Genomic DNA, 115343 nt, shown 5'->3' with positions numbered 1-115343 from the left:
CCGGAGGATCTGGCGGGTGTGGGTTCGCTGGTGATCGGTGCGGAGGCCGTGGAGCCGGGTCTTGCGGCTGCGTGGGCCAAGGGTCGACGCCTGGTCAATACGTACGGGCCGACCGAGGCCACGGTCATCGTGGCCACCGGTGTGGTGGATCCGGAGCATGAGGGGACGGTGCCCTTTGGGTCTCCGATGGCGAACACCCGGATGTACGTCCTGGACGGCGGCCTCGAGCCTGTGGCGCCGGGTGTGGTTGGCGAGCTGTATGTGGCGGGTGCGGGTCTGGCGCGTGGTTATCACGGTCGGCCGGACCTGAGCGCGGAGCGGTTCGTGGCCTGTCCGTATGGCGGGTCGGGTGAGCGGATGTACCGCACCGGGGACCTGGCGCGGTGGACTGTCGACGGCCGGTTGGTGTTCGCCGGGCGTGCTGATGAGCAGGTCAAGGTGCGCGGGTTCCGTATCGAGCTGGGTGAGGTGCAGGCGGCGGTGGCCGCGCACCCGCAGGTCGCTCAGGCCGCGGTGATCGCCCGCGAGGATGCTCCGGGCGACAAGCGTCTTGTCGCGTACGTCGTGCCTGGCGAGGGCGCGGACAACGACGGACTGCCGGTTTCGGTCCGTGAGGTGGTGGCCTCGCGGCTGCCCGCGCACATGGTGCCCGCCGCGCTCGTGGTCCTGGACGCGCTGCCGTTGACGGTCAACGGCAAGCTCGACCGCAAGGCCCTGCCCGCCCCCGACCACGCATCCGGGAAGGCGGCGGGAAGCCGCAAGCCGTCGACGCCACAGGAAGAGCTCCTGTGCAACGTCTTCGCCGACGTCCTGGGATTGCCCGAGGTGGGAGTCGACGACGACTTCTTCGTCCTCGGCGGTCACTCGCTCCTGGGCGTACGGCTCGTCAGCGAGATCAGGGCCGTCCTCGGTGTCGAGGTGGAGATCCGGACCCTGTTCGACTCGCCCACCGTGGCAGGTCTCGCACAACAGCTTGGAAAGAAGAAGTCAGCACGGCCGGCGTTGCGGCCCATGCGTAACCAGGGGGAGTCCTGATGTTTCCGTTGTCATTCGCGCAGCGCCGTCTGTGGTTCATCGAGCAGCTTGAGGGCCCCAGCCCCACTTACAACATCCCGATGGCCCTGCGGCTTTCCGGCAACGTCGACGCCGGGGCGCTGGATGCAGCGCTGCGAGACGTGATCGGCCGTCACGAAGTGCTGCGTACGGTCTTCGGGCTGTCCGAAGGCGAGCCGTACCAGCGGGCGTTGAAGCTCGAGGACGTCGCGTGGCAGCTCCAGACCGTCGACGTGTCCAACGCCGACGAGCCGACCGCCCTCACCGAGGCGGTCGCCGGTGCCGCTTCGCAGCCGTTCGACCTGTCGTCCGAAGTGCCGGTCCGTGCCTGGCTGTTCGTGACCGGGGCCGACGAGCACGTCCTGCTCGTGGTGGTGCACCACATCGCAAGTGACGGCTGGTCGGCCGGGCCGCTCGCCCGCGACCTCGCCGCTGCCTACGGGGCGCGCTGCGCGGGCCGGGCTCCGGAGTGGGAGCCGCTGCCGGTGCAGTACGCCGACTACGCGCTGTGGCAACGCGAACTCCTCGGCGACGAGAACGACCCCGAGAGCGTGCTCTCGCAGCAGGTCGCCTACTGGCGCGAGGCGTTGGACGGTGCGCCGGAAGAGCTGCGGCTCCCCTTCGACCACCCGCGCCCCCCGGTCGGTAGCTACCAGGGGCACCGCGTGCCCTTCGAGGTCCCCGCCGAGGTGCACGCCCGCCTGGCGGAGCTGGCCCGCGCCGAGGGCGTGACGCCGTTCATGGTGCTCCAGGCCGCCCTCGCAGTGCTCCTGTCCCGCCTGGGAGCGGGCACGGACATCCCCATCGGTTCCGCGAACGCCGGACGCACCGACGTGGCCCTCAACGACCTTGTCGGCTTCTTCGTCAACACGCTCGTGCTGCGCACCGACCTGTCCGGCGACCCGACGTTCGCCGACGTACTCGGCCGGGTGCGGGAGACGGGCCTGTCCGCCTTCAGCCACCAGGACGTGCCCTTCGAGCGCCTGGTGGAGGAGCTGGCACCGCCCCGCTCCCTCGCGCTCCACCCGCTGTTCCAGGTGATGCTCACCCTCCAGAACACCGCCCCGGTCTCCCTGGACCTGCCGGGTGTCCGCGTCACCGAGGCGGAGGAGGAGCTCGCGGCCGGAGCTTCGGCCGCCAAGTTCGACCTGGACCTGAGCGTCGAGGAGACCTTCGACGCGCAGGGCGCCCCCGCAGGCCTCCGCGGTGTACTGACCGCCGCGGCCGACCTGTTCGAGTCCGGCACCGCCGAACAGCTCGCGACGCGCTTCGCCCGCGCCCTCGAGGCGGTGGCCGCCGCCCCGGCGACCCGTCTGAGCGCGGTCGACGTCTTGGACGCCGACGAGCGTCGCCGGGTGCTGGTGGAGTGGAATGACACCGCGGTCGAGGTTCCGGCCGGTGCGGTGGCGGCTCGTTTCGAGGAGCAGGTGGCTCGTACGCCGGATGCGGTGGCGATTGTCGCCGATGGTGACGAGGTCTCGTACGCCGAGCTCGACGCCCGCGCCAACCGCCTTGCCCACTTCCTGGTGGACCAGGGTGTGGGAGCGGAGTCGGTGGTGGGTCTGTGCCTGCCGCGTGGTGTGGAGACCATTGCCGCGATCCTCGCGGTGTGGAAGGCCGGTGCGGCCTATCTGCCCATCGACCCGGCACAGCCCGCCGACCGCGTGGCGTTCATGCTGGCCGACAGCGGCGCCGCGACGCTCCTGACCACCCGTGCCCTGATCGAGGGCCCGGCCGCGCAGGCGCCCTCCGCGCACGCCCTCGACGACCCCGAGGTCACCGCCGCGATCGGTACGTGCACGGCCACCGCACCGGAGACGGCCCCGGCGGCGGACGCGCTCGCATACGTCATCTACACGTCCGGCTCGACGGGCACGCCCAAGGGCGTGGCCGTCTCGCACCGTTCGCTGGCCAACTACGTGTCCACGGTGCCCAGCCGAGTGGGCCTCGGCGCTCCGGGGGACAGGTATGCCCTGCTCCAGGCGCAGGCCACCGACCTCGGCAACACCGTCGTCTTCGCGAGCCTCACCACCGGCGGCGAACTGCACGTCCTGAGCGAGGACGCCGCCACCGACCCGGTCGCGGTGACCGCGTACCTGGCCGAGCACGCCATCGACCACGTGAAGGCGGTTCCCTCACACCTGGCGGCCCTGGCCGCCGCCGGAGACGCGGCGGCCGTGCTGCCCGCCAAGTCGCTCGTCCTCGGTGGCGAAGCGGCCTCGCCCGCGTGGGTGCGCCGGCTCCTCGAGGCCGCGGGCGACGACCGTGCCGTGTTCAACCACTACGGTCCGACCGAGACCACGATCGGCGTGACCACGACGCGTCTGACGCCCGAGCGGGTGCCCGGCGCCGTCGTCCCCATCGGCTCGCCGATCCCCAACACCAGCGCGTACGTGCTCGATCAGTGGCTTTCTCCGGTGGCGCCGGGTGTGGTCGGTGAGCTGTATGTGGCGGGTGTGGGTCTTGCGCGTGGCTACGTGGGGCGTCATGGCCTGACCGCGGAGCGGTTCGTGGCGTGTCCGTTTGGTGGGTCGGGTGAGCGGATGTATCGCACGGGTGACCTGGTGCGCTGGAGCGTCGAAGGTCAGCTGGAGTATCTGGGTCGTGCCGATGAGCAGGTGAAGGTCCGTGGTTTCCGTATCGAGCCGGGTGAGGTGCGGGCCGTGGTGGCCGCGCATCCGCTGGTGGCTCAGGCCGCGGTGATCGCGCGCGAGGACGTTCCGGGTGACAAGCGCCTGGTCGCGTACGTCGTTCCGGGCGATGCCCCGCACGGCGATGAACTGGCCCAGGACATACGCCAGTTCGTGGCCGAACAGCTGCCGGAGTACATGGTGCCCTCGGCCGTGGTGGCCATCGAGGCGCTGCCGCTGACGTCGAACGGCAAGCTGGACCGCAAGGCGCTGCCTGCTCCGGAGTACGCGACGGGTGCGGGTCGTGGCCCGTCGACGCTCCGTGAGGAGATCCTGTGCGCCGCGTTCGCCGAGGTGCTCGGCGTGGACAGCGTCGGCGTGGACGACAGCTTCTTCGCGCTGGGCGGTCACTCGCTGCTCGCGATCCGCCTGGTGGAGCTTCTGCGTACGCGTGGTGTGACCGTGTCGGTGCGGGCGCTGTTCCAGACGCCGACCGTGGCGGGCCTTGCGACCGCGTCGGGCGCCGAGAGCGTCGTCGCACCGGCGAACGCCATCCCTGAGGGCGCGCAGGCGATCACGCCGGAGATGCTGCCGCTGGTCGACCTGACCGCTGAGGAGGTCGAGCGGGTCGTCGCGACGGTCGAGGGCGGCGCGGCGAACGTCGCGGACGTGTACCCGCTGGCTCCTCTCCAGGAGGGTCTGCTCTTCCACCACCTGCTCGCCGATGGCGGCGAGGACGCGTATGTGACTCCGGTCGTGGTGGAGTTCGACAGCCGTGAGCGCCTTGACGCATTCACGGAGGCGCTGCAGCGGGTTGTGGACCGGCACGACATCTACCGGACCGGGATCGTGTGGGAGGGCCTGCGCGAGCCGGTGCAGGTGGTCTGGCGCCACGCCGACCTGCCCGTCGAGGACGTCGCACTCGACCCGCAGGGTGCCGAGCCGGTCGAGCAGCTTCTCGCTGCCGGCGGCCTGACGATGGACCTGGACCGGGCCCCGCTGATCCGCATGCACACGGCCGCGGTGTCGGACGGCCGCTGGCTGGCCCTGGTCCGGGCGCACCACATGGTCCGCGACCACATGGGCCTGGAGCTTCTGCTGGGTGAGGTGGAGGCGTTCCTGTCCGGTCGGGGTGGGGAGTTGTCGGAGGCGTTGCCGTTCCGTGACTTCGTGGCGCAGGCGCGTGGCGGGGTGGAGCGGGCCGAGCACGAGCGGTACTTCACCGAGCTGCTCGGTGATGTGGACGAGCCGACGGCTCCGTATGGCCTGGTGGATGTGCGGGGTGTGGGCGCGGATGTCTCGCGTGCCATCGCCGATCTGGGCGCGGAGCTGTCGGGGCGGTTGCGGGTGGCGGCGCGGCGTGCGGGCGCGAGCCCGGCCACGGTGATGCATGTCGCGTGGGCGCGGGTCCTGGGCGCGGTCAGTGGCCGTGACGATGTGGTGTTCGGCACGGTGTTGTTCGGGCGGATGAATGCCGGGGCGGGGGCGGACCGGGTGGCTGGTCCGTTCATCAATACGCTGCCGGTGCGGGTGCGCCTGGAGGATGCGGGCGTTTTGGCGGCGGTGCGGGCGATGGGCGGTCAGCTGGCCGGCCTGCTGGAGCATGAGCATGCGCCGCTGGCGCTGGCGCAGCAGGCCAGTGGGGTGGCGGGGGACACTCCGTTGTTCACGTCGCTGTTCAACTACCGGCACAACAGCGGTGCTGAGGCCAGTGAGAGCACTGGCTCGGCTCTGGAGGGGATCCGGACGGTCTTCTCGCGGGAGCGGACGAACTATCCGCTGTCGGTGTCGGTGGATGACGACGGTGCGGAGCTGTCGCTCGCGGTGGACGCGGTCGCGTCGGTGGACTCGCAGGCGGTCGCCGCGCTGGTGGCCACGGCCACGGGTGATGTGGTGGCGGCACTGGAGGAGGCGCTGGAGGGCGGCTCCGACCGGCCGCTGAACACCGTCGATGTCCTGGGCGAGGCCGAGCGTCGTCGTGTGCTGACTGAGTGGAATGACACGGCGCTTGAGGTGGCTCCGGCTACGGTTGGGGAGCTGTTCGAGGCACAGGTGGCGCGGACTCCGGGTGCGGTGGCAGTCGTCGCCGACGGTGCGGAGGTCTCGTATGGCGAACTGGACGCCCGTGCCAGCCAGTTGGCCCGGCACCTGATCGGTCTGGGGGTTGGTCCGGAGTCCCGGGTTGCCGTGGCGCTCGAGCGTGGTGTGGACGCTGTGGCCGCGCTGTTGGGTGTGCTCAAGGCGGGTGGCGCGTATGTGCCGGTGGATCCGTCGTATCCGGTCGAGCGGATCGCGTTCATGCTGGAGGACGCCCAGCCGGTCGCGGTGATCACCGCGTCGGTGACTGCTGGGGTGCTGCCGTCGTCCGGGCCGCAGACCGTGATTGTCGACGCCCCGGAGACGGTGGCTGCCCTGGCTGGGCTGTCTGTGAAGGCTCCGGCGCAGGGTGAGCGCGTATCTGCCCTGACGCCCGCTCACCCGGCGTACGTGATCTACACCTCTGGTTCCACGGGCCGTCCCAAGGGCGTAGTAGTGGAACACCGCTCGGTGGCAGGCCTCTTGGCTTGGGCTGGGGCGGAGTTCGGTGGTGCGGACTTCGAGCGGGTGTTGCTGTCGACCTCGTTCACCTTCGACGTGTCGGTCTTCGAGCTGTTCGGCCCGCTGGTCACCGGCGGTTCCGTCGAGCTGGTGCCGGACCTGCTCGCCCTCGCCGATGGCGAGCGTGGCCCGTGGCAGGTGAGCCTGGTCAGTGGTGTGCCGTCGGCGTTCGCCCGGATTCTGGGCCGTTCCGGTGGCGAACTGCGCCCGCGTACGGTGGTGTTGGCCGGTGAGGCGCTGACCGCTGATGCGGTGGCGGGTATCCGTCGCGAGCTGCCGGGTGCCCGGGTGGCCAACATCTACGGCCCCACCGAGGCAACTGTCTACTCCACCGCGTGCTTCACCGAGGGCGAGTCCGAGGGCGCGGTGCCCATCGGTGGGCCCATTTCCAACGCCCGGGCGTACGTGCTGGATGGCCGTCTGTCCCCGGTGGCGCCGGGGGTGGCGGGTGAGCTGTACATCGCGGGTATGGGTCTGGCGCGTGGCTACCTGAACCGTTCCGCCCTGACGGCCGAGCGCTTTGTCGCCGATCCGTTCGGCGCTGCGGGTGAGCGTCTGTACCGCACCGGTGACCTGGTCCGCTGGAACGCGGATGGTCAGCTGGAGTACCTGGGCCGTGCCGATGAGCAGGTCAAGGTCCGTGGTTTCCGTATCGAGCTGGGCGAGGTCCAGGCCGCTGTGGCCGCGCACGCCCAGGTCGCCCAGGCCACCGTCGTGGTGCGTGAGGACATCTCCGGTGACCCGCGCCTGGTGGCGTATGTGGTTCCGGCCGAGGGTGCGCGGGGTGCTGAACTGGCCCAGGGTGTACGGCGGTTCGTCGGTGAGTCCCTGCCGCAGTACATGGTGCCGTCGGCGGTCGTCGTCCTCGACGCGCTGCCGCTGACGCCCAACGGCAAGCTCGACCGCAAGGCCCTGCCCGCCCCCGAGTACACCACCGGCTCCAGCCGCGGCCCGGTGACGGTCCGCGAAGAGATCCTCTGTGGGGTCTTCGCCGAGGTGCTCGGCCTGGAGAGCGTCGGTGTCGACGACGACTTCTTCGCTCTCGGCGGCCACTCCCTCCTCGCGGTCCGCCTGGTGAGCCGGGTGCGCTCGGTGCTCGGGGTCGAGCTGTCGCTGCGCGTGCTGTTCGAGGCGCCGACCGTCGCAGGCCTCGCGGCCCGCCTCGATGACGCCGATCGGGCGCGCATGGCGTTGACGGCGCAGGAGCGTCCGGAGCGTCTGCCGCTGTCGTTCGCCCAGCGCCGCCTCTGGTTCCTTGGCCAGTTGGAGGGGCCGAGCGCCACGTACAACATTCCGACGGTGCTGCGACTCAAGGGCGCCGTGGACGCCCAGGCGCTGAACGCCGCGCTGCGCGACGTCATCGCCCGTCACGAGGTCCTGCGCACGCTCTTCACGACCGCTGATAGCGAGCCGTACCAGCACGTCCTGGACGTGGCCGACCTCGACTGGCAGCTGCGCGCTGACGACGTGGCTCCGGCGGACCTGGACACCGTGGTGGCCCGGGCGACGGCGTACGCCTTCGACCTCTCCTCCGAACTGCCCATCCACGCCGAGCTGTTCACCATCAGCCCGGACGAGCACGTACTCGCCGTCGTGGTGCACCACATCGCTGGTGACGGCTGGTCGATGGGTCCGCTGGCCCGTGATGTGTCGATGGCGTACGCCGCGCGGTGCGCGGGCCGCGCTCCCGAGTGGGAGCCGCTGCCGGTGCAGTACGCGGACTACGCGCTGTGGCAGCGCGACCTGCTCGGCGACGACCAGGACCCGCAGAGCCTGATATCCCGGCAGGTCGACTACTGGCGTGAGGCGCTGGCCGCGGCCCCTGAAGAGCTGACGCTGCCCTACGACCACGCCCGCCCGGCAGTCCTCGGTTACCGGGGCCACGGCGTCCCGCTGGACATCCCGGCGGAGCTGCACGCCCGCCTCGTGGAGTTGGCACGGGCCGAGGGCGTGACGGTGGCCATGGTGCTGCAGTCCGCCCTGGCGGTGCTCCTGTCCCGCCTGGGCGCGGGAACCGACATCCCGATCGGCACGCCAAACGCCGGACGCACCGACGAAGCCCTCGACGACCTGGTCGGCTTCTTTGTCAACACGATGGTGCTGCGTACGGACCTGTCCGGAGATCCGACGTTCACCGAGCTCTTCTCGCGCGTCCGGGAGGCGGCTCTCGCGGCGTACGCGCACCAGGACGTGCCCTTCGAACGCCTGGTCGAGGAACTCGCCCCGTCCCGCTCGCTGTCCCGGCACCCGCTGTTCCAGGTGGCGCTGACGGTGCAGAACAACGCCGAGGCGGTCCTGGATCTGCCCGGCCTCGGTACGGAGCCCGCGCCGGTGTCCGCGCCGGTGGCCAAGTTCGACCTGGACATGAGTGTCGGCGAGGCCTTCGACGCCGAGGGTCGCCCCGCGGGGCTGCGCGGTGTCCTGGTCGCGGCGGCGGACCTGTTCGACGTCTCGACCGTCGAGCTGTTCGCACGGCGCCTCGAGAAGGTGCTCCAGACCCTGGCCGCCGACCCGGCCACACGCATCGGAACCGTCGACCTTCTCGACGAGGCTGAGCGTCGTCGGGTGCTGACGGAGTGGAACGGCACGGCCGTGGAGGTGGCTCAGGCCACGGTTCCGGAGTTGTTCGAGGCGCAGGTGGCGCGGACTCCGGGTGCGGTGGCGGTTGTCGCCGATGGCACGGAGGTTTCGTACGCCGAACTGGACGCTCGCGCGAATCGGTTGGCGCGTCACCTGATTGGTCTGGGTGTGGGGCCGGAGTCGCGGGTGGCTGTGTGCCTGGAGCGTGGTGTGGACGCGGTGTCCGCGCTGTTGGGTGTGCTCAAGGCGGGTGGTGCGTATGTGCCGGTGGACCCGTCGTATCCGGCTGAGCGGATCGCGTACATGCTGGAGGACGCGGAGCCGGTAGCGGTGATCGCTGCTTCGGCGACCGTGGCCGTCCTTCCGTCTTCTGCGCCGCAGACCGTGATCCTTGACGCCTCGGAGACGGTGGCTGTCCTGGCCGGGCTGTCCGCGAAGGCTCCGGGTCAGGGTGAGCGCCTATCTGTGTTGACCCATGTCCATCCGGCGTATGTGATCTATACCTCTGGTTCCACGGGGCGCCCTAAGGGTGTGGTGGTGGAGCACCGTTCGGTGGCGAGCCTGCTTGCGTGGGCCGGGGCCGAGTTCGGTGGTGCGGACTTCGAGCGGGTGCTGCTGTCGACCTCGTTCACCTTCGATGTGTCGGTCTTCGAGTTGTTCGGCCCGCTGGTCACCGGCGGATCTGTCGAGCTCGTCCCGGACCTGCTGGCGCTTGCTGATGCCGAGCGTGGTCCGTGGCAGGTGAGCCTGGTCAGCGGTGTTCCCTCGGCGTTCGTCCGGATCTTGGGTCGTGGGGCTGAGGTGCGTCCGCGTACGGTGGTGTTGGCTGGTGAGGCGCTGACCGCTGATGCGGTGGCGGGTATCCGTCGGGAGCTGCCGGGTGCGCGGGTGGCGAACATCTACGGCCCGACCGAGGCGACCGTGTACACCACGGCGTGCTTCACCGACGGTGAGGCTCAGGGTGCGGTGCCCATTGGGCGGCCGGTCTCCAACGCCCGGGTCTACGTCCTCGACGGGCACCTGTCCCCGGTGGCGCCGGGTGTGGCGGGTGAGCTGTACATCGCGGGTATGGGTCTGGCGCGTGGTTATCTGCATCGCTCTGCCCTGACCGCCGAGCGTTTCGTGGCCGATCCGTTCGGTGCTGCGGGCGAGCGTCTGTACCGCACGGGCGACCTGGTCCGCTGGAACAAGGACGGTCAGCTGGAGTACTTGGGTCGCGTCGACGAGCAGGTCAAGGTCCGTGGCTTCCGTATCGAGCTGGGCGAGGTGCAGTCGGCGCTGGCCGCCCACCCGCAGGTCGCTCAGGCCGCTGTCGTGGTGCGTGAGGACATCTCCGGTGACCCGCGCCTGGTCGCTTACGTGGTCCCGGCCGAGGGTGCGCGGAGTGGTGAACTGGATCAGGAGATTCGCCAGTTCGTCGGCGAGTCCCTGCCGCAGTACATGGTTCCGTCGGCGGTCGTCGTTCTCGACGCGCTGCCGCTGACGCCCAACGGCAAGCTCGACCGCAAGGCCCTGCCCGCCCCCGAGTACGCGACGGGCGCTGGTCGTGGCCCCTCCACGGTCCGTGAAGAGGTCCTCTGCGCCGCGTTCGCCGAGGTCCTGGGCCTCGACAGCCTCGGTGTCGACGACGACTTCTTCGCCCTGGGTGGTCACTCCCTCCTCGCGGTCCGGCTGGTGGAGGTTCTGCACAACCGCGGCGTGTCTGTCACGGTGCGGATGCTGTTTCAGACCCCGACCGTGGCCGGCCTTGCGGTCGCGTCCGGTGCGGAGAGCGTCGTCGTACCGGCGAACGCCATCCCGGCGGACGCGCAGGCGATCACGCCCGACATGCTGCCGCTGGTCGACCTGACTGTCGACGAGATCGAGCGGATCGTCGCCACCGTCGACGGTGGCGCGGCCAATGTGGCGGACGTCTACCCGCTGGCTCCCCTCCAGGAAGGTCTGCTCTTCCACCACCTCCTCGCTGAGGGTGGCGAGGACGCGTACGTCACGCCGACGGTCGTCGAGTTCGCGTCACGCGACCTCCTTGACCGCTACCTCCACGCCCTTCAGCAGGTGGTGGACCGGCACGACATCCTGCGCACCGCCATCGTGTGGGAGGGCCTGACTGAGCCGGTGCAGGTCGTGTGGCGGCACGCCCAACTCGCGGTGGAGGAGGTCGAACTTGATCTCCAGCACAACGCGGATCCGGTGCGGAATCTGCTGACCATCGTGGGCCTCTCGATGGATCTGGGCCGAGCCCCGCTCCTCGGGCTGCACGCCGCGCAGGTTGCCGAAGGCCGCTGGCTGCTGCTGATCCGCGTGCACCACATGGTGCAGGACCACGCCGGTCTTGAACTCCTGCTCGGCGAGGTCGAGATGCTGCTCGCCGGTCGCGGTGCGGAGCTGGCCGAGCCAATGCCCTTCCGTGACTTCGTCGCCCAGGCGCAGGGCGGAGCCGAACGGGCCGAGCACGAGCGGTACTTCGCCGAGCTGCTGGGTGACATCGACGAACCGACGGCCCCGTACGGGCAGGTGGACACGCTGGGCGACGGAACCGGCGTGGTGCGTGCGCGGCTGCGCTTCGACTCGCAGCTGGACGGCCGCGTCCGTGAAGTGGCCCGGAGCCTGGGCGTGAGCCCGGCCACGGTGATGCACGTGGCGTGGGCACGCGTCCTCGGCGCGGTCAGCGGTCGCGACGATGTCGTCTTCGGCACCGTGCTGCTGGGTCGTCTGAGCGCGGCGGCCGGTAGCGACCGGGCGGCGGGTCCGTTCATTAATACGTTGCCGGTGCGGGTGCGCGTGGGGGAGCTGTCGCCGCGGGCGGCGGTGGCCGCGATGCGTGATCAGCTGGCCGCGCTGCTGGAGCATGAGCACGCCTCGCTGGCGCTGGCTCAGCGGGCCAGTGGTGTTGCGGGGGGTACTCCGTTGTTCAGCTCGCTGTTCAACTACCGCCACAACGCCGCCCGGCCCGAGGCCACGGAGCAGGGTGCGGTTGAGGGCGACATCAAGGTCGTCTACAGCCGGGAAGCCGACAACTACCCGCTGTCGGTCTCCGTGGATGACGACGGTGACGGGCTCGGCCTGGCCGTGGATGCCGTCGCGCCGATCGACGCGCAGGCAGTCGCCACACTGGTGGCCAACGCGACGCAGAACCTGGTGGCGGCGCTGGAGAGCGACACGGACGAGCCGCTGAGCGGTCTCGACGTCCTCGACCAGAGCGAGCGCCAGCGTCTCCTCGTGGAGTGGAACGACACTGCCGCCGACGTGGCACCGTCCACGGTCACGGAGCTGTTCGAGGCGCAGGCTACCCAGGCCCCAGACGCCGTCGCCGTCGTCGCTGACGGCACCGAACTCTCGTATGGTGAACTCGACGCCCGCGCCAACCGGTTGGCGTACCACCTGATCGGCCAGGGCGTGGGTCCGGAGTCGCTGGTGGCCGTGGTCCTCGAGCGCGGCGTCGAGCTGATGGTGGCCCTCCTTGGTGTGCTCAAGGCCGGGGCTGCTTATCTGCCGGTCGATCCGTCCTACCCGGCCGAGCGGGTGGCCCACATGCTGGACGATGCCCGTCCGGTCGTGGTCCTGGGGGCCACGGGCACGGTCGAGGCCGTGCCCGCCTCGGTGGCTGTGACGCTGGTCGATTCCCCGGAGACGGCAGCCGCACTCGCCAACGCCCCGGTCGCCGGGGTCGAGCAGGGGGCGAACTCCCTTGCTCACCCTGCGTATGTCATCTACACCTCCGGTTCCACCGGCCGTCCCAAGGGTGTGGTCGTCACGCATGGCGGGTTCGCGAACATGCGCGCGGCTGCGATGGCCCGGTTTGGTGCGGGTGCCGGCTCGCGGGTGGCGCAGTTCGCCTCGCTGAGCTTCGACAACTTCTGCCTGGAGTGGTCGTTGGCGTTGACGTCGGGTGCGACGCTGGTCGTCGTGCCGGGTGAGCGGCGTCTCGGCCAGGAGCTGGCCGGGTTCTTCGCCGAGCAGCAGATCACGCATGCGACGCTGCCGCCTGCGGTGCTGGCCGGGCTCGAGCCGAGTTCGGTGGCCGAGGGCGTGGTCCTTGAGGTCGGTGGTGAGGCGTGCTCGCCGGAGCTCGTGAAGCGCTGGTCGGCGGGACGGGTGCTGTTCAACACCTACGGTCCGACGGAGACCACGGTGGACGCGGCCGTATGGCGGTGCACTCCTGGGGCGCAGGAAGTGGCGATCGGTTCCCCGGTCGGCAATGCCCGTGCCTACGTGATGGATGAGTTCCTTGCCCCAGTGCCCGTTGGCGCCGTGGGTGAGCTGTACCTCGCGGGCGCGGGCCTGGCCCGCGGCTACCTGAACCGTCCCTCTCTGACCGCCGAGCGCTTCGTGCCCTGCCCGTTCGGGACGGCCGGTGAGCGCATGTACCGCACGGGTGACCTGGTGCGGTGGAACGCGGACGGTCAGCTGGTGTTCGTGGGCCGTGCCGACGAGCAGGTCAAGGTTCGTGGCTTCCGGATCGAGCTGGGCGAGGTGCAGGCGGCGGTGGCCGCCCACCCGCAGGTGGCCCAGGCGGCGGTGATCGCCCGTGAGGACATCCCGGGCGAGAAGCGTCTCGTCGCCTACGTCGTACCCGGTGAGGGCGCGAACAGCGACGAACTGCCTTTGGCCATATGTGAAGCGGTGGCCGCCCTGCTGCCCGCGCACATGGTGCCCTCCGCGGTCGTCGTCCTCGACGCGCTGCCGCTGACGCCGAACGGCAAGCTGGACCGCAAGGCCCTGCCCGCCCCCGAGTACACCTCCGGCTCGAGCCGCGGTCCCTCCACGGTCCAGGAGGAGATCCTGAGCGGGGTCTTCGCCGAGGTCCTGGGCGTGGACGGCGTCGGTGTCGACGACGACTTCTTCGCCCTGGGCGGCCACTCGCTGCTCGCGGTGCGGCTGATGAGCCGGGTGCGCTCGGTCCTCGGGGTCGAGCTGTCGCTGCGCGCACTGTTCGAGGCGCCGACGGTGGCTCGCCTCGCGGCCCGTATCGGTGAGGCCGATCGGGCGCGGGTGGCGTTGACGGCGCAGGAGCGTCCGGAGCGTCTGCCGTTGTCGTTCGCGCAGCGCCGTCTGTGGCTCGTCAACGAGCTGGAGGGTCCGAGCCCCGCCTACAACATTCCGACGGTGCTGCGGCTCAAGGGCGTCATGGACGCCGGGGCGCTGAACGCCGCGCTGCGGGACGTCATCGCCCGTCACGAGGTCCTGCGCACGGTCTTCGCCACCGCTGATGGCGAGCCGTACCAGCAGGTCCTCGCCCCTGAAGCCCTCCGGTGGGAGATGGGGGTCCGCGAGGTGGCCGCGGTGGACGTGGACGCCGCGGTGGCCGAGGCGGCGCGGCACGCGTTTGACCTCTCCTCCGATCTGCCCTTCCACGCCGAGCTGTTCACCGTCAGCCCGGACGAGCACGTACTCGCCGTCGTGGTGCACCACATCGCCGCCGACGGCTGGTCGATGGCTCCGCTGGCGCGGGACGTGTCGACTGCGTACGAGGCGCGCTGCGCGGGCCGGGCTCCGGAGTGGGAGCCCCTGCCGGTGCAGTACGCCGACTACGCGCTGTGGCAGCGCGACCTGCTCGGCGACGAGAACGACCCGGAGAGCACGCTCTCCCGTCAAGTCGCCTACTGGCGCGAGACCCTTGCTGGTGCGCCGGAGGAACTGGCGCTGCCCTTCGACCGGCCCCGCCCGACCGTCGCCTCCCACCGCGGACATGCCACGCGGATCGAGGTTCCGGCGAAGGTGCACGCGCGCGTGCTGGAGCTGGCGCGGGCCGAAGGCGCGACGCCGTTCATGGTGATCCAGTCCGCCCTCGCCGTGCTGCTGTCCCAGCTCGGTGCGGGCACCGACATCCCGATCGGCTCGGCCCACGCGGGCCGCACCGACGAAGCCCTCGACGACCTGGTCGGATGCTTCGTGAACACGATGGTGCTGCGCGCGGACCTGTCCGGCGATCCGGCCTTCACCGATGTGCTCGCCCGGGTCCGGGAGGCCGATCTGGCCGGTGGCGCGCACCAGGACGTGCCGTTCGATCGTCTGGTCGAGGAGCTGGCCCCGTCCCGCTCCATGGCGCGCCATCCGCTCTTCCAGACCGTGCTGACGATGCAGAACACCATCGAGGCGGTCCTGGACCTGGGCGAGGTGCGGGCCGGCGGGATGTCGGCGGGCGTCAGCAATGCCAAGTTCGACCTGGACGTGCTGGTCGCCGAGGAGTTCGACGCCCAGGGCGCGCCCGCCGGACTCGGCGGCACGTTGATCGTGGCCGCGGACCTGTTCGACGCCGCGGCGGCCGAGCGGATCGCCTCCGCCCTGGCCCGCGTGCTGGATCTCCTGACCGCCGCCCCGGCGACCCGTCTGAGCGCGGTCGACGTCTTGGACGCCGACGAGCGTCGCCGGGTGCTGGTGGAGTGGAATGACACCGCGGTCGAGGTTCCGGCCGGTGCGGTGGCGGCTCGTTTCGAGGAGCAGGTGGCTCGTACGCCGGATGCGGTGGCGATTGTCGCCGATGGTGACGAGGTCTCGTACGCCGAGCTCGACGCCCGCGCCAACCGCCTTGCCCATTTCCTGGTGGACCAGGGTGTGGGAGCGGAGTCGGTGGTGGGTCTGTGCCTGCCGCGTGGTGTGGAGACCATTGCCGCGATCCTCGCGGTGTGGAAGGCCGGTGCGGCCTATCTGCCCATCGACCCGGCACAGCCCGCCGAGCGGATCTCCTTCATGCTGGCGGACACCCGCGCGGTGCTCCTCCTGAGCATCGAGGACATCCTGGACGAGTTGCCCGTCGCCGGGGTCCGCACGATCGCGGTCGACGAAGCGCTGTTCGGCGTGCAGCTGTCGATGGAACCCGACACCGCCCCGCAGGTGACGACGGACCCGGACGGGCTCGCTTACGTCATCTACACCTCCGGTTCGACGGGCCGCCCCAAGGGTGTCGCGATCACGCACGGCTCCCTGGCCAACTACGTCGCCACCGTCCCCGCCCGGGTCGGATTCGGCGCTCCCGGGGACAGGTACGCCCTGCTCCAGGCGCAGGCCACCGACCTCGGCAACACCGTGGTCTTCGCCAGCCTCGTCTCCGGCGGTGAACTGCACGTACTCGAGGAGGGCGCGGTCACCGACCCGGCGGCCGTCAGCCGCTACCTGGCCGAGCACCGCATCGACCACCTCAAGGCGGTCCCCTCCCACCTCGCGGCGCTCGGCGCCGCCGACGGTCTGGCGAAGGTCCTGCCCGGCGGCTCGCTGGTGCTCGGCGGTGAGGCCGCCCCGCCCGCCTGGGCGCGGGAACTCGTGGCCGCCGCGGGCGACCGAGCCGTGTTCAACCATTACGGTCCGACCGAAGCCACCATCGGCGTCGCCACCACGCGCCTGACCGCGGAGCGGGTGGCCGGCGGAGTGGTGCCGGTCGGAGCGCCGGTCGGCAACACCCGCCTGTACGTGCTCGACGCAGCACTGCGCCCGGTGGCGCCGGGTGTCGTCGGTGAGCTGTATGTCGCGGGTGCCCAGTTGGCGCGCGGCTACGTGCGCCGTCCCGACTTGACCGCGGAGCGTTTCGTGGCCTGTCCGTTCGGTGCGGCGGGTGAGCGGATGTACCGTACCGGCGACCGCGCGCGGTGGACGGCCGACGGCCAGGTGGTGTTCCTGGGCCGCACCGACGACCAGGTGAAGATCCGTGGCTTCCGTATCGAGCCGGGTGAGGTGCGGGCCGTACTGGCCGCCCACCCGCAGGTCGCCCACGCCGCGGTGATCGCCCGCGAGGACACCCCGGGCGAGAAGCGCCTGGTCGCCTACCTCGTCCCCATGGACGAGGAGGTGGACGCGGCCGAACTGACCACAGCGGCGAAGGAGTTCGCCGAGCAGCGGCTGCCCGGGCACATGGTGCCGTCGGCCACCGTGGTCCTGGAGGCGCTGCCGCTGACGAGCAACGGCAAGCTGGACCGCAAGGCGCTGCCCGCCCCGGACAGCGCCGCCGCGGCGGGCGCGGGCCGCGGGCCCGCCAACGCCCGCGAGGAGATCCTCTGCGCCGCGTTCGCCGAGGTCCTCGGCCTCGACGAGGTCGGCGTCGACGACGACTTCTTCGAACTCGGCGGCCACTCCCTGCTCGCCGTGCGCCTCGTCAGCCGCATCAGGGTGGTGCTCGGCGTGGAGCTGGAGATCCGCGTCCTGTTCGAGGCGCCGACGGTGGCCGGACTCGCCGCCAGCATCGACGAGGCCGACGGGGCCCGCGTGGCCCTGACGGCGCAGCAGCGTCCGGAGCGGGTTCCGCTGTCGTACGCCCAGCGACGTCTGTGGTTCATCGGCGAGCTGGAGGGCCCGAGCCCCGCCTACAACATCCCGGTCGCCGTGCGCCTCACCGGCGCGGTGGACAGCGCCGCGCTCGACGCCGCGCTGCGGGACGTGATCGGCCGTCACGAGGTGCTGCGCACAGTCTTCGCGACCGCCGACGGCGAGCCCTACCAGCGCATCCTCGGCATCGCGGACCTGGAGTGGGGCCTGCACGTCAGCGAGGTGCCGGAAGCGGGCCTGGCCGACGCGATCGACGGCGCCACGCGGTACGCCTTCGACCTCTCCGCCGAAGTACCGATCCGCGCCTGGCTGTTCTCGGTCGCCCCGGAGGACCATGTCCTCGTGGTGACCATGCACCACATCGCGAGCGACGGCTGGTCCACGCGCCCGCTGGCGCGGGACGTGTCGACGGCGTACGAGGCGCGCTGCGCGGGCCGCGCTCCCGAGTGGGAGCCGCTGCCGGTGCAGTACGCGGATTACGCGCTGTGGCAGCGCGACCTGCTCGGCGACGACCAGGACCCGGAGAGCCCGATATCCCGGCAGGTCGCCTACTGGCGCGAGGCACTTGCCGGTGCGCCGGAGGAGCTGGAGCTGCCCTTCGACCACCCGCGCCCCGCGGTCGCCAGCTACCAGGGGCACCGCGTGCCGCTGGACGTCCCGGCGGAGGTGCACGCCCGCCTGGCGGAGGTGGCCCGCGCCGAGGGCGTGACCGTGGCCATGGCGCTGCAGGGCGCACTCGCGGTGCTGCTCTCCCGCCTGGGCGCGGGCACCGACATCCCCATGGGCTCGGTGAACGCGGGCCGTACCGACGAAGCCCTCGACGACCTGGTCGGCTTCTTCGTCAACACGCTGGTGCTGCGCGCGGACCTGTCGGGGAACCCGACGTTCCGCGACCTCCTCTCGCGGGTGCGCGAGACGGGTCTGTCCGCCTTCGCCCACCAGGACGTGCCGTTCGAGCGGCTGGTCGAGGAGCTGGCACCGACGCGTTCCCTGTCCCGGCACCCGCTGTTCCAGGTGACCCTCGCGGTGCAGAACAACGCCGACGCGATCCTGGACCTGTCCGGGGTGAGCATCGGGGGAGCAGCGGCGGCACCGACCGGCGGCACCGATGTGGCCAAGTTCGACCTGGACGTGAGCGTCGGCGAGTTCTTCGACGCCGACGGCAGTCCCGCGGGACTGCGCGGCGCGCTGATCGCGGCCGCGGACCTCTTCGAGCCCGCCACTGTCGAACGGCTCGCCGGGCGCCTCGCCCGCGTCCTCGAGACGGTCGCCACCGAACCGGACCAGCCGCTCAGCGCTGTCGAGGCCCTTGACGGGGCCGAGCGGCGCCGGGTCCTCGTGGAGTGGAACGACACGGCGGCCGACGTGGCGCAGGCCACGACTGCGCAGCTGTTCGAGGCGCAGGTGGCGCGGACCCCGGATGCGGTGGCCGTCGCCGGTGACGGCCTCCAGGTGTCGTACGCGGAGCTGGACGCGCGCGCGAACCGCCTCGCGCGGCTGCTGATCGGCCAGGGCGTGGGCCCGGAGTCCGTGGTGGGCGTGTGCCTGGAGCGCGGCGTCGACTTCGTGACGACGGTCCTCGCGGTGTCGAAGGCGGGCGGTGCGTATCTGCCCGTCGACCCGGCCTACCCCGCCGAGCGGATCGCCTTCGTTCTGGAGGACGCGGCCGCCGGTGTGGTGGTGACCTCTCAGGCGCTGACCGCGGTGCTGCCGCGGCTGTCGCCGTCGGTGCGGAGCGTGGTGCTGGACGATGCCGCGACTGCGCGGGACCTGACCGCTTTCGAGGCCTCGCCGCTGATGGACGCGGACCGTGGCGCGCCGCTGACGGCCGCGCACCCCGCATGGGTGATCTACACCTCGGGGTCGACGGGCACGCCCAAGGGCGTCGCGGTGCCGCACACGGGCGTGGCGTCGCTGGTGGCCGCCCAGACGGAGCGGTTCGCGGTGGACGGCGCGAGCCGGGTGCTGCAGTTCGCGTCCGTCGGCTTCGACGCGGCGTCGGCGGAGATCTGGGTGACGCTGTGCGCCGGAGCGCGACTGGTGGTGGCACCGGCCGATGAGCTGGTGCCGGGCGCAGGCCTGGTCGAGCTGGTGGCGCGGCACGCGGTGACGCACGCGACGCTGCCGCCCGCCGTCCTCGGCGTCCTCGACCCGCGGGACGTGCCGTCGCTGTCGACGGTGGTGTCCGCGGGCGAGGCCCTGGCCGCCGAGTCGGTCACCGCCTGGGGCACCGGCCGACGGCTGGTGAACGCCTACGGCCCGACCGAGTCGACGGTGTGCGTGTCCATGTCGCAGCCGCTGACGGCCGGCGACGCGCCGGGCATCGGCTCGCCGATCACCAACACCCGTGTGTACGTGCTGGATCAGTGGCTTTCTCCGGTGGCGCCGGGTGTGGCTGGTGAGCTGTATGTGGCGGGTGCGGGTCTTGCGCGTGGCTATGTGGGCCGTCTTGGTCTGACGGCGGAGCGCTTTGTGGCGTGTCCGTTTGGTGGGTCGGGTGAGCGGATGTATCGCACGGGTGACCTGGTGCGCTGGAGCGTCGAAGGTCAGCTGGAGTATCTGGGTCGTGCGGATGAGCAGGTGAAGGTCCGTGGTTTCCGTATCGAGCCGGGTGAGGTGCGGGCCGTGGTGGCCGCGCATCCGCTGGTGGCTCAGGCCGCGGTGATCGCTCGCGAGGACGTTCCGGGTGACAAGCGCCTGGTCGCGTACGTCGTTCCGGCCGAGGGCGCGCACGGCGCTGAACTGCCCGAGTCCGTACGACAGTCGGCCGCCGAACGCCTGCCGGAGTACATGGTGCCGTCGGCGGTCGTCGTCCTCGAGGCGCTGCCGCTGACGTCGAACGGCAAGCTGGACCGCAAGGCACTGCCTGCTCCGGAGTACGCGACGGGTGCGGGCCGTGGCCCGTCGACGCTCCGTGAGGAGATCCTGTGCGCCGCGTTCGCCGAGGTGCTCGGCGTGGACAGCGTCGGCGTGGACGACAGCTTCTTCGCGCTGGGCGGTCACTCGCTGCTCGCGATCCGCCTGGTGGAGGTCCTCCGTACCCGTGGCGTGACCGTGTCGGTGCGGGCGCTGTTCCAGAACCCGACGGTCGCGGGTCTCGCCGCCGAGACCGGTGCCGAACAGGTCGAGGTCCCGGAGAACGCCATCCCGGCGGACGCGCAGACGATCACGCCGGAGATGCTGCCGCTGGTCGACCTGACCGCTGAGGAGGTCGAGCGGGTCGTCGCGACGGTCGAGGGCGGCGCGGCGAACGTCGCGGACGTCTACCCGCTGGCCCCGCTCCAGGAGGGCCTGCTCTTCCACCACCTGCTCGCCGACGGCGGCGATGACGCCTACGTCACGCCGATGGTGGTCGAGTTCGACAGCCGTACGCGCCTCGACGCGTTCACGGAGGCGTTGCAGCGGGTTGTGGACCGGCACGACATCTACCGGACCGGGATCGTGTGGGAGGGCCTGCGCGAGCCGGTGCAGGTGGTCTGGCGCACCGCCCAACTCCCCGTCGAGGAGGTCGAACTCGACCTCCAGAGCGAGGACCTGGCGCGCGACCTGGTCGCCCGGGTCGGCCTCTCCATGGACCTGGACCGGGCCCCGCTGATCCGCATGCACACCGCCGCCGCGCCGGCCGGCCGCTGGCTCGCTCTGCTGCGCATGCACCACACGATCCAGGACCACACCGCGATGGCGGTCGTCCTCGGTGAGGTGGAGGCGTTCCTGTCCGGTCGGGGTGGGGAGTTGTCGGAGGCGTTGCCGTTCCGTGACTTCGTGGCGCAGGCGCGTGGCGGGGTGGAACGGGCCGAGCACGAGCGGTACTTCACCGAGCTGCTCGGTGATGTGGACGAGCCGACGGCTCCGTATGGCCTGGTGGATGTGCGGGGTGTGGGCGCGGATGTCTCGCGTGCCATCGCCGATCTGGGCGCGGAGCTGTCGGGGCGGTTGCGGGTGGCGGCGCGGCGTGCGGGCGCGAGCCCGGCCACGGTGATGCATGTCGCGTGGGCGCGGGTCCTGGGCGCGGTCAGCGGCCGTGACGATGTCGTCTTCGGCACGGTGCTGTTCGGGCGCATGAACGCCGGGGCGGGGGCGGACCGGGTGGCCGGTCCGTTCATCAACACGCTGCCGGTGCGGGTGCGCCTGGAAGAGGCCGGTGTGCTGGCGGCGGTGCGGGCGATGGGCGGTCAGCTGGCCGGCCTGCTGGAGCATGAGCATGCGCCGCTGGCGCTGGCGCAGCAGGCCAGTGGGGTGGCGGGGGATACCCCGTTGTTCACGTCGCTGTTCAACTACCGGCACAACAGCGGTGCTGAGGCCAGTGAGAGCACTGGCTCGGCTCTGGAGGGGATCCGGACGGTCTTCTCGCGCGAGCGCACGAACTACCCGCTGTCGGTGTCGGTGGACGACGACGGTGCGGAGCTGTCGCTCGCGGTGGACGCGGTCGCGTCGGTGGACTCGCAGGCGGTCGCCGCGCTGGTCGCCACCGCCACGGATGATGTGGTGGCGGCACTGGAGGAGGCGCTGGAAGGCGGATCCGACCGGCCGCTGAACACGGTGGACGTCCTGGGCGAGACTGAGCGGCAGCGGCTCCTTGTGGAGTGCAACGCCCCGGCGGCCGACGTGCCGGTGCCGACGGAGACCATTCCGCAGCTGTTCGAGGCGCAGGCCGCCCGCACGCCGGACGCGGTGGCCGTCACGTTCGACGGCGCCGAGGTCTCGTACGCCGACCTCGATGCCCGCGCCAACCAGTTGGCACGCCACCTCATCGCTCAGGGCATCGCCCCGGAGTCCGTGGTGGGCGTCTGCCTGGAGCGCGGCATCGACCTGATCGTGACGCTGCTCGGAGTCCTCAAGGCAGGCGCCGCGTATCTGCCGATCGACCCGAACTACCCCGCCGAGCGCATCGCGTTCGTCCTGGAGGACGCCGCCGCCGACGTGGTGGTGACCACCCGGGCACAGGCCGGGGTGCTCCCCGACGGCCTGCGGCGAATCGTCCTCGACGAGCCGTCCGTGGCAGCGGAGTTGGCGGCCCTGAATGCCTCTGTGGTGTCGGAGGCGGAGCGTGATGGGGTGTTGCTGGCCGGCCATGCGGCGTACGTGATCTACACCTCTGGCTCCACGGGCCGCCCGAAGGGTGTGGTGGTCTCGCACGGGAATGTGGCGAGGCTGTTCACAGCGACCGGTGGCTGGTTCGGGTTCGGACCGCAGGATGTGTGGACGTGGTTCCACTCGTTCGCGTTCGACTTCTCGGTGTGGGAGCTGTGGGGTGCGCTGCTGCACGGCGGGCGTGTGGTGGTGGTGCCGTTCGAGGTGTCGCGGTCGCCGCAGGAGTTCTTGCGGTTGTTGGTGGCGGAGCGGGTGACGGTGTTGAACCAGACACCGTCGGCGTTCTATCAGCTGACGCAGGCCGAGGCGGCCGCACCGGAGCTTGGTGAGCAACTCGCCTTGCGGACGGTGGTCTTCGGTGGTGAGGCGCTGGATCCGGCGCGCCTGGCGGAGTGGTATGGCCGTCATGGGGCGGATGCGCCGCGACTGGTGAACATGTACGGCATCACTGAGACCACGGTGCATGTCACGTATGTGCCGCTGGATGAGCGTGCGGCCACCGCGGGTGCGGCCAGCGTGATCGGCCGGGGGATTCCGGATCTGCGGCTCTTCGTGCTCGATGGTCGTCTGGAGCCGGTTCCGGCTGGGGTTGCGGGTGAGCTGTATGTGGCGGGTGCCGGTGTGGCCCGCGGCTACCTGGGCCGTAGCGGGCTGTCTGCGCAGCGGTTTGTGGCCTGCCCGTATGGCGCCGCTGGTGAGCGGATGTATCGCACGGGCGATGTGGTGCGGTGGAACGGGGCTGGTGAGCTGGAGTTCGTCGGGCGTGCTGATGACCAGGTGAAGGTGCGGGGTTACCGGATCGAGACTGGTGAGATCGAGGCGGTGCTTGCGGCGTGTGAGCAGGTGGCGCAGGCGGCGGTGATCGTCCGTGAGGACACCCCGGGTGACAAGCGCCTGGTGGCCTACGTCGTTCCGGCCGAGGGCGTGGACAGTGCTGAACTGCCGCAGTCGGTGCGGGAGTTCGCTGCTGAGCGACTGCCGGGCTACATGGTCCCGTCTGCGGTCGTGGTCCTGGAGACGCTGCCGTTGACGGTCAACGGCAAGCTCGACCGCAAGGCACTGCCCACCCCCGAGTACGCCGTCACGGCGGACTCCGGCAGGGGCCCGTCCACCCCCGAGGAAGCGGCCCTGTGCGAGGCGTTCGCCCAGGTCCTGGGCATGGAGAAGGTCGGCGTCGACGACGACTTCTTCGCCATCGGCGGCCACTCCCTCCTCGCGGTACGCCTGGTCAGCCGCATCAGGGCGGCGCTCGGCGTGGAGCTCAGCATCGCGACGCTGTTCGACGCGCCGACGCCGGCGGGGCTCGCCCAGCAGCTCGGCAAGAAGAAGAAGTCAGCACGGCCGGCGTTGCGGCCCATGCGTAACCAGGGGGAGTCCTGATGTTTCCGTTGTCCTTCGCGCAGCGCCGCCTGTGGTTCATCGAGCAACTCGAGGGCCCCAGCCCCGCGTACAACATCCCGACGGCCCTGCGCCTCACCGGCCAGGTCGACACCGAGGCCCTGAACGCGGCGCTGCGGGACGTCATCGGCCGCCACGAAGTGCTGCGCACGGTCTTCGAGGTGTCCGAAGGCGAGCCGCACCAGCGGGCGTTGAAGCTCGAGGACGTCGACTGGCAGCTCAGGACCGTCGACCTGCCCGCCACCGCGGGCGGGCCGGCGGACCTGGACGCCGCGGTGACGGAAGCGTCGCAGTACGCCTTCGACCTCTCCGCCGAAGTGCCCATCCGTGCCTGGCTGTTCCGCGCCGCCCCCGATGAGCAGGTGCTCCTCGTGGTGGTGCACCACATCGCGGCCGACGGCTGGTCGATGGGCCCGCTGGCGCAGGACGTGTCGATGGCGTACGAGGCGCGCTGCGCGGGCCGGGCTCCGGAGTGGGAGCCGCTGCCGGTGCAGTACGCCGACTACGCGCTCTGGCAGCGCGAACTCCTCGGCGACGACCAGGACCCCGACAGCGTGCTCTCGCGCCAGGTCGCCTACTGGCGCGAGACGTTGACGGGCTCACCGGAGGAGCTGACGCTGCCCTACGACCGGCAGCGCCCGGCCGTGGCCAGCTACCGCGGGCACACCGTCCCCCTGGACGTCCCGGCGCAGGTGCACGCACGCCTGGTGGACCTGGCCCGTGCCGAGGGCGCGACGCCGTTCATGGTCCTCCAGGCCGCCCTTGCGGTGCTCCTCTCCCGCATGGGCGCCGGCGCCGACATCCCCGTCGGCGCGGCCGTCGCCGGGCGCACCGACGAAGCCCTGGACGACATGGTGGGGCTGTTCGTGAACACGCTGGTGCTGCGCACGGACCTGTCGGGCGACCCCACGTTCCGCGAACTCGTCGCCCGCGTACGCAAGGCGAGCATCTCCGCGTTCGCGCACCAGGACGTGCCGTTCGAGCGCCTGGTGGAGGAGCTGGCCCCGACCCGCTCCCTGTCCCGGCACCCGCTGTTCCAGGTCATGCTGACCCTGCAGAACAACGCCCAGACGTCCCTGGACCTCTCGGGCGCCCAGCAGGCCGGAAGGCTGTACGCGACCGAGTCGGCCGCCAAGTTCGACCTTGAGTTCACTGTCGGTGAGGTCTTCGGTCCGGGTGGTGTGCCGGCCGGGGTGCGTGGTGCGGTGATCGCGGCGGCGGATCTGTTCGATGTGGGTTCGGTGGAGCGTCTTGTCGCGGGTCTGGTGCGGGTGCTTGGCGCGGTGGTTGAGCGGCCTGAGCTGCGGTTGAGTTCGGTGGATGTGTTGGGGGAGGTGGAGCGTCGGCGGGTGCTGACGGAGTGGAACGACACGGCCGTTGAGGTGCCGGAGTCTTCGAAGACGCTCTCTCGGCTGTTCGAGGCGCAGGTGGTGCGGACGCCGGATGCGGTGGCCGTTGTTGCTGAGGGTGTTGAGGTTTCGTACGGCGAACTCGACGCTCGCGCCAATCAGGTGGCGCGGTACCTCATCACTCAGGGCGTGGGCGTTGAGTCGGTGGTGGGGGTGCGTCTGGAGCGCAGTGTCGACCTGGTCGTGGCGCTCCTCGGTGTCCTGAAGGCGGGCGCTGCCTACCTTCCCGTCGACCCTCAACTGCCTGCTGAGCGGGTGGAGTTCATGCTCGCGGATGCGGGTGCTTCGGTGGTGGTGTCGGCGGAGACGTTCTCGTCTTTGGCGGGTGTTGAGTCGGGGGCGTTGTCGGAGTCTGAGCGTGGTGTGCTGCGCGGGGATCAGGCGGCGTATGTGCTGTTCACCTCCGGGTCGACGGGCCGCCCCAAGGGCGTGGTCGTCTCGCATTCGGGCATCGTGAACCGTCTGGCCTGGATGCAGTCCCGCTTTGGTCTGGTGCCGGGTGAGCGGGTGCTGCAGAAGACCCCGTTCGGCTTCGACGTGTCGGTGTGGGAGTTCTTCTGGCCGCTGATCGAGGGTGGGGTGCTGGTGGTGGCCCGTCCGGGCGGCCACCGCGACCCGGCGTATGTGGCCGAGGTGATCGCGGCGGAGCGGGTGTCGACGGTGCACTTCGTGCCCTCGATGTTGGAAGCCTTCCTCAGTGACCCTGCCGCCGTTGGCGCCGGCGAGCAGCTGCGGCGCGTGGTCTGCTCCGGTGAGGCGTTGACAGCGAGCGTGCAGGACCGCTTCTTTGAGGTCCTGGGCGAGCAGGTGGAGCTGCACAACCTGTACGGGCCGACGGAGGCGTCGGTCGACGTGACCGCCTGGCAGTGCCATGCGGGCGAGCCGGTCGTGCCGATCGGTGGTCCGGTGGCCAACACCCGCCTGTATGTTCTGGACGCGGCGCTGCAGCCGGTGCCGGTCGGCGTGAGCGGGGAACTGTACATCGCGGGCGTGCAGTTGGCCCGCGGCTACGCGTCCCGCGCTGGCCTGACCGCGGAGCGGTTCGTGGCCAGCCCGTACGGCGAGCCGGGCGAGCGCCTGTACCGCACCGGCGACCTGGCCCGCTGGGATGACCACGGTCAGCTGGAGTACCTGGGCCGCGCCGATGAACAGGTGAAGATTCGTGGTTTCCGTATCGAGCCGGGCGAGATCCAGGCCGTCATCGCCGCCCACCCGCAGGTCGCTCAGGCCGCCGTCATCGCCCGCGAGGACGCTCCGGGTGGCAAGCGCCTGGTCGCGTACGTCGTCCCGGCCGAAGGGGCAGCCGGGGAGCTGCCGCACTCTGTCCGGGAGGTTGCTGCCACACGCCTGCCGGAGTACATGGTCCCCACGGCCGTCATGGTCCTGGACACGCTGCCGCTGACGCCCAACGGCAAGCTCGACCGCAAGGCCCTGCCCGCCCCTGAGTACAGCACCGGCTCGGGCCGTGGCCCGGAGACGGTCCGTGAGGAGATCCTGTGCGCGGCCTTCGCTGAGGTCCTGGGCCTGGAGTGCGTCGGTGTCGACGACAGCTTCTTCGCCCTGGGCGGTCACTCCCTCTTGGCCATCCGCCTGGTGGAGATCCTGCGCACCCGAGGTGTGACCGTGCCGGTGCGGGCGCTGTTCCAGACCCCGACCGTGGCGGGCCTGGCGGCCGCATCGGAGGCCGAGCAGGTCGAGGTCCCGGCCAACGCCATCCCGGCCGACGCCCAGACGATCACGCCCGACATGCTCCCGCTGGTCGACCTGACCACCGACGAGGTCGAGCGCGTCGTCGCGACCGTCGACGGTGGCGCGGCGAACGTCGCCGACATCTACCCGCTGGCCCCCCTCCAGGAAGGCCTGCTCTTCCACCACCTCCTCGCCGACGGCGGCGAAGACACGTACGTCATGCCGACGGTCCTGCAGTTCGACCGCCGCGACCAGCTCGACGCCTTCACCGAAGCGCTCCAGCAGGTCATGGACCGGCACGACATCCTGCGCACCGCCATCGTCTGGGAGGGCCTGCGTGAGCCGGTGCAGGTGGTCTGGCGCACCGCCCAACTCCCCGTCGAGGAGATCGAACTCGTCCCACACGGTGCCGAGCCGGCCGCACAGCTCCTGGCCGTCGGCGGCCTGTCGATGGACCTGGACCGGGCCCCGCTGGTCCGATTGCACGTGACGACTGCCGCGGACGGAACGTCGTACGCCCTCGTGCGGGTGCACCACATGATCCAGGACCACACGGGTCTGGAGCTGCTGATGGGCGAGGTCGAGGCGTTCCTCGTGGGTCGGGGCGCGGAGCTGCCCGAGCCGCTGCCGTTCCGCACCTTCGTCGCGCAGGCGCGCGGCGGCAGTGAACGCGCCGTACAGGAGCGCTACTTCACCGAACTGCTCGGCGACGTCGACGAGCCGACCGCGCCGTACGGCCTGGTGGACGTGCGGGGGGTGGCAGCGGACGTCTCGCGTGCCTCGGCCGACCTGGGCGCGGAGCTGTCCGGGCGGCTGCGCGAGGTGGCCCAGCGCATCGGCGCGAGCCCGGCCACGGTGCTGCACGTGGCCTGGGCACGCGTCCTCGGCGCCGTCAGCGGACGCGACGACGTCGTCTTCGGCACCGTCCTGTTCGGCCGCATGAACGCCGGTGCCGGCTCGGACCGGGTCGCCGGACCCTTCATCAACACGCTCCCGGTACGGGTGCGCGTCGAGAAGACCGGAGCCCTTGAGGCGGTACGGGGGATGCGCGGCCAGCTCGCCGCGCTGCTCGAGCACGAACACGCCCCGCTCGCCCTGGCCCAGCAGGCCAGCGGTGTCTCGGGGGACACCCCACTGTTCACATCCCTCTTCAACTACCGCCACAACACCGCCCCTTCGGCCGCTCACATCGCACGCGAGGGCGGGGGCGAGAACACCCCGGGCTTCCGCACCCTGCTCGCGCAGGAGCGCACCAACTACCCGCTCTCGGTCGCGGTCAACGACGGCGGAAAGGAACTGGGGCTCGCCATCGACGCGGTCGGGCCGATCGACCCGCAGGCAGTCGCCACGCTGGTCACCACCGCTACGGAGAACCTGGTGGCGGCGCTGGAGTCGGCACTTGAGGGTGGTGCTGATGTGTCGTTGAGCGGTGTTCGTGTGCTCGATGAGGGTCAGCGTCATCTGGTGCTGAGTGCGTGGAACGACACGGCGGTCGAGGTGCCGCAGGCTGCGGTTCCGGAATTGTTCGAGGCGCAGGTGGCTCGGACGCCGGATGCGGTGGCGGTTGTCGCCGACGGTGTCGAGGTGTCGTACGCCCAACTGGATGCCCGGGCTGCTCAGTTGGCGCACCACCTGATTGCTCAGGGCGTGGGTCCGGAGTCGATGGTGGGTCTGTGTCTGCCGCGTGGGGTGGACATGGTGGTGGGCATTCTTGCGGTGTGGAAGGCGGGCGGCGCGTATGTGCCGTTGGATCCGGAGTATCCGGTGGAGCGCCTGGAGTTCATGCTCGCTGACAGTGGTGCCCAGGTCGTGGTCGGCCATGGTTCTATGGTTGCGGGGCTGACGGGTTCGTTCCCGCTGGTGTGCCTGGACGACCCGCAGATGGCAGCCGAGCTGGCGCAGCTGCCGGTGACCTCGCCGGGCGTGCGGCCTGTGTCTGACGGTCTGGCGTACGTGATCTATACCTCAGGCTCCACTGGGCGCCCCAAGGGTGTCGCGGTGCGTCACGGTGGTGTGGCGAATCTGGTGGCGGTGTTCGGTCCGTTGATGGAGGTCGGGCCGGGGGTGGGCGTGCTGCAGTTCGCCTCCTTCAGCTTCGATGCCTCCGTCCTGGATGTCGCCGTCACGCTGTGCCGGGGCGGTTCCCTGGTGGTGGCGGGTGCCGCGGAGCGGGCCGAGCCGCGCCTGCTGCGGGACTTGGTGGCCTCTACCGGGGTGCGTTCGGCGAGTGTGGTGCCGTCGCTGCTGGGTGTGTTGGAACCGGAGGATCTGGCGCAGGTCAGTTCGCTGGTGATCGGCGCCGAAGCGGTCGAGCCCGGTCTTGCTGCCGCATGGGCCCGGGGCCGTCGTCTGGTCAATACATATGGGCCGACCGAGGCCACGGTGATCGTGGCCACCGGCGTGGTGGACCCGGAGCATGAGGGGACGGTGCCTTTTGGGTCTCCGATGGCGAATACCCGGATGTATGTCCTTGACCGGGATCTGGGGCCTGTGGCGCCGGGTGTGATTGGTGAGCTGTATGTGGCGGGTGCGGGTCTGGCGCGTGGTTATCACGGTCGGTCGGGCCTGAGCGCGGAACGCTTTGTGGCCTGCCCGTTCGGGGCGGCCGGTGAGCGGATGTATCGCACCGGGGATCTGGCGCGGTGGACCGCTGATGGGCAGTTGGTGTTCGCCGGGCGTGCGGATGAGCAGGTCAAGGTCCGTGGCTTCCGGATCGAGCTGGGTGAGGTGCAGGCGGCGGTGGCCGCGCACCCGCAGGTCGCCCAGGCCGCGGTCATCGCCCGCGAAGACACGCCGGGCGAAAAGCGCCTCGTGGCCTATGTCGTGCCAGCCGAAGGTGTGCAAGCGGGCGAACTGACGGGCCTCATAAGCGAGTTCGTGGCGTCATCGCTGCCCGCGCACATGGTGCCCGCCGCGCTCGTGGTCCTGGACGCGCTGCCGTTGACGGTCAACGGCAAGCTCGACCGCAAGGCCCTGCCCGCCCCGGATTACTCCGTCGGCTCGGGCCGCGGCCCCTCCACGGTGCAGGAGGAGATCCTGTGCGGGGTCTTCGCCGAGGTCCTCGGGCTCGACCGGGTCGGTGTCGACGACGACTTCTTCGTCCTGGGAGGTCACTCGCTGCTCGCGGTGCGGCTGATGAGCCGGGTCCGCTCGGTGCTCGGGGTCGAGCTGCCGCTGCGCGCGCTGTTCGACGCGCCGACGGTGGCCGGTCTCGCGACGCGTATCGGTGACGCCGGCGGTGCGCGGGTGGCGCTGACGGCGCAGCAGCGCCCGGAGCGTCTGCCGCTGTCGTTCGCGCAGCAACGCCTCTGGTTCATCGGGCAGTTGGAGGGCCCGAACGCCACGTACAACCTTCCGACGGTGCTCCGTCTCGCCGGTCAGGTGGATGCCGTGGCGCTGAACGCGGCCCTGCGGGACGTCATCGCCCGCCACGAGGTGCTGCGCACGGTCTTCGCGACCGCTGACGGTGAGCCGTACCAGCGTGTCCTGGAGATGGCGGACCTGGACTGGCAGGTGCAGGTCGGGGACGCCGCTCCGGCGGACGTGGACGCCGCGGTGGCGGAAGCGGTGGGCTACGCCTTCGATCTGGCGGCCGAACTGCCCATCCACGCCTGGCTGTTCCCCACCGGCTCGGGTGAGCAGGTGTTGGTCGTGGTGGTGCACCACATCGCCGGTGACGGCTGGTCGATGGGCCCGCTCGCGCGGGATGTGTCGGCGGCGTACGAGGCGCGCTGCGCGGGCCGGGCTCCGGAGTGGGAGCCGTTGTCGGTGCAGTACGCCGACTACGCGCTCTGGCAGCGCGACCTGCTCGGCGACGAGAGCGACCCGGAGAGTGCGCTGTCCCTGCAGATCGCTTTCTGGCGCGAGGCATTGGCAGGTGTGCCGGACGAGCTGACGCTCCCCTACGACCGGCCGCGCCCGGCCGTGGCGAGCCACCGCGGGCTCGGAGTCCCCTTCGACGTCCCGGCGGAGGTGCACGCGCGCCTCGTGGAGGTGGCGCGCGCCGAGGGTGTCACGGTGGCCATGGTGCTGCAGTCCGCCCTTGCGGTGCTCCTGTCCCACATGGGCGCGGGCGCCGACATCCCGATCGGCTCCGCGAACGCGGGCCGCACCGACGAAGCCCTCGACGACCTGGTCGGCTTCTTCGTCAACACCCTGGTGCTGCGGGCGGACCTGTCGGGCGACCCGACGTTCCGTCAACTCCTCTCCCGCATACGGGAAGCGGGCCTGTCCGCGTTCGCGCATCAGGACGTGCCGTTCGAGCGCCTGGTGGAGGAGCTGGCCCCGACCCGCTCCCTGTCCCGGCACCCGCTGTTCCAGGTCATGCTGACCCTCCAGAACAACGCCGAAGCCGTCGTGGCCCTCCCCGGCGTACAGGCCCAAGGAGCCTCGGTCGGCACGCCTGCGGCCAAGTTCGACCTTGAGTTCACTGTCGGTGAGGTCTTCGGTCCGGGTGGTGTGCCGGCGGGGGTGCGTGGTGCGGTGATCGCGGCGGCGGATCTGTTCGATGTGGGTTCGGTGGAGCGTCTGGTCGCGGGTCTGGTGCGGGTGCTTGGCGCGGTGGTTGAGCGGCCTGAGCTGCGGTTGAGTTCGGTGGATGTGTTGGGGGAGGTGGAGCGTCGGCGGGTGCTGACGGGGTGGAACGACACGGCCGTTGAGGTGCCGTCGGGGTCGCTTGTGGAGTTGTTTGAGGCGCAGGTGGCTCGTACTCCGGATGCGGTTTCGGTCGTATTCGAGGGTGCTGAGGTTTCGTACGCCCAACTCGACGCGCGGGCCAATCAGGTGGCGCGGCATCTGCTCGGTCAGGGTGTGGGGCTTGAGTCCGTGGTGGGCGTGCGTTTGGAGCGTGGTGTCGAGCTGGTCGTGGCGCTCCTTGGTGTGTTGAAGGCGGGTGCTGCGTATCTGCCGGTGGATCCTGGCCTGCCTGCTGAGCGGGTGGAGTTCATGCTCGCGGATGCGGGTGCTTCGGTGGTGGTGTCGGCGGAGACGTTCTCGTCTTTGGCGGGTGTTGAGTCGGGGGCGTTGTCGGAGTCTGAGCGTGGTGTGCTGCGCGGGGATCAGGCGGCGTATGTGCTGTTCACCTCCGGGTCGACGGGCCGCCCCAAGGGCGTGGTCGTCTCGCATTCGGGCATCGTGAACCGTCTGGCCTGGATGCAGTCCCGCTTTGGTCTGGTGCCGGGTGAGCGGGTGCTGCAGAAGACCCCGTTCGGCTTCGACGTGTCGGTGTGGGAGTTCTTCTGGCCGCTGATCGAGGGTGGGGTGCTGGTGGTGGCCCGTCCGGGCGGGCACCGCGACCCGGCGTATGTGGCCGAGGTGATCGCGGCGGAGCGGGTCTCGACGGTCCACTTTGTGCCCTCGATGCTCGAGGCCTTCCTGGGCGACCCGGCCGCCGCTGGGGCCAGTGGGTCTTTGCGGCGCGTGGTGTGCTCCGGTGAGGCGTTGACGACGGGCGTGCAGGACCGCTTCTTTGAGGTCCTGGGTGAGCAGGTGGAGCTGCACAACCTGTACGGGCCGACGGAGGCGTCGGTCGACGTGACCGCCTGGCAGTGCCATGCGGGCGAGCCGGTCGTGCCGATCGGTGGTCCGGTGGCCAACACCCGCCTGTATGTTCTGGACGCGGCGCTGCAGCCGGTGCCGGTCGGCGTGAGCGGGGAACTGTACATCGCGGGCGTGCAGTTGGCCCGCGGCTACGCGTCCCGCGCTGGCCTGACCGCGGAGCGGTTCGTGGCCAGCCCGTACGGCGAGCCGGGCGAGCGCCTGTACCGCACCGGCGACCTGGCCCGCTGGGATGACCACGGTCAGCTGGAGTACCTGGGCCGCGCCGATGAACAGGTGAAGATTCGTGGTTTCCGTATCGAGCCGGGCGAGATCCAGGCCGTCATCGCCGCCCACCCGCAGGTCGCTCAGGCCGCCGTCATCGCCCGCGAGGACGCTCCGGGTGGCAAGCGCCTGGTCGCGTACGTCGTCCCGGCCGAAGACACGGACAGCGATGAACTGGTCCAGGAGATCGGTCGGTTCGCTGCTAAACGCCTGCCGGAGTACATGGTCCCCTCGGCCGTCGTCACCCTCGACGGGCTGCCGCTGACGGTCAACGGCAAGCTCGACCGCAAGGCCCTGCCTGCCCCTGAGTACAGCACCGGCTCGGGCCGTGGCCCGGAGACGGTCCGTGAGGAGATCCTGTGCGCGGCCTTCGCTGAGGTCCTGGGCCTGGAGTGCGTCGGTGTCGACGACAGCTTCTTCGCCCTGGGCGGTCACTCCCTCTTGGCCATCCGCCTGGTGGAGATCCTGCGCACCCGAGGTGTGACCGTGCCGGTGCGGGCGCTGTTCCAGACCCCGACCGTGGCGGGCCTGGCGGCCGCATCGGAGGCCGAGCAGGTCGAGGTCCCGGCCAACGCCATCCCGGCCGACGCCCAGACGATCACGCCCGACATGCTCCCGCTGGTCGACCTGACCACCGACGAGGTCGAGCGCGTCGTCGCGACCGTCGACGGTGGCGCGGCGAACGTCGCCGACATCTACCCGCTCGCCCCCCTCCAGGAAGGCCTGCTCTTCCACCACCTCCTCGCCGACGGCGGCGAAGACGCCTACGTCACGCCCACGATGCTGGAGTTCGACTCCCGCGGACGGCTCGACACCTACGTGGACGCCCTCCAGCAGGTCGTGAACCGGCACGACATCCTGCGCACCGCCATCGTCTGGGAGGGCCTGACCGAGCCGGTGCAGGTCGTGTGGCGCCATGCCCGACTCCTCCTCGAGGAAGTCGAACTCGACCTCCCGAGCACGGGCAACGACACGGACCCGGTGCAGGCGCTGTTGACCGCAGTGGGCCTCTCGATGGATCTGGGTCGCGCCCCGCTCCTCGACCTGCACGCCGCACCCATCGCGAACGGCCGTTGGCTGCTGCTGATCCGCGTGCACCACATGATCCAGGACCACACCGGTCTTGAACTCCTGCTCGGCGAGGTCGAGATGCTGCTCGCCGGTCGTGGTGCGGAGCTGCCGGAGCCGATGGGGTTCCGCGCCTTCGTGGCGCAGGCACGCGGCGGAGCCGAACGGGCCGAGCACAAGCGGTACTTCGCCGAGCTGCTGGGTGACATCGACGAACCGACTGCCCCATACGGGCAGGTGGACACGCTGGGCGACGGATCCGGTGTGGTGCGGGCGCGGCTGCGCTTCGACTCGCAGCTGGACGACCGCGTCCGTGAAGTGGCCCGGAGCCTGGGCGTGAGCCCGGCGACGGTCATGCACGTCGCTTGGTCCCGCGTCCTCGCCGCGGTCAGCGGACGCGACGATGTCGTCTTCGGCACCGTCCTCTTCGGCCGCATGAACGCCGGTGCCGGTCAGGACCGGGTCGCCGGTCCCTTCATCAATACTCTGCCGGTGCGGGCGCGTGTGGGGGAGCTGTCGCCGCGGGCGGCGGTGGCCGCGATGCGTGATCAGCTCGCCGCGCTGCTGGAGCACGAGCACGCCTCGCTGGCTCTGGCGCAGCAGGCCAGTGGTGTGGCGGGCGGTACTCCGCTGTTCAGCTCGCTGTTCAACTACCGCCACAACGCCACCCGTTCCGAGGCGGCGCGGCCCGAGACCTCGACCGAAGGCGGCATCAAGGTCGTCTACAGCCGAGAAGCCGACAACTACCCCCTCTCCGTCTCCGTGGACGACGGCGGTGACGGGCTCGGCCTGGCCGTCGACGCCGTCGCCCCGATCGACGCGCAGGCAGTTGCCGCTCTGCTGGCCACCGCAACCGAAAGCCTGGTGGTGGCGCTCGAGAGCGACACCGACCAGCCGCTGAGCGAACTGGACGTCCTCGACCAGGCCGAGCGTCAGCGCCTGCTGGTGGAGTGGAACGACACCGCCGCTGAGGTGGCCCCGTCCACGCTGACGGAGCTGTTCGAGGCACAGACGGCCCAGACCCCGGACGCCATCGCCGTCGTCGCCGACGGCACGGACGTCTCGTATGCCGAACTCGACGGACGTGCCAACCAGTTGGCGCACCACCTCATCGCTCAGGGCGTGGGCCCGGAGTCGCTGGTGGCTGTGGTCCTCGACCGCGGCGTCGAGCTGATGGTGGCCCTCCTGGGCATCCTCAAGGCCGGTGCCGCCTACCTCCCGGTCGATCCCGCCTACCCGGCCGAGCGCATCGCCCACATGCTGGACGATTCCCGCCCGGTCGTGGTATTGGGCACCACGGGCACGGTCGAGGCCGTGCCCGCCACGGCCCCGGTGACGCTGCTCGACGCCCCCGAGACGGCAGCTGCACTCGCCCAGGCCTCGACGCAAGGGGTGGCCAAGTGGCGCGAGGACGCGCTTGAACACCCGGCCTACGTGATCTACACCTCCGGCTCCACCGGCCGCCCCAAGGGCGTCGTCGTCACGCAGCGCAGTGCGGCGAACCACATGCTGTGGATGCGGGCCGAGTTCGGCGTCGGCGCGGGAGACCGCGTGCTGGCGCGCACCTCGCCGAGCTTCGACGCCGCGGTGTGGGAGCTGTGGCTGCCGTTGGTGTCGGGCGCCGCGGTGTGCGTGGCCTCCGACGAGGTGGCCAGGGATCCGCAACGGCTGGTCGCCTTCATGCGCACGCAGGCGGTGACGGTGGCGCAGTTCGTGCCCACGCTCCTGGCCGCCGTCCTGGAGATCCCGGAGGCCGGCCACGTCACCTCCGTGCGGCAGCTCTTCGCCGGTGGTGAGCCGCTGCGGTCCTCGCTCGCCGCCTCCGCCGAGAAGGCGTGGGGCGTGCGGCCGGTGAACCTGTACGGCCCGACGGAGACCACGATCCAGGTCACCTTCGGCACTGGCGCCGACGCCGGTACGGCCGAAGGCACCGTCCCGATCGGCCGCCCCGTCTGGAACACGCACTTGTACGTGCTTGACGCGCACCTCCACCCCGTCCCCCAGGGCGTGGCGGGCGAGCTCTACGTCTCCGGCGATGCGTTGGCGCGCGGCTACCTCGGGCGCCCGGGCCTCACCGCCGAACGCTTCGTGGCCTGCCCGTTCGCGGCGGCCGGTGCGCGCATGTACCGCACCGGCGACCTGGCCCGCTGGAGCGCCGAGGGTCAACTCGTCTTCGCCGGTCGCGCCGACGACCAGGTCAAGGTCCGAGGGTTCCGCATCGAGCCCGGCGAGGTGCAGTCGGCCCTTGCCGCGCACCCGTCGGTGGCCCAGGCCGCCGTCGTGGCCCGCGAGGACAACCCGGGAGACACCCGGCTCGTCGCCTACGTGGTGACGGCCGATGCTGAACACCCGGTTGATCAGGAGCTCTCCGGTACTCTGCAGAAGTTCGTCGCCCAGCGGCTGCCCGCGCACATGGTGCCGTCAGCCGTCGTCCCGTTGGAGCGGCTGCCGTTGACTCCCAACGGCAAGCTGGACCGCAAGGCGCTGCCCGCCCCGGAGTACGCCGGGACAGCGGGCACGAGGCGGGAGCCGTCCACGCCGCAGGAGCGGGCGCTGTGCGAGGCGTTCGCCCAAGTGCTCGGTGTGGACAGCGTGGGTGCGGACGACGACTTCTTCGCGCTGGGTGGCCACTCCCTTCTGGCGGTCCGCCTGGTGAGCGTCGTGCGCGCGCGGCTCTCCGTCGAGGTCCCACTGCGCGTATTGCTGGACAACCCGACGCCGGCAGGTCTCGCACAGCAGCTTGGAAAACAGAAGTCAGCACGGCCGGCGTTGCGGCCCATGCGTAACCAGGGGGAGTCCTGATGTTTCCGTTGTCATTCGCGCAGCGTCGGCTGTGGTTCATCGAGCAGCTCGAGGGCCCGAGTGCCACGTACAACATTCCGGTGGTCCTCCCGCTGTCGGGCCACGTCGACCGGGTGGCGCTGAACGCCGCCCTGCGGGATGTGATCGGCCGTCATGAGGTGCTGCGGACGGTTTTCCCCACGGCCGACGGTGAGCCGTACCAGCGCATCCTCAAGTTCGACGACCTGGACTGGGAACTGTCGTACGCCGAGGTGGCGCCCCAGGACCTGGCGGCGGCGACCCGCGACGCGGTGGCGCGGCCGTTCGACCTGTCGTCAGACGTGCCGATCCGCGCCGGGCTGTTCGCGACCGGTCCCGACGCGCACGTGCTCGTCGTGGTCGTCCACCACATAGCCAGCGACGGCTGGTCCACCCGGCCGCTGGCCCGGGACCTGTCGATGGCGTACGCCGCACGGTGCGAGGGCCGGGCACCGGAGTTCGAGCCGCTGCCCGTGCAGTACGCCGACTACGCGCTGTGGCAGCGTGAACTGCTCGGCGACGTGAACGACCCCGACAGCGTGGTCTCCCGCCAGATGGCTTTCTGGCAGGAACAGTTGGCGGGCGCGCCGGACGAGCTGGAGCTGCCCTTCGACCGGCCGCGCCCGGCGGTCGCCGGCTTCCGCGGCCACACCGTCCCCCTGTCGGTGCCCGCCGAGGTGCACGCGCAGCTCGCGGAGATCGCGCGTGCGTCGGACGCCACCATGTTCATGGTGGTCCAGGCGGCCCTCGCGACGCTGCTGTCCCGCCTCGGCGCCGGCACCGACGTCCCGATCGGCGCCGCGGTCGCCGGGCGCACCGACGTGGCCCTGGACGACCTGGTCGGGTTCTTCGTGAACACCCTCGTCCTGCGCACGGACCTGTCGGGTGACCCGACATTCACCGAGCTACTCGCCCGGGTGAGGGAGACCGGGTGGAACGCGTTCGCGCACCAGGACGTGCCGTTCGAGCGCCTGGTCGAGGAGCTGGCCCCGACGCGCTCGCTGTCCCGGCACCCGCTGTTCCAGGTGATGCTCACCATGCAGAACAACGCCGACGCGGCCCTGGACCTTCAGGGTGTGCAGGCCGGGGCAGCGGTGGACGGCATCGAGGCGGAGTCGCTGGCCGGCGGCCTCGCGGCCAAGTTCGACCTGGAAGCGAGCGTGGCCGAGGCCTTCGACGCCGAGGGCCGTCCCGCGGGGCTGCGCGGTGAACTTGTCGCCTCGGCGGACCTGTTCGACGCCTCGACGGCCGAGCGCCTGGTCGAACGACTCGGCCAGGTCCTGGCCACGGTCGCCACCGACCCGGGCACCCGTCTGAGCGCGGTGGACGTTCTGGATGCCGATGAGCGTCGTCGGGTGCTGACGGAGTGGAATGACACGGCTGTGGAGGTGGCTTCGGCCACGGTGCCGGAGTTGTTTGAGGCTCAGGTGACCCGTACCCCTGACGCCGTCGCCGTCGTCGCGGACGGCACGGAGGTCTCGTATGCCGAACTCGACGCACGCGCCAACCAGTTGGCGCGTCACCTGATCGGTCTGGGTGTGGGTCCGGAGTCGCGGGTGGCTGTGGTGCTCGAGCGTGGCGTGGCTGCGATCACGTCTTTGCTGGGTGTTGTGAAGGCGGGTGGTGCGTATGTGCCGGTGGACCCGTCGTACCCGGCCGAGCGGGTTGCGTTCATGCTGGAGGATGCGCAGCCGGTGGCGGTGATCGCCTCGGCGGCGACTGCTGGGGTGCTGCCGTCGTCCGCTTCGCAGATCGTGCTGCTGGATGCTCCGGAGACGGTGGCGGCTCTGGACGGCCTTGCGGTGGAGGCTCCGGCGCAGGACGAGCGTGTGGCCGCGCTGACCCCGAGCCATCCCGCGTACGTGATCTACACCTCCGGCTCCACGGGGCGCCCTAAGGGTGTGGTGGTGGAGCACCGTTCGGTGGCGAGCCTGCTTGCGTGGGCCGGGGCCGAGTTCGGTGGTGCGGACTTCGAGCGGGTGCTGCTGTCGACCTCGTTCACCTTCGATGTGTCGGTCTTCGAGTTGTTCGGCCCGCTGGTCACCGGCGGATCTGTCGAGCTCGTCCCGGACCTGCTGGCGCTTGCTGATGCCGAGCGTGGTCCGTGGCAGGTGAGCCTGGTCAGCGGTGTTCCCTCGGCGTTCGTCCGGATCTTGGGTCGTGGGGCTGAGGTGCGTCCGCGTACGGTGGTGTTGGCTGGTGAGGCGCTGACCGCTGATGCGGTGGCGGGTATCCGTCGGGAGCTGCCGGGTGCGCGGGTGGCGAACATCTACGGCCCGACCGAGGCGACCGTGTACACCACGGCGTGCTTCACCGACGGTGAGGCTCAGGGTGCGGTGCCCATTGGGCGGCCGGTCTCCAACGCCCGGGTCTACGTCCTCGACGGGCACCTGTCCCCGGTGGCGCCGGGTGTGGCGGGTGAGCTGTACATCGCGGGTATGGGTCTGGCGCGTGGTTATCTGCATCGCTCTGCCCTGACCGCCGAGCGTTTCGTGGCCGATCCGTTCGGTGCTGCGGGCGAGCGTCTGTACCGCACCGGTGACCTGGTGCGGTGGAACGCGGATGGTCAGCTGGAGTACCTGGGGCGTGCGGACGAGCAGGTCAAGGTCCGTGGCTTCCGTATCGAGTTGGGCGAGGTCCAGGCCGCGGTGGCCGCGCACCCGCAGGTCGCCCAGGCCGTGGTGGTGACGCGTGAGGACGTGCCGGGTGACAAGCGCCTGGTCGCGTACGTGGTTCCCGCCGGCGACCGCCGCGGTGAGGAACTGTCCCAGGACATCCGTCAGTTCGTGGCCGGACGGCTGCCGCAGTACATGGTCCCGTCGGCCGTGATGCCCCTGGATCTGCTGCCGCTGACGCCCAACGGCAAGCTCGACCGCAAGGCCCTGCCCGCCCCCGAGTACGCGACGGGCGCTGGTCGTGGCCCCTCCACGGTCCGTGAGGAGATCCTGTGCGCGGCCTTCGCTGAGGTCCTGGGCCTCGACAGCGTCGGTGTCGACGACGACTTCTTCGCGCTCGGCGGGCACTCCCTGCTCGCCATCCGGCTGGTGGAGATCCTGCGCACTCGCGGCGTGACCCTCTCGGTGCGGGCGCTGTTCCAGACCCCGACTGTGGCCGGGCTCGCGGTCGCGTCGGGTGCGGAGAGCGTCGTCGTTCCGCCCAACGCGATCCCTGAAGGCGCCCAGGCGATCACGCCCGACATGCTGCCGCTGGTCGACCTGACCGCCGAGGAGATCGAGCGGGTCGTCGCCACCGTCGAGGGCGGCGCGGCGAACGTCGCCGACATCTACCCGCTGGCTCCCCTCCAGGAGGGCCTGCTCTTCCACCACCTCCTCGCCGACGGCGGCGAGGACGCCTATGTGCTGCCGACCGTGGTCAGGTTCGACTCGCGTGAGCGCCTCAAGGCGTTCACCGCGGCTCTCCAGCAGGTCGTGGACCGGCACGACATCTTGCGGACCGGCATCGTGTGGGAGGGCCTGCGCGAGCCAGTACAGGTGGTACGGCGGCACGCCGCCGTGCCCGTCGAGGACGTCGCACTCGACCCGCACGCCACGAATCCGGTGGCGGACCTCGTCGCACGGGTCGGCTCGGCCATGGACCTGCGGCACGCGCCGCTGATCCACGTGCACACGGTGGCCGATCCCGGCGACGGGACGTGGCTCGCTCTGGTGCGCGTGCACCACATGGTGCAGGACCACACGGCCCTCGAGGTGCTGCTCGCCGAGGTGGACGCGTTCCTGTCCGGGCGCGGCGGCGAACTGCCCGAGCCGACGCCCTTCCGCGACTTCGTCGCCCAGGCACAGGGCGGAGTCGAACGGGCTGAGCACGAGCGGTACTTCGCCGATCTGCTTGGCGATGTGACCGAGCCGACCGCGCCGTACGGGCTGATCGACGCCCGCGGTGACGGAGTGGCGGCGGTCAGCGCCAGACTGCCGTTCCCGCCGGGTCTCTCGGCGCGGGTCCGTGGCGTCGCCCGGCGCCTGGGTGTGAGCCCGGCCACGGTGATGCACGTGGTGTGGGCGCGCGTGCTCGGCGCGGTCAGCGGCCGTGACGACGTCGTGTTCGGCACGGTGTTGTTCGGGCGCATGAACGCCGGTAGTGGCTCCGGTCGCACGCTGGGTCCGTTCATCAACACGCTGCCGGTGCGGGTGCGCCTGGACGAGGGTGCGGGTGTGCTGGCGGCGGTGCGGGCGATGGGTGGTCAGCTCGCGGGGCTCCTCGAGCACGAGCATGCGCCGTTGGCTGTGGCCCAGCAGGCCAGCGGGGTCGCGGGGGACACCCCGCTGTTCACGTCGCTCTTCAACTACCGCCACAACAGTGACCTCGGTGCCGGTGCGGGCCTGGAGGGCATCCGCGCGGTCTTCTCGGAGGAGCGCACGAACTACCCGCTGTCGCTCTCGGTGGACGACGACGGCACGGGCCTCTCGCTCGCGGTGGACGCGGTGGCGTCGGTGGATCCGCAGGCGGTTGCCGCGCTGGTGGCCACGGCCACGGAGGACATGGTGGCGGCGCTGGAGGAGGTGCTGGACGGCGGTTCCGAACGGCCGCTGAGCGCCGTCGACGTCCTGGGCGAGGCTGAGCGTCAGCGGCTCCTTGTCGAGTGGAATGACACGGCGGTTGAGGTGGCTGTGTCGACTGTTCCGGAGTTGTTCGAGGCACAGGTGGCGCGGACTCCGGGTGCGGTGGCGGTTGTCGCCGACGGCACGGAGGTTTCGTATGCCGAACTGGACGCTCGGGCGAATCGGTTGGCGCGTCACCTGATTGGTTTGGGTGTGGGGCCGGAGTCGCGGGTGGCTGTGTGCCTGGAGCGCAATGCGGATGCCGTATCCGCGCTGTTGGGTGTGCTCAAGGCGGGTGGTGCGTATGTGCCGGTGGATCCGTCGTATCCGGCTGAGCGGATCGCGTACATGCTGGAGGACGCGCAGCCGGTAGCGGTGATCGCTGCCACTGGCACGGTTGGTGTCCTTCCGTCCGCCGGACAGCAGACCGTGATCCTTGACGCCTCGGAGACGGTGGCTGTCCTGGCCGGGCTGTCGGCGAAGGCTCCGGGTCAGGGTGAGCGGTTGGCTGTGCTGACGCCTGTCCATCCGGCGTATGTGATCTATACCTCTGGTTCCACGGGGCGCCCTAAGGGTGTGGTGGTGGAGCACCGTTCGGTGGCGAGCCTGCTTGCGTGGGCCGGGGCCGAGTTCGGTGGTGCGGACTTCGAGCGGGTGCTGCTGTCGACCTCGTTCACCTTCGATGTGTCGGTCTTCGAGTTGTTCGGGCCGTTGGTGACTGGTGGGTCTGTCGAGCTTGTCCCGGATCTGTTGGCGCTTGCTGATGGCGAGCGTGGTCCGTGGGAGGTGAGTTTGGTCAGTGGTGTGCCGTCGGCGTTCGTCCGGATCTTGGGTCGTGGGGCTGAGGTGGGTCCGCGTACGGTGGTGTTGGCTGGTGAGGCGCTGACCGCTGATGCGGTGGCGGGTATCCGTCGGGAGCTGCCGGGTGCGCGGGTGGCGAACATCTACGGCCCGACCGAGGCGACCGTGTACACCACGGCGTGCTTCACCGACGGTGAGGCTCAGGGTGCGGTGCCCATTGGGCGGCCGGTCTCCAACGCCCGGGTCTACGTCCTCGACGGGCACCTGTCCCCGGTGGCGCCGGGTGTGGCGGGTGAGCTGTACATCGCGGGTATGGGTCTGGCGCGTGGTTATCTGCATCGCTCTGCCCTGACCGCCGAGCGTTTCGTCGCGGATCCGTTCGGTGCTGCGGGCGAGCGTCTGTACCGCACGGGCGATCTGGTCCGCTGGAACAAGGACGGTCAGCTGGAGTACTTGGGTCGCGTCGACGAGCAGGTCAAGGTCCGTGGCTTCCGTATCGAGCTGGGTGAGGTGCAGTCGGCGGTGGCCGCGCATGCGTCGGTGGCTCAGGCCGCTGTCGTGGCCCGTGAAGACACCCCGGGCGACAAGCGCCTGGTGGCCTACGTCGTGACCGTCAATGACAAGCACGGCGATCAACTCACCCAGGAGATCCGTCAGTTCGTCGGCGAGTCCCTGCCGCAGTACATGGTTCCGTCGGCGGTCGTCGTTCTCGACGCGCTGCCGCTGACGCCCAACGGCAAGCTCGACCGCAAGGCCCTGCCCGCCCCCGAGTACGCGACGGGCGCTGGTCGTGGCCCCTCCACGGTCCATGAGGAGATCCTGTGTGGGATCTTCGCCGAGGTCCTCGGTCTTGACCGGGTCGGCGTCGACGACGACTTCTTCGCGCTCGGCGGCCACTCCCTGCTGGCTGTCCGGCTGGTGAGCCGAGTCCGCTCGGTCCTCGGAGTCGAGCTGTCGCTGCGCGCACTGTTCGAGGCGCCGACCGTCGCAGGCCTCGCGGCCCGCCTCGATGACGCCGACCGGGCGCGGGTGGCGTTGACGGCGCAGGAGCGTCCGGAGCGTCTGCCGTTGTCGTTCGCGCAGCGCCGTCTGTGGCTCGTCAACGAGCTGGAGGGTCCGAGCCCCGCCTACAACATTCCGACGGTGCTGCGGCTCAAGGGCGTCATGGACGCCGGGGCGCTGAACGCCGCGCTGCGGGACGTCATCGCCCGTCACGAGGTCCTGCGCACGGTCTTCGCCACCGCTGATGGCGAGCCGTACCAGCAGGTCCTAGAGATGGCGGACCTCGACTGGCAGCTGCAGGTCAGCGACGCCTCCCCGGCGGACCTGGACGCCGCGGTGGTCCGGGCGACGGCGTACGCCTTCGACCTCTCCTCCGATCTGCCCTTCCACGCCGAGCTGTTCACCGTCAGCCCGGACGAGCACGTACTCGCCGTCGTGGTGCACCACATCGCCGCCGACGGCTGGTCGATGGCTCCGCTGGCGCGGGACGTGTCGACTGCGTACGAGGCGCGCTGCGCGGGCCGGGCTCCGGAGTGGGAGCCCCTGCCGGTGCAGTACGCCGACTACGCGCTGTGGCAGCGCGACCTGCTCGGCGACGAGAACGACCCGGAGAGCACGCTCTCCCAGCAGGTCGGCTACTGGCGCGAGACCCTTGCTGGTGCGCCGGAGGAGCTGGCGCTGCCCTTCGACCGGCCCCGCCCGACCGTCGCCTCCCACCGCGGACACGTCGCACGGGTCGAGGTTCCGGCGGAGGTCCACGCCCGGCTGCTGGAGCTGGCCCGCACCGAAGGTGTCACCACCTTCATGGTGCTGCAGGGCGCGCTCGCGGTGCTTCTTTCCCGTCTGGGCGCGGGCACCGACATCCCGATCGGCTCGGCCCACGCGGGCCGCACCGACGAAGCCCTCGACGATCTCGTCGGATGCTTCGTGAACACGCTGGTGCTGCGCGCGGATCTCTCCGGCGATCCGGCCTTCACCGATGTGCTGGCCCGGGTGCGGGAGGCCGGTCTCGCGGGCGGCGCCCACCAGGACGTGCCCTTTGACCGTCTGGTCGAGGAGCTGGCCCCGTCCCGCTCCATGGCGCGCCACCCGGTCTTCCAGACCGTGCTGACGATGATGAACACCATCGAGGCGGTTCTGGACCTGGGAGACGTGCGGGCCGGTGGGGTGTCGGCGGGTGCCGGTGCGGCCAAGTTCGACCTGGACGTGCTGGTCGCCGAGGAGTTCGACGCCCACGGCGCGCCCGCCGGGTTCGGTGGCACGGTCACCGTGGCCGCGGACCTGTTCGACGCCGCGGCGGCCGAGCGGATCGCCTCCGCCCTGGCCCGCGTACTCGATCTGCTGACCACCGCCCCGGGCACCCGTCTGAGCGCGGTCGACGTCCTGGACGCCGACGAGCGTCGCCGGGTGCTGGTGGAGTGGAACGACACCGCGGCCGAGGTTCCGGCCGGTGCGGTCGCCGCCCGTTTCGAGGAGCAGGTGGCTCGTACGCCGGATGCGGTGGCGATCGTCGCCGATGGTGAAGAGGTCTCGTACGCCGAGCTCGACGCCCGCGCCAATAAGTTGGCCAACTTCCTCGTCGAGCAGGGCGTCGGCGCGGAGTCCGTCGTGGGCCTCTGCCTGGGCCGTGGTGCGGAGATGATCGCGGCGATCCTGGGCGTGTGGAAGGCCGGTGCGGCCTATCTGCCCATCGACCCCGGACAGCCCGCCGACCGGGTCGCGCACCTCATCACCGACAGCCGTGCCGCGCTGACGCTGACCACCGAGGAGATCCTCGACGACCTCCCCGCGGGCATGCGCCTCATCGCCCTCGACGAGCCGCTGGCGCGGATGCAGCTCGACATGGCGGGGGAGACGGCCCCGCAGGTGACGGCGGACCCGGACGGGATCGCGTACGTCATCTACACCTCCGGTTCGACGGGCCGCCCCAAGGGCGTCGCCGTGACCCATGGCGCGCTCGCCAGCTACGTGGCGTCCGTGCCGGGCCGCGTCGGGCTCGGCGGACCGGGCGACCGGTACGCGCTGCTCCAGGCGCAGGCCACCGACCTCGGCAACACCATGGTGTTCGCGAGCCTGACCACCGGCGGTGAACTACACATCCTGGACGAGGGCGCGGTCACCGACCCGGCGGCGGTCAGCCGCTACCTGGCCGAGCACCGCATCGACCACCTCAAGGCCGTGCCCTCGCACCTCGCGGCGCTCGGCGCCGCCGGGGACCTGGCCGGGGTGCTGCCCGCCAAGTCCCTTGTCCTCGGTGGCGAGGCCGCTCGGCCCGAGTGGGTGCGGGACCTCCTGTCCGCCGCGGACGGGTGCGCGGTGTTCAACCACTACGGCCCGACGGAGACCACCATCGGCGTGGCCACGACCCCGCTGACGGCCGATGTGGTGGCCGCCGGAGTGGTCCCCGTGGGCACACCGCTGGCCAACACCCGCTTCTACGTCCTGGACGACCGGCTGCACCCGGTGGCTCCGGGTGTCGTCGGCGAGCTGTACGTCGCGGGCGCGCAGCTGGCGCGCGGCTATGTGCGCCGTCCCGGCCTGACCGCGGAGCGGTTCGTGGCCAGCCCGTTCGGTACGGCGGGCGAGCGGATGTACCGTACCGGCGACCGCGCGCGGTGGACGGCCGACGGCCAGGTGGTGTTCCTGGGCCGCACCGACGACCAGGTGAAGATCCGCGGCTTCCGTATCGAGCCCGGCGAGGTGCAGTCCGTACTGGCCGCGCACCCGCAGGTCGCCCAAGCCGCGGTGATCGCCCGCGAGGACGTCTCCGGCGACAAGCGTCTGGTCGCCTACGTGGTGGCCGACGACCCGGAGACCGCCGATGACTCGGCGCTGCCCGCGATGGTCCGCAAGTTCGCCGCGCAGCGCCTGCCGGAGCACATGGTGCCCTCCGCGGTCGTCACCCTGGACGCGCTGCCGCTGACGGGCAACGGCAAGCTGGACCGCAAGGCCCTGCCTGCCCCGGACTACCACGGTGCCGCGCAGACCGGCGGCCGGAACCGGGCCGCCGGTCTCCAGGAGGAGATCCTCTGCGTGGCCTTCGCCGAGGTCCTCGGAGTGCCCGCGGTCGGCGTGCACGACGACTTCTTCGAGCTCGGCGGCCACTCGCTGCTCGCGGTCCGGCTGATCAGCCGGATCCGAAGCCTCCTCGGCGTGGAGGTGGAGGTCCGCGACCTGTTCGAGGCGCCGACCGTCGCCGGCCTGGCCGAGCAGCTGGCCGGGGCGCGCGAGGCCCGGCCGGCGCTGGAGTCCGGAGCCCGGCCCGCACAGCTGCCGCTGTCGTACGGCCAGCGCCGCCTGTGGATCATCGACAAGCTGGAGGGCGCGAGCGACACGTACAACATCCCCGTCGCCGTACGGCTCGGCGGGGTGGACCACGCGACGCTGAACGCTGCCTTCCGGGACGTCATCGCCCGCCACGAAGTGCTGCGCACCGTGTACGCGGTGGCGGACGGCGAGCCGTACCAGCAGGTCATCGACCCGGCCGAACTGGAGTGGGAGCTCACCGTGGTCCCGGTCGCGCCGGAGGAGCTGCCCGGGGCGGTCGCCGACGCCAAGCGCCACGTCTTCGACCTGTCGGCTCAGGCGCCGGTCAAGGCCTGGCTGTTCCAGGCGGGCCCGGACGACCACGTCCTGGCGGTGGTGATCCACCACATCGCCACCGACGGCTGGTCCTGGGCGCCGCTGGCCCGCGACCTGTCCGTGGCGTACGCCGCGCGCAGCGAGGGCCGGGCCCCGCAGTGGCGGGAACTGCCGGTGCAGTACGCCGACTACGCGCTGTGGCAGCGGGCGGTGCTCGGCGACGGGGACGACCCGGACAGCCTGCTCTCCCGTCAGGTCGCCTACTGGCGAGAGGCCCTTGCCGGCATCCCCGAGGAGCTGACGCTGCCGACCGACCGGGGGCGCCCGGCCGTGGTCGGCCACCAGGGCTACCAGATACCGATCGAGGTTCCCGCCGAGGTGCACGCGCGGCTCCTGGAGGTCGCGCGGGCCGAGGGCGTCACGATGTTCATGGCGCTGCACGGTGCCCTCGCGGTGCTCCTTTCCCGGCTCGGCGCGGGCACCGACATCCCCATCGGCTCGGCGCACGCGGGACGCACCGACGAAGCCCTCGACGACCTCGTCGGCTACTTCGTCAACACCTTCGTGCTGCGCACCGACCTGTCGCAGGACCCGAGCTACCGCAAGGTCCTGGAGCGGGTCCGCGAGGCGGGCCTCGGCGCGTTCGCCCACGCGGCCGTCCCGTTCGAGCGGCTCGTCGAGGAGCTGGCGCCCGCCCGCTCGCTGGCCCGGCACCCGCTCTTCCAGGTGATGCTGCTCCTGGAGAACACCGCCGAGGCAGTGGTCGATCTGCCCGGTCTCGCCACCGGCGCGGGCGCCCAGCCGCGCCCGGCCTCCGGTGCGGCCCCGGACGAGTCGTCCGTGACGGAGTCGGTGGTCAAGTTCGACCTGGACGTCAGCATGGTCGAGACGTACGACGACCAGGGCGCGCCCGCGGGCCTGCGCGGCACCGTGACCGCCTCCGCGGACCTCTTCGAGCCCGCGTCGGTGGTGCGCATCGGCGAGCGCCTCAACCGTGTCCTCGCGACCCTCTCCGCCGCCCCGGACACCCGGCTCAGCGCCGTGGACGTCCTGGACGACGACGAGCGGCACCGCATGCTGACCGAGTGGAACGACAGCGCGGCCGAGCTGCCGGACACCACGGTCGGCGCCCTGTTCGAGGCGCAGGTCGCGCGCACCCCCGACGCGATCGCCCTGACCTTCGGCGACGTCGCCCTCAGCTACGCCGAGCTGGACGCGCGGGCCAACCGCGTGGCCCGGTACCTCATCGGCAAGGGCGTGGGTCCGGAGTCGGTCGTCGCGGTCGTCTTCGACCGCACCGTCGACCTGGTCGTGGCGCTGCTCGGCGTGGTCAAGGCGGGCGCCGCCTATCTGCCGATCGACCCGAACTACCCCGCCGACCGCATCGCGTACGTCATCGCCGACTCCGGCGCGGTGTGCGTGCTCAGCGGCGCGGGCATGCGGGACCGGCTCGAGTCGTTCGACGTGGACGCCGAGGGCGCGTCCGGCGTGCCCGTGGTGCTGCTCGACGACGCAGCGGTGACCGCGGAACTGGCGGCTCTGTCGGACCGGACCGTCGGCGACGACGAGCGCACGCGTCCGCTGCTGCCCAGGCACCCCATGTGGGTGATCTACACGTCCGGGTCCACCGGGCGCCCCAAGGGCGTGCTCGTCGAGCACCGGGCGATCGTCAACTTCCTGGAGGCGATGCAGCACGACTACCCGCTGACCGCCGACGACCGCCTGCTCGCGGTGAGCACCCACGGCTGTGACATGGCCGGGTTCGAGTTCTACCTGCCGCTGCTCAACGGCGCCCGCCTCGTGCTCGCCGCGCAGGAGCAGGTCCTCGACCCGTGGGCGCTGCGGGAGTTGATCCGCACCGGCGGCGTGACGATGGTGCACGCCACGCCGAGCCTGTGGCGCGGCCTGGTCGCCGACGCCGACGATCCGGTCGACTTCACGCGGGTACGTGCCATGGTCGGTGCCGAGGCGCTGCCTGGGGATCTGGCCCGCACCCTCCTGGGTCGGACGCCGACCCTGACGAACCTGTACGGCCCGACGGAGACCACCACCTGGTCGACCGCCAAGGTGCTCCGGCCGGACGCGGTGGACGCCACGTCGATCGGCTCGCCGATCGGCAACACCCAGGTGTACGTCCTCGACGGCGGCCTGATCCCGGTGGCACCCGGTGTGGCGGGCGAGCTCTACATCGCGGGTGAGGGTCTGGCCCGCGGGTACCTGGGCCGGCCGGGGCTGACGGCAGGGCGCTTCGTGGCCTGCCCGTTCGGCGCCGCGGGCGAGCGGATGTACCGCACCGGTGACGTGGTCCGGTGGACCACGGACGGCGAGCTGCAGTACGTCGGACGCGCCGACGACCAGGTCAAGGTGCGCGGCTTCCGGGTCGAACTCGGCGAGATCGAGGCCGTCCTGGCCACGCACCCCTCGGTCGGGCAGGCCGTGGTCGTAGTGCGCGAGGACACGCCGGGCGACCATCGCCTGGTGGCCTACGTGGTGCCGGGCTCGGCCACCGGACCGGAGGAGGCGGGGGAGCTGGGCCGGGCGGTGCGCGGCCTTGCCCAGGGCCGGATGCCGGGGTACATGGTGCCGTCCGCGGTGGTGGTGATCGACCGGCTGCCGCTCATGCCCAACGGCAAGCTGGATCGCAAGGCGCTGCCCGCGCCGGAGGCCACCGCCGCCGACCCCGCCGCCAAGGGGGCCGTCACCGCCCTCGAATCGAGCCTGTGCGAGGTGTTCGCCGAGGTCCTTGGCGTGGAGTCGGTCGGGGTCGACGACGACTTCTTCGCCCTGGGCGGGCACTCCCTGCTGGCGGTCCGGCTCGTGGAGCGGCTGCGGGAGCGGGGCGTGTCCGTCGCGGTCCGCGATGTGTTCGCCGCGCCTTCGGTCGGCGAACTCCTGAAGGGGATGAGCCTGTCGTCGGTGCGGAACGCCCTCGACGAGCTGCTGCCGATCCGTGCCGAGGGCAGCAGGCCCCCCTTCTTCTGCCTGCACCCCGCCGACGGTCTGAGCTGGTGCTACATGCCGCTGGCCCGGTACGTGCCGAGCGACATCCCGCTGTACGGCCTGCAGGACCGCGGGCTGCTCGGGGCCGACCGACTCGCCCGTTCCGTGGGGGAGATGGCGGACCGCTACGTCGAGCAGATCCGCCAGGTGCAGCCCGTTGGCCCGTACCACCTGCTGGGTTGGTCCTTCGGCGCGGTGGTCGGGCACGAGGTCGCCGTGCGGCTGCGCGCCGCGGGCGAGGAGGTTGCGGCGCTGGTCGTCCTGGACCAGAACCCGACGGTGCGGGAACCGGACGGCGAGCCTCTGGGGGACATCAAGGACGTACCGGAGGACGTGCTGGCGAACGTGACCGAGTTCGTGCGCGGCGAGGCGGCGGGCGCGCTCGGTGCCACCACGGAGGAGGAGTACCGGAACATCGCGCGGGTCCTGATCAACCAGCGCGAGATTCAGATGCGCCATGAGCACGGCCGGTTCGACGGCGACGTCCTGCTGATCACGGCCGACCGGCAGGACTCCGACCGCCCGGTCACCACCGAGGCGTGGCAGCCGCACGTCTCCGGGGAGATCCACCGGACCGGCATCGACTGCACCCACAACGAGATGGGCACGCCGGACAACCTGGCCAAGGTGTGGTCCGCCGTGTCGGACTGGCTGGGCCTGGACGGCTGACGACTGACGGCTGCCGCGCGGCGCCCGCCGCCGCGCGGCACCGGCGGACATGCCTGAGCGGGCCGGGCGCCTCGACGACCTCCGTGTCGTCGGGCGCCCGGCCCGCTCCGCTTGTGCTGCCTGTGCTGCTGCCTGCCGCCGCCCTTACCGGCGGCGGCTCGACGTGCCTTTCGCTGCCGCTCCTTGTTCCCCTGAGCCAGGTTCCGCGGGCGCCTCAGACCGTCGCGGTGTGCGGGGCAAAGGGCTCCTGGCCGGTCAGCAGCGAGGCGACCAGGCTCGGCTCGACGTTCCCGCCGCTGAGCAGCACTCCGACGTCCGCCCCGTGGCGGGACGCGTGCTCCAGCGCGGCGGCGAGCGCGGTGGCCGCCGCGGGCTCGATCACCAGGCGGGCGTGCAGGAACGCGGCCCGCATCGCGTCGGCGATGGCCTCCTCCGACACCGTCTCGACCGCGGCCACGGCCCGGTGGGCGAGGGCGAACGGCAGGGCGCCGATCCGGTCGGGGCGCAGCCCGTCGGCGATGGTGTGCCGCGCGGACACGGTTACCGGCCGGTGCGCGCGCAGCGCCGTGGTGAGCGCGGGCACGGCCTGCGGCTCGGCCCCGACCACGGACACCCCGCGCCCCTCGGCCGTCAGGCAGGCGCCGGCGATGGCGCTGCCGCCGCCGATCGGGACCACCACCGCGTCCAGGTGCACGCCCTCCGCCGCCGTCTGGTCGAGCAGTTCGGCTGTGGCGGTCCCCTGGCCCGCGACCACGTGCGGGTTCTGGTACGGGTCGATGACGTCGTAGCCGTGCAGCTCGCGCAGTTCCGCCACGGCGGCCACCCGGTCGGCGAGCAGGGTGCCGGCCGTCACGACCTGGGCACCGGCCTCCCGGATCCGGTGGATCTTGGCAGGCGGGGCGTCGGACGGGAGGACCATGATGGCCGGAAGGCCGTACTGCCGGGCCGCGAAGGCGACCGCGATCGCGTGGTTGCCGGTGCTCTGCGCGATCACCCCGCGGCTGCCGGACGCGGCGAGGTGCTCCACCGCAAGGAGCGCCCCGCGCACCTTGAACGAGCCGCCGCGCTGCAGGTTCTCCGCCTTCAGCCACAGGCGTGCGCCGCTGCGGGCGTCCAGCTGGTCGCAGCGTATGACCGGCGTCCGCCACACCCGGTCGGCCAGGCGCCGCCCGGCCTGTTCGACGGCTGCGCGGTCGAGGCGCGCACCCTCCTCCCTGCTGCCCGAGCCGCTCGTCTTGCTGTCTGCGGGCGCATGCTCGCGCGCTTGACCGATGCCCATGAACTCTCCATGAATGCCAGAAATTCGATGCCGCGTGCGGTTCCGGAAAAGGACGGACGGTAATGCCGTTGCAAGCGGCCGCGACAGGGACGGCGCGACCGCGCGACGATGGCAACGCGGCTTTTCAGAAAACCCTTTGGAGGGCAGATGTGCGTGTCATGCTGGCATGTCTGCTTTCGGTTCGGAAGGTGCGCAGGAGCCGCGGTGAACGCGCGGATGCCGACCACCGGTTGGTGGTCGGCATCCGTGGTCGCAGGGTTTTCCTGAAGGGGGTGCAGGAAAACCCTGCCCGTCATTCGCTGCGCAGCGCTTCCGCGGTGGCCATCCGGGTCGTCGAGCGTGCCGGGAAGAACGCTCCCAGGACCGCGATCACGATGCCGGTGAGGCCCAGGAGCAGCAGGACCGGTGCCTGCCACACGTCCATCATGCGCGCGGGCAGGTCGACCTTCGCCACGTCGCCCACGATCGGCACGATGGCGCGGTGGGCGAGGACGCCCAGGGGAAGCCCGACCAGACCGCCGATCGCCCCGACCGCCGCCATCGACGTCACCGTCATGCCGATTACCTGACGGGGCGTCATGCCGAGCGACTGCAGCGTGCCCAGATCGCGGCGGCGCTCACGGGTGTTGAGCACGACCGTGTTGAACACCCCGAGCCCCGCGACGATGGCCAGCATGAGGGTGAGGACCACGGACAGGCTGACGACGGACGTGGTGAAGGTGGCCGAGACGTCGTTCGGGCGCGGGTAGAGGCCCGGGTCCGCCGACCGCACCGCCTTGCTGAACTGGGAGACGTCCGTGCCGGAGTTGACCTGCACCAGGTACTGGAAACGGGAGTTGACCTGCTTGAGATCCACGTCCATGGCGGACAGCGCCCGCCAGTCCGCGTAGAGCAGGTCGCCGTGGCTCATCAGCGAGGCGACGACGGTGACGCGGGTCGACTTGCCGCCCACCTCCATGGTCAGCCGGTCACCGACGTGCAGGCCCCGCGCGTGCAGGAACGCCGTGGACGCGGCGACCTGCTGGGGCCCCTCGATCCAGTGCCCCTTCACGATCTGGTCCGTGAAGTCGAGCGTGGAGGTGTCCCCGCGCCAGAACTCGGCGTCGACCTTCTTGGAGCCCGTGATGGCGACCGGCACGTGCACGTCGACCGTCACGTTCTTGGTGCCTGGCAGGGCCCGCAGCGTCTTCTCGGTCCGCGCGTCGTCCAGCTTGGGTGCCTTCTGGCCGAACTGCGGCTGGCCGGGCTGGACCACGAGCTGCGCGGCGGACGAGGGGGTCGTGGCCTTCCCGAACTTGCTGACCGTACTGGCCAGACCGGTCGCGAAGGTCGCGGTGGTCACCCCGAGGAGGACGGCCACCAGCGTCATCGCGGCACGGCCGGGCCGGGCGAAGGGCTGCCCCAGACCGAGGCTGACCGGGCGCGGCAGCGGGCTGCCGCTCAGGCGGCGCTGGATCCGCAGGCCTCGGCCCCGGCGCGGCGCGCTGCCCGCGCTGATCGCCTCGGCCGCGGAGAGCCGGTGGGCCCGCATCGCCGGGACGCCCGCCGCCAGGACGACGAGGAGTGGCATGCCCACCAGGGCGGCCACGGGCACCCACCAGCTGACCGAGACTTCGCTGAGGTCCATGTCCGTCCCCTGGAACGCGCTGTTCAGCAGCGGATCCATGGCGAGGACACCGCCGAGGGTGCCCAGGGCGCAGCCGATCACCGCGGGCAGCGAGACCATGAGGAGGTAGATCCCGACCACCTGGCGCGGCGTGAACCCAAGGGACTTGAGGACGCCGATGTGCCGGAAGCCGGAGACGACGGCACCGCTGATGACGTTGGCGACGATCACGGCGGAGACGATCAGGCCGAGGATGCCGAAGACCATCAGGAAGGGCACGTACACGCCCGGCCCGGAGGCCACGTCCTTCTTGACCGTGAGGTACGACTGCGTGGCGACCAGCGAGCTCCTCGGCAGCCCCGCCGTGGCCTTCTCGATGCCGTGACCGACGTCGGCCTTCGTCGACGCCGACGAGAACCGGTACAGCATCTGCCGGGCGGTCGGGTGCATCGCCGTCATCTGTTCGGGCACGACCCAGGCGTCGGCGGTCCGGCTCATGGTGTAGGCGAAGCCGACGATGGTGAGCTTCGTGCCCTCCGGGGTCACCACCTTGCCGCCCAGGGGGATCGGCGAGCCGCCGCCGTTGGCGGGCGGGGACAGGTTCACCACGATCTCGCCGGGCTTGTCGGCCCAACGGCCGTCCCACACGCGGACCTTGTCCACCGGACCGCCCGCATCGGCCCGGCCCACCACGGTGAGCGGGCCCACCAGGAAGGGGACGCTGCCCCGGGCCGGGCTCACCGAGGCCTGCTCGAAGGGGCCCGCGGCGGCCTCGACGCCCGACTTCCGGGCGGTCGCGGTGAGCTGGTCCGCGGAGACCTTGCCGCTGTCGAAGGCGGCGACGGCGTGCGCGCCGCGCTGCTTGCCGAAGGCCCGGTCGAAGGGGCGGCTCGTGGAGTCGAGCAGCCCCATGGCGATGACCATGGTGGCCGAGGACAGCAGGACGACGAGGCCGATGACGGCGGTCTGCAGCCGGCGGCGTCTGACCGCGGCCCGCGCGGCTTGCCATACGGCGCTCATGCGGCCCGCTCCAGGATGTTCTCGCGGGCGATCCGGCCGTCCTCGAACTCGACGAGGCGGGTCGCGCACCGCTCGGCGAGGCGCGGGTCGTGCGTGACGATGAGCAGCGTCTGGCCGATCCGGTTGAGGTCGAGCAGCAGCTCCATCACCTGCTCGCCGCTCTGCCGGTCCAGGGCGCCGGTCGGCTCGTCCGCAAGCAGCAGGGACGGCTTGTTCATCAGCGCCCGGGCCACCGCGACCCGCTGGCGCTGGCCGCCGCTGAGCGTCGCCGGGTAGTTGTTCCTGCGGTCCGCGACGCCGAGCTCGTCGAGGAGCTCCAGCGCACGCTTGCGGGACTGCCGGGCAGAGGTGCCGGAGAGCTGCCCGGCGAGCGCCACGTTGTCAAGGGCCGTCAGGTCGTCGAGCAGGTTGAAGAACTGGAAGACCATGCCGATCCGCCGACGGCGGAACAGCGCCAGGCCCGTCTCGTTGAGGCTGCCCAGGTCGTCGCCATGGACGTTGACCGTCCCTGCGGTGGGGCGGTCGAGGCCCGCGACCATGTTCAGCAGGGTGGACTTGCCACAGCCCGACGGTCCCATCACCGCGACCGACTCGCCCTCCCGGATCTCGATCGACACGTCGTTGAGGGCGACGGCATGCCCGTACTCCTTGCGCACACCGTCCAGCCGTACGACGACCTGGTCAGCGCTGTTCTCACTGGTCATGCTGCGACGTTAGGCCGGGCCGCGGGGGGCGGACGTCGGCCCCGGGAGGTAATTCGGCTAAGGGGTCATCCTTGCGATGTACGTCCGTCGCGCGCGGCCGACGATCGCGCGCCACGGCCCCCGGGGAACTTCCCCCGGGGGCCGTGGCGCGGTAGTCGATGGACCTCAGCGCACCTCGGCACCGTCGGGCGCCTGCTGCGTGAACTGGGTGCGGTACAGCTGCGCGTAGAGCCCATCCGCGGCGAGCAGCTCCTCGTGGGTGCCGCCCTCCCGGATCCGACCGTCCTCCACGACGAGGATCTGGTCGGCCTCACGGATCGTGGACAGGCGGTGTGCGATCACCAGGGATGTCCGGCCCGCCAGGGCGGTCTTCAGGGCGCGCTGGATCGCCGCCTCGGACTCCGAGTCCAGGTGGGCGGTCGCCTCGTCCAGGACCACGACCGGAGGGGCCTTCAGGAGCAGCCGGGCCAGGGAGATCCGCTGTTTCTCACCGCCGGAGAGGCGGTAGCCACGGTCCCCGACCACCGTGTCGAGGCCGTCCGGCAGGGCACTGACGGTGTCCCACACGCGCGCGGCCACGCAGGCGTCGACCAGTTCCTGCTCGGTGGCCCCGGGGCGGGCGTAGATCAGGTTGGCCCGCAGGGTGTCGTGGAAGAGGTGCGCGTCCTGGGTCACCACGCCGACCGTGTCCCGCAGCGACTGCAGGGTCAGCTCGCTGATGTCGTGCCCGCCGATCCGGATGCTGCCCGAGGTCGGGTCGTAAAGGCGCGGCACCAGGTTGGTGATCGTCGTCTTCCCGGCGCCGGACGGCCCGACAAGCGCCGTCATCCGTCCCGCCGGTACGCGGAAGCTCAACTCGTGCAGCGCCGGCTCCGTGTCGCCGCGTTCCGGTGTGCGCGTCCCGACCGACTCCAGGGAGGCGAGTGAGACCTCGTCGGCGGTGGGGTACCGGAAGGTGACCCGGTCGAACTCGATGTCCGGTGCCTTGCCGTCCGGGCCTGGCTCGGGCAGGGCGCGGGCGTCGGGGCGCTCCGAAACCAGGGGTTCGAGGTCGAGGATCTCGAAGACCCGGTCGAAGCTGACCAGCGCGGTCATCGCTGTGACCTGCATGTTCGATAGCTCGTTGATCGGCCCGTAGAGCCGGAGCAGCAGCGCCACCATCGCGACGAGGGTGCCCATGGGCAGGGCGCCGTCGATGGTGAGGGCGCCGCCGAGGCCGTACACCAGGGCCGTGGTGAGCGAGGTGAGCACCGTGACGATGATGAAGAGCAGCCGCCCGTAGAGGACAACGCCTGCGGCGACGTCGCGTACCCGACCCGCGCGGGCCGCGAACCTGCCGTTCTCGTCGTCCGTGCGGCCGTAGAGCTTGGCGAGCATGGCGCCGGAGACGTTGAACCGCTCGTTCATCAGCGAGCTCATCTCGGCGTCAAGCTGCATCGTCTCCCGGGTGAGCCGCTGCAGCCTGCGCGCGATCAGCCGCACCGGCAGCAGGAAGAACGGGATCACCAGCAGTGCGGCGACGGTGATCTGCCAGGACAGGTAGAACATCGTGGCGAGGATGAGGATCAGCGTCAGGACGGTCGTGACGGCATCGGTCAGCAGCGTCGTCACCGCCTGCCGCGCCCCGATGACGTCGGCGTTGAGCCGACTGACCAGCGCACCGGTCTGCGCCCGCGTGAAGAACGCCAGCGGCTGCCGTTGCACGTGCGCGAACACCTTGGTCCGCAGGTCGTAGACGAGACCCTCGCCGATCCGGCCCGAGCACCAGGTCTGCACGTACATGGCAGCGGCGTCCACCAGGGCCAGGCCCGCGATCGTCAGGCACAGCCCCACCACGACACCGAGCCGCCGGGGCAGGATCCCGTCATCGATGACCATCTTGAGGACCAGGGGGCCGGCCGCCGTGATGACCGCGCTGACGACCGTGGTCAGGAGGAGGACGACCAGCAGCATGCGGTAGCGCGTGGCGTACGGGATGATCCGCCGGACAGTGCCGGGCCTGACCTTCTGCCTGGTGATCGAGTCGTCGTCGAACCGCAGACCCCTCGGGCCGTCCAGCATGGTCACGCTCGCTTTCGTGTCTCTCCCACGTCATGCGACGGCGACGTCGGTCGATGGGAACGGTGTTCAAGCAGTCGCCGTCCGACGGTGTGCAGCAGCGTGGCCGTGCACACCGTCGGACGGGGTGGCCCGTCAGTGCTTGTCGAGGAACTCGACGATCGCCGAGTTGACGGCTTCTGGGCGCTCCAGATACCCGAGGTGCCCGCATGCGGGGATCTCCACCAAGTCGCAGCCGGGGATCACGTCGGCCACCTCGGCGGCCAGGTGCGGCGGACAGATGAGGTCGTCGGAGAAGGAGATGACGCGGCACGGCACGGTGATGCCGCCCAAGGCCTCGCGGCGGTCGCCGAGGGACTCGGAGACCGAGTCCTGACCGACGGCGGCCTTCGCGCTGCCGCCGGACAGTTCGAAGATCTCCAGCCAGGTCCTGACCGCGGCTTCGTCGTTGAGGGTCGTCGGCGACATCATCTCCAGGACCGTCCGGAGCGCCTCGTACGAGGGGGGCAGCGTCACTCCGCTCTCGCGCAGCGCGCGATCCGCGGCGGACAGCGCCCGGCGCAGCGCGTCCGACCTCGCCCTGGTGGACATCAGGACCGCGGACCGCACGAGGTCCGGTCGGCCGAGGGCCAGCTCCTGCGCGATCATCGCCCCCATCGACGTGCCGACGACGCGGCTCGGGCCGAGGTCCAGTGCCTCCATCAGGCCGGCGGTATCGGCGACCATCTCGTCCAGCGTGTACATGCCGGGCGGAGCATCGGACCCTGCGATCCCCCGGTTGTCGAACGTGATCGTCTCGTAGCCGGCCGCGTTCAGCGCCGGTGTTTGGTGCATGGTCCAGGCCCGGCCCGCGGCCCCGGAGCCCATGATGAGTAGGACGGGTTCCCCGTGGCCCTGGCGCTCGTAAGCGAGCCGGATCCCATTGGTGTTGACGAAAGGCATGGCTTCCCCGACTCGTTTCACTGCCGGTGGCGGAGGTGTTCAGGACGCGGGCCGGCGGTTGGTCGTCAGCCTGTCGGTGACGGACGCGCGAGCCCGCGTCTGTGCCCCCGGGCGGCGCGATGCGGTGCGCCCGGGGCATGGAATGACGACTTGATCAGTATCATCCAGTCGATCATCCGGTCGATCCTCGACCGTTCAACTGACGACTCCGCGCAGTTGAACGAACCGGCGCCGGGTCGTGCGCACGGCGTTCGGCGACCGTCGGACAGAGGCCGGGGACCGCCGCGGCGGAGGGGCGCAGGTCGGCCACCCTGGTGCGAACTGCCGGGCAGTGCCCTCGGATTGCTGGAATGATGGCGCGTCGATCATTCCAGGCAGGGAGGCGTGCCCCGCGCAGGCGCGGCGTTGCGACCGATCCGGCGGACCGGCCCACGGCATCGCCTGCCCTTCTTCTCCGGTACGCGCAGCGGCCTTTGAAAGATTCCAGCGCGGACGCTCTCGCAGAACAGCGCCGCGGCACCTCGGCACCGGCGCCGCTGTCCCCGCTTCTCACCTGGATCAACGCCTTGTCAGAAAGGTCGCGGATGAACTCCAATCTGCCATCCGGCGGGCGCGCATGGGCCACGCGGGACGGATCCCGCTACCCGGGCCTCCGCGCCACGTCCGCGGCGCGGGTGGTGCGCTGGGCGGCCCGGTGGCTGCCGGGCGTGGATGACGAGCTGGCCGGTCTGCGCTCCGTGGTGCCTCCCGGCGCGGTGTGCGTGGCGATCGGTGACGCACGCACCACGTACACCGTGGCCCTGTCCGCCCTCGCGGGCCCGAAGGGGCGGGTGCACTGCTTCGAGCCGCTGGAACGCGCGGCCCGGTGGCAGACCGCCACGGCCACCGTGCTGGGTTGCGAGAACGTCACGGTGCACCGCATCGCCGTCGGCGCGCTCGGCCATCAGTGCGCCGTGCACGGCATGACGCCCGGCCCGGGCCGCTGCCGGTCACCGGCCGGCCCGTGCGAACGGCGAGCGGCCTGTGGGTCGCGGCAGGCCGGTGCGCCGTCTCCCCGCCCGGCGCCCGTACCGGTGCAGACGCTGGACGGCGTGAGCCGGTGGCTGGGCCTGGAGCGGGTCGACTTCATCAAGGTCGACGCCGGGAGCGCCGGGCGCAGGATGCTGACGGGGGGCTTCCATACGCTGCTACGCGACCGCCCGGCACTGCTGGTGCGGACCGAGGCGCGGCACCGGGCGGGCCACTGCTCCGACCTCGGTTCCCTCGCCCGCAGCCTGACCGCCAGCCTGGGCTACCGCCAGTACCGATGGGGCGCGCGGGGCTGGCAGCGCACCGTCGGAGTCACCGAGGACTGCCGTACCTACCTCTTCCGCGCGCAGCCGTCCCGGTTCCCGCAGGAGTAGACGCCGTCCTGACCATGGCACGTCCCACGTCCCACGTCGCCGGGTCACTCGGGCCGCCGCGGGACACGGGCCTTGATCAAGAAGCCGCTGCCGATTCTGTGGCGCGCCTCCAGGGACCCGCCGTACGCGGCAAGCCGCTCGCGCAGCCCGATCAGGCCCCTCCCGTTGCCGGAGTGCGCCTGTTCTGTCCTGGTGCCGCCGGTGTCGGTGACCTCGATCTCGAGCCAGTCGTCGTCATGGCGCAGGGCGACCGACGTGCTCGCCCCGGAGGCGTGCTTGAGTACGTTGGTCAAGGCTTCCTGGACGACCCGGTACGCGGCGAGCTCGACGCCGGGCGGCAGCGGTTCGGGCGGCAGCGAGACGGTGAGGTCCACCGGCATCCCGGTCGCCCGCACCCCCTTGACCAGGGCCTCCAGCTGGTCGAGCCCCGGCTGCGGCTGCAGCCCGTCGGCGGAGCTGCCCGGCCCGGCCAGCAGGCTCATGACGGCGCGCAGTTCGGCCATCGCGGCCCGGCCCCCGGTCTCCACCGCGCGCATCGCCTCGCGGGCCTCCTCAGGGGCCGTATCGAGGACCCGGTGGGCCGCGCCCGCCTGGATCACCATCACGCTCACGTTGTGCGTCACGATGTCGTGGAGCTCGGCGGTGATGCGGGTGCGCTCCTCCTCCACGGCCCGCCGTGCGGCCTCCTCCTTCTCCTTCTGCAGGGCGGCCACGCGCAGCTGGCTGGCACTGAACTGGTCCCGCCAGTACCGCACGGTCCGTGCGACGACCGCGGCGAGCAGCATGATCACGAAAGCTGAGGACCAGCCCGGCAGCTCCGGTGCGGCGTCTTGGAAGGCGAAACTGCTCAGCGCCGCGGCGATCACCAGACTCGCCACCGCGAGGACGCGTTGGCGGCTGTGGGCGATCGCACTGTAGGCGGCTACGGTACAGACCACGATGGTGATCCACGTGGCCTGATCGGTCAGCAGTAGGCCCGTGCCCATCGCGGCCCAGAACGCGGGCAGCGGGTGCCAGCGTCTGAAGGCGAGCGGCAGCGGGTTGAGAGCGATGAGCCAGTAGTTCGGAAGCCCGCCGCGCGGTACGAAGGCCGGCGGGGCGGAGTGATCTGCCGCATCCTGCGGGCGTACGGCGACGACCTGGTCGACGGCCTGGAACTTCCACATGGCGACGACACCGGCGACGGCCAGCGCGATCGCGAGGAGCGCGTCCACGAGCACCGCCCGTGCGGTGGGTCGTGCCTCGGGGCGCAGCGCCTCGCGCACGGACTGCCGCCACACGGAACTCGTGTCGTTTTCCATCTGTTCCACCTGAACATTGTGACCGCAGGGCAGGACCTGATACCTCCGCTGTGTTCAACTGGCGCCGGGACACGGTTGAACGGCCGTGCCGTACGTCGTCGCCGATACGAAATCGGCAGGGACCGAATCGGCGACGCAGGTCTCCTGTTGTGTCCGATATCCGGGCCCGTGTACGGTCGATTTCCGCCGAACTCCACGGAAAACACTGTGTCCTGTCGTTTGTGAAATGGAACCGAGGGGGCATGAGAATGCACGCATCGGAGTTCGCACCGGTGGCCTGGAAAGAACCGGATGCCCGCCCCGCCGCAGTAGTCGCCGGACTGGGAACGTGCCTACCGCGTACGGAAATCAGCAATGCCTCGCTCGCGGAGCACCTGGACACCAGCGATGGCTGGATCCGTACGCGCACCGGAATCGCCTCCCGGCGGCGCGCTGCCCCGGACGCCTCCATGACGGACCTCGCCTGCGCGGCCGCCGCCAACGCCCTGCGCTCGGCGGGCTGTACCACGGTGGACGCGCTGGTGCTCGCCACCACGACCCCGGACCGGCCCTGCCCCGCCGCCGCGCCCGAGGTCGCCCACCGCGTCGGGCAGGGCGCGATACCGGCCTTCGACGTCTCGGCCGTGTGCAGCGGCTTCATCTACGCGACGGCGACCGCCGCGGGACTGATCAGCGCCGGCATCGCGGACAGCGTCCTGGTGACCGCTGCCGAGACGTACTCGCGCATCGTCGACCCCGCTGACCGGTCCACCGCGGTGCTCTTCGGCGACGGCGCGGGGGCGGTGGTGCTGCGCCGCGGCACCGCGGGGGAGCCGGGGGCCCTGCTCGCCTTCGACCTGGGCAGCGACGGCGGCGGCAGGGACGTGATACATGTGCCTGGCGAGCGTGAACGGCCAGAAGGCGGACGCTGGTTCACGATGGCGGGACGCAAGGTGTACCTGCGGGCCATCGAACAGATGACGAGTTCGGCCCAGAGGGTGATGAAGGACTGCGCCTGGAGCCCGGAGACCGTCGGGGCCTTCGTGGCCCACCAGGCGAACGCGCGCATCATCGACGCGGTGGCGGACCGGCTCCAGGTGCCGTCGGCCGCGGCGGTGTGCGAGATCGCCCGGGTGGGCAACACCGCGGCCGCCTCCATCCCGCTCGCGCTGGCCGACGCCACGGAAGGCGGACGCCTCAAGCCCGGCGACCGTACCGTGCTCACCGCCTTCGGAGGCGGACTGACCTGGGGCTCGGCCGCACTGACCTGGCCGCGCCTGACACCCGTACGTTCCGAAATCTGATTGAAGGGAATCCGCAGATGTTCGTCTCCTATCTCTCCGACCTCCTCGACCGGACCTACCAGGTCCCCGGCCCCATCGACCCCGAGAGGTCCTTCCAGGAGCTGGAGGTGGACTCGCTGTCCCTGGCCGAGCTCGGTGCACAGCTGGAGGAGGAGTTCGGCGTCACCATCGAGGAGGAGGAGCTCACCCCTGCGACCACCGTGACCGCACTGGCCGAGCTCCTGGAGGCCCGGGGGGCGGTCCTGACGGCATGATCGCCCAAGCGCACGACCGTCCCGACGTCGTCGTCACCGGCATCGGGATGGTGACACCGGTCGGTGTGACCACCGGCATGGCCTGGAAGGCGACCTGCGCCGGACTGCCCGGCGCCACGGAGGATCCCCGGCTCGCCGGTCTTGGCGTGTCCTTCAGCTGCGCCGTGACCGGCTTCGACGCGGAGCAGGCCTGCGGCGGTGAAGCCCGCAGGATGGACCCGTTCACCCAGTTCGCCGTCGCCGCGGCCCGCGCCGCCGTCGCCGACGCGGCCGTGACCGACGGCTCCTGGGACCCCTCCCGGGTCGGTGTCGTGCTCGGCACCGCGGTCGGCGGGCAGCAGACCTGGGAGGAGCAGGGGCGGCGGATGGCGGACCGGGGGCCGCGCGCGGTCAACCCGCTGACCGTCCCCAAGGCCATCGGCAACATCGCCGCCGGCACCGTGGCGCTCGACCTGGGCCTGCACGGCCCGTCGCTCTCGGTTTCCACGGCATGCGCCTCGGGCACCACGGCCCTGGGCGTGGCCCTGGACCTGCTGCGCGCGGGCCGCTGCGACGCGGTCCTCGCCGGCGGCACCGAAGCCACCGTGACCCCCCTGGTCTCCACCGCCTTCGACCGCCTGAAGGCGCTCTCCCGGCACGGCGAGGACCCGGCCCGGGCGTCCCGGCCGTTCGACGCTCGGCGCGACGGCTTCGTCCTGGGAGAGGGAGCGGCCGTGCTCCTCCTGGAACGTGCCGAGGACGCCCGGGCCCGTGGCCGACGCGGCTACGCACGGCTGCTGGGATACGGTGCCTCCTCGGACGCCCACCACCTCACCGCCCCCGATCCCGAGGGGCGCGGCGCCCGGCTCGCCCTGCGGCAGGCCCTGGCGGACGCGCGGGTCGACGTGTCGGAGGTCTCCCTCGTCAACGCCCACGCGACCAGCACCCCGCAGGGCGACGCCGTCGAGGCACGGCTCATCGCCGGGATGTTCGGCACTGAGGCCGCCGTCACCTCCACCAAGGGCGTGACCGGCCACATGCTGGGCGCCGCGGGAGCGGTCGAGGCCGCCTTCACTGCCCTGTCGATCGACCAGGGAGTGATTCCGCCCACCGCCAACTTCGAGGCCCCCGGCCCGGACCTGCCTGAGATTGACATCGTGCACGGCGCGGCCCGGCATACGCCGGTGCCCGTCGCCGTCAGCAACTCGTTCGGCTTCGGCGGCCAGAACGCGGTCGTTGTGCTCGGCAGCGCCTGAAACGAGCGACTCCGCCAACTGTTCCTGGGAGGACCAGCCGCCGGGGCTGATCTCTCGTGGGCTACTCGCCCGGAGAGATCAGCCCGGTCTCGTAGGCCAGAACCACGGCCTGCACCCGATCGCGCAGTCCGAGTTTGGACAGGATCCGCGCCACATGTGTCTTCACGGTGGCGGTACTGAGGGTCAGCCGCTCCGCCAACTCGGCGTTGCTCAGGCCGGTGGCGAGCAGACGCAGCACCTCCAGTTCGCGCGTCGTCAGCCCGGACAGGTCCCGGTGCACCATGGGCTTCACATCGGCACGCGGAGAGAAGCGCTCGATCAGACGGCGTGTGATCTTGGGCGCAAGCAGGGCGTCGTTGGCTCGCACGAGCCGTACCGCGGCCACAAGGTGATCGGGAGACACGTCCTTCAGGAGGAATCCGCTGGCGCCGGCCGACAGCGCCTCGTAGACGTACTCGTTCAGGTCATAGGTGGTCAGAATGATGATGCGCGTCGGCGTGGACCCGTCGGCGAGGATCCGCCGGGTCGCCTCGATGCCGTCCATCTCCGGCATCCGGATGTCCATCAGCACTACGTCGGGACGGGTGCGGCGCACCACCGCAACGGCCTCACCGCCGGTGGTCGCCTCACCCACCACCTCGATGCCGTCCGACGCCAGAATCATGCGGAACCCGGTGCGTACCAATGCCTGGTCGTCGACGATGACGGCGCGCAACCCCGCGCCCGGATCGTCGCTCACTGCCGGAGGTCTCCCACCGTTCTGCGTCGTCATCACGCCCACATTCTGGACCATGTCCATATCGAGCCCCCCAACGCCGGATGCCTTTGGCGCTTCGGTCGGTACGCCGACCTGTGGTCAGCCGACCGAGCTCCAGATCCCGGCGGCCAACCCGGCGTCAACGGTGCTGAGCTGGTGCGGGCCACTGCGTTCGACCAGCTGGAAGCAGAGCCCTCGCATAGCGGGGTCTTGGAACTCGTGTGTCTCGGACCGGACGCCATCGGCGAGGAGCGCCAGCCGATGGACGTCCATCGGCCTCTCGGAATCCGCGGACGCAGGGAGCGCTCCTGCGCTGTGGTGCGCGTTCGCTGCGTCGAGGACGAAGGCCACGCGCTCCGAGGCACTACGGACGACGACGGAGGTGGCGTCCTGATGGCCGGGGACGAGGCGGGTGACGGGGAGGGGGGACAGGCCGAAGACCTCGGTGCAAAAGGCCGCGTAGTCCGCGAGGCCGCTCGCCTCCAAGCGGAAGGCGATGTGGTCCAGTCGCAGGATGCGTCCCACGGGCTCGGCCGGTGCCCCCAGAGCGGCTGTCCACGTGTGACCTGCGGGCGGAACGGCAGAGCCGGCCGTGACGTCCGAAAGGAGGGTGAGGGAGACACCGCCCCATCCCGAGACGACAGGGTTCCCCTGCGGCGAGTGCGTGACCTTTGCACCGGCGGCCAGCGCAGCCTGGGCCGTTTCGGACACGTCGTCGCACGTCATCGCGATGTCGGCGACTCCGTCCCCGTGCTCGGACAGCCACTTCCCCGTTGCCCAGCCCGATGTGACGACGATCTGGACGTCGCCCTGCCGCAGCAGCACGGAACTCCGGTCCACTGCGACGGAGTCCGCGACCTGCGTGAAATTCATGGTGGAGACGAGGAAGCGAACGGTGGCGACTTTGTCTCTCGTATACAGCTCGACATGCGATATGTCTCGCACAGTCATCGGAAAAGCTCCTGGAAGTGGGCGGTGTTGCAGGGCTGGGCAGGGAATCGGTCAGTTGCCGCAGCCGACGGAAGAGACATTTGCCATCCGTGTCGAAGCAGGATGACCCGTAGGCAGGTAAGCGATCAATACCTGGCTTGTCCGGAGCTAGTGGTGCGTTCCGCAGCACCGTGCCAGTTGTTCGCCGCTCTCTCCGCCTCCTTCCGGCGAGCAGGCGGAACCGTGCGGGACGACTACATCTCCGGAATGACGTAGTCGGCGGATCCAGCCCGAGAGACGGATGGATACGGGCGGCCGCCGACGTCATCGTGGAACCTCGCACCAGCTGGGCGGTTGCCGCCTACGATGCCACCGGGGCCGCCGCGCCGCTTGCCGTTCTGGCTGCCCTCAGCAACGCGCTTCGGAGGGAGCGGACTACTCGCGTTCCTCCAACTGCTGTGCAAGCTCAAGCCAGTTGGCCGCGCACTGGCGGGCCAGGCTTCCTATCAGCTCCCCGCAGTGCGGCGGCACGGCTGCGGTCAGGCTGGGCCACTGCGCCACCGAGTTCTGCTGGAGCAGCCGCAGCAGGTGGCGGCCATCCTCTTTGAGACGCAGGGACGGATCGCGCGACAGCTTGTCGAGCACCGGGCCCGGAGCCCGCGTGACCGGCCGTGTTCTGTGGCCCTGGCCCGGTACCTTCCGGGACGAAGGGAGCGCGAGGAGGGTGTCGTGAGGAGCGATGGCCGGTGTCTGCGGTGTGGGGGCGGAGTTCGTCGGGGCTGTGCGGGCTTCCGGGCGGCCAGGGGCGGGTGGCTCACCGGACTTGAGGCGCTTACGAACGTCACTTGCGGTGGCAGGAGAGATTCCGGCCAGCCGGGCAACCTCACGCAAGGATGCCTCGGGGTTCTGGGCGATCACCTCGGCGGCTCTCTGTCTACCCTCGGCACTGTTCAGCGGGCGCACGCGTCCATCCCGGCCCACTCGGGTGTTCAACTGCGCCTCAGCGACAGTTGAACGGCGGCGGATAGTGGCCACCGCCTTTGATCCGAGGCCCGACGCACGGGCGATGGCCCGGTCGGACATCTGCGGATGCGAAGCGATGATGCGGGAGGCGGCGGCGCGCCGGTCGGCGAGTGACAGGGGCAGGCCGTGCGCTACGTTGGCTTCGACCGCGCGCAGGAACGCGTCCTCGGGTGATCCCTCGAAGAACTCGACGTCGATGGTCTCCTGGCCCCTGATGTACGCGGCCAGGAGGCGGTGCATGCCGTCAACCACTCGCAGATCGGACCGGTTGACAAGAATGGGCGGAAGCGGCCCGTCGTATTCGGCGAGCTGGGTCGCGTGTTCCTGGTCCAACCCCTGCGATCTCGGAGACTCACCAGGGAGCAAGGCTGCGATCGGAACGGAGACGGTTCCGGGGGCTTGGGCTCTGGCTGCTTCGGTGGAGAGATCGACCGTCCTGCTGCGCGTAGGGACGAGAGTCCCCATATGTGGCTCGTGCAATGTACTTACCCCCCGCTTGGTCTGCTTGATAGCTCATCGCCGAGAGCCTTTCGCTCTACGTGGCACAGGCGATTAGGTGTGATCCGGGTGGCGTATAACACAGTTACCTCCGTAGTTTCGCTGTGGAACGGACCTTGTGATCCATCGAGAGGTGGAGACTCCGCCTATGAGGGGATCGGTTGGCGGCCAGAGGAATTCATAGCGCCCTGACACGCGCCTGTCATGCCGTCTGACCGGTGCGAGGCGTGGCACGCCCAGGGTTCCTTACGGCCACTTCACCCGGGATGAATGGTCAGTTCACCGAGGTGAGGGGTATGTGTGTCGAGTCGCTGGTTCTGGTTCACTTCACCGCTACGTATAAGAAGAGAGTAAAGTTTCGGGTGCACATATCGACGCCTGGGTCTATGTCAGCATGGCGCAATGGCATTGGTGATGATACGTCATGTTCGTTGCCATACAGCTGTCGGGGTTGGTGCGGGAGGTTGCGGGGGCCGCGATAGACGTGCAGGTCAAAGGGCGTGGGAGGTCCGAGGGGCAACCTCCTGCGTGAATTCGTCGAACCGGACGGGCTCTCCTTCGAGTCGGGATGTCTGTCGTGTCCCTGTCCAACTTCCGCTCAGTCCTGACGTACGGGATACTCATCGGCGCCTAGGCTGTTTCTGATGGGTCGGGATAGTCTGCGCCGTGAATTGTTCACCGTTGAACGGAAGCGTCGCCAGTGGGTGATCAATGGAATGCCGACTGGTTTCTGTGCGGCGCAGGAACGGAATCGAGCGGCGCGTCAACGCGCTCGAGGGTTCCCGGGCCGTAGCGGCCAGGCACCTCACCGGACACGCCGTGGGTCTGCTGGGCTCCTCAGTGGCCGCTCAGGGTCAAGCGATGCGCCTCCCGTCGTGTGTCGTTAGTGCGGCGATGGTCATCGCGGCGCTGAGTCCCCTCATGTTCGGCCGCCTGTCCAGGATGCTGGACTGTAGCGCGGACTGCGTGAGCGCTGAGTGCACAACTGTGTTGGCATTGAGTTCACTCGTGTCCGTGGGGGGCCTGGTGGCCACCTGTCCAATCCTGGGCGCGCCGAGGCCGGCCGCTGGCCGGTGACGCTCCACGTGGAGTGCGTGGCCGCGCTGGAGCCGGTGAAGAAGGGACGCTGGCCTGAGGCGGCCCGCCAGGGCTCGGCGCGCCACCGACCGGGTGATGTTCCCTGATTGCGGCGATTGATCCGTTATCACGTTGATATGATCAATCAACCGAGAAGTCGGCGAGCCATGGCGGTCGCCGCCGCGCTGGGGACGGCGCTCGCGCTCGCCCCCGCGTCGGTGTCGTCCGCCGAGTCCGCCACCTCCGCCGCCCGTGGTGCGGCCGCGTACGTCCCGGCGGGCTCGGCGGAGATGCCCGAGCCGCCCGCCGTCGCCGAGGCCCGTGCGGAACTGGAACAGCTCGCCGTCGACCTGCCGCACGGGATGGACGGCTACAGCCGCGCCCGGTTCCCGCACTGGGTCGACCAGGGCGACCAGTGCGACACCCGTGAGGTCGTCCTGCAGCGCGATGGCGAGGACGTCGTACAGGACGACCTGTGCCGTGCCACCTCCGGGAGCTGGCTCAGCCGCTACGACGGCAGGACCCTGAACTCGGCGAGCCAGGTGGACATCGACCACATGGTGCCGTTGGCCAACGCCTGGCGTTCGGGTGCGGACGAGTGGACCACGCCGCAGCGTCGGCGGTTCGCCAACGACCTGGCCAACTCGCAGCTCATCGCCGTCTCCGCGGCCTCCAACCGCAGCAAGGCGGACAAGGGACCCGACGCCTGGAAGCCGCCGAGCGTCGACTACTGGTGCACATACAGCCGTGCCTGGGTCAGCGTCAAGTACATCTACAAGCTGAACATCACCGAACGGGAAAGGGCCGAGCTGAACAGAATGCTGAACACCTGCGACTGAGCTACTCCAGCAACGCGGTGAAACCGCCGTCGCGGGCGAGGCGTTCGAGCTCGTCGAGGGCCCGTCGGGCCTGGTCCGCGGCGGCGGGGTCGCGTTCCGGCAGGCCGCTCTCCAGGAACTCGTCCTCGTCCAGGCGCAGCACCGTCCGGCCGTCCGCCGACACCCACAGATCGAGGTCCAGGTCCTCCACGGTGAGCCCGTCGCCCGCCACCAGCGCGGGCCGGGTGATGTCGCAGTACCAGCCCTTCAGCGCGCCGTGTCCGTCACGTACCTCCTTGACGGCGTACCAGCGGTCGCGCCAGTAGTGCTCGGTGAACACATCGCCGCTCTCGAAGCGTACGAATCCGAAGTCGCGGGTCGCGGCGCCGGCCCAGGGGGCTTGGACCACCACGTGTGTGCCGTCATCCGCGGTCACCACCGCGGGGTAACGAACGTCGCGCCGCGGGTGTTTGAGGAGCCGTACCGTCACCTCGCCGCCCGGTGCCAGCTTCCCGGTCGTGCCTGTGCCGCCCATCGCAGCCCCCTCGCTCCGTAATCCGCGCCCATCGTGGCGCGCACCTGGGCTTGACCCTCCGACAGGAGGCCGATGACGTCCATCGGTTTTCGGCGGGGGCCTTCCCGGGTGCCGGCTTCCCGGTGTCGTTGCGCCGGGGATTATGTGGTCATCCCTAAAATTGCCTGATGCAGATATCCAGTGCGTACGCCCGCGAGGCCGCCCCGTGACCCGCTTCGATGTCACCGACGAGCAGTGGGAGGGGCTCGCCGAGGTCGTCCCGCTGCGCGGCAGGAACGAATGGCCTTCCTGGCCCAACCACCGGGCGCTGCCCGAGGACGAACCGGAGCGCCAGGGGGCCGGAGCGCGGCGGTTCGTCGTCATCCGGGTGCAGTGCTTCGCCGACGCCCGCGAGGTCGCCGAGTACCTCATCGCCCAGATCCCGGTCCTGCTGGATCTCAGCGGCGCCGAAGGGGACGTCGCCAAGCGCGTCCTCGACTTCTCCAGCGGTGTCGTCTTCGGCCTGAACAGCGGAATGCACCGGGTCGACACGAACGTCTTCCTGCTCGCCCCCGTCGGCACGGAAGTGGCGGAGCCGCGGACATCCGGGGCGGTGCTCGGCCCGTAAGAGTGGTACTCCGATCGTAGGAAGGTAGGGAAGCTGTAACGGTTCGTCTGATTTCCGCCAAGATACGTTCCGATCATGAGCGTATCGAGGCTACGGCCCGTTGTGACCGAACTGAGGCTGTCGGCCTACAAGACACACAGCAGAGCGGCCTACCCGCTGGGGCCGCTCACCCTGTTCGCGGGACCGAGCGGAAGCGGCAAGTCCACGGCGCTGGAGGCGTATGCGGCACTGTCTCGCCTGGCGGGAGGCGAGCCGCTGGACGCCGTGTTCCCCGACCCGGCCGCGTGCGTGCCGCGGCGGGCGCGGCCGGACTCCCAGGGGAGGCGCGGCTTCCGCATCGGTTGCACCGTGGACGGGCCCGTCGGTCCCGTCCAGCTTGACGTCGCCGTCCAGGCCGAACCCGAACTGCGCGTCGTCGGCGAGCGGATGACCGGCGCCGGCGAGACCCTGCTGGAGACGGCCCTGCGCGACCCGAGCCGCCGCGCGGTGCAGGCCGCCTGGCACACCGCGGGCGCGGTGCCCGTCACCCGCGCCCCGCTGCCCGACGACCGGCTGGCCACCGCGCTGCTGCCGCTGCGTATCGCGGGCACGACCGCCGGGCAGCTGCTCGCGCTGGCCGCCGCCGAGCAGGTGGTCATCGCGCTGCGCTCGGCCTTTCCCTGCGATCCTCTGCCGGACCGGATGCGGGTGCCCGCGCGGCGGGAGGAGGGGCGGCTGCGGGCCGGGTGCGACAACCTCGCCGCCGTGCTGCTCCGTACGCGTACCGAGTGCGCGACGCGGCACACCGCGCTGGTCGGGGCGGTGCGGGCCGGCTGCGCCGGGCCGGTCGCGGATCTGACCACGGAACGGCTGGCGGACGGGGCGGTGCGCGCGCTGCTGGATCAGGGCGAGTTGGGCGCGATGCCCGTCGAACGGCTCGGTGACGGAGAGCTGCGCTATCTCGCCCTGACGCTGGTCCTCATGACCGGGCCGGAGGTGCTGGAGGTCGACACGGTGAAGGACGTGCTTCCGGCCCGGCAGGCGCTGACGGTGCTGGCCGACGGGTTCGACCGGTGCCTGGACCGCAGGCAGGCGGGAGAGCTGATGGGGGTGGCGGCGCGGATGTGCGCGCGGGGGCACGTCCGGCTCGTGGCGGCGGTGGGGGACGCCGCGGACCTGCGCGGGGTCGGGGCCGAGGGCGTGACGGTGGTACACCTGGGGACGTGAACGACGTACCTGAATCCGAGCCCACGACCACGCCCGGGAGCGAGCCGACGGCTGAGTCCGCGATCGCGCCGGCGGCCGGGCCCGTGCCTGGGGTCGAGACCGCGGCCACCCGTGATGTTCTCGCGCTGCAGCGCAGGCTCGCCGCCTTCGCAGCGGCACGTCACTGGCAGCCGTACCACACGCCGAAGAACCTGGCTGTGGCGCTGAGCGTCGAGGCGGCCGAGCTGGTGGAGATCTTCCAGTGGCTGACGCCCGACGAATCGGCGCGGGTGATGGAGAACCCTGAGGCCGCCGCGCGCGTCGAGGATGAAGTGGCGGATGTGCTGGCGTATCTGCTCCAGTTCTGCGGGGCTCTGGGGATCGACGCGCTGGCGGCGTTGGACGCGAAGATCGACCGCAACGAACAGCGCTTCCCTGTGACCGACCCGACGATCTCCCATCGTCACTCTTTGTAGTGATCGAGTTATCCACAGCGCAACTTCTGTCTACAGATTCCTGAATTCCCCTAGCTTTTCGGGCTGTTGACCATCACTCTGGGTAGTGGATGGTTAACGGGCGCGGGAAGTCCGTGGAGAGGGGTACGGGGCATGGACGCGATGCGGCTGATCGGCGCCACCCGGCATGCCCTGGCGCAGGCCGGGACGGTGCAGGACATCGTTGCCGAAGCGTGGCAGGCGCATGCGCTGGCGGAGGCGATCGGCGGCCATCTCACGGTGTACGGACCGGTGCCCGCGCGAGCGGAGGCGCGCGGGCTCGGCGAGGCGGGGAGCAGGGCGCGCGCCGCCCTTTACCACCCGGCCTTGCGCCACCCGGCGGTGCGCAGCGGATGTATACGGGCGGTGCAGCTGTCCGAAGTGCACGATCTTCGGCGGACGTTGATCGCTCTGGCGGAGCTGCTGGGGGACGCGGGGATCGCCTTGGTGGGCGTTGCCTCAGGCACCGAGGAGGAGGCGCTGTACTGGAGTTGCGTCGAATCGATCGACGCCGCCGACGAGTGCCGGGACCGGGTGCGCGGAATCCTGCGGCACCTGGAGGTCCGGGAGCGGGGTGGTGCGGCGTGAGACGGTCAGAAGGCGTGCTGGGAAGCGCGGTCGGCGGTGCGGTCGGCAGTGTGCTCGGCGTCGTGGATGTCGTCGCCACCGTCGTCGTCGGCGGCGGTGGCGCGCGTGGCGGACGACCGCAGATCGGCGTCGAGGCGCGACAGATCGGCGGTGAGCGCCGCCATCAGTTCCTCCATCTGCTGGAGCAGGCCCTTGGGGCCGCCCTGCTCGGGCTCGCGCGGGTCCTGGGGCTGGGAACCGCCGGGAGATTCGGATCGGCCAGGAGATTCGGATCGGTCATCGGACCCGGATCCGTCATGGGGCGCGGACTCCGCGTGGGCGCGAAGGCCGGCGGGGGAAGCGGCGGCGGTGGCGGACGGCTCGGTCACGGCTTCCTGGTGCATGGCGGCCTCCTCGGCCCGCGCCCTCCGGGCCGGGGAGGGCGGTGGTGCGGTCGCCGCCGGCGGTGGCCGCCGGCGCGCGGGCCGGGCGGTCCGGCTCCGCCCGACCAAACGATCACCTGTCGCGCCGGTCACTGGCCCGGCGGACCGATCCTCACGGGGGAGCGGATTTCACCCGGGCGGGACGCTCCGGTCGATCGAGGGGGAGCGCGGTTGACGCCCTGGGGGAGTGCAGGATGGGGGGCATGGACCTGCGTATCTTCACCGAGCCCCAGCAAGGGGCGGACTACGAGACCCTGCTCACCGTCGCCAAGGCCACGGAGGACCTGGGCTTCGACGCCTTCTTCCGTTCCGACCACTATCTGCACATGGGCGGTGTCGACGGGCTGCCCGGCCCGACGGACGCCTGGATCACCCTTGCCGGACTCGCCCGTGAGACCCGGCGGATCCGGCTCGGCACGCTGATGACCGCCGGCACGTTCCGGCTGCCCGGCGTGCTCGCCATCCAGGTCGCCCAGGTCGACCGGATGTCCGGCGGCCGGGTGGAGCTCGGCCTGGGCGCGGGCTGGTTCGAGGAGGAGCACAAGGCGTACGGCATCCCGTTCCCGAAGGAGAAGCTCGCCCGGCTGGAGGAGCAGCTGGCGATCGTCACCGGACTGTGGAAGACGCCGGTCGGCGAGACCTTCAGCTACGCCGGGGACTTCTACCAGCTGACCGACTCGCCCGCGCTGCCCAAGCCCGCCCAGCCCAAGGTGCCGGTGCTCGTCGGCGGTCTGGGCGCGACCCGCACCCCGCGGCTCGCCGCCGCCTACGCCGACGAGTTCAACATCCCGTTCGCGTCCCTGGAGGACAGCGCACGGCAGTTCGGCCGGGTGCGGGAGGCAGCCGAGGCCGCCGGGCGCGCGGGCGGCGACCTGGTGTACTCCAACGCCCTGGTGGCGTGCGTGGGCAAGGACGACGCGGAGGTCGCGCGACGGGCCGCCGCGATCGGCCGGGAGGTGGCGGAGCTGAAGGAGAACGGCCTGGCGGGCTCGCCCGCAGAGGTCGTCGACAAGATCGGCCGCTACCGGGAGATCGGTTCGTCCCGGATCTACTTCCAGATTCTGGACCTCGACGACCTCGACCACCTGGAGCTGATCTCCTCACAGGTGCAGTCCCAGCTCGGCTGACCAGACAAGGAGCACTGCGATGTCCGCCCCCGGACCCGCGCCGGCCCCCGCCACGCCGCTCGCCACCGCGCTCGCGCGCGGGCCGCTCATCCTCGACGGCGGCCTGTCCAACCAGCTGGAGGCGCAAGGGTGTGAGCTGTTGGACGAGCTGTGGTCGGCCCGGCTCCTGGCCGACGAGCCGCGGCAGATCGAGGCGGCCCACGCGGCGTACGTGAGGGCGGGCGCGCAGGTGCTCATCACCTCCAGCTACCAGGCCACCTACGAGGGCTTCGACCGCCGGGGCGTGCGGCGGCCGGAGGCGGACGCACTGCTGCGGCGCAGTGTGGAGCTGGCACGGCTGGCGGCGGCCGGCGCGGACCGGGAGATCTGGGTGGCCGCCTCCGTCGGGCCGTACGGGGCGATGCTCGCGGACGGCAGCGAGTACCGGGGGCGGTACGGCCTGAGCGTGGCGGAGCTGGAGCGATTCCACCGGCCGCGGATCGAGACCCTGGCCGCGGCCGGTCCGGATGTGCTCGCCCTGGAGACCGTGCCGGACATGGACGAGGCGCGGGCCCTGCTGCGGGCGGTCGAGGGGTGCGGGGTGCCGGTGTGGCTCTCGTACAGCGTCGCGGGGGAGACCACCCGCGCCGGGCAGCCGCTCACCGACGCCTTCGCCCTGGCCGCCGAGGCCGACCAGGTCATCGCGGTGGGCGTGAACTGCTGTGAGCCGCACGACGCGGACCGCGCGGTGGAGATCGCGACCTTGGCCACCGGCAAGCCGGTGGTGGTCTATCCGAACAGCGGGGAGGTGTGGGATGCGGGGACGCGGAGCTGGCGGGGGCGGTCGACGTTCAGCCGCGACCGGGTCGCGGCGTGGCGGGACGCCGGTGCGCGGCTCATCGGCGGCTGCTGCCGGGTGGGACCGGACCGCATCGCCGAACTGGCCGCCGTCGTCGGACGGCACGGGGCCGTCGGGGACGAAGGCGGTGAAAACCGGTAGGAGCACGCGGCGTGGAGCGGCGATACTCGACCGTGTGTTCCTGACGATAACCACCACCGGCACCGCCGAACGCCCGGCCACCGACCTCGGCTTCCTGCTGCACAAGCATCCCGACAAGACCCAGCGCTTCTCGACCTCGCACGGCGTCGCGCACGTCTTCTACCCCGAGGCGAGCGCCGAGCGCTGCACGGCGGCACTGCTGCTGGAGATCGACGCGGTGGCGCTGGTGCGGCGGAACCGGGGCAAGGGCGCAGCCCCGGGTGGGGCGCCGCACCTGGCGCTCGCGCAGTACGTCAACGACCGGCCGTATGCCGCCTCGTCGCTGCTGGCCGTGGCTCTGAGCACGGTGTTCTCCAGCGCGCTCAAGGGTCAGTGCAAGGCGCGGCCCGAGCTGCCCGGACACGCGCTGCCCCTGCGCGTCGAGGTCCCCGCCCTCCCCGCGCGCGGTGGCACTGAGCTGGTGGCCCGGCTCTTCGAACCGCTCGGCTGGACGGTCACGGCCCGGACCGTGCCGCTGGACGAGACGTTCCCGGAGTGGGGCGACTCGCGGTACGTGCGGCTCACGCTGGAAGGCGAGCTGCGGTTGGCCGAAGCGCTGCGCCATCTGTACGTGCTGCTCCCGGTGCTGGACGACGCGAAGCACTACTGGGTCGCGCCCGACGAGGTGGACAAGCTGCTCCGCTCCGGCGAGGGATGGCTGGAGAACCACCCGGAACAGCTGCTCATCACCAGCCGCTTCCTGGCGCGGCGCCGGTCGCTGACCCGGGACGCGCTGGACCGACTGGAGCTCGCCCGGCTCGCCGAGGCCGACGACACCGAGGCGGAGGAACTGGACAACGCGGTCGACGAGACCTCGGACACGGAGGACAAGCCGATCCCGCTGGCGGTCCAGCGGCGGGAGGCGATCCTGGAGGCGCTGCGCGGCGCCGGTGCGTCACGCGTGCTCGACCTGGGCTGCGGTCAGGGGCAGTTGGTCGGTGCGCTCCTCCAGGAGCCGCGGTTCACCGACATCGTCGGCGTCGACGTGTCGATGCGGGCTCTCCAGTTCGCCGCGCGGCGGCTGCGCCTGGAGCGCATGCCGGAGCGGCAGGCGGCACGCGTGAAACTGCTCCAGGGCTCGCTGGCGTACACCGACAGCAGACTCAACGGGTACGACGCTGCGGTGCTCAGCGAGGTCATCGAGCACGTCGACCCGCCGCGGCTGCCCGCCCTGGAGTACGCGGTGTTCGGTGCGGCCCGGCCCGCGACCGTCGTCGTGACGACGCCCAACGTCGAGTACAACGTGCGCTGGGAGACCCTTCCGGCCGGACATGTGCGGCACGCGGACCACCGCTTCGAATGGACACGGCAGGAGTTCCGCGCCTGGGCGGACGCCGTGGCGGAACGGCACGGGTACGCCGTGGAGTTCCGGCCCGTGGGCCCGGACGACCCGGAGGTGGGGCCGCCGACCCAGATGGCGGTCTTCCGCAGCGCCGGAAACACCCCTGACACCACCACTTCCACGACAGAAAAGGAGGCCGCGGCATGACCACCGGCAAGCGCACCCTGGCCGTGACCGACCTGTCCCTCGTGGTCCTGATCGGCTCCACCGGCTCCGGCAAGTCGACCTTCGCACGCAGGCACTTCAAGCCCACCGAGGTGCTCTCCTCGGACTTCTGCCGCGGCCTCGTCGCCGACGACGAGAACGACCAGACCGTGAGCGGTGACGCCTTCGACGTCCTGCACTACATCGCCGGCAAGCGGCTCGCCGCCGGCCGGCTCACCGTGGTCGACGCGACCAATGTGCAGTCCGCGGCCCGCAAACAGCTCATCCAGCTCGCCCGGCAGCACGACGTCCTGCCGATCGCCGTCGTCCTCGACGTGCCCGAGTCGGTCTGCGCGGAGCGCAACGCCGCCCGCGCCGACCGGGCAGACCTGCCGCGCCACGTGATCCAGCGGCACCAGCGGGAACTGCGCCGCTCGCTGCGCCACTTGGAGCGCGAGGGATTCCGCAAGGTGCACGTGCTGCGCGACGTGGCGGAGGTCGAGGCCGCCGAGATCGTCCTGGAGCGGCGCTTCAACGATCTGCGGCACCTGACCGGACCGTTCGACATCATCGGCGACATCCACGGCTGCCGCGCCGAACTGGAGGCCCTGCTCGGCAAGCTCGGCTACGTCGACGGGGTCCACCCCGAAGGCCGTACCGCCGTGTTCGTCGGCGACCTCGTGGACCGCGGACCGGACAGCCCCGGCGTACTGCGGCTGGTCATGGGCATGGTGGCCGCGGGCAACGCGCTGTGCGTGCCGGGCAACCACGAGAACAAGCTCGGCCGCTGGCTCAAGGGCAGAAACGTCCAGCACACGCACGGACTCGCCGAGACCGTCGAGCAGCTGGAGCGGGAGGACGACGCCTTCAAGGAGCAGGTGCGGGAGTTCGTCGACGGCCTCGTCAGCCACTACGTCCTGGACGAGGGCAAGCTGGTGGTGTGCCACGCCGGACTGCCCGAGAAGTACCACGGCCGCACCTCGGGCCGGGTGCGCTCGCACGCCCTGTACGGCGACACGACCGGCGAGACCGACGAGTTCGGGCTGCCCGTGCGCTACCCGTGGGCCGAGGACTACCGGGGCCGCGCCGCCGTCGTGTACGGCCACACCCCGACCCCGAAGGCGTCCTGGCTCAACAACACCATCTGCCTGGACACCGGCTGCGTCTTCGGCGGCACCCTGACCGCGCTGCGCTGGCCGGAGCGCGAGCTGGTGGACGTACCCGCCGAGCGAGTCTGGTACGAGCCGGTCCGACCGCTCACCCCGGAGGCGCCCGGCGGCGCCGACGGGCGCCCGCTGGACCTCGCCGACGTCACCGGGCGGCGGGTCGTGGAGACCCGGCACCTGGGCCGGGTCGCGGTCAAGGAGGAGAACGCCGCCGCCGCGCTGGAGGTGATGAGCCGCTTCGCGATCGACCCGCGGCTGCTCGCCTACCTGCCGCCGACGATGGCGCCCTGCGCGACGTCCAAGGAAGAGGGCTACCTGGAGCATCCGGCCGAGGCGTTCGCCGCCTACCGGGCAGACGGAGTGCGCCAAGTGGTGTGCGAGGAGAAGCACATGGGCTCGCGTGCGGTGGCCCTGGTCTGCCGCGACGCGGAGGCCGCGCGCGAGCGGTTCGACATCGCCGGGAACACCACCGGCGCGCTGTACACCCGTACCGGGCGCCCGTTCTTCGACGACCCGTCCGTCACGGAGCAGGTGCTGGCCCCCATCCGGGAGGCCGTCACGGGTACCGGCCTGTGGGACGAACTGGGTACGGACTGGCTGCTGGTCGACGCCGAGCTGCTTCCGTGGTCCCTCAAGGCGTCCGGCTTGCTGCGCACGCAGTACGCGGCGGTGGGCGCCGCCGCCGGTGCCGCCTTCCCCGGCGCGGTGGCCGCCCTCGAGGCGGCGGCGGCCCGCGGTGTCGAGGGCGTCGGCGGCGCGGACGGGCTCCTGGGCAGACAGCGCGACCGGGCGGCGCACGCGGCGGCCTTCACCGAGGCGTACCGCCGCTACTGCTGGCCGGTCGACGGGCTGGACGGCATGCGGTTCGCTCCCTTCCAGCTGCTCGCCGCCCAGGGCCGCAACCTGGCCACCGTGCCGCACGACGAGCAACTGGCCTGGCTCGACCGGCTGGTGGAGCACGACACCAGCGGACTGCTGCGCCGCACCGGCCGGATCCACGTGGACACCGAGGACGAGGCGTCCGTCGCGGAGGGCGTGCGCTGGTGGCTGGAGCTGACCGAGGCGGGCGGTGAGGGCATGGTGGTCAAGCCGCTCCAGGCGTTCATACGCAAGGAGAACGGCCGACTCGTCCAGCCGGGCGTCAAGTGCCGGGGCCGGGAGTATCTGCGGATCATCTACGGACCGGAATACACCCGTCCGGACAACCTGGAGCGGCTGCGGGAGCGGCACCTCGGCCACAAGCGCTCACTGGCGCTGCGCGAGTACGCGCTGGGCCTGGAGGCGCTGGACCGGCTGGCGGAGGGGGAGCCTCTGTGGCGGGTCCACGAGGCGGTGTTCGCGGTGCTCGCCCTGGAGTCCGAGCCGGTGGACCCGAGGCTGTAGCTGACTGCGGCTGGACTGGGTGGGGCAGGGCAGGGCAGGGCTGGGCAGGGCCTCGGCCGGGGCAGGACCTCTGCCCCGGCCACCCGGCCCCAGGCCCCCACGGCCCCCAGGCCCCCCACCCGGCCCCCAGGCGCCCCCACCCGGCCCGTCCGTGCGCGCCGAATCGCATCACGCTGCGAGCGGCGGCGTTCGTTCCGGGCGCCGGGCGGCCAAGATGGGTCGTATGGGATTTCATGTTGATTCCGAGGCCGGGCGGCTGCGCCGCGTCATACTGCACCGCCCCGACCTCGAGCTGAAGCGGCTCACGCCGACCAATAAGGAAGCGCTGCTCTTCGATGACGTGCTGTGGGTACGGCGCGCCCGGCAGGAGCACGACGGTTTCGCGGACGTCCTGCGCGACCGCGGGGTCGAGGTGCATCTCTTCGGCGACCTGCTGGCCGAGAGCCTGGCCGTGCCGGAGGCGCGCGCCCTGGTCCTGGACCGGGTCTTCGACGAGAAGGAGTACGGTCCACTCGCCACTGATCATTTGCGCGCCGCCTTCGACGAGCTGACGGACCCGGAACTGACCGAGGCGCTGGTCGGCGGCATGACCAAGCGGGAGTTCCTCGAGCGGCACCCCGAGCCGGTCTCCGTGCGCTTCCACGCCATGGATCCGGACGACTTCCTCGTCAACCCGCTGCCCAACCACCTCTTCACGCGCGACGCGTCGGCCTGGGTGTACGACGGGGTCAGTATCAACGCGATGCGCTGGCCGGCCCGTTGGCACGAGACCGTGCACTACGAAGCCGTCTACCGGCACCACCCGCTGTTCGCCGCGCAGTACGCCACCGGTGGCTTCCACGTCTGGTCCGAGGGTCAGGCGGCGTACCCGTCGACCATAGAGGGCGGCGACGTGCTGGTGATCGGCAACGGCGCGGTGCTGATCGGGATGAGTGAGCGCACCACCCCGCAGGCGGTGGAGATGCTGGCGCGCGGGCTGTTCGCGGCCGGCTCCGCGCGCACGATCGTGGCGCTGGACATGCCCAAGCGGCGGGCGTTCATGCATCTGGACACGGTCATGACGATGGTGGACGGGGACACCTTCACCCAGTACGCGGGGCTGGGGATGCTCCGCTCGTACACCATCGAGCCGGGCGCCGAGGAGCAGGAGCTGAAGGTCACCGACCATCCGCCGGAGCACATGCACCGGGCCATCGCGGCGGCCCTCGGTCTGGATGGCATCCGGGTCCTGACCGCGACCCAGGACGTCCACGCGGCCGAGCGCGAGCAGTGGGACGACGGCTGCAACGTGCTCGCGGTCGAGCCGGGCGTCGTCGTGGCGTACGAGCGGAACGCCACCACCAACACGCACCTGCGCAAGTGCGGCATCGAGGTGATCACGATCCCGGGCAGCGAGCTGGGGCGCGGCAGGGGCGGGCCGCGCTGCATGAGCTGTCCCGTCGAGCGGGACGCGGTCCACTAGCCCTCTCGATATATATGCAGAGCATCGTATACACTTCCATGGTCCTGTAGATTCGCTGTGCCCTAGGAGCCACGCCATGGCGAAAGACCTCACCGGCCGCCACTTCCTCAAGGAGCTGGACTTCACCGCCGAGGAGTTCAGCCGCCTGATCGAGCTGGCGGCCGAACTGAAGGCCGCCAAGCGCGCGGGCGCCGAGGTGCGGCGACTCACCGGCAAGAACATCGCGCTGGTCTTCGAGAAGACCTCCACCCGCACCCGGTGCGCGTTCGAGGTCGCGGCCGCCGACCAGGGGGCCTCGACGACCTACCTCGACCCGGCCGGATCGCAGATCGGACACAAGGAATCGGTCAAGGACACCGCGCGTGTCCTTGGCCGGATGTTCGACGCGATCGAGTACCGCGGCCATGGCCAGGGTGTCGTCGAGGAGCTCGCCGCGCACGCGGGCGTCCCGGTCTACAACGGCCTCACCGACGAGTGGCACCCCACCCAGATGCTCGCCGACGTCCTGACCATGACGGAGCACAGCGACAAGCCGCTCAACCGGATGGCGTACGCCTACCTCGGGGACGCCCGGTACAACATGGGCAACTCCTACCTGGTCACCGGCGCGCTCCTGGGGATGGACGTGCGGATCGTGGCACCGCGCCTGCTGTGGCCGGACGAGACGATCGTGGCGGTGGCGCGCGAGCTGGCCAAGTCCTCCGGCGCCACCGTGAGCCTCACCGAGGACGTGTCCGAGGGGGTGCGCGGTGCCGACTTCGTCGCCACCGACGTGTGGGTGTCGATGGGGGAGCCGCAATCGGTGTGGGACGAGCGCATCGGGCTGCTCGGTCCGTACGCGGTCACGATGGACGTGCTGCGCGCCACGGGCAACCCGGACGTGCGGTTCCTCCACTGCCTGCCCGCCTTCCACGACCTGGGCACGGACGTGGGCCGGGAGATCTACGAGCGGCACGGGCTGACCGAGCTGGAGGTCAGCGACGAGGTCTTCGAGTCCGAGCACTCGGTCGTCTTCGACGAGGCGGAGAACCGGATGCACACGATCAAGGCGGTGCTGGTGGCGACACTCGCCGCGTAGACCTCCAGCGCCATGTAGGTCTCCAGTGCCGCGCAGGTCTCCAGCGCCGTGTGGGCCTCCGGCGCCGCGCAGGCCCTGAAGGGACCTCCCCGCCACGGAGGAGCGGCTCGGGAGGGGAGCGGTCGTCTATCGCGCTCTCGTGACGACAGTCACGCTTCGGTGATAGCTTCTCCGATACGGGAACCAGCCGTCCGCCCGCCCAGCCACCGGCTGAAGGAGGCCGTGCTCCATGAGTCCCTTTACCGGATCCGCGACCCGGACCGAGCGGTGGCGCCACCTGCGCCTCACCGTCGACGCCGGAGTCGCCACCGTCACCCTCGCCCGTCCCGAGAAGCTCAACGCACTCACCTTCGGCGCCTACGCCGATCTGCGCGACCTGCTCGGCGAACTCTCCCGCGAGCGCTCCGTGCGCGCCCTGGTGCTCGGCGGCGACGGCCGGGGCTTTTGCTCCGGCGGCGACGTCGACGAGATCATCGGCGCCACCCTCGCCATGGACACCGGGGCGCTCCTGGACTTCAACCGCATGACCGGGCAGGTCGTCCGGGCCCTGCGCGAGTGCCCCTTCCCCGTGGTCGCGGCGGTGCACGGCGTCGCCGCCGGTGCCGGTGCCGTCCTCGCCCTCGCCGCCGACTTCCGCGTCGCCGACCCCACCGCGCGCTTCGCGTTCCTCTTCACCAAGGTGGGACTGTCCGGCGGGGACATGGGCGCCGCGTATCTGCTGCCGCGCGTCGTCGGCCTCGGGCACGCCACCCGGCTGCTGATGCTCGGCGAGCCGGTGGCCGCGCCCGAGGCCGAACGCATCGGGCTGATCAGCCAGTCGGCCGACGAAGGGCAGGCCGGGCTGGCGGCCGCCGCGCTCGCCCGGCGCCTCGCCGAGGGTCCCGCCCTCGCCTACGCCCAGACCAAGGCACTGCTCACCGCGGAACTCGACATGCCGCTCGCCGCGTCCGTCGAACTCGACGCCGCCACCCAGGCCCTGCTGATGAACAGCGCCGACTACGCCGAGTTCCACGCGGCGTTCACCCATCGGCGTACGCCGAAATGGCAGGGTCGCTAGCCGTGGCGGGGGCCATGCGGGTGGCCGTCGTGGGCGGCGGCCCCGGCGGTCTCTACGCGGCGGCGCTCCTCAAGCGCCTCGACCCCCGGCGGGAGATCACCGTCTGGGAGCGCAACGCCCCCGACGACACCTTCGGCTTCGGCGTCGTGCTGTCCGACGAGACCCTCGGCGGCATCGAACACGCCGACCCCGTGGTCTACGCGGCGCTGCGCGCCGAGTTCGTCCGCTGGGACACCATCGACGTGGTCCGCGGCGGCCAGGTGCTCAGCTCCGGCGGGCACGGCTTCGCGGCCCTCGGCCGCCGCCGGCTGCTGGCGCTGCTGCACGACCGCTGCCGCACGCTCGGCGTCCGTCTGCGCTTCCGCGCCCAGGCCCCGCCCGCCGCCGAACTCGCCCGCACCCACGACCTGGTGATCGCCGCCGACGGGGTGCACAGCGCCACCCGCGAGGCCCACGCCGACGTCTTCCGCCCCCACCTGACCACCCACCGCTGCCGCTACATCTGGCTGGCCGCCGACTTCGCCTTCGACGCCTTCCGCTTCGAGATCGCCGAGACCGAGCGCGGTGTGGCGCAGTTGCACGGATACCCGTACGGGCCGGATGCCAGCACCGTCATCGTCGAGATGCGCGAGGACGTCTGGCGCCGCGCGGGGTTCGACCGCTGCGGTGAGCACGCCTCCGTCGAACGGTGCGCGAAGCTCTTCGCCACGGCGCTGGACGGCCGCCCGCTGCGCGGCAACCACTCGCAGTGGACCGCCTTCCGCACCGTCGTCAACGACCACTGGTCGCACGGGAACGTCGTGCTGCTCGGCGACGCCGCGCACACCGCCCACTTCTCCATCGGCTCCGGCACCAAGCTCGCGGTCGAGGACGCCCTCGCCCTCGCCGCGTGCCTCACCGAGCAGCCGACCGTGCCCGACGCACTCGCGGCGTACGAGGCCGAACGCCGCCCCGTGGTGGAGTCCACCCAGCGCGCGGCCGCGGCCAGCCTGCGCTGGTTCGAGGACCTGGCCCGCTATCTGCCGCAGCCGCCGAGCCAGTTCGCGTTCAACCTGCTCACCCGCAGCCGCCGCGTCACGCACGGGAATCTGCGGCTGCGCGACGCCGCGTTCGTCTCGGCGGTCGAGCGCGAGGCGGCCGTGGCCCCCGGCACGCCCCCCATGTTCACGCCCTTCCGGCTGCGCGGGCTCACCCTGCGCAACCGGGTCGTGGTCTCCCCGATGGACATGTACTCCGCCGTCGACGGCACCCCCGGCGACTTCCACCTGGTCCACCTCGGCTCCCGGGCGCTCGGCGGCGCCGGGCTGGTCATGTCCGAGATGGTCTGCGTCAGCCCGCGGGGCCGCATCACCCCCGGCTGCACGGGGCTGTACACGCCGGAACACGAGGCGGCCTGGCGCCGCGTGGTGGACTTCTGCCACGCCCAGTCCCCGGGCGTTGCGGTCGGCGTGCAGCTCGGGCACTCCGGCCGCAAGGGCTCCACCCGGCTGATGTGGGAGGGCATCGACGACCCGCTGCCGTCCGGCAACTGGCCGCTGGCCGCCCCGTCATCGCTGCCGTACCGGCCGGGCGTCAGCCAGATCCCGCAGGCCTTGGACGCAACCGGACTGGCCGCGATCCGCGAGGAGTTCACCGCCGCCGCCCGCCGCGCCGCGCGTGCGGGGTTCGACCTGCTCGAACTCCACTGCGCCCACGGATACCTGCTCTCCAGCTTCCTGTCGCCGCTGACCAACCTCCGCACCGACGGCTACGGCGGCTCCCTCACCGCACGCCTGCGCTACCCGCTGGAGGTCTTCGACGCGGTACGGGCGGTCTGGCCCGAGGACCGGCCCATGACGGTCCGCATATCGGCCACCGACTGGGCGCCGGGCGGCACGACGGCCGATGACGCGGTCGTCGTCGCCGCCGCGTTCGCCGCCCGCGGTGCCGACGCCATCGACGTCTCCACCGGCCAGGTTGTCCCGGACGAACGCCCCGAGTACGGCCGCTCGTACCAGACCCCGTTCGCCGACCGCATCCGCAACGAGCTGGGCGTCCCGGTCGTCGCCGTCGGCGCCATCTCCTCCTGGGACGACGTGAACTCGCTGGTCCTGGCGGGCCGCGCCGACCTGTGCGCCCTGGCCCGCCCGCATCTGTACGACCCGCACTGGACGCTGCACGCCGCCGCCGAGCAGGGGTACTCGGGGCCGGGCGCCCCCTGGCCGCTGCCGTACCGGGCGGGCAGCCGCCGCCCCCCGACCGGCCGCACGGACGCCCCCAAGCCGCGGCTGGCCCTGGACGCGGACCTTCCCCAGCCCCGCCCCTTCCCGTAACCGGGGCTCCGCCCCCCGGCGGGTCACGTCCGTCAGATCTCGCGCAGGTGTCCGGCCACGTACTCCGCCCCGAGGTCCCTCAGTCGCTCGTGCAAGGCGGAGAAGACCCGGGCGGCGCGGGCGCCGGGCCAGTCGGCGGGGAGCAGGGCGGGCGGCAGGCCCGGGTCGGCGTACGGCAGGTGGCGCCAGGAGTCCAGGGCCAGCAGATAGTCGCGGTACGCGTCCTCCGGGTCGCCGGCCCGCCGCCGCGACCAGCGGCGCAGCACCGGTTCGTGGGCGTCGAGGAAAGCCTGGTGCAGTGCGGCCAGCGCGTCCAGGTCCCACCAGCGGCGCACCGCGTCGGCGGTCGGTTCGAACCCGGCGTGCCGGCCCCGGAAGAGGTCTACGTACGCGGCCAGTTCGAGCCGCTCCAGGGTGTGCCGGGTCTCCTCGTAGAGGTGGTCGGGGGCGATCCACACCCCCGGCGCGGCCGTCCCGAAGCCCAGCCGGGCCAGCCGGGAGCGCAGCAGATGGCGCTTGTGCCGCTCCTGCTCGGGCACCGAGAACACCGCCAGCAGCCAGCCGTCCCGGGACCGGGAGCCCGCGGGGCGGCCGTAGACCCGCCGGTCGCCGTCCTCCAGCAGCTGCCGGGCGTCGGCGGACAGCGCGTACCCGGCGGCCCCGTCCGCCGTGCGGTCCGGCACCAGCAGCCCGCGCCGTTTGAGCCGGGAGACCGCCGAGCGCACCGACGGCGGGTCGACCCCGACCGCGCCGAGCAGCCGGACCAGGGCGGCCACGGGCATCGGGTCCGCCGGGTGGCCTACCGTGCCGCGGCCGTACGCGCCGTAGAACGTGACGATCAGGGAGCGAGGAGCATGGTGATCACTCACGCGCTTACTCTAGAACCGCTCGCGGGCCGGGCCGCTCACTGGCCGGATCCGCCGCCGCGCAGCCGGAACCGCTGGAGCTTGCCGGTGGGGGTGCGGGGGAGCGCGTCCAGGAAGACGACATGGCGCGGGCACTTGTACGGGGCCAGCTCCGCCTTGGCGAACCGCCGCAGCGAGTCGGCCGTCTCCTCGGTCCGCGGCACCCCCGAGCGCAGCACCACGTGGGCGACGACGGCCATGCCGCGCTCGCTGTCCGGACGACCGGTGACCGCGACCTCCTCCACGTGCGGGTGACGCAGCAGCGCGTCCTCGACCTCCGGACCCGCGATGTTGTACCCCGCCGAGATGATCATGTCGTCGGCGCGAGCCACATACCGGAAGTAGCCATCCGGATCGCGGATATAGGTGTCGCCGGTCAGATTCCAGCCGTCGCGTACGTAGTCGCGCTGCCGCTCGTCGGCCAGATAGCGGCAGCCGGTCGGTCCGCGCACGGCCAGCAGCCCCGGCTCGCCGTCCGGGACCGGCCGCCCGTCGGCGTCCACCACCCGCGCCTGGAAGCCGGGCACCGGAACCCCGGTGGTGCCGGGCCGGATCGCGTCGTCGGCGGCCGAGATGAAGATGTGCAGCAGCTCGGTGGCGCCGATGCCGTTGATGATGCGCAGGCCGGTCGCCGCGTACCAGTCGTGCCAGACCGCGGCGGGCAGGTTCTCCCCGGCCGAGACGCAGCGGCGCAGGCTGGAGAGGTCGTACGCGCGCAGCCGCCCGAGCATCGCGCGGTACGCGGTCGGCGCTGTGAACAGCACCGATATCCGGTGTTGCTGGACGTCGTCCAGCAGCCGCGCGGGCCCGCCCCAGTCGGAGAGCAGCGCGGCGGCGCCCGCCCGCAGCGGGAACACCACGAGCCCGCCGAGCCCGAAGGTGAAGCCGAGTGGCGGGCTGCCGGCGAACACGTCGTCCGGGCGCGGCCGCAGCACCCGCGCGGAGAAGGTGTCGGCGATGGCCAGCACATCGCGGTGGAAGTGCATGCAGCCCTTGGGCCGCCCGGTGGTGCCGGAGGTGAAGGCGATCAGCGCCACGTCGTCGGCGGAGGTGGCCACCGCCGGGTACGGGGTGGGATGGGCGGCCGCGCGCCGCAGCAGGTCGTCGGCGGACCGGCCGCCGAACACCGTCACCCGCAGCCCCCGCACCTCGGCCTTCGCCAGGTCCTCCAGGGACCGGGCGTCGCACAGCGCGTGGCTCACCCGCGCGATCCGGCAGATCGTCGCCAGCTCCGCCGCGCGGTGGGAGGCCAGCACGGTCACCGCTACGGCGCCCGCCTTCATCACCGCCAGCCAGCAGGCCGCCAGCCACGGGGTGGTGGGGCCGCGCAGCAGCACCCGGTTGCCCGGCACCACGCCCAGATCGGTGGTGAGCGTGTGCGCGATGCGGTCGACGTGCCCCTGGAGCTCGCCGTACGTCCAGCTCTCCCCGGTGCCGCCGCGCAGCGCCACCCGCTGCGGCCCCAGCCGGTCGACGGTGCCGTCCAGCAGCTCGGCACCGCAGTTGACCCGGTCGGGATAGGCGGGGGCGGGTGGCTCGTGCAGCAGCCGCGGCCACTGGCCGGGCGGCGGCAGGTGGTCGCGGGCGAAGGTGTCGATGTGCGCCGAGGGCTTGAGCTCCATCGCGTCACGCGCCTCCCATGCCTGGCCGTATGCCTGCCCTGAAGTCGCTCCGTCAGCGTAACGTGTTCGTGACGACAGTCAACAGATCGCGATATCCGATGAGGGAGAGGGAGGGTGCCCGATGCCGGCATTCGGACTGGATCCCGAACAGCTCACGTGGTGCGCCGAGCTGCGTGCCATCGCCGCCGAGCGGCTGCGCCCGCTGGCGGAACAGGGCCCGCCCGGCCGGATCAACCGGCCCCTGGTCGCCGCGCTCGGCGAACTCGGCCTGCTGCGCAGACTGTTCCCCGAAGACGGGCCGGTGCGCGCGCTGGACCTGTGCCTGCTGCGCGAATCGCTGGCCATGGAGTGCACGGAGGCCGAGACCGCGCTCGCCCTCCAGGGGCTGGGCGCCTATCCGGTCGTCCTGTCCGGCACCCCGGAGCAGCGTGACCGCTGGCTGCCCGGGGTGCGGGCGGGCCGCGCCGTGACCGCCTTCGCGCTCAGCGAGGAGGCCGCGGGCTCCGACGCCGCCGCGCTCACCCTGCGCGCCGAGCGCGACGGCTCCGCGGGCTGGCGGCTGACCGGCGAGAAGTGCTGGATCTCCAACGCCCCGGAGGCGGACGTGTGCACCGTCTTCGCGCGCACCGCCGACGGCGCGGGCGCGCGCGGCGTCACCGCCTTCCTCGTCCCGGCCGACCGGCCCGGACTCGGCGGCGAGCCCCTGGAGATGCTCAGCCCGCACCCCATCGGCCGGTACACCTTCGACGCGGTCCCGGTCACCCGCGCCGACGTCCTCGGCGCGGTCGACGGGGGCTTCGGCGTCGCCATGCGCACCCTCAACCTGCTGCGGCCCAGCGTCGGCGCGTTCGCCGTCGGCATGGCGCAGGCGGCGCTGGACGCGGCACTCGCCCACGCGGCCGAACGCACCGCGTTCGGCGGACCGTTGAAGGACCTACAGGCCGTCTCCCACCAGCTCGCCGAGATGGCCACCCGCACCGAGGCGGCCCGGCTGCTGGTCTACGCCGCGGCCGCCGCCTGCGACGCGGGCGCCCCCGACGTCGCCAAGCGCTCCGCCATGGCCAAACTCCTCGCCACCGAGACCGCCGGATACGTGGTCGACGCCGCCGTCCAGATCCACGGCGCCCGCGCCCTGCGCCGCGGCCATCTGCTCGAACACCTCTACCGCGAGGTGCGCGCCCCGCGGATCTACGAGGGCGCCACCGAGGTCCAGCGCACCATCATCGCGAAGGAGCTGTACCGAGCCGAGGAGCTGTACCGAGAGGAGCCGCACCGATGACTCTGGACCGGCTGAACCCCGCCGGGCTCTCCCCGGCCTCCGGCTTCACCCACGCCGTCACCGCCACCGGCGGACGCCTGGTCTTCCTGGCCGGGCAGACCGCGCTGGACGGGGCGGGCAGGGTCGTCGGAACCGGGCTGCCGGAGCAGTTCCGGCAGGCGCTGGGCAATCTGCTCACCGCCCTGCGTGCAGCAGGCGGCTCGCCCGCGCATCTGGCCCGGGTCACGGTCTACGCCACCGACGTGGCCGCCTACCGCGCCTGCGCGCCCGAACTGGGCCGGATCTGGCGGGAACTGGCGGGCCGCGACTACCCCGCGATGGCCGTCATCGGCGCGGTCCGGCTCTGGGACGAGGAGGCCCTGGTCGAACTGGACGGCATCGCGGTCCTGCCCGAATGAGCGTCGGCCCCGGGTTCCAGGGGCGGGGCCTGGAACCCGGGGCCGCCGCACCCGCCCTCCCGTCAGATGTCCCGGAACGTCTCGATCTGCGCGCCGATCGAGTTCAGCCGCTCCGCCAGGTCCTCGTAACCGCGGTTGATGACATACACGTTGCGCAGCACCGACGTGCCCTCGGCCGCCATCATGGCCAGCAGCACCACCACCGCGGGCCGCAGCGCGGGCGGGCACATCATCTCCGCGCTGCGCCAGCGCGTCGGGCCCTCGACCAGCACCCGGTGCGGGTCGAGGAGCTTGACTCCGGCGCCCAGCCGGTTCAGGTCGGTCAGATAGATGGCGCGGTTGTCGTAGACCCAGTCGTGGATCAGCGTCGAACCCTGCGCGGCGGCGGCGATGGCCGCGAAGAACGGCACGTTGTCGATGTTGAGCCCGGGGAACGGCATCGGGTGGATCTTGTCCAGCGGAGCGCTCAGCTTCGACGGCCGGACCGTGAGGTCGATCAGCCGGGTGCGCCCGTTGTCCGCCTTGTACTCGGCGCTGCGCTCGTGGTCCAGCCCCATCTCCTCCAGGACGGCCAGCTCGATCTCCAGGAACTCCACCGGCACCCGGCGGATCGTCAGCTCCGACTCGGTGACCACGGCCGCGGCGAGCAGGCTCATCGCCTCCACCGGGTCCTCCGACGGCGCGTAGTCGACGTCCCGGTCGATCTGCGCGACACCGTGCACCGTGAGCGTGGTGGTGCCGATGCCGTCGACCCGTACGCCCAGCTGCTCCAGGAAGAAACACAGGTCCTGGACCATGTAGTTGGAGGAGGCGTTGCGGATGACCGAGACCCCGTCGTGCCGGGCGGCGGCCAGCAGCGCGTTCTCCGTCACGGTGTCGCCGCGCTCGGTCAGCACGATGGCGCGGGTGGGGGAGACCGTGCGGTCCACCTGCGCGTGGTACGTCCCGTCGGTGGCCGTGATCTCAAGTCCGAAGTGGCGCAGCGCGGTCATGTGCGGCTGCACGGTACGGGTGCCCAGATCGCAGCCGCCCGCATACGGGATCTTGAAGTTGTCCATCCGGTGCAGCAGCGGGCCGAGGAACATGATCACGCTGCGGGTCCGCCGGGCCGCCTCGGTGTCCATCGCGGCCAGGTCCAGTTCGGCGGGCGGGGTGATCTCCAGGTCGGCGCCGTCGTTGATCCACCGCGTCTTCACGCCGATGCTGCCCAGCACCTCCAGGATGCGGTAGACCTCCTCGATCCGGGCGACCCTGCGCAGCGTCGTACGGCCGGAGTTGAGGAGCGAGGCGCACAGCAGCGCCACGCACGCGTTCTTGCTCGTCTTGACGTCGATGCTGCCGGACAGCCGGCGGCCGCCGACCACGCGCAGATGCATCGGGCCCGCGTACCCGAGCGAGACGATCTCGCTGTCCAGTGCCTCTCCGATGCGGGCGATCATCTCAAGGCTGATGTTCTGGTTACCGCGTTCGATGCGGTTGACCGCGCTCTGGCTCGTACCGAGGGCCTCCGCGAGCTGCGACTGCGTCCAACCACGGTGCTGACGGGCGTCACGGATGAGCTTGCCGATACGTACGAGGTAGTCGTCTGTCATATAGTGAGACTATCTCAAATATGAGATGCGAATGGGTTACGGGTGCCGTAAGGGTGACGGTGTGTCGCGTGGGACGTCACCCCGATGGCCGCTCCTGGAGCACCGACAGGACGTTCCCCGCGGGATCCTTGAACCAGGCGATGGACGGACCGCCGCTCTCGCGCACGATGCCCTTGTCGTCGTGCTGGAACGCGTCGTACCGCTCGAACGCCACTCCGTGCCCCGTGAGCCCGTCGACGGCCTGGTCGATGTCGTCCACGGGGAAGTTGAGGATGGTGAACGTGGCGGGGGTGTGGTGCTCCTTCGGATAGACCAGGACTTCCGTGCCCCCGGCGAGGTGCAGTGTCAGCATCCCGTGCTCCTCGGTGACCCGGAGTCCGAGCGTGCCCTCGTAGAAGTCCTTCGCCTTGCGGGTGTCGTCCACGGAGAAGCCGCTGAACGCCTTGCTGTTCCCGAACATCCGGTACCTCCGTTCTCGCCCCTTTTCTCTCAGTCTCGCGGCCCTGTGGCGGCGAGGCGAGTGGGCAGCCCGAAGGGCGGTGGCGGAGGTGATGTACTAGGGTTATCTCGACATCGAGATATCTGCCGAGAGGCGTACCGCGATGCCCGCCGGCTGAGGCAAGCCTAACTTAGGCATACCTTAGCGGATGGGCGTGGCCCCTGCGACGGCAGGATTGCGCTGGTACGCGCGAGGATCACGCAAGAAGGAGACTGTCGTGTCGGCGAACAGCTTCGACGCCCGCAGCACGCTGCAGGTGGGCGACGAGTCGTACGAGATCTTCCGGCTGGACAAGGTGGAGGGCTCCGCCCGGCTGCCGTACAGCCTGAAGGTGCTGCTGGAGAACCTGCTCCGCACCGAGGACGGCGCGAACATCACCGCCGACCACATCCGCGCGCTCGGCGGCTGGGACTCCCAGGCGCAGCCGAGCCAGGAGATCCAGTTCACGCCGGCCCGCGTGATCATGCAGGACTTCACCGGTGTGCCGTGTGTCGTGGACCTCGCGACCATGCGCGAGGCCGTCAAGGAGCTCGGCGGCGACCCGGCGAAGATCAACCCGCTGGCCCCGGCCGAGCTGGTCATCGACCACTCCGTCATCGCCGACAAGTTCGGCACCCCGGACTCCTTCGCCCAGAACGTGGAGCTGGAGTACGGCCGCAACCGCGAGCGCTACCAGTTCCTGCGCTGGGGCCAGACCGCCTTCGACGAGTTCAAGGTCGTCCCGCCCGGCACCGGCATCGTCCACCAGGTGAACATCGAGCACCTGGCCCGCACCGTCATGGTCCGAGGCGGCCAGGCCTACCCCGACACCCTCGTCGGCACCGACTCGCACACCACCATGGTCAACGGCCTCGGTGTGCTGGGCTGGGGCGTCGGCGGCATCGAGGCCGAGGCCGCCATGCTCGGCCAGCCGGTCTCCATGCTCATCCCGCGCGTCGTCGGCTTCAAGCTGACCGGCGAGCTGCCCACCGGCACCACCGCCACCGACCTGGTGCTGACCATCACCGAGATGCTGCGCAAGCACGGCGTGGTCGGCAAGTTCGTGGAGTTCTACGGTGAGGGCGTCGCCGCCACCTCGCTCGCCAACCGCGCCACCATCGGCAACATGTCGCCGGAGTTCGGCTCCACCGCCGCGATCTTCCCGATCGACGGCGAGACCCTGAAGTACCTGCGCCTGACCGGTCGCAGCGAGCAGCAGGTCGCGCTGGTCGAGGCGTACGCCAAGGAGCAGGGCCTGTGGCTGGACCCGGCCGCCGAGCCGGACTTCTCCGAGAAGCTGGAGCTGGACCTCTCCACGGTCGTCCCGTCGATCGCCGGTCCCAAGCGCCCGCAGGACCGCATCGTCCTGGCCGAGGCCGCGCAGCAGTTCGCGCAGGACGTGCGCAACTACGTCGGTGACGACGAGGAGGCGGGCAAGGAGTCCTTCCCGGCCTCCGACGCCCCGGCGGTGGACCACAACGGCGCGCCGACCAAGCCGACCCAGGTCACCTCCCCCGACGGCACGGTCTACGAGATCGATCACGGCGCCGTCACCGTCGCCGCGATCACCTCCTGCACCAACACCTCGAACCCGTACGTCATGGTCGCCGCCGCGCTGGTGGCCAAGAAGGCGGTGGAGAAGGGCCTGACCCGCAAGCCGTGGGTCAAGACCACCCTCGCCCCGGGCTCCAAGGTCGTCATGGACTACTACGACCGCGCCGGGCTCACCCCGTACCTCGACAAGATGGGCTTCAACCTCGTCGGCTACGGCTGCACCACCTGCATCGGCAACTCCGGCCCGCTGCCGGAGGAGGTCTCCAAGGCCGTCAACGAGGCCGACCTGGCCGTGACGTCCGTGCTCTCCGGCAACCGCAACTTCGAGGGCCGGATCAACCCGGACGTCAAGATGAACTACCTGGCGTCCCCGCCGCTGGTCGTCGCGTACGCCATCGCGGGCTCCATGAAGGTGGACATCACCAAGGACGCCATCGGCATCGACACCGACGGCAACCCGGTCCACCTCAAGGACATCTGGCCCACCGAGGCCGAGGTCAACGAGGTCGTCGCCTCCGCGATCGGCCAGGACATGTTCGCCACCTCCTACCAGGACGTCTTCGCGGGCGACGCGCAGTGGCAGGCGCTGCCGATCCCGACCGGCAACACGTTCGAGTGGGACCCGCAGTCCACCTACGTCCGCAAGCCCCCGTACTTCGAGGGCATGACGATGGAGTCGGCCCCGGTCACCGACATCGCCGGTGCCCGCGTGCTGGCGAAGCTGGGCGACTCGGTCACCACCGACCACATCTCCCCGGCCGGTGCGATCAAGGCCGACACCCCGGCCGGCCAGTACCTGACCGAGCACGGCGTCGAGCGTCGCGACTTCAACAGCTACGGCTCGCGCCGCGGCAACCACGAGGTCATGATCCGCGGCACCTTCGCCAACATCCGCCTGCGCAACCAGATCGCGCCGGGCACCGAGGGCGGCTACACCCGCGACTTCACGCAGGAGGGCGGCCCGGTCTCCTTCATCTACGACGCCTCGCGCAACTACATCGACGCGGGCACGCCGCTGGTCGTCCTGGCGGGCAAGGAGTACGGCTCCGGCTCGTCCCGCGACTGGGCCGCCAAGGGCACCGCGCTCCTCGGCGTCAAGGCCGTCATCGCCGAGTCCTACGAGCGCATCCACCGCTCGAACCTCATCGGCATGGGCGTGCTGCCGCTCCAGTTCCCGGAGGGCGCCTCGGCCCTGGCCCTTGGCCTGACCGGCGAGGAGACCTTCTCCATCACCGGCGTCACCGAGCTGAACGACGGCACGACCCCGCGCACCGTCAAGGTCACCACGGACACGGGCGTGGAGTTCGACGCGGTCGTCCGCATCGACACCCCGGGTGAGGCGGACTACTACCGCAACGGCGGCATCATGCAGTACGTGCTGCGCAGCCTGATCCGCAAGTAAGCGGTAGCCGGCAGCGGACAGCCGAACGGGCCGCACCCCCATGCCGGGGTGCGGCCCGTCAGCCATTCTTGGACCAGGTCGGACGCCGGGCGATGTGGATCCCCACGGCCACCGCCATGAGCACCGCGGTCACGCTGCCGAGCACCATCATGGTCGATGGAGACGTGCGGTCCACGACGACGCCGCCGACCAGCGCCCCCACGGAGATCGTCGCCTGGAACGACGCGGTGAAGAGCACCGAGGCCGCCTCCGGCGCGGCGGGGCACGCCTGCGAGAACCATGCCTGGGAGCAGACGGGCACGGCACCGTACGCGACACCCCAGACGACGAGCAGCGCCAGCGCACCGATGTGCCACCTGCCCAGAACGGGAAGCAGTCCCGTCGCGCAGGCGAGCATTCCCGCGGCGGCCGCGAACGTGGCGTGCGGATGGCGCGCCACCGTGGCGCCGCCCACGAAATTGCCGACGATCCCGGCGGCTCCATACGTGAGCAGAAGGACGGTGACCAGTCCCGGGCCCGCGTGGGAGACCTGCTCCAGGAACGGGGTCACATAGGTGTACGCCCCGAAATGGGCCAGCACGATGAGAAAGGTCGTCAGCAGCGCGAAACGCGTGGTGACGCTCTTGAGCGCGGTACGCAGGACACGCAGCCGGGTGACGCGCCTGGGCGGCAGCGTGGGCAGCACCAGGAGCATCGTGATCCAGACCCCTACGGCCAGCACTCCCATGACGGCGAACGCCGTCCGCCAGCCGGCGACGTCCCCGATGAACGTGCCGACGGGCACACCGAGCACGGAGCCCAGGGGAACCGCCGAGAAGATCACCGCTGTCGCCCTGCCGACCGACTCCGCCGGTACGAGCCGGTCGGCCAGACCGGCCCCGATCGACCAGAAGCCGCCGATCGTCACCCCGACCAGGACCCGGGAGACCAGCACCAGCTCGTAGGACGGGGCCGCCGCGGCGAGGAAGTCGGCCAGTGCCAGCAGAAGCATGAAAGCGCACAGCATCAGCCGGCGGTCGATCCGTGCCGTCGCCACGGTGACCAAGGGAGCGGAGACGGCGGCCAGGAACCCCGGCATGGTCATCATCAGGCCCGCCATCCCGTCCGAGACGGTGAAGTCGGCCCCGATCAACGTCAGCAGGCCGATCGGCAGGATCTCGGTGGTGACGATCGAGAAGATCCCCATCATCACCGAGATCACGGCCAGCCAGCCGACCAAAGGCGACGGCGTGGCAATTCTCGTGTCGTCAGCGGGATCGGCCGAATCGGTGGAATGGGCGGTGGCTGCGGACATGGATTCCGTCCTGTGGTGGGCATCGCAATGGCTACGCCCAGCAGTTCAGCAACCGCCGCCGAAAGCGTCCGGCGGATTCTCGACGCCAACGGCATCGCGGAACGGTGATGTCGCATTCTCGCCGAACGCGCCCCCGAAAAGCGGTATGGGCCGCATTTCCCTCGCGGGAATGCGGCCCATTCGCTCACCCGGTCACCCGGTCAGCGCTCAGAACATCTGGACGTACTGGTTCCAGCCCGAGGCACCGATCTTGCTGCGCTTGGCGAACGGCTTGGCGTAGTCGCCGGTGCCCTTGTACAGCCACGCCGCACCGGAGCGGTCGACGGCCACGAGGTCCGCCTTGCCGTCGCCGGTCAGGTCGCCCTGCCCCGCCAGCTGGGTGTACTGGCCCCAGCCGGCGCCGATGTCAACCGGTTTGATCGCCCAGAAGTTCGACCTCCGCCAGGGTTGCCTGCCCGTCGGTCACCAGGCGGTAGTGCCGGTATGTTCCCGGCGACCGTACGGAGAAGACGCGCGTCTGGCGGTCCCAGCGGAAGGACTCGCCGGAGCGCCGGTCCAGCTCATGCCACCGCCGGCCGTCGTCCGAGCCCTGGAGAACCCAGCCCGACGGCGCGTCGGCCCGGTGCGACGACGTCAGCGTGTACTGCACCGCGCGCCGCGCCGACGCGACCGGCAGGTCCAGCGAGCCGAACGACGCGTCCGTCGCCGAGGAGTCGTCGAAGAGCGGCCCGGAGCCGTCGAGCAGGTCGCCGCGCGGTGCGGGCACCTTGTCGTCCTGGGTGACGGAGGACGGGCCGGCGCGCCTGCCGGTGCCCCAGGCCGACGGCCTGTCACCCATCGCGAACTCCAGCGTCCCGCCCCGGGCCAGCACCGCGTGCGGAAGCGCCGTGGAATCCCAGCGCTCGCCGTTGACCTTCACGCCCTGGACGTAGACGTTGCGGGCGCTGTTGCGCGGGGCCTTGACCACCAGGTCACGGCCGTTCTCCAGATGCACCGTCGCCTTCTTGAACAAGGGCGATCCGATCGCGTACTCCGCGCCGCCCATCACCAGCGGATAGAACCCCAGCGCGCTGAAGACGTACCACGCCGACTGCTCGCCGTTGTCCTCGTCGCCGTGGTAGCCCTGGCCGATCTCGCTTCCGGTGTACAGCCGGGAGAGGACCTCGCGGACCTTCTCCTGGGTCTTCCACGGCTGTCCGGCCGCGTCGTACATGTACGTGGCGTGGTGGGCGACCTGGTTGCTGTGCCCGTACATGCCCATCCGTACGTCCCGCGCCTCGGTCATCTCGTGGATCACGCCGCCGTACGAACCGGCGAACTCCGGGCTCGCGGTCTCCGGTGTGGCGAAGTACGCGTCGAGCTTGCGGGCCAGGCCGTCCCGGCCGCCGTAGAGGTTGGCCAGGCCGCGGCTGTCCTGCGGCGCGGTGAAGGCATAGCCCCAGCCGTTGGTCTCGGTGTAGTCGTGGCCCCAGACGCGCGGGTCGTAGTCCGCCGACGGCACCCGCCACGTACCGTCCGCGTTCCTGCCCTGGAAGAAGCCCGCCGCACGGTCGAAATGCCTGACGTAGCCGCGGGCCCGGTTCAGGAAATAGGCGGACTCCTCCATGTAGCGGGTCTTCTTCGTCTTCTTGTAGAGGGCTTCGCCCATGCGCGCGAGCCCGAAGTCGTTGAGGTAGCCCTCCAGCGCCCAGGACATGCCCTCGTGCGTCCTCGTGGTCGTGTAGCCCAGGAACACGGAGGTGTCCATGCCCTTGCGGCCGACACCGGAGTGCGAAGGCGCCACCGTGGCGTTCTTCAGCGCGGCCTCGTACGCGGCCTCGGCATCGAAGTCCACACCCTTGAGGTAGGCGTCGGCGAAAGCCACGTCCGAGCTGGTGCCGGTCATCAGATCGGCGTAGCCGGGCGAGGACCAGCGGGATATCCAGCCGCCGTCCTTGTACTGCTGGACGAAGCCGTCGACCATCTCGCCCGCGCGCTCGGGGGTGAGCAGGGAGTAGGCGGGCCAGGTGGTGCGGTAGGTGTCCCAGAAACCGTTGTTCACGTAGACCTTGCCGTCCACGATCCGCGCGCCGGTGCGGGTCGGGGTGTTCTCCCCGGCCGGCGGGGAGAAGGGGCTGGCGTACTGGTATCGGGGGCTGTCCGCGGTCCCCGTGTTCTCGAAAGCGGAATTGGGATACAGATACAGCCGGTAGAGGCTGGAGTAGAGCGAGGTGAGCTGGTCGCGGTCGGCGCCTTCGACCTCCACCCGGCCCAGGATGGCATCCCACTCGGCCTGCGCCCGCGCCCTGACCTGCTCGAAGTTGGTGGACTCCGGGATCTCGCGGGCCAGGTTGGCCTTCGCCTGGTCGACGCCGATCAGCGAGGTGGCGATGCGCAGGGTGACGGTGCGGTCCGCGCCCGGCCGGAAGCGGAAGTAGCCGGTGACGTCCTTGCCGCTGTCGCCGGGCAGCTTGCCGCCGGCGGTCACGGGGGTGTCGAAGACCCCGTACACGAACATCCGGGTCGCACCGGTCGACAGACCGCTCCTGACGTCGGAGAAGCCGGTCACCACCCCGCGGTCGGCGTCCAGGGTCAGCCCGCCGTCGCCGGTGGCGTTGTCGAAGACGACGCTCGCGTCCTCACCCGGATAGGTGAACCGCATGACGGCCGCGTGGTCGGTCGGCGCGATCTCCGCCCTGAGGCCGTTCTCGAACCGTACGCCGTAGTGGTGCGGCCGGGCGGTCTCGGCCGTGTGGCGGAAGGGGAGGGCACGGGCGTGGCGTGAAGCGTCCGGCGTGCCCGCGGCCGCCGACGGCATCACCTGGAAGGTCTGCCGGTCGCCCATCCAGGGGCTGGGCTCGTGGCTGGCGCTGAACGCCTGGATCGTGGGCAGGTTGTCCGCGTTGTTCGCGCGCGCGTAGTGGTACAGCCAGTCGGTGGCACCGGCGTTGGTCACCGGGGTCCAGAAGTTGAAGCCGTTCGGTACGGCGGTGGCGGGGAAGGCGTTGCCGCGCGAGAAGCTCCCGCTCGAGTTGGTGCCGCGGGTGGTGACGGCGTAGTCCGACAGATGGGCGAGCCGTCTCCCGGGCTTCTTCGGGGCGACGGAGACGTCGTCGAGCCAGCCGCGGAAGGCCGCAGGCCCCTTGGGCGCGTCGTACGCCACCAGGATCCGGTCGACCGTCTTCCCCGCGGCGACCGCCCCGATCCGGGCCTCCTTGTGGTTCCACTGGTTCACGTACAGGGTCTTGGAGGCGGCCTGGCCGCGCGGGGAGAGCTCCGCGCCGTGCTGGTCGACCGCGCCCAGATCACTCAGATAGGTGCCGTCCGTGAAGGCGAGGTCCACCGACACATGCGTGGCGGGGTAGCGCAGGTCCGTCTCCGGCATCGAGGGGAAGACCCGGTAGGACAGCACGGTGTCGGCGGAGACCGCCGTGTCGACGTCGAAGACCTTGTTGTACGAGTACGCCCGGCCGTCCGGCCGGTGCGTGCCGGCGTAGGCCAGCGCGTGCGTTCCGGTGAAGCCCGCACGGGCCTTGGCGGTGGGGGAGCCGGACGGGCCGCGGTCGACCTGGCTGCGCATGGCGGACGGGGCGGGTGGGCTGGTGTCGCGGCCGCCGAACTGCACCTCGGCGAGCTGGGTCAGGTCGTCACCCGCGTTGCGGGTGATCTCCAGCCGGAAGCGGCGGTACTCCGTGGCGTTGTCGAAGGAGAACTCCCTGGTCTGGTGGCGTCGTGGGAAGTCCTCACCCGTACGGGTGTCCAGGGTCCGCCAGTCCTCGCCGTCGGTGGAGCCCTTGAGGGTCCAGTCGCGCGGGTCGCGGCCCGCCGCGTCATTGGCCGAGGTGAGCGCGTACCGGACGACGTCCACCGGTTCGGAGAACTCGAACTCCAGCCGGGCCGTGCGGGTGAAGACCAGCCACTTGCTGGTGGGCTCGCCGTCGACGAGGTTCTCCTTGACCTCGCCCCCGGCCGTGTTCTCCCCGCTCGCTGAGACCTCGGTGACCTTGTCCGTCACATTGCCGGGAATTCCCGTGCTGTAGGCGCCGTCGACGCCGGACGCCTTCTGCGCCCCACCGGGTCCGGTCTCCACGGTGTTGCGCCAATCGGGTGCGGGATCGCCCGGTTCGAAGGAAGAGCCGAACGTGCCGGCGGGCGCCTGGCGTTGGTGCTGGGTGGCGGCGGCCGCGGTGGCCGTCGCGGGCGTGGCCGTCGCGCCGGCGGCGCCTTCCGCGGTCACCGCCAGCGCGACGGCCGTCACCACGGCGGTGAGGCGCCCGGCCCGGCGCCGTCGTCTGTGTCCTCGCATCGCAGCCTCTCATCGGGCGCCGCTCAGCCGGAACCGAGGGCGACAACGTTGTCAAGCCACTGGAGCAGAGACCAGTAGGAAGCACGGGGCCCGTGGTGTCAAGGGTGCTGCGTACGGCGGGAGATGGGGGAGTGGACGCGGCGAGGGGCCGCGGCGTCCGAACGGACTCCGCGGCCCCTCGCCCGGGCGGGTGTGCGGCTCGTTACGACTTCGTGGACTTCTTGGTGGCCAGTGAGATCCGGCAGGTCTTCGCCTTCTTGCCGGAGTCGGCGATCAGGCCGTGGACCCTGACGGTCTTCTTGCCGTTGCCGGCCACCTCGGCGCCGGACTCGATGCCCGTGGTGATGACGTCGTCGTTGTCCTTGCCGGTGAAGCCCACCATGATCGAGTAGTACTGCGTGGTGGACGAGGAATTGGTGACCTTTACATCGGCATACGGCTTACTGGACGCATCCCATCCGCAGTTCCCCATCTTGACGTCCGGGGTGATCAGCCCGTAGCTGGGGTCGTCCGGCTCGTCGGGCTCCTCGGTCTCGGTCGGTTCCGGGGTCGGTTCCGTCGGCTTCACGGGCAGCTTCGCCATGGCCTGGCCGACCGCCGTGCCGCTCTTGCTGTCCCCGCTCGACGAGCCGCCGCCGTCCTGCGAGCCGCATCCCGAGACGAGCGCGAGTGTCGCGACCACGACAACGCTGGTGGCAAGGGGGAGCTTCTTACGGAGCACTGGGGAGCCGCCTCTCAATCTGTCGCCCGCACGGCGGCACGCCGTAGGGCCTTCCGTCCCCTACGGTATGTCGAACAGGTCTCAACTCGGGAAAGACGCAGAATAAATGCGCTATCGATCTTGCCCAGTTGTGCGGAAGTGGACTATACCTGTCGGCGTCTGAGCGGCCGTCCGACCCGGCAGCCGCCCCGCGGGGTTGTCGCGCCGGTGGCCTCGCGTCGCATTTGTTTCACGGCTCCCGGCGCGCACCCAAGCACCACAACTCAGCTTCAACCGACCTGCGGTGTCGGCCCCTCGCCCAGGCGAGGCGTATACGGGAGACCGATGCACCGCCTGTCCGAGAGAAGGCGAGACATAAGCATGGGATTCACCTCAGACAACTCAGGCATCGGGCGTCGCGACCTGATCAAGCGGTCCGCGGCGCTCGGCGTCATCTCCGTCCCGACCTTGAGTGTGCTGTCCGCCTGCGCCACCGGCGGCGGGGACGGGGACAGTGACAACGGCGTGGACAAGAGCAAGGGCAAGACCAGCGCCAAGAATCCGCTGGGCGTGAAGAACGGCGCCACACTGGAGGCCTTCATCTTCAAAGGCGGTCTCGGCGACGAGTACGCCAGAGACGCGGAAGCCGATTACCGGGCGACCTACGACGCCAAGGTGAACCACACCGGTACCCAGCAGGTGGGGCCGAAGCTCCAGCCCCGCTTCGCGGGCGGCAATCCGCCGGACGTCATCGACAACTCCGGCGCCGAACACCTGGACATGAACAACCTGTCCTCGCAGGGGCAGCTGGTGGACCTGGCGCCGCTGCTGGACGCGCCGTCTTTTGACGACCCGAAAAAGAAGGTCCGGGACCTCCTTTACCCCAGCACTCTGGAAAAGGGCAAGCACAAGGATGTCTTCGACGTCCTCTATTACGCCTTCACGGTCTACGGCACCTGGTATTCACAGAAGCTGCTCGACGACAAGGGCTGGGAATATCCCAAGACCCTGGACGACATGGTCAGGCTGTGTGCCGACATCAAGCAGGCGGGTATCGCCCCGTGGTCCTACCCCGGGCAGTATCCGTACTACGTCCACTTCAATCTCTTCGGGCAGATCGCCAAGATCGGCGGCATGGAGAAGTGGATCGCCATCGACAATCTGGAGCCCAAGGCCTGGTCCTCCAACGACGCGGTCCAGCAGGTCGTCGAGTTCTATGAGGAACTGGCCGCCAAGGGCTACATCCTCAAGGGCAGCGAGGGCCGCTCGCACACCCAGACCCAGACGAAGTGGAACCAGCGCGAGGCGGTCTTCATTCCGAACGGCTCGTGGGTGGAGAACGAGTCGCAGTCGACCACGCCCAAGGACTTCGGCATGGCGGTCGGCGCGCTCTTCGACGGCGGCCCCGACGACGCGATGCCGCACGGCACGGTCCGCGCCGAACCGAGTGAGCCCTTCATCGTCGCCAAGCAGGGCAAGAACCCGACCGGCGGCATGGAACTGCTCCGCATCATGCTCTCCAAGAAGCACTCGCAGAACTTCGCCAGGAAGGTGAAGTCGCTCACCTCGGTCATGGGAGCCACCGAGGGAATGGAGCTGACGCCGGGACTCTCGGCCGCGCGGCAGGTGGTCAAGGACGCCGGCGAGAACCTGGTGTCCATTCAGCTCCAGGAGTGGTACCCGAAGCTGACGGACGAAAAGATCGGCGGGCTGACACTGGAGCTCCTCACCGGCGACATCAAGGCCAAGGAGTGGATCCGGAAGACCCAGCGGTACGCCGACGAATGGGCCGCCGACGACGAGGTGACGAAGTTCCAGCGGACCGTCTGACCTGCCAGGACTAGGTACGAGGAGGGCCGGGAGCGGAATGCGGCGCGGCAAGTACCGATTCATCGTGGGATTCCAGAAGTACCGATTCATCGCGGGGTTCCTGGCCCTGCCTCTGGCCATTTACGGGATCTTTGTGATCTCGCCCTTCATCCAGGCCTTCCAGATCTCGCTCACGGAATGGCGCGGCGTCCAGGGCACCGCCAAATACGTCGGCTTCGAGAACTACGACAAGCTGCTGCACAGCGACGAGTTCATGAACGCGTTGAAGCACAACGTGATCATGCTGGCCGTGGTGCCGCTGGTGACCCTGGCGCTGGGCCTGTTCTTCGCCTTCATGCTCAATGTCGGCGGGCGGTCGCGGCGCGGCGCCGTCATCACCGGGGTGCGCGGCTCTTCGGCGTACAAGTTCATCTTCTTCTTCCCCCAGGTCATCTCCATCACCATCATCGCGGTGATCTGGTTCAACGTCTTCAACCCCGACCCCAGCGACGGCATGCTCAACGGCCTGCTCGGCGCGGTGGGGCTGGAATCCCTGCAGAGCGCCTGGCTCGGCGACAAGGACCTGGCGCTGGGCTGCATGATGGTCGTGATGATCTGGGCGCACGTCGGCTTCTACGTCGTCCTCTTCTCCGCGGCCATGGCCAACATTCCGCGGGACATCTACGAGGCGGCGCTGCTGGACGGGGCCAGCCGCATGCACACCTTCTTCCGCATCACCCTGCCGCTGCTGTGGGACACGGTGCAGACGGGGTGGGTCTACATGGGCATCATCGCGATGGACGCCTTCGTTCTGGTGCGCATCATGTCGGGTGGTCTGGGCGGTCCGAACGGGGCGACGGACGTGGTGCCCCTGCGGCTGTATCTGACCGCCTTCGGACAGGAGAGCAGATTCGGCTACGCGGCGGCCATGGGCGTCGCCATGCTGGTGGTCACGCTGCTGTTCGCCGTACTCACGATGCGCTTCGCGCGCCGTGAGCGGATCGAGTTGTAGGGACGGGACGGACCGATGACGACGGAGATCGACGCCGTAGCGAAGCAGGACACCGTCCCGGCGGCGGGCGAGCGGCGGCGTGGGGAGCCGGCCCGCGGCCGCTCCGAGGGCGGCGTGCTGAACGTGTTCTCACACGGCATGCTCGTGGTCTGGGCCCTCATGGTGGGCATGCCGCTGCTGTGGGTCATGTGGAGCTCGTTCAAGTCCACCGCGGACATTCTCAACCACCCCTGGTCGCTGCCCACCGAGCTGCATTTCGAGAACTGGAGCAAGGCCTGGCGGGAGGCCAGCTTCGGCGACTACTTCTACAACACGGTCATCGTGGTCGGCGGCTCCGTCATCGGGACGATGGTGCTGGGCTCCATGGCCGCGTACGTACTGGCCCGCTTCGCCTTCCCCGGCAACCGCCTCATCTACTACCTCTTCGTCGGCGGTATGGCGTTCCCGGTGTTCATGCTGGTCATCCCGCTGTTCTTCGTGATGCGGGACTTCCCGGGGGAGAATCTGCTGGCGACGTACCACGGCCTGATCCTGGTCTACATCGCCTACTCGCTGCCGTTCACGGTCTTCTTCATGACCGCGTTCTTCCGCACCCTGCCGACGTCCGTGGCCGAGGCCGCCATGATCGACGGCGCGTCCCACAGCCGGACCTTCTTCCAGGTGATGCTGCCGATGGCCAAGCCGGGCCTGATCAGCATCGGCATCTTCAACTTCCTGGGGCAGTGGAACCAGTACCTGCTCCCCATGGTGCTCAACCAGGACCAGAAGAAGTACGTGCTCACCCAGGGCCTGGCGGAGATCGCGCTGAACCAGGGGTACAACAGCGACTGGGGCGCGCTGATGGCGGGGATGACGATCGCGATGCTCCCGGTCCTGCTGGTCTACCTGATCTTCCAGCGGCAGGTGCAGGCGGGTCTGACCGCCGGTGCGATCAAATAGTCCGCGCGGTCCGGACGACTTCTGTCAAGGTCTTGACGTGGGGCAACCCAGGCGGCTCAGCTTAGGGTTCACATGTTGGAGACAGTGCCGGGTCCCATCGTCGCGACCCGGCCGGTGGCCGGCCGTCGCGCCGTCCGCCGAGGCAGGAGTGGATGGGCGTGGAGACTCCGGGATCGCAGTCGTCGCTGCACCGGGCCAACCTGGAGCGGGTCGTACGGGCGGTACGGATGGCGGGCTCGCTGACCCAGGCGGAGATCGCCCGGAGTACGGGCCTGTCCGCCGCCACGGTCTCCAACATCGTCCGCGAGCTCAAGGACGGCGGGACGGTCGAGGTCACGCCCACCTCGGCGGGCGGCCGCCGGGCCCGCAGCGTCTCGCTGAGCGGTGACGCGGGCATCGTCGTCGGCGTGGACTTCGGCCACACCCACCTGCGGGTCGCCATCGGCAACCTCGCGCACCAGGTGCTCGCCGAGGAGGCCGAGCCACTGGACGTGGACGCCTCCGCCGCCCAGGGCATGGACCGCGCGGAGTACCTGGTCAACCGCCTGATCGCGGCCACCGGCAGCAGCCCGGAGAAGGTGATCGGCGTGGGGCTCGGCGTGCCGGGGCCGATCGACATGGAGACCGGAGCGCTCGGTTCGACCGCCATCCTGCCGGGCTGGGCGGGCACCAATCCGCGCGACGACCTCGCCGCGCGGCTCGGTGTCCCGGTCCATGTCGACAACGACGCCAACCTGGGCGCGCTGGGCGAGCTGGTCTGGGGGGCCGGGCGCGGGGTCGCGGACCTCGCGTACATCAAGATCGCCAGCGGCGTCGGCGCCGGACTGGTCATCAACGGCCAGATCTACCGCGGGCCCGGCGGTACGGCGGGCGAGATCGGGCACATCACGCTGGACGAGTCGGGGCCGGTGTGCCGCTGCGGCAACCGCGGCTGCCTGGAGACCTTCACCGCCGCCCGGTACGTGCTGCCGCTGCTGCACTCCAGCCATGGCACCGATCTGACCGTGGAGCGGATGGTGCAGCTCGCCAGGGAGGGCGACCCCGGCTGCCGCCGGGTGATCGCGGACGTGGGCCGGCACATCGGCAGCGGCGTGGCGAACCTGTGCAACCTGCTGAACCCCCGCCGGGTGGTGCTCGGCGGGCACCTCGCCGAGGCCGGTGACCTGGTCCTCAACCCCATCCGCGAGTCGGTCGCGCGGTACGCGATCCCCAGCGCGGCCCGCCAGCTGTCGGTGATGCCCGGTGCGCTGGGCGGCCGGGCGGAGGTGCTGGGGGCCCTCGCACTGGTCCTCAGCGAGATGGGCGACTCCACGCTGCTGGACGGCGCGCTGCCGGCGAGGACCGCGGCGCTGAACTGAGTGGGGCGCCGCGCCGGGCGCGTGGCTGAAAATAACCCCAGGGGCGGCTGTCGAACGGGCCCTGGGCGCAACCGGGCGGGGGTGGCGCCCGCCCGCGCCGCCCCCTGCCTGCGCCGCGTCACGCTGGGTTCACACAGATAACGAATGGCACCGTTGCCATCTCGTTAAGGATTTACTTCTTGACGACATCCTTATGGCCGAGTTGACTTCCAGCCACCTCGGCCGCAATGACGCGGCCTCGTCAGGGAGGTCACCCCCATATGAACGCCACGATGCGTCGCGTCGCCATTGCCACCGCCGCCATATCCATGGCCGCGTCCCTCGCCGCCTGCGGTTCCGCGAAGGAAGCCGGAGGCGACAAGGAGAGAGACAAGAAGAAGACCGGCCCGCTCACCATCGGCCTGCTCCTCCCGGAGGACCAGACCGCGCGGTACGAGAACTTCGACAAGCCGCTGATCACCAAGCACATCAAGGGCCTGTGCGACGAGTGCGAGGTCCAGTACGTCAACGCCAAGTCCGACGCGTCCCTGCAGCAGCAGCAGGTCGACTCGATGATCACCAAGGACGTCGACGTGATCATCCTGGACGCCGTGGACTCCGAGTCCATCGCCAGCTCCGTGAAGAAGGCCGACGAGGCCGGCATCCCGGTCGTGGCGTACGACCGGCTCGCCCAGGGCCCGGTATCCGCCTACACCTCCTTCGACAACAAGAAGGTCGGCCAGGTCCAGGGCAAGGCGCTTCTCGAGGCCCTCGGCGACAAGGCCGACGACGGCGAGATCGTGATGCTCAACGGCTGGGAGGCCGACCCCAACGCCGCCGACTTCAAGAAGGGCGCGCTCTCCGTCCTCAAGGGCAAGGTCAAGATCGGCAAGTCCTACGACGTCGACCGCTGGCTGGCGGACAAGGCCAACGACGCGATGAACGGCGCCATCTCCTCGCTCGGCAAGGACAAGATCATCGGTGTCTACTCCGCCAACGACGGCATGGCGGGCGGCGCGATCACCGCGCTGAAGAACGGCGGCTTCGACCCGCTGCCCCCGGTCACCGGCCAGGACGCCGAACTCGCGGGCGTTCAGCGCGTCATCAGCGGCGACCAGTACATGAGCGTCTACAAGCCGTACGAGCCGGAGGCCACCGCCGCCGCCGAGATGGCCATCGCGCTCGGCCGCGGCGAGAAGGTGAACGCCTCCGCCACCGTGGACAGCCCGACCACCAAGGGCATCCCCGCCACGCTCATCACGCCGCTCGCGCTGACCAAGGACAACGTCAAGGACACCGTCATCAAGGACGGGCTGTGGAAGGTCGACGAGATCTGCACGGCGAAGTTCGCCTCCGCCTGCGCCGCGGCGGGCCTGAAGTAACGATTCGCCTCCAGTGCGGAGGCGCATGCGCGTGCTGACCGGGCCAGGGGCGGCGCCCCGCCGCCGGAGCCGAACCGGCATCCGCCGGCGGGTCCCGCCCCACGGCCCCGTCCGCCGCCCAGCCCCGGCCGCCGGGCCCCGCGCCCTCCTCCGCCGCCCGCGCTCGGCCGCGGGACCGAGGGGCGCGCCGCGTCCGCCCGGCCCAGGAACGCCGCACCACCCCCGCGGCGGGTCCCCATCTGACACACGAGCGAGGCGAGCTCACACTCTCCTCCGCAATCCGCAGGGTCACCTGCCCTAGATCGGAGAAGGCCATCGTGCCGAACGAACCCGTACTGGCGTTGCGCGGGATCTCCAAGCGGTTCGGCGCCGTCCAGGCGCTCACCGACGTCCATCTGGAGGTCCACCCCGGCGAGGTGGTCGCCCTGGTCGGCGACAACGGCGCCGGAAAGTCCACCCTCGTCAAGACCATCGCGGGCGCCGGCCCCGCCGACGACGGCGTCGTGGAGTGGTGCGGCAGGCCCGTGCAGATCCAGCGCCCCCACGACGCCCAGGAACTGGGCATCGCGACCGTCTACCAGGACCTCGCCCTCTGCGACAACGTCGACGTGGTCGGCAACCTCTTCCTGGGCCGCGAGATCCACCGCGCCGGTGTGCTGGACGAGGTCGAGATGGAGCGCCGCTCGCGCGAGCTGCTCAGCACCCTGTCGATCCGCATCCCCAGCGTGCGCATCCCGATCGCCTCGCTCTCCGGTGGCCAGCGGCAGACCGTCGCCATCGCCCGCTCGATGCTCGGCAACCCCAAGCTCGTGATCCTGGACGAGCCGACCGCCGCCCTCGGCGTGGAGCAGACCGCCCAGGTGCTCGACCTGGTGGAGCGGCTGCGGGAGCGCGGCCTCGCCGTGATCCTCATCAGCCACAACATGGCCGACGTCAAGGCTGTCGCGGACCGGGTCGCGGTGCTGCGGCTGGGCCGCAACAACGGCACCTTCGACGTGCGGAGCACGTCCCAGGAAGAGATCATCGCCGCCATCACCGGCGCCACGGACAATGCTGTCTCCCGCCGCAAGGCGCGCAACGGGGAGGTCGCCAAGTGACCACCAACACGCACACGCCCGACCCCTCGGGCGGCCCGGTCGACACCGCGCCGGTCGCCAAGGACGCCGTCACCGCCGTCGACCCGCGGCTGCTGGTCCGCGAGGAGGGCCTCCAGGGCTACCTCAAGGAGTTCGGCCGCAAGCTGCGCGGCGGTGACCTGGGGGCGCTCCCGGTCGTCGTCGGCATCGCCGTCATCTGGGCGATCTTCCAGTGGAAGGACGACGCCTTCCTCTCGCCGAAGAACCTCTCCGACCTGTCGATCCTGATCACCGGCACCGGGCTGATCTCCGTCGGCATCGTCTTCGTCCTGCTGCTCGGCGAGATCGACCTGTCCGTGGGCTCGGTCAGCGGCCTGGCGGCGGCGATCCTGGCGGTGCTCAACATCAACCACGGGGTGCCCGAGGGGATCGCGGTGCTCACCGCGCTGGCCGCCGGCGCCGTCCTCGGCGCGCTGCACGGCTTCTTCTTCGCCAAGATCGGCGTGCCGGCCTTCGTCGTCACCCTCGCCGGACTGCTCGCCTGGAACGGGCTGATGCTCCAGGTCCTGGGCACCACCGGCACCATCGGCATCGACGACGACAGCTTCGTGCGCAGCCTCACCGCGCACTACTTCACCGACATCGCCGCCGCCTACGGAGCCGCGACGGTCGCCGTGGTGGGCTTCTTCCTCGCCCAGTTCCTGGACAGCAGGCGCCGCGCCGCGGTCGGCATCCCCTCCCGCCCGCTGGCCGAGATCCTGGTGCGGACCGCCGTCCTGGCGATCCTCGCCTACGCCGCGGCGTGGAAGCTCAACGAGTACAAGGGCCTGCCCCTGGCCTTCGTGATCTTCCTCGTCGTGCTGGTCTTCTTCGACTTCCTGGTGCGCCGTACCTCCTACGGCCGCAAGGTGATCGCGCTGGGCGGCAGCGTCGAGGCCGCCAGGCGTGCCGGCATCAACGTCGCCGCCATCCGGATCTCGGTGTTCGCGATCGCCGGATTCATGGCCGCGAGCGGCGGGCTCATCATCGCCTCCAAGACCGCCTCCGCCAGCCAGCAGGCCGGTACCGGCAACCTGCTGATGGAGGCCATCGCGGCCGCGGTCATCGGCGGCACCAGCCTCTTCGGCGGTCGCGGCTCGGTCTGGTCGGCGCTGCTGGGCATGCTGGTCATCGGTTCGATCTCCTCCGGCATGAACCTGCTCGGCGTGTCGAACTCCATCCAATACATGATCACCGGTGCCGTGCTGCTCGCCGCCGTCGTGATCGACTCGGTCTCCCGCAGAACCCAACGCTCAGCCGGCCGCGGCTGACCCGTACGGCTCGGCCGACCTGTACGGACCAGCGGTCACGTACCCGTGCCCGGCACCGCCCCCGAGGCGGTGCCGGGCACACATGTGTACGACGATCACTCCCGTGACATACATCGCCTAGGCCGATCACATCCCGTTGCGGCCGGAACATTAGACTCGACGGACCTGCCAAGCTCGGCACACCACAATCAGCAGGCTCGGCACACTCGACAGCAAGGAGGCACGGGTGGCGTTGTTGACCCGCATCAGGGGACCGCGCGATCTGGACCGGCTCACGCCAGGACAGCTGGAGCGGCTGGCAGCCGAGATCCGCACCTTCCTCGTCGATGCCGTCTCCAAGACCGGCGGTCACCTCGGGCCCAACCTCGGCGTGGTCGAGCTGACCATCGCGCTGCACCGGGTGTTCCACAGCCCCAAGGACAAGGTGCTCTTCGACACCGGACACCAGTCCTACGTGCACAAGCTGCTCACCGGGCGGCAGGACTTCACGGCCCTCAAGGGCAAGGGCGGCCTGTCCGGGTACCCCTCGCGGGCCGAGTCCGAGCACGACGTCATCGAGAACAGCCACGCCTCCACCGTGCTGGGCTGGGCCGAGGGCATCGCCAAGGCCAACGAGCTGCTCGGCCGCCGCGACCACCACGTCGCCGCCGTCATCGGCGACGGCGCGCTGACCGGCGGCATGGCCTGGGAGGCGCTGAACAACATCGCCGCCGCCAAGGACCGCCCGCTGGTCATCGTCGTCAACGACAACGAGCGTTCCTACGCCCCGACCATCGGCGGCCTGGCCAACCACCTCGCCACGCTCCGTACCACCGACGGCTACGAGCGCTTCCTGGCCCGCGGCAAGGACATCCTGGAGCGCACCCCCGTGGTGGGGAAGCCGCTGTACGAGACGCTGCACGGCGCCAAGAAGGGGCTGAAGGACTTCATCGCCCCGCAGGGCATGTTCGAGGACCTGGGCCTGAAGTACGTCGGCCCCATCGACGGCCACGACATCGAGGCCCTGGAGTCCGCCCTCCAGCGCGCCAAGCGCTTCAACGGGCCGGTCATCGTGCACTGCCTCACCGAGAAGGGCCGCGGCTACCAGCCGGCCCTCCAGGACGAGGCCGACCGGTTCCACGCCGTCGGCAAGATCCACCCCGACACCGGGCTGCCGATCGCCGAGTCCGGCGCCGACTGGACCTCCGTCTTCGGCGAGGAGATGGTCAAGCTCGGCGAGGAGCGCGACGACATCGTCGCGATCACCGCCGCGATGCTCCAGCCGGTCGGCCTCGACAAGTTCGCCAAGCGCTTCCCGGACCGGGTCTACGACGTCGGCATCGCCGAGCAGCACGCGGCCGTCTCCGCCGCCGGACTGGCCACCGGCGGCGTGCACCCGGTCGTCGCCGTCTACGCCACGTTCCTCAACCGGGCCTTCGACCAGGTGCTCATGGACGTGGCGCTGCACAAGTGCGGTGTGACCTTCGTCCTGGACCGCGCCGGGATCACGGGCACCGACGGCGCCTCGCACAACGGCATGTGGGACATGTCGATCCTCCAGGTCGTCCCGGGCCTGCGGATCGCCGCCCCGCGCGACGCCGACCAGGTCCGCGCCCAGCTCCGCGAGGCCGTCGAGGTCGACGACGCCCCCACCGTCGTGCGCTACTCCAAGGGCGCGGTCGGCCCGGCCGTGCGGGCCCTCTCCCGGATCGGCGGCATGGACGTGCTGCGCGAGCCCGGCACCAAGAGCCCCGACGTGCTGCTGGTCTCGGTCGGTGCGCTCGCGCCGATGTGCCTGGAGATCGCCGGCCTCCTCGACCAGCAGGGCATCACCACCACCGTCGTCGACCCGCGCTGGGTCAAGCCGGTCGACGAGGCGCTGCCCGGCCTCGCCGCACGCCACCGCGTCGTCGTCACCGTCGAGGACAACAGCCGGGCGGGCGGCGTCGGCTCCGCGGTGTCGCAGGCACTGCGCGACGCGGGCGTCGACGTACCGCTGCGCGACTTCGGCATCCCGCCGCGGTTCCTGGACCACGCCTCCCGCAAGGAGGTCATGGCCGAGATCGGCCTGACCGCGCCGGACATCGCCCGGCAGGTCACCGGGCTGGTCGCGCGGATCGACGTGCCGGGCGAGAAGACCTCGGACGAGGCCGAGCCCGCCGAGGTCGCCGGCGACTGACCTCCCGGGCACCGGTTCTCCTGGGCCGGCTGGGGTTCCCCCAGCCGGCCCAGCGCGTTCCCGCTTCGCGCCCCTCCATCGGATGAAATGCGCACCCGCGCGGGTGTGACCGCGCCGCTGCCGTGCGCATAACAGAACGATGGCGCGGGACGGGCAAGCGTGAGAGGTGCACCGGTGAGCGTTTTCCGGACCAAGACGGTCGAGCAGTCCATCCAAGACACGGAGGAGCCCGAGCACGCCCTCCGCAAGTCGCTGTCCGCCTTCGACCTCATGGTTTTCGGTGTCGGGGTCATCATCGGCACCGGCATCTTCGTCCTGACCGGGAAGGTCGCCCGGGATACGGCGGGCCCCGCGACCGCCCTCGCGTTCGTGGCCGCCGGCGTGGTGTGCGCCCTGGCGGCCCTGTGCTACGCCGAGTTCGCCTCGACGGTGCCGGTGGCCGGGTCCGCGTACACCTTCTCCTACGCCTCGCTCGGTGAGCTGCCCGCCTGGATCATCGGCTGGGACCTGATCCTGGAGTTCGCGCTCGGCACCGCCGTGGTCGCGGTCGGCTGGTCCGGCTATGTGCGCTCGCTGATGGACAACGCAGGGTGGCACCTGCCGAACGTGCTGGAAGGTCCCGACGCCCCGGACGGCGTATTCGACCTGCTCGCCTTCGTGCTCGTGCTGCTTCTGACGGCCATCCTGGTCGTCGGGATGAAGCTGTCCGCCCGGCTCACCGCGCTCGTCGTCCTGATCAAGCTGGCCGTGGTGCTGATCGTCATCATCGCCGGATCCTTCTTCATCCACGCCGACAACTACGACCCCTTCATCCCGAAGGCGCAGGGCCAGACCTCGGGGTCGGGGCTCGACGCACCTCTCATCCAGGTGATGTTCGGCTATGAGCCCACGTCCTTCGGCGTCCAGGGCATCTTCACCGCGGCCTCCGTGGTCTTCTTCGCGTTCATCGGCTTCGACATCGTGGCCACCACGGCCGAGGAGACCAGGAATCCGCAGCGCGACATGCCGCGCGGCATCCTCGGCTCCCTCCTCATCTGCACCGTGCTGTACGTCGCCGTGTCGGTCGTGGTCACCGGCATGCAGAACTACAAGCTGCTGACGGTGGACGCGCCGCTCGCCGACGCCTTCAAGTCGACCGGCCACCCCTGGTACGCGGGCCTGATCAGCTTCGGCGCCGCGGTCGGCCTCACCACGGTATGCATGATCCTGCTGCTCGGTCAGACCCGGGTGTTCTTCGCGATGAGCCGCGACGGGCTCCTTCCCAGGTTCTTCTCGAAGGTGCATCCGCACTTCTCGACGCCGTACCGCTCCACCGTCCTGCTCGGCTGCATCATCGCCGTCATCGCGGGCTTCACCAGCATCTCCGAGCTGGCGACGCTGGTGAACATCGGCACGCTCTTCGCGTTCGTCGTGGTCGCGATCGGCGTCATCGTCCTGCGCCGCACCCGCCCCGACCTGCACCGGGCCTTCCGCACCCCGTGGGTGCCGGCACTGCCGATCGTCTCGGTCGCCGCCTCCACGTGGCTGATGCTCAATCTGCCGTCCGAGACCTGGGTGCGGTTCGGCATCTGGATGGCGATCGGCTTCGTCGTCTACTTCGTCTACGGACGCTCCCACAGCCGCATGAGCGCCACCGAGCAGGCCTGAAACCGGTGCGGCCCGCCGGCCGTTACGCGGGTCGTACGGCGCGTGGGCCGACCACCGCCGTGCCCAGGGCCGCCACCCGCGCCCGCAGTTCCCGGTCCGCCGTCACCACCAGACACCGGCGGTCCGGCGCCCGCTCCCGCGCCAGCTCCACGATCCGGTCGTCCCCGCTGCCCGCCGCGGCCGCCACCCGTACCCCGGCCACCGGCTCGACCCCGCGCGCCGCCCCCTCCACCACCAGGACGATCTCCAGCGGCGCCCGGGTGGCCCAGTCCGGTACGCCGTCCCGTTCGGGCAGCCCTTGGCCGGCGCGCTCCGCCAGCCGGTCCCGCAGCCGCTCGGCCGCGCCGTGCCGGTCCCGCCACCAGCCGTCGGGAACCGACCCCACGACGTTCGCCGCGTCCACGATGATCAAAGGGACCTCTGTCGCCACGCGAAATATTATGGTCGGAATCGATCGGGAAAGGTTGGCGGCGATCCATGGCGTTGCGGATGCTCCGGGGCAACGACGGCCGGCTCACGGTGTACGCCCTGGTGGCGGGCGGCATCGCCCGCTGGACCGAGGTCGGGCCGGGCGGCCCCGAGTGGACCGGCCCCCAGCTCTTCGAGACTCCGGGGCTCACCGACATCGCCGTGGCCCAGGGCGCGGACGGCTACGCGCACCTCATCGGCCTACGCCGCAAGGCCGTGGGCGAGGAGCGCACCGACGTGGAACTCGTGCACGCCACCCAGTTCCAGACCGGCCGCCCCCTGACCGGCTGGCATTCGCTGGGCACCCCGCACCCCAAGGACTGGCGCAAGGCGCTGAAGGTCGGCGCCCCGACCGCCGCCGTCGACGCCTCGGGGGCCGTCCACGTCTTCGTACGCAACGCGGGGCGCGGGGTGAGCGCCCGGCGGCAGGACGCCAAGGGCAAGTGGGGCGGCTGGCTCGACCTCAAGGGCAAGGACCTGGTGGACGGGCTGTCCGCGACCGCGACCACCGACGGCCGCGTGGAGGTCTTCGCGCCCACCGAGGACGGCGCGCTGCGCTGGTACCAGCCGGAGCCCGGCGGTGCCCTCCAGCGCGGCGAGGACGTGACCGCGCGGCCCAGCCCCGGCTCGGTCTCGGCCGCGGAGAGCAGCCGGGACACCCTCACCCACTACTGGCGCGACCAGCGGACCGGCGCCGTGTGCGCGTATCGCCCGGGCGCCGGGACTACGGCGCCGCTCGGCGGGGAGACCGGCATCGGCCCGGTCGCGGTGGTCCGCGCCGAGATAGAGGGCCACGACTGCACACTGGTCGCCCAGCGCGACACCAGGACGGGCCGTCTCGCGGTCGCCGCGCACCCGAGCGAGGACGAGGCGGCCGGGGTGTGGTGGACCGCGACCGGCGAACCGGGCCTGGGGGAGCCCGCCTTGGCCCTGGACGCGTCCGACCGCGTGGTGCTGGCCGCGGTGGGCCCGGAGGGCGGGCTGCGGGTCGCCCGGCAGAAGACCACGGAGCCGGGGCTGGCGCTCCACGCCTGGCAGCGCGTCTGACGTGCCGACATGACGAACGGGCCGTATGGGAGACCCTCCCGTACGGCCCGTCGGGCGAACCGCGGCGTTACGCCGGGACGCTCGCCACGCCCTGAGCCAGGAACCGCTTGCCGTTCACCCGCTCCGAGACGCCCTCACGGTCCAGGTACGGCGTGATGCCGCCCAGGTGGAAGGGCCAGCCCGCGCCGGTGATCAGGCACAGGTCGATGTCCTGCGCCTCGGCGACGATGCCCTCGTCCAGCATCAGGCCGATCTCCTGGGCCACCGCGTCCAGCACCCGGGCACGGACCTGCTCCTCGGTCAGGACGACATCGCCCTGCTGGAGGAGGGCGGCGACCTCCGGGTCCAGCTCCGGCTTGCCGGAGTCGTAGACGTAGAAGCCGCGCTTGCCCGCCTCGACGACGGCCTTGAGGTTCGGCGAGACCGTGAAGCGGTCCGGGAACGCGCCGTTCAGGGTCTCCGAGACGTGCAGGCCGATCGCCGGGCCGACCAGCTCCAGCAGGACGAGCGGGGACATCGGCAGGCCCAGCGGCTCGACCGCCTTCTCCGCCGTCTCGACCGGAGTGCCCTCGTCGATGACGTTCTGGATCTCGCCCATGAAGCGGGTGAGGATGCGGTTGACCACGAACGCCGGGGCGTCCTTGACCAGCACCGCCGTCTTCTTCAGCGACTTGGCGACGGCGAAGGCCGTGGCCAGGGACGCGTCGTCGGTCTGCTCGCCGCGCACGATCTCCAGCAGCGGCAGGACCGCGACCGGGTTGAAGAAGTGGAAGCCCACGACCCGCTCGGGGTGCTTGAGCTTCGACGCCATCTCGGAGACCGACAGCGAGGAGGTGTTGGTGGCGAGGATGGCGTGCTCCGGCACGACCGCCTCGACCTCGGCGAACACCTTCTGCTTGACGCCCATCTCCTCGAAGACGGCCTCGATGACGAAGTCCGCGTCGCCGAAGGCGGCGGCCTTGTCCAGCGAGCCGGTCACGGCCGCCTTGAGGCGGTTCGCCTTGTCCTGGTTGATCCGGCCCTTGAGGAGCAGCTTGTCGATCTCGCCGTGGACGTAGGCGACGCCCTTGTCCACGCGCTCCTGGTCGATGTCGGTCAGGACGACCGGGACCTCGAGGCGGCGGAGGAAGAGCAGCGCCAGCTGAGAGGCCATCAGGCCCGCGCCGACGACGCCGACCTTGGTGACCGGGCGGGCCAGCGACTTGTCCGGCGCGCCGGCCGGGCGCTTGCCGCGCTTCTGCACCAGGTTGAAGGCGTAGATGCCGCTGCGCAGCTCGCCGCCCATGATCAGGTCCGCCAGCGCCTGGTCCTCGGCGTCGAAGCCCTGGCGCAGGTCGCCGTTCTTGGCGGCCGAGATGATGTCCAGCGCGCGGTAGGCGGCCGGGGCCGCGCCGTGCACCTTGGAGTCGGCGATGGCCCGGCCGCGCTCGACGGCCTGGTCCCACGCGTCACCGCGGTCGACCTCGGCGCGCACGACCTCGGTCTCGCCCTTGAGGACGGACGCGGTCCAGATCAGCGA

The 115343-nt window shown here is 70.8% G+C and carries 54 protein-coding genes and 1 pseudogene (2 of these 55 running past the window's edge); 34 read left to right on the top strand and 21 right to left on the bottom strand.

Annotated elements, in window-relative coordinates; translation table 11 throughout:
* The 4 genes in view from ACQUSR_RS07320 to ACQUSR_RS07305 are tightly spaced (each overlapping or abutting the next) and all read left to right on the top strand, a layout consistent with a single transcriptional unit that may run on beyond the window.
* Window positions 1-1035: the end of a non-ribosomal peptide synthase/polyketide synthase gene (locus ACQUSR_RS07320; protein WP_431041737.1), read on the top strand. 21432 nt of this gene lie to the left of the window's left edge; the window shows 1035 of its 22467 coding nt (coding positions 21433-22467); the start codon falls outside the window, past its left edge; it ends in the stop codon at window positions 1033-1035.
* Window positions 1035-23588: a non-ribosomal peptide synthase/polyketide synthase gene (locus ACQUSR_RS07315; protein ID WP_431041736.1), complete on the top strand. Its 22554-nt coding sequence runs from the start codon at window positions 1035-1037 to the stop codon at window positions 23586-23588. The genes ACQUSR_RS07320 and ACQUSR_RS07315 overlap by 1 nt, the downstream gene beginning before the upstream one ends.
* Window positions 23588-36394: an amino acid adenylation domain-containing protein gene (locus ACQUSR_RS07310; protein WP_431041735.1), complete on the top strand. Its 12807-nt coding sequence runs from the start codon at window positions 23588-23590 to the stop codon at window positions 36392-36394. Before ACQUSR_RS07315 ends, ACQUSR_RS07310 begins: the two co-directional genes overlap by 1 nt.
* Window positions 36394-50022, top strand: a complete 13629-nt coding sequence (locus tag ACQUSR_RS07305; protein ID WP_431041734.1) for an amino acid adenylation domain-containing protein — start codon at window positions 36394-36396, stop codon at window positions 50020-50022. The genes ACQUSR_RS07310 and ACQUSR_RS07305 overlap by 1 nt, the downstream gene beginning before the upstream one ends.
* A gap of 214 nt (window positions 50023-50236) precedes the next feature.
* Here ACQUSR_RS07305 and ACQUSR_RS07300 read toward each other — a convergent pair whose 3' ends face one another.
* The 5 genes from ACQUSR_RS07300 to ACQUSR_RS07280 all read right to left on the bottom strand — a co-directional run bounded on the left by ACQUSR_RS07300 (window position 50237) and on the right by ACQUSR_RS07280 (window position 57631).
* The gene (locus ACQUSR_RS07300) at window positions 50237-51301 is read right to left on the bottom strand and encodes a threonine ammonia-lyase (protein ID WP_431041733.1); all 1065 of its coding nucleotides are present in this window, start codon (window positions 51299-51301) and stop codon (window positions 50237-50239) included.
* A gap of 292 nt (window positions 51302-51593) precedes the next feature.
* Window positions 51594-53927 (bottom strand): FtsX-like permease family protein, encoded by a 2334-nt coding sequence (locus ACQUSR_RS07295; RefSeq protein WP_431041732.1) that lies wholly within the window; start codon window positions 53925-53927, stop codon window positions 51594-51596.
* Window positions 53924-54631 carry an ABC transporter ATP-binding protein gene (locus ACQUSR_RS07290; protein WP_431041731.1) on the bottom strand — a complete coding sequence of 236 codons (708 nt, stop codon included), beginning with the start codon at window positions 54629-54631 and terminating at the stop codon, window positions 53924-53926. Before ACQUSR_RS07290 ends, ACQUSR_RS07295 begins: the two co-directional genes overlap by 4 nt.
* A 165-nt stretch (window positions 54632-54796) precedes the next feature.
* On the bottom strand, window positions 54797-56692 hold the full coding sequence (locus ACQUSR_RS07285) for an ABC transporter ATP-binding protein (protein ID WP_431047432.1): 1896 nt from the start codon (window positions 56690-56692) through the stop codon (window positions 54797-54799).
* 132 nt (window positions 56693-56824) lie between these two features.
* A complete protein-coding gene (locus ACQUSR_RS07280) occupies window positions 56825-57631 on the bottom strand; it encodes an alpha/beta fold hydrolase (RefSeq protein WP_431041730.1) in 807 nt (268 codons plus the stop codon).
* A gap of 584 nt (window positions 57632-58215) precedes the next feature.
* On the opposite strand from ACQUSR_RS07280, the gene ACQUSR_RS07275 reads away from it, so the two are divergent.
* Complete coding sequence (locus tag ACQUSR_RS07275; RefSeq protein ID WP_431041729.1) at window positions 58216-59034, top strand: FkbM family methyltransferase; 819 nt, start codon at window positions 58216-58218, stop codon at window positions 59032-59034.
* A gap of 44 nt (window positions 59035-59078) precedes the next feature.
* Here ACQUSR_RS07275 and ACQUSR_RS07270 read toward each other — a convergent pair whose 3' ends face one another.
* Window positions 59079-60335, bottom strand: coding sequence for a sensor histidine kinase (locus ACQUSR_RS07270; RefSeq protein ID WP_431047430.1), 1257 nt, complete (start codon window positions 60333-60335; stop codon window positions 59079-59081).
* A gap of 242 nt (window positions 60336-60577) precedes the next feature.
* On the opposite strand from ACQUSR_RS07270, the gene ACQUSR_RS07265 reads away from it, so the two are divergent.
* Genes ACQUSR_RS07265 through ACQUSR_RS07255 form a run of 3 tightly spaced genes read left to right on the top strand, consistent with a single transcriptional unit; the run spans window position 60578 to window position 63107 of the window.
* Window positions 60578-61618: a beta-ketoacyl-ACP synthase III gene (locus ACQUSR_RS07265; RefSeq protein WP_431041728.1), complete on the top strand. Its 1041-nt coding sequence runs from the start codon at window positions 60578-60580 to the stop codon at window positions 61616-61618.
* A gap of 17 nt (window positions 61619-61635) precedes the next feature.
* The gene (locus ACQUSR_RS07260) at window positions 61636-61872 is read left to right on the top strand and encodes an acyl carrier protein (protein ID WP_431041727.1); all 237 of its coding nucleotides are present in this window, start codon (window positions 61636-61638) and stop codon (window positions 61870-61872) included.
* Window positions 61869-63107 (top strand): beta-ketoacyl-[acyl-carrier-protein] synthase family protein, encoded by a 1239-nt coding sequence (locus tag ACQUSR_RS07255; RefSeq protein WP_431041726.1) that lies wholly within the window; start codon window positions 61869-61871, stop codon window positions 63105-63107. The genes ACQUSR_RS07260 and ACQUSR_RS07255 overlap by 4 nt, the downstream gene beginning before the upstream one ends.
* Before the next feature lie 61 nt (window positions 63108-63168).
* Here ACQUSR_RS07255 and ACQUSR_RS07250 read toward each other — a convergent pair whose 3' ends face one another.
* The 3 genes from ACQUSR_RS07250 to ACQUSR_RS07240 all read right to left on the bottom strand — a co-directional run bounded on the left by ACQUSR_RS07250 (window position 63169) and on the right by ACQUSR_RS07240 (window position 66150).
* Window positions 63169-63879 (bottom strand): response regulator, encoded by a 711-nt coding sequence (locus ACQUSR_RS07250; protein WP_431047428.1) that lies wholly within the window; start codon window positions 63877-63879, stop codon window positions 63169-63171.
* 84 nt (window positions 63880-63963) lie between these two features.
* Window positions 63964-64815, bottom strand: coding sequence for a VOC family protein (locus ACQUSR_RS07245; protein WP_431041725.1), 852 nt, complete (start codon window positions 64813-64815; stop codon window positions 63964-63966).
* Window positions 64816-65229: 414 nt separating this feature from the next.
* Window positions 65230-66150 carry a transcriptional regulator gene (locus tag ACQUSR_RS07240; RefSeq protein ID WP_431041724.1) on the bottom strand — a complete coding sequence of 307 codons (921 nt, stop codon included), beginning with the start codon at window positions 66148-66150 and terminating at the stop codon, window positions 65230-65232.
* Window positions 66151-67559: 1409 nt separating this feature from the next.
* On the opposite strand from ACQUSR_RS07240, the gene ACQUSR_RS07235 reads away from it, so the two are divergent.
* Complete coding sequence (locus tag ACQUSR_RS07235; RefSeq protein WP_431041723.1) at window positions 67560-68231, top strand: HNH endonuclease family protein; 672 nt, start codon at window positions 67560-67562, stop codon at window positions 68229-68231.
* A gap of 1 nt (window position 68232) precedes the next feature.
* On the opposite strand, the gene ACQUSR_RS07230 is transcribed toward ACQUSR_RS07235, so the two are convergent.
* The gene (locus ACQUSR_RS07230; RefSeq protein ID WP_431041722.1) at window positions 68233-68745 is read right to left on the bottom strand and encodes a DUF402 domain-containing protein; all 513 of its coding nucleotides are present in this window, start codon (window positions 68743-68745) and stop codon (window positions 68233-68235) included.
* Between the two features lie 205 nt (window positions 68746-68950).
* Here ACQUSR_RS07230 and ACQUSR_RS07225 point away from each other — a divergent pair, with 205 nt between their 5' ends.
* The 4 genes from ACQUSR_RS07225 to ACQUSR_RS07210 all read left to right on the top strand — a co-directional run bounded on the left by ACQUSR_RS07225 (window position 68951) and on the right by ACQUSR_RS07210 (window position 71619).
* Entirely contained in the window at window positions 68951-69352 is a 402-nt protein-coding gene (locus ACQUSR_RS07225; RefSeq protein WP_431041721.1) for a cell division protein SepF, read from the top strand.
* A gap of 75 nt (window positions 69353-69427) precedes the next feature.
* Window positions 69428-70558 carry an AAA family ATPase gene (locus tag ACQUSR_RS07220; RefSeq protein ID WP_431041720.1) on the top strand — a complete coding sequence of 377 codons (1131 nt, stop codon included), beginning with the start codon at window positions 69428-69430 and terminating at the stop codon, window positions 70556-70558.
* A 62-nt stretch (window positions 70559-70620) separates the two neighbouring features.
* The gene (locus ACQUSR_RS07215) at window positions 70621-71013 is read left to right on the top strand and encodes a nucleotide pyrophosphohydrolase (RefSeq protein ID WP_431047426.1); all 393 of its coding nucleotides are present in this window, start codon (window positions 70621-70623) and stop codon (window positions 71011-71013) included.
* Window positions 71014-71145: 132 nt separating this feature from the next.
* Entirely contained in the window at window positions 71146-71619 is a 474-nt protein-coding gene (locus ACQUSR_RS07210; RefSeq protein ID WP_431041719.1) for a DUF6099 family protein, read from the top strand.
* A 5-nt stretch (window positions 71620-71624) separates the two neighbouring features.
* Here the strand turns inward: ACQUSR_RS07210 and ACQUSR_RS07205 are convergent, their stop codons facing one another.
* Entirely contained in the window at window positions 71625-72002 is a 378-nt protein-coding gene (locus tag ACQUSR_RS07205; RefSeq protein ID WP_431041718.1) for a hypothetical protein, read from the bottom strand.
* A 242-nt stretch (window positions 72003-72244) separates the two neighbouring features.
* Between ACQUSR_RS07205 and ACQUSR_RS07200 the strand changes: the two genes are divergently transcribed.
* From ACQUSR_RS07200 to ACQUSR_RS07165, 8 genes are all read left to right on the top strand, one after another.
* The gene (locus ACQUSR_RS07200) at window positions 72245-73168 is read left to right on the top strand and encodes an LLM class F420-dependent oxidoreductase (protein WP_431041717.1); all 924 of its coding nucleotides are present in this window, start codon (window positions 72245-72247) and stop codon (window positions 73166-73168) included.
* A 19-nt stretch (window positions 73169-73187) separates the two neighbouring features.
* Window positions 73188-74147 carry a homocysteine S-methyltransferase gene (gene mmuM, locus ACQUSR_RS07195; RefSeq protein ID WP_431041716.1) on the top strand — a complete coding sequence of 320 codons (960 nt, stop codon included), beginning with the start codon at window positions 73188-73190 and terminating at the stop codon, window positions 74145-74147.
* Between the two features lie 34 nt (window positions 74148-74181).
* Window positions 74182-75675 (top strand): 3' terminal RNA ribose 2'-O-methyltransferase Hen1, encoded by a 1494-nt coding sequence (locus tag ACQUSR_RS07190; RefSeq protein ID WP_431041715.1) that lies wholly within the window; start codon window positions 74182-74184, stop codon window positions 75673-75675.
* On the top strand, window positions 75672-78221 hold the full coding sequence (locus ACQUSR_RS07185; protein ID WP_431041714.1) for a polynucleotide kinase-phosphatase: 2550 nt from the start codon (window positions 75672-75674) through the stop codon (window positions 78219-78221). The genes ACQUSR_RS07190 and ACQUSR_RS07185 overlap by 4 nt, the downstream gene beginning before the upstream one ends.
* 223 nt (window positions 78222-78444) lie before the next feature.
* Entirely contained in the window at window positions 78445-79683 is a 1239-nt protein-coding gene (locus tag ACQUSR_RS07180; RefSeq protein WP_431041713.1) for an arginine deiminase, read from the top strand.
* Between the two features lie 76 nt (window positions 79684-79759).
* Window positions 79760-80761 carry an ornithine carbamoyltransferase gene (argF, locus tag ACQUSR_RS07175; RefSeq protein WP_431041712.1) on the top strand — a complete coding sequence of 334 codons (1002 nt, stop codon included), beginning with the start codon at window positions 79760-79762 and terminating at the stop codon, window positions 80759-80761.
* A 229-nt stretch (window positions 80762-80990) separates the two neighbouring features.
* A complete protein-coding gene (locus tag ACQUSR_RS07170; RefSeq protein ID WP_431041711.1) occupies window positions 80991-81818 on the top strand; it encodes an enoyl-CoA hydratase family protein in 828 nt (275 codons plus the stop codon).
* Window positions 81819-81832: 14 nt separating this feature from the next.
* Window positions 81833-84130, top strand: a complete 2298-nt coding sequence (locus ACQUSR_RS07165; RefSeq protein WP_431047424.1) for a bifunctional salicylyl-CoA 5-hydroxylase/oxidoreductase — start codon at window positions 81833-81835, stop codon at window positions 84128-84130.
* Window positions 84131-84162: 32 nt separating this feature from the next.
* On the opposite strand, the gene ACQUSR_RS07160 is transcribed toward ACQUSR_RS07165, so the two are convergent.
* The gene (locus ACQUSR_RS07160) at window positions 84163-84999 is read right to left on the bottom strand and encodes a PaaX family transcriptional regulator (protein ID WP_431041710.1); all 837 of its coding nucleotides are present in this window, start codon (window positions 84997-84999) and stop codon (window positions 84163-84165) included.
* A 35-nt stretch (window positions 85000-85034) separates the two neighbouring features.
* Window positions 85035-86657, bottom strand: coding sequence for an AMP-binding protein (locus ACQUSR_RS07155; RefSeq protein WP_431041709.1), 1623 nt, complete (start codon window positions 86655-86657; stop codon window positions 85035-85037).
* A 121-nt stretch (window positions 86658-86778) separates the two neighbouring features.
* Between ACQUSR_RS07155 and ACQUSR_RS07150 the strand changes: the two genes are divergently transcribed.
* Together ACQUSR_RS07150 and ACQUSR_RS07145 are read left to right on the top strand one after the other, a co-directional pair.
* Window positions 86779-87936, top strand: a complete 1158-nt coding sequence (locus ACQUSR_RS07150; protein WP_431041708.1) for an acyl-CoA dehydrogenase family protein — start codon at window positions 86779-86781, stop codon at window positions 87934-87936.
* Window positions 87933-88334, top strand: coding sequence for a RidA family protein (locus ACQUSR_RS07145; protein WP_431041707.1), 402 nt, complete (start codon window positions 87933-87935; stop codon window positions 88332-88334). The genes ACQUSR_RS07150 and ACQUSR_RS07145 overlap by 4 nt, the downstream gene beginning before the upstream one ends.
* A 62-nt stretch (window positions 88335-88396) precedes the next feature.
* On the opposite strand, the gene ACQUSR_RS07140 is transcribed toward ACQUSR_RS07145, so the two are convergent.
* Both ACQUSR_RS07140 and ACQUSR_RS07135 read right to left on the bottom strand, forming a co-directional pair.
* Window positions 88397-89926 carry a helix-turn-helix domain-containing protein gene (locus ACQUSR_RS07140; RefSeq protein WP_431041706.1) on the bottom strand — a complete coding sequence of 510 codons (1530 nt, stop codon included), beginning with the start codon at window positions 89924-89926 and terminating at the stop codon, window positions 88397-88399.
* A gap of 76 nt (window positions 89927-90002) precedes the next feature.
* Entirely contained in the window at window positions 90003-90386 is a 384-nt protein-coding gene (locus tag ACQUSR_RS07135; protein ID WP_431041705.1) for a VOC family protein, read from the bottom strand.
* A gap of 256 nt (window positions 90387-90642) precedes the next feature.
* Between ACQUSR_RS07135 and acnA the strand changes: the two genes are divergently transcribed.
* A complete protein-coding gene (acnA, locus tag ACQUSR_RS07130; RefSeq protein ID WP_431041704.1) occupies window positions 90643-93360 on the top strand; it encodes an aconitate hydratase AcnA in 2718 nt (905 codons plus the stop codon).
* Window positions 93361-93418: 58 nt separating this feature from the next.
* On the opposite strand, the gene ACQUSR_RS07125 is transcribed toward acnA, so the two are convergent.
* The 4 genes and pseudogenes from ACQUSR_RS07125 to ACQUSR_RS07110 form a co-directional block, all read right to left on the bottom strand.
* Window positions 93419-94654, bottom strand: coding sequence for an MFS transporter (locus ACQUSR_RS07125; RefSeq protein WP_431041703.1), 1236 nt, complete (start codon window positions 94652-94654; stop codon window positions 93419-93421).
* 222 nt (window positions 94655-94876) lie between these two features.
* Window positions 94877-95059 (bottom strand): annotated as a pseudogene (locus tag ACQUSR_RS07120) (hypothetical protein); the annotation flags it as partial.
* 1 nt (window position 95060) lies between these two features.
* Window positions 95061-98939: a GH92 family glycosyl hydrolase gene (locus tag ACQUSR_RS07115; RefSeq protein ID WP_431041702.1), complete on the bottom strand. Its 3879-nt coding sequence runs from the start codon at window positions 98937-98939 to the stop codon at window positions 95061-95063.
* 202 nt (window positions 98940-99141) lie between these two features.
* Window positions 99142-99660, bottom strand: coding sequence for a hypothetical protein (locus tag ACQUSR_RS07110; RefSeq protein WP_431041701.1), 519 nt, complete (start codon window positions 99658-99660; stop codon window positions 99142-99144).
* Window positions 99661-100020: 360 nt separating this feature from the next.
* On the opposite strand from ACQUSR_RS07110, the gene ngcE reads away from it, so the two are divergent.
* The 9 genes from ngcE to ACQUSR_RS07065 all read left to right on the top strand — a co-directional run bounded on the left by ngcE (window position 100021) and on the right by ACQUSR_RS07065 (window position 112309).
* Entirely contained in the window at window positions 100021-101469 is a 1449-nt protein-coding gene (ngcE, locus tag ACQUSR_RS07105; protein ID WP_431041700.1) for an N-acetylglucosamine/diacetylchitobiose ABC transporter substrate-binding protein, read from the top strand.
* A 37-nt stretch (window positions 101470-101506) separates the two neighbouring features.
* Window positions 101507-102460: a carbohydrate ABC transporter permease gene (locus tag ACQUSR_RS07100; RefSeq protein WP_431041699.1), complete on the top strand. Its 954-nt coding sequence runs from the start codon at window positions 101507-101509 to the stop codon at window positions 102458-102460.
* A gap of 15 nt (window positions 102461-102475) precedes the next feature.
* Window positions 102476-103399, top strand: a complete 924-nt coding sequence (locus tag ACQUSR_RS07095; RefSeq protein WP_431041698.1) for a carbohydrate ABC transporter permease — start codon at window positions 102476-102478, stop codon at window positions 103397-103399.
* A 158-nt stretch (window positions 103400-103557) separates the two neighbouring features.
* Window positions 103558-104757: an ROK family transcriptional regulator gene (locus tag ACQUSR_RS07090; protein ID WP_431041697.1), complete on the top strand. Its 1200-nt coding sequence runs from the start codon at window positions 103558-103560 to the stop codon at window positions 104755-104757.
* Window positions 104758-105017: 260 nt separating this feature from the next.
* Window positions 105018-106118, top strand: a complete 1101-nt coding sequence (locus ACQUSR_RS07085) for a substrate-binding domain-containing protein (protein WP_431041696.1) — start codon at window positions 105018-105020, stop codon at window positions 106116-106118.
* Between the two features lie 317 nt (window positions 106119-106435).
* Window positions 106436-107215: an ATP-binding cassette domain-containing protein gene (locus ACQUSR_RS07080; protein WP_431041695.1), complete on the top strand. Its 780-nt coding sequence runs from the start codon at window positions 106436-106438 to the stop codon at window positions 107213-107215.
* Window positions 107212-108504, top strand: coding sequence for a sugar ABC transporter permease (locus ACQUSR_RS07075; RefSeq protein WP_431041694.1), 1293 nt, complete (start codon window positions 107212-107214; stop codon window positions 108502-108504). Before ACQUSR_RS07080 ends, ACQUSR_RS07075 begins: the two co-directional genes overlap by 4 nt.
* A 226-nt stretch (window positions 108505-108730) precedes the next feature.
* Complete coding sequence (dxs, locus tag ACQUSR_RS07070; RefSeq protein ID WP_431041693.1) at window positions 108731-110662, top strand: 1-deoxy-D-xylulose-5-phosphate synthase; 1932 nt, start codon at window positions 108731-108733, stop codon at window positions 110660-110662.
* A gap of 174 nt (window positions 110663-110836) precedes the next feature.
* A complete protein-coding gene (locus ACQUSR_RS07065) occupies window positions 110837-112309 on the top strand; it encodes an amino acid permease (RefSeq protein WP_431041692.1) in 1473 nt (490 codons plus the stop codon).
* Between the two features lie 22 nt (window positions 112310-112331).
* On the opposite strand, the gene ACQUSR_RS07060 is transcribed toward ACQUSR_RS07065, so the two are convergent.
* Window positions 112332-112739 (bottom strand): NTP pyrophosphohydrolase, encoded by a 408-nt coding sequence (locus ACQUSR_RS07060; RefSeq protein ID WP_431041691.1) that lies wholly within the window; start codon window positions 112737-112739, stop codon window positions 112332-112334.
* Between the two features lie 47 nt (window positions 112740-112786).
* Here ACQUSR_RS07060 and ACQUSR_RS07055 point away from each other — a divergent pair, with 47 nt between their 5' ends.
* Complete coding sequence (locus ACQUSR_RS07055) at window positions 112787-113824, top strand: hypothetical protein (RefSeq protein ID WP_431041690.1); 1038 nt, start codon at window positions 112787-112789, stop codon at window positions 113822-113824.
* Window positions 113825-113891: 67 nt separating this feature from the next.
* On the opposite strand, the gene ACQUSR_RS07050 is transcribed toward ACQUSR_RS07055, so the two are convergent.
* Window positions 113892-115343, bottom strand: the 3' portion of a protein-coding gene (locus ACQUSR_RS07050; RefSeq protein WP_431041689.1) for a 3-hydroxyacyl-CoA dehydrogenase NAD-binding domain-containing protein. 678 nt of this gene lie beyond the right edge of the window; only the last 1452 of its 2130 coding nucleotides appear in the window; its start codon lies beyond the right edge, outside the window; the stop codon is at window positions 113892-113894.

The organism is Streptomyces sp. P1-3 (genome assembly GCF_050613155.1).
Taxonomy (GTDB): domain Bacteria; phylum Actinomycetota; class Actinomycetes; order Streptomycetales; family Streptomycetaceae; genus Streptomyces.
This window is presented reverse-complemented; position numbering and strand designations above follow the sequence as displayed.

Bases quoted from the DNA above. Each gene is read 5' to 3' on its own strand.
- ACQUSR_RS07315 (WP_431041736.1), top strand. From the start codon at position 1,035: ATGTTTCCGTTGTCATTCGCGCAGCGCCGTCTGTGGTTCATCGAGCAG.
- ACQUSR_RS07310 (WP_431041735.1), top strand. From the start codon at position 23,588: ATGTTTCCGTTGTCCTTCGCGCAGCGCCGCCTGTGGTTCATCGAGCAA.
- ACQUSR_RS07305 (WP_431041734.1), top strand. From the start codon at position 36,394: ATGTTTCCGTTGTCATTCGCGCAGCGTCGGCTGTGGTTCATCGAGCAG.
- ACQUSR_RS07300 (WP_431041733.1), bottom strand. From the start codon at position 51,301: ATGGGCATCGGTCAAGCGCGCGAGCATGCGCCCGCAGACAGCAAGACG.
- ACQUSR_RS07295 (WP_431041732.1), bottom strand. From the start codon at position 53,927: ATGAGCGCCGTATGGCAAGCCGCGCGGGCCGCGGTCAGACGCCGCCGG.
- ACQUSR_RS07290 (WP_431041731.1), bottom strand. From the start codon at position 54,631: ATGACCAGTGAGAACAGCGCTGACCAGGTCGTCGTACGGCTGGACGGT.
- ACQUSR_RS07285 (WP_431047432.1), bottom strand. From the start codon at position 56,692: ATGCTGGACGGCCCGAGGGGTCTGCGGTTCGACGACGACTCGATCACC.
- ACQUSR_RS07280 (WP_431041730.1), bottom strand. From the start codon at position 57,631: ATGCCTTTCGTCAACACCAATGGGATCCGGCTCGCTTACGAGCGCCAG.
- ACQUSR_RS07275 (WP_431041729.1), top strand. From the start codon at position 58,216: ATGAACTCCAATCTGCCATCCGGCGGGCGCGCATGGGCCACGCGGGAC.
- ACQUSR_RS07270 (WP_431047430.1), bottom strand. From the start codon at position 60,335: ATGGAAAACGACACGAGTTCCGTGTGGCGGCAGTCCGTGCGCGAGGCG.
- ACQUSR_RS07265 (WP_431041728.1), top strand. From the start codon at position 60,578: ATGAGAATGCACGCATCGGAGTTCGCACCGGTGGCCTGGAAAGAACCG.
- ACQUSR_RS07260 (WP_431041727.1), top strand. From the start codon at position 61,636: ATGTTCGTCTCCTATCTCTCCGACCTCCTCGACCGGACCTACCAGGTC.
- ACQUSR_RS07255 (WP_431041726.1), top strand. From the start codon at position 61,869: ATGATCGCCCAAGCGCACGACCGTCCCGACGTCGTCGTCACCGGCATC.
- ACQUSR_RS07250 (WP_431047428.1), bottom strand. From the start codon at position 63,879: ATGACGACGCAGAACGGTGGGAGACCTCCGGCAGTGAGCGACGATCCG.
- ACQUSR_RS07245 (WP_431041725.1), bottom strand. From the start codon at position 64,815: ATGACTGTGCGAGACATATCGCATGTCGAGCTGTATACGAGAGACAAA.
- ACQUSR_RS07235 (WP_431041723.1), top strand. From the start codon at position 67,560: ATGGCGGTCGCCGCCGCGCTGGGGACGGCGCTCGCGCTCGCCCCCGCG.
- ACQUSR_RS07230 (WP_431041722.1), bottom strand. From the start codon at position 68,745: ATGGGCGGCACAGGCACGACCGGGAAGCTGGCACCGGGCGGCGAGGTG.
- ACQUSR_RS07220 (WP_431041720.1), top strand. From the start codon at position 69,428: ATGAGCGTATCGAGGCTACGGCCCGTTGTGACCGAACTGAGGCTGTCG.
- ACQUSR_RS07210 (WP_431041719.1), top strand. From the start codon at position 71,146: ATGGACGCGATGCGGCTGATCGGCGCCACCCGGCATGCCCTGGCGCAG.
- ACQUSR_RS07205 (WP_431041718.1), bottom strand. From the start codon at position 72,002: ATGCACCAGGAAGCCGTGACCGAGCCGTCCGCCACCGCCGCCGCTTCC.
- ACQUSR_RS07200 (WP_431041717.1), top strand. From the start codon at position 72,245: ATGGACCTGCGTATCTTCACCGAGCCCCAGCAAGGGGCGGACTACGAG.
- mmuM (WP_431041716.1), top strand. From the start codon at position 73,188: ATGTCCGCCCCCGGACCCGCGCCGGCCCCCGCCACGCCGCTCGCCACC.
- ACQUSR_RS07185 (WP_431041714.1), top strand. From the start codon at position 75,672: ATGACCACCGGCAAGCGCACCCTGGCCGTGACCGACCTGTCCCTCGTG.
- ACQUSR_RS07180 (WP_431041713.1), top strand. From the start codon at position 78,445: ATGGGATTTCATGTTGATTCCGAGGCCGGGCGGCTGCGCCGCGTCATA.
- argF (WP_431041712.1), top strand. From the start codon at position 79,760: ATGGCGAAAGACCTCACCGGCCGCCACTTCCTCAAGGAGCTGGACTTC.
- ACQUSR_RS07170 (WP_431041711.1), top strand. From the start codon at position 80,991: ATGAGTCCCTTTACCGGATCCGCGACCCGGACCGAGCGGTGGCGCCAC.
- ACQUSR_RS07165 (WP_431047424.1), top strand. From the start codon at position 81,833: ATGCGGGTGGCCGTCGTGGGCGGCGGCCCCGGCGGTCTCTACGCGGCG.
- ACQUSR_RS07155 (WP_431041709.1), bottom strand. From the start codon at position 86,657: ATGGAGCTCAAGCCCTCGGCGCACATCGACACCTTCGCCCGCGACCAC.
- ACQUSR_RS07150 (WP_431041708.1), top strand. From the start codon at position 86,779: ATGCCGGCATTCGGACTGGATCCCGAACAGCTCACGTGGTGCGCCGAG.
- ACQUSR_RS07145 (WP_431041707.1), top strand. From the start codon at position 87,933: ATGACTCTGGACCGGCTGAACCCCGCCGGGCTCTCCCCGGCCTCCGGC.
- ACQUSR_RS07140 (WP_431041706.1), bottom strand. From the start codon at position 89,926: ATGACAGACGACTACCTCGTACGTATCGGCAAGCTCATCCGTGACGCC.
- ACQUSR_RS07135 (WP_431041705.1), bottom strand. From the start codon at position 90,386: ATGTTCGGGAACAGCAAGGCGTTCAGCGGCTTCTCCGTGGACGACACC.
- ACQUSR_RS07125 (WP_431041703.1), bottom strand. From the start codon at position 94,654: ATGTCCGCAGCCACCGCCCATTCCACCGATTCGGCCGATCCCGCTGAC.
- ACQUSR_RS07115 (WP_431041702.1), bottom strand. From the start codon at position 98,939: ATGCGAGGACACAGACGACGGCGCCGGGCCGGGCGCCTCACCGCCGTG.
- ngcE (WP_431041700.1), top strand. From the start codon at position 100,021: ATGGGATTCACCTCAGACAACTCAGGCATCGGGCGTCGCGACCTGATC.
- ACQUSR_RS07100 (WP_431041699.1), top strand. From the start codon at position 101,507: ATGCGGCGCGGCAAGTACCGATTCATCGTGGGATTCCAGAAGTACCGA.
- ACQUSR_RS07095 (WP_431041698.1), top strand. From the start codon at position 102,476: ATGACGACGGAGATCGACGCCGTAGCGAAGCAGGACACCGTCCCGGCG.
- ACQUSR_RS07085 (WP_431041696.1), top strand. From the start codon at position 105,018: ATGAACGCCACGATGCGTCGCGTCGCCATTGCCACCGCCGCCATATCC.
- ACQUSR_RS07055 (WP_431041690.1), top strand. From the start codon at position 112,787: ATGGCGTTGCGGATGCTCCGGGGCAACGACGGCCGGCTCACGGTGTAC.